Origin of the sequence: Nosocomiicoccus sp. HMSC067E10 (assembly GCF_001810835.1) — a bacterium.
Lineage (GTDB): Bacteria > Bacillota > Bacilli > Staphylococcales > Salinicoccaceae > Nosocomiicoccus > Nosocomiicoccus ampullae_A.
Genome location: NZ_KV802737.1, coordinates 1 through 82,421, shown reverse-complemented (window position 1 = coordinate 82,421; position 82,421 = coordinate 1). Strand labels below are relative to the sequence as shown.

72 protein-coding genes and 1 pseudogene are annotated in these 82,421 nt (G+C 36.7%); 70 read left to right on the top strand and 3 right to left on the bottom strand.

Features of this window, described 5'->3' with window-relative positions:
• Positions 1-348: 348 nt before the first annotated feature.
• From HMPREF2767_RS00365 to HMPREF2767_RS00265, 21 genes are all read left to right on the top strand, one after another.
• Positions 349-813, top strand: a complete 465-nt coding sequence (locus HMPREF2767_RS00365) for a GNAT family N-acetyltransferase (protein WP_070457674.1) — start codon at positions 349-351, stop codon at positions 811-813.
• Between the two features lie 68 nt (positions 814-881).
• On the top strand, positions 882-1,988 hold the full coding sequence (locus HMPREF2767_RS00360) for a glycerol dehydrogenase (protein WP_070622119.1): 1,107 nt from the start codon (positions 882-884) through the stop codon (positions 1,986-1,988).
• A 115-nt stretch (positions 1,989-2,103) separates the two neighbouring features.
• Positions 2,104-3,516, top strand: a complete 1,413-nt coding sequence (locus tag HMPREF2767_RS00355; protein WP_040929171.1) for a YfcC family protein — start codon at positions 2,104-2,106, stop codon at positions 3,514-3,516.
• A 74-nt stretch (positions 3,517-3,590) separates the two neighbouring features.
• On the top strand, positions 3,591-3,932 hold the full coding sequence (locus HMPREF2767_RS00350) for a PH domain-containing protein (RefSeq protein WP_371440749.1): 342 nt from the start codon (positions 3,591-3,593) through the stop codon (positions 3,930-3,932).
• 97 nt (positions 3,933-4,029) lie between these two features.
• Positions 4,030-5,130, top strand: coding sequence for a M20 family metallopeptidase (locus HMPREF2767_RS00345; RefSeq protein WP_070622117.1), 1,101 nt, complete (start codon positions 4,030-4,032; stop codon positions 5,128-5,130).
• 28 nt (positions 5,131-5,158) lie between these two features.
• Positions 5,159-8,371, top strand: coding sequence for a DUF3427 domain-containing protein (locus tag HMPREF2767_RS00340; protein WP_168162103.1), 3,213 nt, complete (start codon positions 5,159-5,161; stop codon positions 8,369-8,371).
• A gap of 127 nt (positions 8,372-8,498) precedes the next feature.
• Positions 8,499-9,347 carry a DNA adenine methylase gene (locus tag HMPREF2767_RS00335; protein ID WP_070622116.1) on the top strand — a complete coding sequence of 283 codons (849 nt, stop codon included), beginning with the start codon at positions 8,499-8,501 and terminating at the stop codon, positions 9,345-9,347.
• 17 nt (positions 9,348-9,364) lie between these two features.
• Positions 9,365-10,693, top strand: coding sequence for a type II restriction enzyme (locus HMPREF2767_RS00330; RefSeq protein WP_070622115.1), 1,329 nt, complete (start codon positions 9,365-9,367; stop codon positions 10,691-10,693).
• A gap of 14 nt (positions 10,694-10,707) precedes the next feature.
• A complete protein-coding gene (locus tag HMPREF2767_RS00325) occupies positions 10,708-12,000 on the top strand; it encodes an ApeA N-terminal domain 1-containing protein (protein ID WP_070622114.1) in 1,293 nt (430 codons plus the stop codon).
• A gap of 184 nt (positions 12,001-12,184) precedes the next feature.
• Positions 12,185-12,376, top strand: a complete 192-nt coding sequence (locus tag HMPREF2767_RS00320) for a DUF4177 domain-containing protein (protein ID WP_070622113.1) — start codon at positions 12,185-12,187, stop codon at positions 12,374-12,376.
• A 2-nt stretch (positions 12,377-12,378) separates the two neighbouring features.
• The gene (locus HMPREF2767_RS00315) at positions 12,379-12,888 is read left to right on the top strand and encodes a DUF2165 family protein (protein ID WP_070622112.1); all 510 of its coding nucleotides are present in this window, start codon (positions 12,379-12,381) and stop codon (positions 12,886-12,888) included.
• 237 nt (positions 12,889-13,125) lie between these two features.
• On the top strand, positions 13,126-13,875 hold the full coding sequence (locus HMPREF2767_RS00310; protein ID WP_070622111.1) for a DeoR/GlpR family DNA-binding transcription regulator: 750 nt from the start codon (positions 13,126-13,128) through the stop codon (positions 13,873-13,875).
• Between the two features lie 12 nt (positions 13,876-13,887).
• Positions 13,888-15,168, top strand: coding sequence for a four-carbon acid sugar kinase family protein (locus HMPREF2767_RS00305; protein ID WP_070622110.1), 1,281 nt, complete (start codon positions 13,888-13,890; stop codon positions 15,166-15,168).
• A gap of 18 nt (positions 15,169-15,186) precedes the next feature.
• A complete protein-coding gene (gene pdxA, locus HMPREF2767_RS00300) occupies positions 15,187-16,188 on the top strand; it encodes a 4-hydroxythreonine-4-phosphate dehydrogenase PdxA (protein WP_070622109.1) in 1,002 nt (333 codons plus the stop codon).
• A 43-nt stretch (positions 16,189-16,231) separates the two neighbouring features.
• Positions 16,232-17,623, top strand: a complete 1,392-nt coding sequence (locus HMPREF2767_RS00295; protein ID WP_070622108.1) for a GntP family permease — start codon at positions 16,232-16,234, stop codon at positions 17,621-17,623.
• 793 nt (positions 17,624-18,416) lie between these two features.
• Positions 18,417-18,659 carry a hypothetical protein gene (locus tag HMPREF2767_RS00290; RefSeq protein WP_070622107.1) on the top strand — a complete coding sequence of 81 codons (243 nt, stop codon included), beginning with the start codon at positions 18,417-18,419 and terminating at the stop codon, positions 18,657-18,659.
• A 374-nt stretch (positions 18,660-19,033) separates the two neighbouring features.
• Positions 19,034-20,548 carry an ABC transporter substrate-binding protein gene (locus HMPREF2767_RS00285; RefSeq protein WP_210391785.1) on the top strand — a complete coding sequence of 505 codons (1,515 nt, stop codon included), beginning with the start codon at positions 19,034-19,036 and terminating at the stop codon, positions 20,546-20,548.
• Positions 20,549-20,567: 19 nt separating this feature from the next.
• Positions 20,568-21,515 (top strand): ABC transporter permease, encoded by a 948-nt coding sequence (locus tag HMPREF2767_RS00280; RefSeq protein ID WP_040929161.1) that lies wholly within the window; start codon positions 20,568-20,570, stop codon positions 21,513-21,515.
• Positions 21,512-22,324, top strand: coding sequence for an ABC transporter permease (locus HMPREF2767_RS00275; RefSeq protein WP_070622106.1), 813 nt, complete (start codon positions 21,512-21,514; stop codon positions 22,322-22,324). The genes HMPREF2767_RS00280 and HMPREF2767_RS00275 overlap by 4 nt, the downstream gene beginning before the upstream one ends.
• The gene (locus HMPREF2767_RS00270) at positions 22,317-23,093 is read left to right on the top strand and encodes an ATP-binding cassette domain-containing protein (RefSeq protein WP_070622105.1); all 777 of its coding nucleotides are present in this window, start codon (positions 22,317-22,319) and stop codon (positions 23,091-23,093) included. Before HMPREF2767_RS00275 ends, HMPREF2767_RS00270 begins: the two co-directional genes overlap by 8 nt.
• On the top strand, positions 23,090-23,836 hold the full coding sequence (locus HMPREF2767_RS00265; RefSeq protein WP_068130551.1) for an ABC transporter ATP-binding protein: 747 nt from the start codon (positions 23,090-23,092) through the stop codon (positions 23,834-23,836). The genes HMPREF2767_RS00270 and HMPREF2767_RS00265 overlap by 4 nt, the downstream gene beginning before the upstream one ends.
• An 88-nt stretch (positions 23,837-23,924) precedes the next feature.
• On the opposite strand, the gene HMPREF2767_RS00260 is transcribed toward HMPREF2767_RS00265, so the two are convergent.
• Entirely contained in the window at positions 23,925-25,265 is a 1,341-nt protein-coding gene (locus HMPREF2767_RS00260; protein WP_070622104.1) for an MATE family efflux transporter, read from the bottom strand.
• A gap of 121 nt (positions 25,266-25,386) precedes the next feature.
• Here HMPREF2767_RS00260 and HMPREF2767_RS00255 point away from each other — a divergent pair, with 121 nt between their 5' ends.
• The 5 genes and pseudogenes from HMPREF2767_RS00255 to arsC all read left to right on the top strand — a co-directional run bounded on the left by HMPREF2767_RS00255 (position 25,387) and on the right by arsC (position 29,040).
• The gene (locus tag HMPREF2767_RS00255) at positions 25,387-26,190 is read left to right on the top strand and encodes a MerR family transcriptional regulator (protein WP_083301995.1); all 804 of its coding nucleotides are present in this window, start codon (positions 25,387-25,389) and stop codon (positions 26,188-26,190) included.
• A gap of 31 nt (positions 26,191-26,221) precedes the next feature.
• Positions 26,222-26,923: a VOC family protein gene (locus tag HMPREF2767_RS00250; RefSeq protein WP_070622102.1), complete on the top strand. Its 702-nt coding sequence runs from the start codon at positions 26,222-26,224 to the stop codon at positions 26,921-26,923.
• Between the two features lie 100 nt (positions 26,924-27,023).
• Positions 27,024-27,338 carry an ArsR/SmtB family transcription factor gene (locus tag HMPREF2767_RS00245; protein ID WP_070622101.1) on the top strand — a complete coding sequence of 105 codons (315 nt, stop codon included), beginning with the start codon at positions 27,024-27,026 and terminating at the stop codon, positions 27,336-27,338.
• Positions 27,338-28,627: an arsenite efflux transporter membrane subunit ArsB gene (arsB, locus tag HMPREF2767_RS00240; protein WP_070622100.1), complete on the top strand. Its 1,290-nt coding sequence runs from the start codon at positions 27,338-27,340 to the stop codon at positions 28,625-28,627. Before HMPREF2767_RS00245 ends, arsB begins: the two co-directional genes overlap by 1 nt.
• A gap of 15 nt (positions 28,628-28,642) precedes the next feature.
• Positions 28,643-29,040: pseudogene (arsC, locus tag HMPREF2767_RS00235) on the top strand (arsenate reductase (thioredoxin)).
• Between the two features lie 31 nt (positions 29,041-29,071).
• Here arsC and HMPREF2767_RS00230 read toward each other — a convergent pair.
• Entirely contained in the window at positions 29,072-30,319 is a 1,248-nt protein-coding gene (locus HMPREF2767_RS00230; protein WP_246827400.1) for a Glu/Leu/Phe/Val family dehydrogenase, read from the bottom strand.
• Positions 30,320-30,539: 220 nt separating this feature from the next.
• Between HMPREF2767_RS00230 and ylqF the strand changes: the two genes are divergently transcribed.
• The 44 genes from ylqF (at position 30,540) to HMPREF2767_RS00010 (ending at position 80,106) form a co-directional block, all read left to right on the top strand.
• A complete protein-coding gene (gene ylqF, locus HMPREF2767_RS00225; protein WP_070622099.1) occupies positions 30,540-31,394 on the top strand; it encodes a ribosome biogenesis GTPase YlqF in 855 nt (284 codons plus the stop codon).
• Positions 31,384-32,136: a ribonuclease HII gene (locus HMPREF2767_RS00220; protein ID WP_210391781.1), complete on the top strand. Its 753-nt coding sequence runs from the start codon at positions 31,384-31,386 to the stop codon at positions 32,134-32,136. The genes ylqF and HMPREF2767_RS00220 overlap by 11 nt, the downstream gene beginning before the upstream one ends.
• Positions 32,133-33,308, top strand: a complete 1,176-nt coding sequence (locus tag HMPREF2767_RS00215) for a DUF418 domain-containing protein (RefSeq protein WP_070622097.1) — start codon at positions 32,133-32,135, stop codon at positions 33,306-33,308. The genes HMPREF2767_RS00220 and HMPREF2767_RS00215 overlap by 4 nt, the downstream gene beginning before the upstream one ends.
• Before the next feature lie 98 nt (positions 33,309-33,406).
• Positions 33,407-34,576 (top strand): ADP-forming succinate--CoA ligase subunit beta, encoded by a 1,170-nt coding sequence (gene sucC, locus HMPREF2767_RS00210; RefSeq protein WP_068130519.1) that lies wholly within the window; start codon positions 33,407-33,409, stop codon positions 34,574-34,576.
• A gap of 18 nt (positions 34,577-34,594) precedes the next feature.
• A complete protein-coding gene (gene sucD, locus HMPREF2767_RS00205) occupies positions 34,595-35,500 on the top strand; it encodes a succinate--CoA ligase subunit alpha (protein WP_068130516.1) in 906 nt (301 codons plus the stop codon).
• 89 nt (positions 35,501-35,589) lie between these two features.
• Positions 35,590-36,384, top strand: coding sequence for a DNA-processing protein DprA (dprA, locus tag HMPREF2767_RS00200; protein WP_070622096.1), 795 nt, complete (start codon positions 35,590-35,592; stop codon positions 36,382-36,384).
• Positions 36,385-36,468: 84 nt separating this feature from the next.
• On the top strand, positions 36,469-38,535 hold the full coding sequence (gene topA, locus HMPREF2767_RS00195; protein ID WP_070622095.1) for a type I DNA topoisomerase: 2,067 nt from the start codon (positions 36,469-36,471) through the stop codon (positions 38,533-38,535).
• A 152-nt stretch (positions 38,536-38,687) separates the two neighbouring features.
• Positions 38,688-39,569, top strand: a complete 882-nt coding sequence (gene xerA, locus HMPREF2767_RS00190) for a site-specific tyrosine recombinase/integron integrase (RefSeq protein ID WP_068130508.1) — start codon at positions 38,688-38,690, stop codon at positions 39,567-39,569.
• Positions 39,570-39,574: 5 nt separating this feature from the next.
• Positions 39,575-40,120 (top strand): ATP-dependent protease subunit HslV, encoded by a 546-nt coding sequence (gene hslV / locus HMPREF2767_RS00185; protein WP_040929147.1) that lies wholly within the window; start codon positions 39,575-39,577, stop codon positions 40,118-40,120.
• An 8-nt stretch (positions 40,121-40,128) separates the two neighbouring features.
• On the top strand, positions 40,129-41,493 hold the full coding sequence (hslU, locus tag HMPREF2767_RS00180) for an ATP-dependent protease ATPase subunit HslU (RefSeq protein WP_070457734.1): 1,365 nt from the start codon (positions 40,129-40,131) through the stop codon (positions 41,491-41,493).
• 18 nt (positions 41,494-41,511) lie between these two features.
• Positions 41,512-42,282 carry a GTP-sensing pleiotropic transcriptional regulator CodY gene (codY, locus tag HMPREF2767_RS00175; RefSeq protein ID WP_070622094.1) on the top strand — a complete coding sequence of 257 codons (771 nt, stop codon included), beginning with the start codon at positions 41,512-41,514 and terminating at the stop codon, positions 42,280-42,282.
• Positions 42,283-42,422: 140 nt separating this feature from the next.
• A complete protein-coding gene (gene rpsB, locus HMPREF2767_RS00170) occupies positions 42,423-43,190 on the top strand; it encodes a 30S ribosomal protein S2 (RefSeq protein WP_040929145.1) in 768 nt (255 codons plus the stop codon).
• A gap of 82 nt (positions 43,191-43,272) precedes the next feature.
• Positions 43,273-44,154, top strand: a complete 882-nt coding sequence (gene tsf / locus HMPREF2767_RS00165) for a translation elongation factor Ts (protein WP_070622093.1) — start codon at positions 43,273-43,275, stop codon at positions 44,152-44,154.
• A 63-nt stretch (positions 44,155-44,217) separates the two neighbouring features.
• Positions 44,218-44,940, top strand: a complete 723-nt coding sequence (pyrH, locus tag HMPREF2767_RS00160; RefSeq protein ID WP_102167568.1) for a UMP kinase — start codon at positions 44,218-44,220, stop codon at positions 44,938-44,940.
• A gap of 13 nt (positions 44,941-44,953) precedes the next feature.
• On the top strand, positions 44,954-45,511 hold the full coding sequence (frr, locus tag HMPREF2767_RS00155; protein WP_068130493.1) for a ribosome recycling factor: 558 nt from the start codon (positions 44,954-44,956) through the stop codon (positions 45,509-45,511).
• A gap of 109 nt (positions 45,512-45,620) precedes the next feature.
• Positions 45,621-46,370 carry an isoprenyl transferase gene (locus HMPREF2767_RS00150; RefSeq protein ID WP_070622092.1) on the top strand — a complete coding sequence of 250 codons (750 nt, stop codon included), beginning with the start codon at positions 45,621-45,623 and terminating at the stop codon, positions 46,368-46,370.
• The gene (locus tag HMPREF2767_RS00145) at positions 46,360-47,145 is read left to right on the top strand and encodes a phosphatidate cytidylyltransferase (RefSeq protein ID WP_068130488.1); all 786 of its coding nucleotides are present in this window, start codon (positions 46,360-46,362) and stop codon (positions 47,143-47,145) included. Before HMPREF2767_RS00150 ends, HMPREF2767_RS00145 begins: the two co-directional genes overlap by 11 nt.
• A gap of 11 nt (positions 47,146-47,156) precedes the next feature.
• On the top strand, positions 47,157-48,284 hold the full coding sequence (gene dxr / locus HMPREF2767_RS08820; protein WP_070622091.1) for a 1-deoxy-D-xylulose-5-phosphate reductoisomerase: 1,128 nt from the start codon (positions 47,157-47,159) through the stop codon (positions 48,282-48,284).
• The gene (gene rseP / locus HMPREF2767_RS08815) at positions 48,285-49,589 is read left to right on the top strand and encodes an RIP metalloprotease RseP (protein WP_070622090.1); all 1,305 of its coding nucleotides are present in this window, start codon (positions 48,285-48,287) and stop codon (positions 49,587-49,589) included. It begins immediately after the preceding gene.
• Between the two features lie 4 nt (positions 49,590-49,593).
• Positions 49,594-51,285 (top strand): proline--tRNA ligase, encoded by a 1,692-nt coding sequence (locus tag HMPREF2767_RS00130; protein ID WP_068130480.1) that lies wholly within the window; start codon positions 49,594-49,596, stop codon positions 51,283-51,285.
• 53 nt (positions 51,286-51,338) lie between these two features.
• Positions 51,339-55,601: a PolC-type DNA polymerase III gene (locus HMPREF2767_RS00125; RefSeq protein ID WP_070622089.1), complete on the top strand. Its 4,263-nt coding sequence runs from the start codon at positions 51,339-51,341 to the stop codon at positions 55,599-55,601.
• A 106-nt stretch (positions 55,602-55,707) separates the two neighbouring features.
• Positions 55,708-56,175 carry a ribosome maturation factor RimP gene (gene rimP / locus HMPREF2767_RS00120; protein WP_040929136.1) on the top strand — a complete coding sequence of 156 codons (468 nt, stop codon included), beginning with the start codon at positions 55,708-55,710 and terminating at the stop codon, positions 56,173-56,175.
• Between the two features lie 8 nt (positions 56,176-56,183).
• On the top strand, positions 56,184-57,284 hold the full coding sequence (nusA, locus tag HMPREF2767_RS00115) for a transcription termination factor NusA (protein ID WP_371440748.1): 1,101 nt from the start codon (positions 56,184-56,186) through the stop codon (positions 57,282-57,284).
• 13 nt (positions 57,285-57,297) lie between these two features.
• Positions 57,298-57,582 carry an RNase P modulator RnpM gene (gene rnpM / locus HMPREF2767_RS00110; RefSeq protein ID WP_068130472.1) on the top strand — a complete coding sequence of 95 codons (285 nt, stop codon included), beginning with the start codon at positions 57,298-57,300 and terminating at the stop codon, positions 57,580-57,582.
• Positions 57,579-57,884, top strand: coding sequence for a L7Ae/L30e/S12e/Gadd45 family ribosomal protein (locus tag HMPREF2767_RS00105; protein ID WP_068130470.1), 306 nt, complete (start codon positions 57,579-57,581; stop codon positions 57,882-57,884). Before rnpM ends, HMPREF2767_RS00105 begins: the two co-directional genes overlap by 4 nt.
• Before the next feature lie 4 nt (positions 57,885-57,888).
• Positions 57,889-59,976 carry a translation initiation factor IF-2 gene (gene infB / locus HMPREF2767_RS00100; RefSeq protein WP_070622120.1) on the top strand — a complete coding sequence of 696 codons (2,088 nt, stop codon included), beginning with the start codon at positions 57,889-57,891 and terminating at the stop codon, positions 59,974-59,976.
• Positions 59,977-59,978: 2 nt separating this feature from the next.
• Complete coding sequence (gene rbfA / locus HMPREF2767_RS00095; protein WP_070457754.1) at positions 59,979-60,326, top strand: 30S ribosome-binding factor RbfA; 348 nt, start codon at positions 59,979-59,981, stop codon at positions 60,324-60,326.
• Between the two features lie 85 nt (positions 60,327-60,411).
• The gene (locus HMPREF2767_RS00090) at positions 60,412-60,603 is read left to right on the top strand and encodes a hypothetical protein (RefSeq protein WP_040929132.1); all 192 of its coding nucleotides are present in this window, start codon (positions 60,412-60,414) and stop codon (positions 60,601-60,603) included.
• Between the two features lie 11 nt (positions 60,604-60,614).
• Positions 60,615-61,526 carry a tRNA pseudouridine(55) synthase TruB gene (gene truB, locus HMPREF2767_RS00085; protein WP_070457756.1) on the top strand — a complete coding sequence of 304 codons (912 nt, stop codon included), beginning with the start codon at positions 60,615-60,617 and terminating at the stop codon, positions 61,524-61,526.
• 7 nt (positions 61,527-61,533) lie between these two features.
• Positions 61,534-62,472 (top strand): bifunctional riboflavin kinase/FAD synthetase, encoded by a 939-nt coding sequence (locus HMPREF2767_RS00080; protein ID WP_070622087.1) that lies wholly within the window; start codon positions 61,534-61,536, stop codon positions 62,470-62,472.
• Positions 62,473-62,571: 99 nt separating this feature from the next.
• Positions 62,572-62,841 (top strand): 30S ribosomal protein S15, encoded by a 270-nt coding sequence (gene rpsO, locus HMPREF2767_RS00075; RefSeq protein WP_040929129.1) that lies wholly within the window; start codon positions 62,572-62,574, stop codon positions 62,839-62,841.
• A gap of 94 nt (positions 62,842-62,935) precedes the next feature.
• Positions 62,936-65,071 carry a polyribonucleotide nucleotidyltransferase gene (gene pnp, locus HMPREF2767_RS00070; RefSeq protein WP_070622086.1) on the top strand — a complete coding sequence of 712 codons (2,136 nt, stop codon included), beginning with the start codon at positions 62,936-62,938 and terminating at the stop codon, positions 65,069-65,071.
• Between the two features lie 3 nt (positions 65,072-65,074).
• On the top strand, positions 65,075-66,751 hold the full coding sequence (locus HMPREF2767_RS00065; RefSeq protein ID WP_070622085.1) for a ribonuclease J: 1,677 nt from the start codon (positions 65,075-65,077) through the stop codon (positions 66,749-66,751).
• Between the two features lie 60 nt (positions 66,752-66,811).
• Positions 66,812-69,142, top strand: a complete 2,331-nt coding sequence (locus tag HMPREF2767_RS00060; RefSeq protein WP_070457764.1) for an FtsK/SpoIIIE family DNA translocase — start codon at positions 66,812-66,814, stop codon at positions 69,140-69,142.
• A 2-nt stretch (positions 69,143-69,144) separates the two neighbouring features.
• On the top strand, positions 69,145-70,401 hold the full coding sequence (yfmF, locus tag HMPREF2767_RS00055) for an EF-P 5-aminopentanol modification-associated protein YfmF (protein WP_070622084.1): 1,257 nt from the start codon (positions 69,145-69,147) through the stop codon (positions 70,399-70,401).
• Positions 70,391-71,665: an EF-P 5-aminopentanol modification-associated protein YfmH gene (gene yfmH, locus HMPREF2767_RS00050; protein ID WP_068130452.1), complete on the top strand. Its 1,275-nt coding sequence runs from the start codon at positions 70,391-70,393 to the stop codon at positions 71,663-71,665. The genes yfmF and yfmH overlap by 11 nt, the downstream gene beginning before the upstream one ends.
• The gene (locus HMPREF2767_RS00045) at positions 71,658-72,347 is read left to right on the top strand and encodes an SDR family NAD(P)-dependent oxidoreductase (protein WP_070457772.1); all 690 of its coding nucleotides are present in this window, start codon (positions 71,658-71,660) and stop codon (positions 72,345-72,347) included. The genes yfmH and HMPREF2767_RS00045 overlap by 8 nt, the downstream gene beginning before the upstream one ends.
• A 14-nt stretch (positions 72,348-72,361) precedes the next feature.
• The gene (locus HMPREF2767_RS00040) at positions 72,362-73,111 is read left to right on the top strand and encodes a helix-turn-helix domain-containing protein (RefSeq protein ID WP_070622083.1); all 750 of its coding nucleotides are present in this window, start codon (positions 72,362-72,364) and stop codon (positions 73,109-73,111) included.
• Between the two features lie 3 nt (positions 73,112-73,114).
• On the top strand, positions 73,115-73,699 hold the full coding sequence (pgsA, locus tag HMPREF2767_RS00035) for a CDP-diacylglycerol--glycerol-3-phosphate 3-phosphatidyltransferase (protein WP_068130445.1): 585 nt from the start codon (positions 73,115-73,117) through the stop codon (positions 73,697-73,699).
• Between the two features lie 165 nt (positions 73,700-73,864).
• Complete coding sequence (gene recA, locus HMPREF2767_RS00030; protein WP_068130443.1) at positions 73,865-74,902, top strand: recombinase RecA; 1,038 nt, start codon at positions 73,865-73,867, stop codon at positions 74,900-74,902.
• 140 nt (positions 74,903-75,042) lie between these two features.
• A complete protein-coding gene (gene rny, locus HMPREF2767_RS00025; RefSeq protein ID WP_070622082.1) occupies positions 75,043-76,602 on the top strand; it encodes a ribonuclease Y in 1,560 nt (519 codons plus the stop codon).
• A gap of 47 nt (positions 76,603-76,649) precedes the next feature.
• Positions 76,650-77,408, top strand: a complete 759-nt coding sequence (locus HMPREF2767_RS00020) for a TIGR00282 family metallophosphoesterase (RefSeq protein ID WP_070622081.1) — start codon at positions 76,650-76,652, stop codon at positions 77,406-77,408.
• Positions 77,409-77,503: 95 nt separating this feature from the next.
• Positions 77,504-79,222, top strand: coding sequence for a 2-oxoacid:acceptor oxidoreductase subunit alpha (locus HMPREF2767_RS00015; protein ID WP_070622080.1), 1,719 nt, complete (start codon positions 77,504-77,506; stop codon positions 79,220-79,222).
• Positions 79,223-79,239: 17 nt separating this feature from the next.
• On the top strand, positions 79,240-80,106 hold the full coding sequence (locus tag HMPREF2767_RS00010; RefSeq protein WP_068130431.1) for a 2-oxoacid:ferredoxin oxidoreductase subunit beta: 867 nt from the start codon (positions 79,240-79,242) through the stop codon (positions 80,104-80,106).
• A 104-nt stretch (positions 80,107-80,210) separates the two neighbouring features.
• On the opposite strand, the gene HMPREF2767_RS00005 is transcribed toward HMPREF2767_RS00010, so the two are convergent.
• Positions 80,211-82,331 carry a DEAD/DEAH box helicase gene (locus HMPREF2767_RS00005; protein ID WP_070622079.1) on the bottom strand — a complete coding sequence of 707 codons (2,121 nt, stop codon included), beginning with the start codon at positions 82,329-82,331 and terminating at the stop codon, positions 80,211-80,213.
• Positions 82,332-82,421: the final 90 nt, after the last annotated feature.

The following is an 82,421-nucleotide window of genomic DNA, read 5'->3' as shown; positions in this document are numbered from 1 at the left end:
AGTGGCTAGGTTGATTATAAAATCTTCCTTCATGAAAAGTAGAAATACAATGAGTACAGGTAAAAAATATAACTAATTCTTTTGAATTTTAATATCTCTGATCATATAATTTAACATTTATTTCTCCCCCTTTAAGTGGTAGATGACATCATCGATTTTTACGGGTTGTATCACTATAGTGTCACCAAACACCGCTTCAACTTCTTTTGGTGATTGAGTTAAAGCTTCAAAGTTCACGTCACCTTTTTTAATCGATGTAAAATATGATTCTGTATCTCTTATTTCTAAAATTTTTGGTTTAAAAACATTGAGATACGTCTATAAGTTTAATAAGAAAGGAGTCGACAGATGATAATCAGACGACTTGAAGATAAAGATATTGAATCATTAATGCATTTAGTAAATATCACGATGCGAGAAGTAAACACAGAAACTTATCCCGATGAGTTAATCGAGCAGTGGGTAGATGAACAAAAAGAAGACTATTATAGAAAAGAAGCAAAAGACACACATGTTTACGTTATTGAAAAAGAAGGAAACCTAATAGCAAGTGGCGGTATTTCAAAACCGGTTGACGGTGTATCGACACTTAAACTCGTATATGTTCACCCAGATCACGGTGGTGAAGGGCTCGGTCGTAAAATTATGGAGACCGTGTTAGAAGATGAGTACGTAAAAGAAGCGGATAAAATTGTCGGTAGCGCGTTAATCAACGCGATTCGTTTTTATAAAAAGTTCGGTTTTAGAACGAAAGACGATGAGTATGTGTTTAACGAAGACGGCACGATTGAAATTGAAAAGGATGTTTCATAAAACACTGTACATTAAAAATTAATATATACATCAAGATGATTTATAAAATTTGAAAGGAAGTTGTATGAATGGAAAAAGTATTTATTAGTCCAGCGAAATACGTTCAAGGAAAAGATGCCTTACTAAATAGTAAGACGCATTTAGAAGCACTTGGTGAAGCGCCGTTACTATTATGTGATGACGTCGTATATGACATTGTCGGTAAAAAGTTTCATGACTATTTAATTGAAAATGGATTTAATGTAACACGTGAGTTATTTAACGGTGAAGCATCGACGTCAGAAATCGAACGTATTTCTGAACGTGTGACGAAAGAAGAATGTGACTTTGTCATCGCACTTGGTGGTGGTAAAACAATCGACACAGGTAAAGCAGTTGCAGATGAAGCGGCAGTAAGTGTTGCGGTATTACCAACAATCGCGTCTACAGACGCACCAACATCAGCGTTATCAGTCATTTACTCAGACGAAGGCACATTTGAAAAATACATTTTCTATGATAAAAACCCAGATTTAGTATTAGTCGATACAGCAGTCGTAGCAAACGCTCCAGAGCGTTTACTTGCTTCAGGAATTGCAGATGCACTCGCAACATACGTTGAAGCACGTGCAGTCATCGAAGCAAAAGGTAACACGATGGCAGGCGGAGTAACGTCACTTGCAGCAGAAGCAATCGCAGAAAAATGTGTCGACACACTATTTGAAAAATCAGAACTTGCGATCGCAGCAAACCGTGCGAAAGTTGTAACAGAATCACTAGAAGACGTCGTAGAAGCAAACACACTATTAAGTGGTTTAGGATTTGAAAGTGGTGGACTTGCAGCAGCGCACGCAATCCATAACGGCTTCACAGCACTAGATGGTAAAATTCACGAACTTACTCACGGTGAAAAAGTTGCATACGGTACGTTAACACAACTTATTTTAGAAAATAGAGATATCGATGAAATCGACAACTATGTGTCACTCTATCAAACACTTGGATTACCAACGACACTCGAAGAATTACACTTAGGCGATGCGTCATATGAAGACTTATTAAAAGTCGGAGAACAAGCAACAGCAGAAGGCGAAACGATTCACGAGATGCGTGTAAAGTATACAAAAGAAGACGTGGCGAATGCTTTACTCGCAGCAGATGAGTACGTAAAATCTTTAAACGAATTATATCAATAAACTATATATAATCCGCGCATCTTAGATGTGCGGATTTTTTATTATCAGTCATTATGGTTTTTTATGAAAAGACATGTATAATTAACAAATATAAAGAGCTTAAGAGGTGAAGGTTATGGATAATGAAAGTATAAAAAAGAAAAAATGGGAATTCCCAAACGTATTCGCGTTGTTATTTATGTTAATTATTTTTACGACAATAGTTAGCTATTTTATACCAGCAGGATCATTTGAACGTGAAGAGAAAGAAATTAATGGCATAAACCGTACTTTAGTAGTTGAAGGTACATATCAACCCGTTGAAGCTGAAAGTATTAATTTCTTTAATATGTTTGAAGCAGTATATAAGGGAATGGAGAACGCCGCTCCTATTATATTTTTCATATTTATTATCGGAGGGGCTTTCGGTATTTTAAACCAAACTCAAGCCATTGAAAGAGGGTTAAATGCTCTCGTTAAGAATATGGAAAATAGGCAGCACTTACTCATTCCAATCTTAATGCTATTATTTGCGATTGGTGGCGCAACTTTTGGAATGGCAGAAGAGCGTATTCCATTCATGCTAATACTCATTCCGTTAGTAATTAGAATTGGATATAGCTCTATGATCGCAGCAGCAGTAGTTATATTAGGATCTGTTTCTGGATTTACAGCAGCTTTCTTTAACCCATTTACAGTTGGGATTGCTCAAGGTATAGCACAAATCCCATTATTTTCCGGTTTAGGATTTAGATTGATTATGTGGGTTGTCATGGTAGGTATCACTATCGCTTGGGTAATGATGAAAGCTAAAAAAGTTAAAAAAGACCGAGAAGCTGGTTTAATTCCTGAAGAAGAATTGGACTTAGAAGATTTTGAGGCTGATACGAATTTTAACAGTGAAAAGTTTACGATAAATCAAAAAATTATTTTAACTATGTTTATCGCAACAATTTGTACTATTGCCGTAGGGGTTAGTTTCTATGGGTGGTATATTATGGAAATTGCTACGATGTTCTTAATGTCAGGTATTCTGATGGGGCTAGTTGGTAGACTGACTGTTAATGAAATCGCTGACGGATTTATATCAGGATGTAAAGAACTTGTTCAAGGTGCATTAGTAGTAGGATTTGCATATGGGGTATTAGTTATTTTAGAAGAGAGCATGACTATAGATACGATTCTGAATGTACTTGCCAACTCTATTAACCATTTACCATCAGTAGTATCTGCTTTAGCTATGTTAATCACTCAGAGTGGACTTAACTTTTTAGTACCATCAGGAAGCGGTCAAGCCGCACTATCGATGCCAATTATGTCAACTCTTGCAGATCTTACAGATGTCTCAAGACAAACTGCAGTACTCGCATTCCAGCTTGGTGACGGTATTTCAAACGCAATCACACCGACAAGTGGTGTGTTAATGGCAAGTCTTGCTATCGCTAAAGTCGAGTGGACAAAATGGGCAAAGTTCGTATTTCCGATTATTATTATCCATTACGTACTCGCAGTTATATTTGTAACAATTGCACATTTATTTGTGTTTTAATATGATTAGCTATTAATACGATAAAACAATTAAATTATGAAAAGAGGAAAAATTTACAAATCCCAGAGTTTACACTGTTTCAAAAATGTGATTTAGCGAAAGAAGTTCAAGAAATTATGCTACCGAATGAAAAGTTTATCGTGGCATATAAAACATTTAGAGATAGTGTTACATTTACATCAAAAAGAATTATTTTTAGAGATTCTCAAGGAATTACTGGTAAAAAAGTAGAGGTATATTCATTACCATATAATTCAATATTCATGTGGTCTACAGAAAACGCAGGAAAACTAATGGATTTAAATGCGGAACTCGAGTTATGGACGCGTGTAGGTAAAATTAAAATAAAACTAGATAAGAAAATTAACATCCGTGAAATCGATCAACTGATTGCGCAAGTTGTACTTAGCGAATAGTTATTTTACACTGATGGATTGTGTAAAGGAGTTATAGCATGATTGGGTTAAAAGATTACGAAACGATAAAAAAGATTTAGAACATAATGCGATTGATATGTATAGAAATCCTGAACTTGGGGATGAGGAATATCGTGCGATGCGATTATTAACTGAAGAGTTAAAAAAGCACGATTTTGAAATAGAAACGAATATCGTCAATCGTCCGACGGCTTTTATTGGAACATATGACAGTAAAAAAGAAGGACCTACGATTTGTTATTTAGCAGAATATGACGCATTAAAAGGACTAGGACATGCGTGTGGACATAACTTAATTGGTAATATGAGTATCGGTGCAGGTATTCTATTAAGTAAACATGTAGATGAAACAGGAGGAAAAGTCGTTGTCGTCGGAACACCAGCAGAAGAAACGAACGGTGCAAAAGTACCGATGGCAGAAGAAGGTATATTTGACGATATGGACGTCGCACTAATGGTACATCCGTCAGACGTCTCATCAGAAAGTGGAGACATGCTCGCAATGGACGCGCTACAATTTGACTTCTACGGAAAAGCAGCACACGCAGCAGGCAATCCTGAAGAAGGCATTAACGCATTAGACGGTGTCCTTCAACTATTTAACGGTATCAATCCGCTAAGAGAACATTTAAAAGACGACGTAAGAATCCACGGCATTATCAATAACGGCGGACAAGCAGCAAATATCGTCCCAGAACACGCAACCGCTCAGTTTTATATTCGTGCAAACGAAAGAGACTATTTAGATGAAGTCGTAGAAAAAATTAGAAACGTTGCAAAAGGTGCTGCATTAATGACTGGTACAGAAGTCGTTATATCAAACTACGAATTAAGCTACAACAACTTAATACCAAACGACACACTGTCAGAGCTTTTTACAAAACATCATAAGAAATTTACAGATCGACCAATCAATAAAAAAGAAAAATCAACAGGAAGTGCAGACATCGGAGACGTTTCACACCGAATCCCAGCACTCCATCCATATGTCGGCATGAACTGCCCAGGCGTAAAAGCACATACGCCAGAATTCAGAGAACAAACGATTACTGAAGACGGATTTAAAGCGATGGAAGAAGCGGTATTAGCACTCGCGAATACAGGACTCGAGTTGTTAGAGAATAGAGAAGTGCTTGAAGCGGTGAAGGAAGAACAAGCGAAAAGACTTAAGAAATAGTCGTGTGCGTATGCATGCGGCTTTTTTTATGTTGAGAAAAGAATTACTTAATGGTGTAATAGAACTAATAGAGAGTGGTGATATTATGTCATACGAGCGTTCTGATCTCGATTCAATTATCTATGAATCGATGAGTGAATATAAAACGACATCGAAGTTTTTATTAAACAAGAAACTATTGAGTGATAAAGCTTCTCTTCAGTATTTCCATAATAAGCATGAAGCGAAAACACAAGATGAAATCATTCAATTTAAAAATAATCCGAACTATTCGATTAGAGATTTAGTACTTTACATGAATGAAAGAGTATCAGGTGATTTAAACTCATTTCCGTTAGCATTATCTTTATATGGTAATCAAAATTTAGATGAGTATAAACATGAGTTAACAGATGAATTTCAGTTAATGGAAAGTAAACTAATTGTAAATGATCATTCTACAGGAGAGTTTTTACTGAATCACTTAAAGAATGAATTATTAACATGTTCTAGTTTCGATATTATCGTGAGCTTTATTAGAGGCTCAGGCCTTAACTTACTTATAAATACGCTAGATTTATTACATAAATATAATATAAAAGGTCGTATTATTACGACGACTTATATGAACGTAACTGAATCTAAAGCACTAGAAGTATTAAAAGAGTATCCAAATATTGAGTTAAAAGTTTATGAAAGTCAAGATTTTAAAGATAGCTTTCATACGAAAGGATATATATTCCATAGAGAAAATAACTATGGATCTGTAATTATCGGATCTTCAAACATTTCAGCTGCTGCATTAAAAACAGGTGAGGAATGGAATATACGTACGTATGAACGTGCAAGCGACTCAATATACGATAATATGTCAGCACGTTTTGAACGTCTATGGAATCATGAAAATACAGTTGAAGTTACCAATGCTTATATTAAAAAATATAAGCACTTCCTAGAAACAAAAACTGTTTTAAAACCGCTAAAAACATCTTTTAACAGTAAAGTATTAACAGAAGGTAAATCATCGAAGATTTTACCGAACTCAATGCAAATGACAGCTATAAAAAATATGCTAGAGTCAGTAAATAAAGGTTACAAACGAGGACTAGCGATTGCTGCAACTGGAACAGGTAAGACATTTCTTTCCGCAATGTGTGCAAGAGAACTTGAACCTAAAAACGTATTATTTATAGCACATAGAATTGAATTACTAAATGGTGCTAAAGAAACATTCAAAAAGATTTATAACAATCATTTAGAAGAAGATTTTAAAATATACAAAGGTAGTAAACGAGAAATTGCGAAATTTACTTTTGCATCGATTCAAACGCTATATAACGATTATGAAAAGATAAATACAGATGAATTTGATCTAATCATCATTGACGAATTCCATCACGGCTCGTCACCAACTTATAAAGCAATTATCGACTATTTTAAACCAAACTTTTTACTCGGTTTAACCGCAACGCCAGATCGTACTGATGGGGGGGATATATATGAACTTGCGGAATACAATATTATCGTTGATGTTAGGTTACAGCATGCACTAGAGAGTGAATTACTCGTACCATTCCAGTATTACGGAATTAGTGATACGACAATTGATTTAGCTCAAAAGGATAATATTAAAGAAGATGATTTAGTTAAAATCTTAAATACGAATCGTCGAGTAGATTTTATAGTAAAAAAGATGGAACAATACATTTTAACTGATACGAGAAAATGTTTAGCTTTCTGTCAAAATATTGAACACGCTGAATATATGAATGCAGAGTTTTTAAAAAGAGGATATCATTCAACGGTACTAACTGGAAAAGATAACGATGAAACGCGTTCAGAAACGATTAAACAACTCGAAGACGACAGTCATCCACTTGAAATAATCTGTATCGTTGACCTATTTAATGAAGGTGTCGACATTCCTAAAGTCAATTTAATACTATTCTTAAGACCTACAGAATCCGCAATTATATTTACACAACAACTCGGGCGTGGACTACGTAGAGCTGAAGACAAAGAATATTTAACAGTGCTCGATTTTGTTACTAATAGTAGAAATAATTACCTAATTCCTATCGCATTAAATGGTAATAAAGAATTTATCGATAAACAAAAACTGAAAAACAGTGTTAAAAAGAATTTCGTAAACTTATCAAATTCGATTCATATTGAGCTCGATCATATTTCTAAAGAACGAATCTTACAAAGCATCGATACGACAGACTTTATGAAAGCAGAGTTCATTCAAAAAGATGCTAGGCAATTTTTAGAAATGATACGCTTAGAAACAAAAAATGACGAAAAGAAACTATCAATCATGGACTTTTATAGTCATGAGCAAGCACCGTCATTATCTAGACTATTTAAAGGTGCATATAAAAACTTATCGATATTAAATAAAAGAATAAAAGCAGAACGACAAGTTGACAAAGAAATTAATGATTCAAAAGAATTAACGTTTATTATGGATCATATTATGAAAGCCATACCAGTGAAAGTTCTTTATGATCCAGTAATATTTATATTAATTTTATTAAACAAAAATTTAAAAGAAACAGAAGTAATCCATTACATTGAAGATAAGTTAAAAGTAAAACTTAACAATCAGGCAAAAGAAAAAGTTCATTATGCATTTGTAAGAACGTCAAAAATTAACTATAAAAAGAAAAAACTCTTCAACTATGATAATGGAGTCTTATATTCTAATTATGAGTTATCTATTAATGTTCAAAAGGAACTTAAAGAATTTCTAGAGTTTATACAACTAAGTTATAGACAAAATTATCCCGCGAATAATTTAAACTCTCAAAACGAATTATTATTATACGAACAATATTCAAGAAGTGAAACTCTTGCATTAATTGGCTATGACAAAGATATCAATTCACTTCGTGAGGGTGTTCTACAATACAGAGGCGATCACTATTTATTCGTAAATTTAGAGAAGAACGAAAAAACGGTAGAAGAACATCTACTGTACGATGATTATTTTGTATCTCAATATAAATTTCATTGGCAATCACAAAATCAAACACATGAAAATACACCAACCGGACAACAATATATCCATCATAAAAAGAATGGTAATAAAATACATCTATTCGTACGACGAGAAAATAGTGAAGACAACTTAACGCTACCATTTTACTACCTTGGTGAAGTAGAGTACGAATCCCATGAAGGTGGAAAACCAATGTCGATTATATGGAACTTTAAACAACCAGTTCCAAAAGACGTTATGGATGATTTAGAAAGTTAATTTTAAGAAGTCTCTTTATAAGAGGCTTCTTTTTTGTTAGTTGGAAGTTTGCTATCAGATGTTTAATTGAAATAGATATACGAATACTTTAAAATTAAGAGACTATATTTACATAAGGAGTCTATAAATGTATCAGAAAAATTTATTTCTAAAACCCTTTATCAAATGGGTTGGTGGCAAGCGTCAGCTCCTTGATGTCATTACTAATAACTTACCAAAAAAAATTAATACATACTACGAACCGTTTATAGGTGGTGGGGCGGTATTTTTTGACCTACAGCATACGCCATCAATTATTAATGATTACAATATAGAATTAATTAATGTATATAAAGTAATTAGAGATAATATCGATGAATTAATAGAAGAATTAAAAAATCATTCAATGAATAATTCAAAAGCCTATTATTTAGAAATTAGAGCATGGGATAGAACTGACGATTACTCAAAAAGAACAGATGTTGAACGTGCTGCAAGATTTATTTATATGAATAAAACAGGCTTTAATGGTTTATATAGAGTAAATAAAAATAACCAATTTAATGTACCTTATGGTAAATATAAAAATCCTAACATTGTTAATGAAGGATTATTAAGAGAAGTTTCTGAGTTTTTAAATGATGAAAATATTAAAATTATTTCCGGAGATTTTGAGGATGCAGTAAAAGATGCTCAAGCCGGTGATTTTATTTATTTTGATCCACCCTATGCTCCCTTAGATCTTAATCTTAACAACTTTGTTGGTTATACAGATAACGGTTTTGGATATGATGAACAGATTAGATTACGTGATTTATTCGTAGAATTAGATAAGAGAGGCTGTTATGTTATGCTTTCGAATTCTAGTTCAGAAATAATACATGAACTATATAAAGATTATAAAGATACAACCCTTATCGTAGGAGCAACTCGTGCTGTAAATTCGAACGCAGCTGGACGAGGAAAAGTTGATGAAGTTATAGTTAAAAATTACTAATTCATTAAGGTGATTATATGTCAAATAGTCCTGGAAAATTAAATAAAACAGATACTGCATGGAAGAGTCTATTTGAGAAATACGATATTGTAAATGAAGTTAAAAAGAATGGGTTTTACAAAATTACGTCTAAACAAATTAATGAATTTAGAGAAGCACGGTTAATGACAAAGTTTGATCACTCTGATCAATTACCATATTTATTTGCAAAACATAATCTATCAATTCTTCCAGATACAAGAGGAACATATATAATTGGTAGATTTAAAGCTTATGAAAAACTTAAAATGATTCCTACAAAACCAGAATATGTTAAACTTCCCGACTATATCGAAACAATTGATATTCATAAAATAACTAGTGAAGCGGTAGCCTTAAATGTCGCACATGCTTCAGGTATGGTAGATGAGGTTATGAATAAGATTCAAAATAAGGAATCGGTAGAAAAGAGTATACTAACATTAACAGGCAGAATGAGTTCAGGGAAGTTGTTGTATAAAATTAAAACAGCAGAAAAAGATCAAACATATAATTTTGAAGTAACGAATAGTCAAGTGGAAATCGATGGTAGTTATGAAGATGATAATGCAATTGCTTTAATAGAAGCAAAAGCAAAAGTACCAAAAGATTTTATGATTAGGCAACTATATTATCCTTATAGAGTAATAAATTCTATTGTGGATAATAAAAATATACTACCAATTTTCTTTACATTTGCTGATGATGTTTTCTACTTTAGTGTTTATGAGTTCACTGATGTTATGGATTACTCGAGCATTAAGTGGAAGGGTCAATATAGTTTTATACTCAATGAAAATTTAAACTTAGATATTCGTCAGGTTTATGACTATATAGAGAATAATCCAATTAAATATGAACCTAATGATGTAGCCTATCCACAGGCTGATAATATGATGAGGATTTTAGACATGATAGATTACTTAGTCGTACCAAAGAGTAAAGAAGAGTTAGCTGAAGAATACGAATTCAATATCAGGCAAAGCGATTATTATGCGAATGCATTAGTTTTCTTAGGGCTCGCCCAAAAACAAACTGACTTAAAGTTTTCATTAACTAAGCTTGGTTCTAGAGTACAAAAAATGTATAACAGCAATGAACGAAATAAGATAATTATTGAATGTATGCTTCAATACAACACAGTGAGAAAAGCGTTCTTGTATTACGATGAACATGGATCAACTGGGTTTAATAAATATGTATCAGGAATTTTATTAAAGAATATACATTCAATTCAATCAGAGTCGACGGCTAAGCGTCGTGCAGGTACAGTAAAGGGATGGATAGAGTGGATATATAGTGTGACGAGTTACACACAAAGTACATAAGTAGGGTGTTTTAAATGAAATTTTCAAAAATAGAGATGGATGACAAAATATCTTTACACGGTGTAACTTTTATACAAGAAAATGAACCAATTAGTTCTTTATTAGAATACGATGATGGTCACATAGAGCTCACATTTATTAAATTAGCTGATAGCTATATGGATTTAGATCCTAATATAGAGAACGTTAAGTTTGTTAGTAGCTATGGCGAAAATATATTTTTGAAAAATGGTATTTTTAAAAATATCACAACAAACTCTCGAGGAGTAAGAACATATTCGATAATATATGAATATCTATTCTTACTTATATCATCTAGGAGCAATAAAGAAATTGATTTTAAAGAATTCTGTACTATAAACCTTAACTATACTGATTTAAATTCCTTTTTGAATAAAGAAATGATTTCATTTTTACAAGACATAATAATAGATGAAACAAGCTCTTTCTCAAGTAATGAAGAAAATTTATATACTGAATTTAACTATGATAATTATGAATTATCTGTAAGCGATACTTACAAAATAATAAAGAATATTGATAAAAATAATTCAACGTTTAGAATTAACTTTAGACCACAACTAATGATAAAGACAAAAGAAGAAATTGATTTTGAAGATATTTTGGGATTAATCTTTAAATTTAGAAATATATTGTCTTTTATTTTTGATAAAAAATTGAAAACAAAGGAAATATTTTTGGAAAATAGAACATGTAAACTTAAGATTTTCTGGTCAAAAGAATTTGGAATTAAGGAAACGATTGCTAAAAGAAATATCGATTATAAAAAGGAGTTTTTTGTTCGAAACTTTTCAGAAATTATCAATGGATATTTTAAAAACTCAGATAAGTTAAGAGATATATTTGAGATATATGTTAATAATTTATATGTTGTCCATTATTATGCTGATAGTTATTTACTTTCACAAATTTCTATAATGGAAGGACTTCACAGAAGATTTATATCTGAAAAAGAAAAGCATTTAAGAAAAAGATTAATTGAAGTTTTCAAATTTGTGGATGATGATGTAAAAGAGAAAATTTATAAAGCAAACGGTATAAATTTAAATGTTAAAGTAGAAGATATTGCACTATATCTTAAAAAGTTTCGTAACTATCATTCACATTATGGTTATAATAAACCAAAGAAGAAAATTGAAATAGAAGATCATGATCTAATTTCATTTCTAAGAGATTTTTCACGAGAATTTATATTAAAAAACATTGGTGTAAGTGAATCGCTAATTGGATGCATGCCTGAAAACTATCCATTTAAACAACTTAACAGTAATGATATTGAACTATAAAAGAGTACAGAAGTTTGATGTGCTACATAAAAGATGAACTTTTAATAGCACATCATGTGAGGTTAGAGGAGTATTTTTATTTTATTTATTACGCAATAAATATTCAACGTTTCTCATTATTGTGTTTATTTATGGGATTCAAAATGATTTAGACTTATAATATTTAAACAAAGGAGGGTTTCCAATGTATATTTATGACATTGTCTCATTAGACGTATCAGAAAAAAGAGAGGGACTTAGTTTAAAAGAAGATTACTCTCATATTATTCAACAAAAAGCACAAAAGGGTTGGCGTTTTGTTCAGGTCGTCAATTTAACAAACTTAGCTAGAGGACAACGAAGAATTGATTTAATTTTTGAGAAAAAGGAGAGTTAGTAATGTCAACTTTAAGTTTAAGAATTTTAAAGATATTTGTAGTATTCATCACGGGTTTATTTGGATTTTTTGTCTTTGCAGGAAACCTCATGGATTATAATTCTAATTACCAATTTGTCCATCATGTACTTTCTATGGATACAACTTTTGAAGGTAATGCCCTTATGTGGAGAGCTATAGAAAGCACGACAATTCATACTATTGCATATTGGGGGATTATTATCGCAGAAGGTCTATTTTCTTTACTCGCATTTATTGGGGTATATCGTATGATAAAGGCTGTTAAAAAACCTGGGAAAGACTTTAACAAGGCTAAAGATTTTGGTTTTTACGCTTATATGCTAGGATTTGCTATTTGGTTTGTTGGATTCATTGTGGTCGGCAGTGAATGGTTTGCAATGTGGCAATCGCAAATCTGGAATGGGAAAGAAACAGCTATGAGTATTTCAACTCTCTGGGCAGCTTTTGTAGTATTACTAGCCCTTAAGGATGAAGATTTAATAGATGGTTAAAGAAAGTTTTATTAAAAGTTCGAGTAGTAATTTTGTTTTACGCCTCTAAAGTTGATCTATGAAATTCAACTTTAGGGGTGTTTTTGTTTGAAAAAAGAGAATAACCTTGTGATATTTTTATTTTAGTCAATATTGTTTGTTAATAATTATCATAATAAAATATAAAAGTGTTAAATAATATCAAATACAGTTTACAATTTGTGAAATAATCAATACAATAAAAATTAGGTGATGCCATTGTCTAAGGAATCTAGAAAATCTAAAATTATACAGTTTTTAAGTGACCATGAAACTTTGACGATTACGTCTATTGCAAAGCTTCTTGAGGTATCTGAAATGACAGTTAGAAGATACTTGAAAGAGTTAGAGGATGACGAGATTGTTCTTGGTACTAATAATGGTTATATGCTCATTGATAATATAACAACTGAGTTACCTTTTTTTAAAAAACAGTTAGTCAAAGTAGACGAGAAAAAAGAGATAGCTATTAAGGCGCTTAGTTTTATTAAGCCGAATGATCATATATTTTTAGATGCTGGGACTACAACTTTTGAATTAGTTAAATTACTAAAGGATGTTAATTTTCCTTTAACAATTGCAACTAATGATATTAAATCTTCATCTATTTTAGTGGATAGTCATCACACTGTGATTTTAACTGGAGGCATTATTCAGAACAATGTTGGTTCTATGTACGGGGTACATACAATTAGGTATTTAGAAGAATCAAAGTTCGATGTCTCTTTTGTTGCAACAGAAGCGGTTTTTGACGGTTCAATTTATGCGCCGACAAGAGAAAAGGCTTTTATCAAAAAACTAATGATTGAGAGTGGGTATACTTCGTACTTATTAGTGGATGATAGTAAGTTTGACCGTTATTCTTATTCTAAAATTGCAAACTTAGACAAGTTTGATGGTATTGTCGTAAACAGTGAGTTAGATGATGTTACTAAGAACTATATAGAGCAATTTACAAAAGTGATTTGAGGAGTTATCTAAGTGAAAATTGGAATTATAGCAGACGATTTAACAGGAGCGAATGCCACGGGTGTACGTATGAGTAAAAGTGGATTTCGTCCAGCAACTTACTTTTATAACAAAGATATTATAAGTAATGAAAATATCGATACTGTAATTATTGATACTGATAGTAGATATTTAAGCAAGGATATCTTAAAGACACGTATAAATCAATCGCTTGAGAGCCTGTTTAAGTGTGACATTGATTTTATTTGTAAGCGGATTGATTCGACGATGCGTGGTAATGTTGGCAACGAAATTGACTTACTACTTGATTATGTTGATGAAGAAAATGTAGCCGTTGTTGTACCTTCATTTCCTGATTCAGGTCGAGTTACTATTGGTGGATACTTAGTTGTTAATAATATTCCATTACATAAAACGGATGTGGCCAATGATCCAATTATGCCAATTAACACGTCTTGTATTTCAGAGATAATAGAAAGCCAGTCTAAATACGAAGTTGATTTAATGACTATTAATGAATTATCAGGCAATTGTGATGAGTTTATCGAAAAGTTTAAAAGTATAACACAAACTGGTAAGAGAATTGTTGTGATTGATGCAGCGACCAATCAAGATATTGAATTTATTGCAGAGTCATTATCGAAGGTGAATTTACCTATTATACCTGTCGACTCAGGACCTTTTACAGCAGCATATTCAAAATTTAAAGTAAATCAAAAAGTAGATAACAGCAAAATTATTGTAACAGTCGGTAGTGCAACAAAAGTAACAGAGAAGCAGTTAACTTATCTAATAGATCGTATGGATATTAAACCTGTTGTTCCAGACATATATAAGCTTGCCTCTTTTGATGATAATTTTGAAAATGAAATTAACCGTTGTGTAAGACAAGCAAAGCTAAAATTAAAAACAAGTGAAACAGTCATTATTACAACTAATGAAGAGAATCTTGTCATTATTGATATACAAAAGCTAGCGAAAGAAAATAATGTACAACCAGAAGAAGTTACTAAACGAATTACTGATGGTTTGGCAATAATTACTAAAAAAGTAATTGATGAGACTGATTATAGTATTAAAGGATGCTTTACAAGTGGTGGGGATGTGACAGCATCACTAACTACTATTATGAATGCCAACGGTATTACTTTGATAGATGAGGTTGCTCCATTAACAGCATATGGGACGCTCATTGATGGTGAATATGGTGGTCTTCCAATCATTACTAAAGGCGGTATGATTGGTGATATTAGAACAATATATGAAGCAATAAAATATTTAAAAGCGACTTAAAATTAGGAGGAAATTTTTATGAATAAAAAAGCAATTATAGCAGTACCAATGGGAGATCCAGCTGGAATTGGTCCAGAAATCACAGTGAAATCATTTTTAAATAAAGAAGTATTAAATAGTGCAAACATTGTTGTAGTTGGTGACAAAGATGTCATAGAACGAGCATTAGAAATTACCGCAACAGACTTAAATGTTAACGTCATTGAATCGGTAAAAGATGCGAAGTTTGCAACTGATACGATTGATTTAATTGACATGAACAATGTAGATATGGATACATTTAAATTTGGCGAAATTCAAGCACAGTGTGGTCAAGCAGCATTTGATTATATTGAAAAAGCAATTGACCTTGCGATGAAAAATGAAGTGGATGCATTAGCAACAACACCAATAAATAAAGAATCGTTACATGCAGCTAAAGTTCCATTTATTGGTCATACAGAAATGTTAGAAGAACTTACTAATTCACACGATCCATTAACAATGTTCCAAGTATTAGATTTAAGAATTTTCTTCTTAACTCGTCACTTATCGCTAAAAGATGCAATTGATCAAATGACAAAAGAACGTGTGCGTGACTATGTTGAACGCTCACATGATGCTCTAATAAAACTTGGTGTTGAAAATCCTAAACTTGCTGTTGCAGGTTTAAACCCGCACAGTGGAGAAAATGGATTATTTGGTATGGAAGAAGTAGAAGAAATCACACCTGGTATTGAATGGGCACAAAAAGATGGATTTGATGTTACTGGACCGGTACCAGCAGATTCTGTATTTTTCCAGGCATTAAATGGTCGTTATGACGCAGTTATTTCTCTATATCATGACCAAGGTCATATTGCTGCGAAAATGACAGATTTCCACAAAACAATTTCAATCACAAATGGATTACCATTCTTAAGAAGTTCAGTAGACCATGGAACAGCTTTTGATATTGCTGGTAAAAATATCGCATCAAGTGAGTCAATGGAAGAAGCTATTAAATTAGCAGGAGAATATGCGCTTAGTTTTAGAAATTAATAGGCGCATATTCTAGCGCCTTTCATAAATAGGGGGAACTATTATGGAAGTATCTTCAGCACAAATGATCTTAGGTCTAATTGTGGCAATTGTTTTGTTAATTTTTCTCGTATTAAAAACGAGAGTTCACGTGTTTTTAGCATTAACAACTTCCGCAATTATTGCTGGTTTAATTGGTGGTATGGAACCGACTGACGTCGTCACAGCCGTCTCACAAGGATTTGGTTCGACACTAGGCTCGATAGGTATTATTATCGGTTTTGGTATCATGATTGGTAAAGTGATGGAGATTTCTGGTGCTGCCGAAAGATTAGCCTATCAAGTCGTTAAATTTGTCGGAAAGAAAAAAGAAGAATGGGCGATTGCATTAGCAGGATACATCATTTCAATTCCAATATTTGTAGACTCAGCATTCGTTATTTTACATCCTTTAGTTAAAGCGTTGTCTCGCCAAACAGGTAAATCTGTAATTACACTTGGTGTAGCACTCGGTATCGGTTTAGCTGCAACACACCATGCTGTACCACCAACACCTGGACCACTCGGGGTAGCAGGTATTTTTGGTGCAGATATCGGACTAATGGTATTACTTGGTTTAGTTATCTCAATACCAGTCGTAATTTCAGGTGTATTATACGCACAGTGGTTAGGAAAGAAGATTTATCAGTTGCCTGAAGCGGATGGTGAGGGGTATTATCGTCCGACAACTGAAGAAGTGTTTGAAGATTTTAAAAACCAGGCGAGTGAACGTGAAAAGGAATTACCAGGTTTTACGTTATCGCTGATGCCAATTTTAATTCCGTTATTACTGATCTTTTTAAACACAGGTATTAATGCACTAGTTGAAATCGATGTTATACATATAAATGAAACAGTGCATTCTTATATAACGTTTTTAGGTAGCCCAATTATTGCAGTAGCGATTGGATTACTATTTGCATTATTTACATTAGCAAAACGTTTTACTGTAGAAGAAACACTCGAAGAACTTGAAGTTGGTTTAAATAATGCTGGAATTATTTTACTTGTCACAGGAGCAGGTGGCGCATTTGGTGCAGTGTTAAGGGAGAGTGGTGCAGGTACAGTTATTGCAGAAGAAGTAGTAACTTGGAGTGTTCCAGCAGTACTTATTCCCTTCTTAATTGCCACATTTGTTCGACTTATCCAAGGATCAGGTACAGTTGCTATGATTACTGCAGCTTCAATTTCTGCACCAATACTTGGTAATTTAGATATTAATCCAGTACTTGCAGCTCAAGCAGCGGCATTTGGTGCGATGATTTTCTCTTATTTTAATGATTCTTTATTCTGGGTTGTTAATAGAATGATGGGAATCAAAAAAGTTAAAGAACAGGTACTTGTTTGGTCAGTTCCAACAACAATTGGTTGGGCTGTATCAGGAATTACATTAGTTATTTTAAGTTTATTCATATAATTATTTATAATATGAAAGCTCTCTTCATAGTATTATGAAGAGAGCTTTTTTTCTTTCATATATATATCATTTAATAATAAAAATATTTTAAAACTTTATAAAACATTTACATATTTTGCAAAATAATTATAATAAAAACTAGATGATACCGTTACCTTAAAACAGATTGCTAAGAGGTATATTTAACAATTTAGTTTATATAGAGCGCTTACTGGGAAAGAGAACGGTATAAGAATATCTGTTCTATTTTGACCTAGATTGTTATTTCTGTTGAACTCTGTAAGTGACAATACTTATATAGGAGGCACAGCTAATTGAGAAATAAACATTCTATTCTTCTTACTTCTATATTGAAGGATTTCGGGATACATATGGGAAAAGAAGTTTTGTAAACAGATATAAAATCTTTTCATACTAAATATTGGAGTAATTCTAATGAAAAATACTTAATCTATTATTCGTAATGGGACTATCGTTCGTGCTAGTTGCGTGTGGTGATAGTTAGGATGACAATGAGAAAGATACAACGAAAGAAGAAAATGAAACAGAAGAAGTAAATAAAGAAGAATCATCAGAAAGAGATGATAAGACTGATGAAAAAGTAGTAGAAGTCGGAGAGGCTGTCGATGTAGAAAGCTTTGAGTGGGATGTTCCGTATCAGGTAACCGTAAATTCTGTTGATCTTGTTAGTGAATATAATGGTGAAGATATTACAGAATATGTTAGTAATGCTGATGAGAACATTAAATTTCTTGTAGCGAATACTATAATAAAGAATACTAGTGATGAACCTATGATTACAGGAGAGTACGTGATTCCTAGACTTGGTATTGATACAGGAGGCAGTGGTGAAAGTTTCATTTTTGAGTTGTCAGAAGAAGAGCTCTCAAAAGAAATTGCACCTGGTGAAGAAGTAGAATTGGATTTTGTATTTATACAAGATCTACTAACTGTTCGTGATCCAGAAGGGAATGTATATTTACATTTCGAAGGAATGAGAGATGATCAAAAAACATACAGAATACCTACAAAATAGTCTATAATGTATCCATGTTTAACGGATGATTGATATCCGTTAAACATGGGTTTTCTTTTTATTTTTAGAAAATTTTTATTAGTAGTATTCTACTATGATGGACACGTCTTATCCTCAGTCAAATCCAACTGCTCTTCGTTCAGCACTCTTATTAGAAACATAACTGCTAATTTTAAAAATAAAACCAAAGTGACTTTTTAAAAAATTTAAGTATGGAAGTAAAAATTATGATATATTCATGTGTGTTGATATATAGATAGAAGGTTTCATGTATCAAAAGTTAAAGATGCGCATCTTTTTTTCAATTGATAAAACAACCAAAATCATGGAAAATATAATCAATAGAATAAACTATTTATACTAAGGAGACCAAAATGAAAATAAAATTTGGTGTATTATTTGTAGCACTTATGCTTACGCTTTTGTTATCGGCTTGTGGAAAAAGTTCTGAGGAAGTCGAGGAAATATTAAAAGAAGATAAAGTTGAAGAAACGAAAGATGGACTTAAAATCGCAATATCTGTGGATCCAGATGGGTTAGATCCGCATCGAACAACTGCTAGTTCGACGTTTGTCATCACAAACAATATTTATGACACGTTAGTCAAAGTGACAGAAGACGGAGAAATCGTGCCAAGTTTGGCTGCATCTTATGAGCAGTCTGATGACGGAAAGACACTCACATTTCACTTGCGAGATGACGTTAAGTTCCATGATGGCGAAAAGTTCACAGCAAAAGACGTGGCTTATTCATTTGAACGCATCAGAGATGATTTAGGGCCAAGAAAAGATAACTATGAATACATAACAGAAGTCAGTGTAATTGACGATTATACGATAGAATTCAAAGCGGAAGCACCATCTGCAACATTTATAAGTGACTTTGCATACCCATGGGCAGCGATTGTTAAAGACGGTGCTGGAGATGACTTAAAGAAATCACCAGTAGGCACGGGACCATATAAGCTTGTGAACTGGACGCCTCAAGATAAGGTTGTTCTAGAAGGTGTCGAACACTATAACGAAGGTGCAATTAAACATATTGAGTTTAAGATGATGCCAGATTCAACTGCACAGGTAACAAGCTTCAAAAAGGGCGATATAGATTTAATCGAAACTACAGGGGATGTTGCAGAGACATTAGGTGATGCAAAAATCGTTGAAATCGACAATAACTCTGTACAGATCATGGCTATGAACTTAGAAAACGAGCATTTAAAAGATGAAAAACTGAGACAAGCAATCAATATGGCAGTTGACAAAGAAGAACTCATCAAAGCAGTGTGGTGGGGATATGGTAAAGAAATCGGCTCGCACTATCCCCCTGTTTTAAAAGGATATGTCGACACAACAGACACTTATCCGTATGATGTAGATAAAGCGAAACAACTCGTGAAAGAGTCAGGCAGAGAGGGCATCACATTGAATATGAAACTTCCAACAGACTATCCAAACTATGTGAATGCAGGACAGATTATTGCTGAAAAATTAGAGGCAATCGGAATTCATGTTAAAATAGAGACGATAGAATGGGGTACATGGTTAACAGATGTCTATGGTAACCGTGACTATGATCTTACAGTCGTTGGACACACAGGTCGTATCGAAGGTTATGATTTACTAGAGAAATATGGAAGCACGCGCTCGGATAACTACTTTAATTATAAAAATGCAGAAGTAGACGAACTTTTATCATCTATTAAAGTAGAATTAGATGATGATACACGTATGGACATGTATAACCGTGTCCAAACGATTCTAGCAGAAGAAGTTCCAGCATTGTATATTCAAGCGCCAACACGTATTTACGCGATCAGTGAAGACTTAGAAGGATTCACGTCATATCCAATCGATGTTTTTGAATTAAAAGATTTAAAATTTAAAGAGTAATCAATAGGTGATGGATGATATGAAAGAAATTATAAGACGCATTACGAGTAGCATAGTACTTATAATTGTCGTATCATTTATCACTTTTTTTATGTTGATGATGATACCTGGAGATGCGGTGGAAATTAGTCTCGGAACAGAAGCCACACCAGAACGTGTCAGAGAACTTCGAGCAGCTCTCGGGATGGATGCTGCTTGGTATACGCAATATTTTAACTGGTTGACCAGTGCGATAACTGGTGATTTTGGTGTGTCTTTTACATATGGTGAGACAGTGACAGCACTTCTATTAAGTAGGTTACCTGTTACGTTAACACTCATGGTGATGTCAATCGTAATTGCGGTGCCTTTAGCACTCACAATTGGTGTCTTTGCTGCATTAAAACAAAATAAGACGTTTGATATTATAGCGAGAACGCTCATGCAAATTGGTGACGCGATGCCACAGTTTTTTATTGCACTCATTTTTCTCGTTTACATCGCTGCACAGTTTGACGTGTTTCCGATATCTGGATTTAAACCATTTACGGAGAGTGTTTATGGTGGCTTTATGAGCTTACTACTGCCGGCACTTGTGCTCGCATTTGGTATGATTGCGACACAGATTAGGATCGTGAGAAGCTCGATGTTACATAGTTTAAAACAAGATTATATGCTCATGACCCGAGTGTCTGGAATGAATCCTGTTTTTGCAATCATTAAATATCCACTGCGTGATGCGTTGATTGCACCACTTACAGTTATTGGTATTCAAATTGCGGGGTTAATTTCAGGTGTGATTGTCGTAGAGAGTATTTTCAGTTTGCCTGGAGTTGGCCGACTGTTATTTAGTGCAGTCTTAAAACGAGATCTCTTCTTAATTTTAGGGCTCGTGAGCTTTATTGTGACTTCTGTCATAATCATTACGCTTATCACAGACATACTCTATATTCTCCTGAATAAGCGAATGAGGAGGAAAGAGTCATGAGAAAATATGTGTTTATATTGAGCGTAGTACTCTTACTCATTCCGTTATCGCTAGGAATAGTGTCATTTTTCTATACACCATATCCGATTACAGAGATGGATATTGATAATCGTTTTTCTTTGATGTCTAAAGAGCATCTACTCGGTACGGATCAGTTTGGTAGAGATATATTATCTAGGTTAATGGTTGCGTCACGCTATGCGTTACTTTTAGGAACGGTTTCAGTCACTTTAGGCTTATGTGCTGGGATTTTCATAGGTGTCATTTCTGCTTTATCAAATAAGTGGATCAGCATGATTTTCCTAAGGTTTATAGATGGGATGCTCGCATTCCCAGGTATCGTACTTGCTATGATGTTTGTGGTTGTATTTGGGGATGGACTTTACTCTACACTTATTGCAATCGCGATATTTATGATACCAATATTTGCTAGACTGACGTATTCACTCATTAAAGAACAACAACAAGCACTCTATATAGTGGCGGCAAAAAGCATGGGACTATCGACAATGAGAATTGTGTGGAGACATTATCTCCCAGTCATTTTGCCTAGACTCGTAACACAATTCAGTGCAAGTATTGGATCTGCAATTTTAATAGAATCCGCGTTATCTTATTTAGGACTTGGTGTCGTTCCACCGAACGCGAGTTTTGGACTGATGTTAAAAGAAGCGCAGAGCTTTATGCTGAGCTATCCATATTTAATCTTGCCGTCAGGGATATTACTTGTGATTACTGTCCTTGGTCTGAACTTAATGGGAGATACGTTGAATGATCGACTCATGAAATTAGGTGATACTAATGATTGATATAAAGGCACTCGAAGTGCGCACAAATGAAGGAAAGAGACTCGTACAGCCATTTGATTTCTATCTTAAAAAGAGAGAAATTGTAGGGGTATTTGGGGAATCAGGTTCAGGGAAAACAATATCGACACAAGCGATGTTTAACTTGCTTCCGAGATCACTCGTGTCACATGCTACGCTAAAAATGGTAGAAGATAAAAACATAGATGACCTTAAGTCGAGCGATTACCGAAAACTCATCGGACTTGATGTTGGATATATTCCACAAAATACAACGGAATTTTTACATCCGTTAGTAAAAATTAAGCACCAGATGTTAGAGGGTTTCGTGACGCATCAGTGTGGCACTAAACGTGAAGGATTAGAACGTGCGACGGAATTGTTAGAACTTGTGGGGCTTAAAAATCCTAAAAAAATCTTGAACGGATACGTGTTCGAACTTTCTGGTGGAATGCGCCAACGCGTCAATATCGCACTCTCCCTAATGACGAAGCCACGTATAATTATTTTAGATGAGCCGACGACTGCTCTAGATAGCATCACGGAAAACGAGATAATGGAGTTTTTTAAAAAACTGAATCAAGAAGAAGGCGTGTCGCTCATTTTAATCACACATAACATGAAACTGATAGAGAAGTACACGGACCGTGCGTATGTTTTCTATAAGGGAGAAATGGTAGAGACGAATGATACAAAGACGCTATTTAAGCATCCAACGCATCCGCATACAAAAGCACTCGTCCAAGTATCGAGAGAGGAGGACGTGAGATGATTTTATCATGTGAAAATGTGTCTAAAAACTTCAAAGATACAATAGCTTTGAAAGATGTGAGTTTGGAACTTAAAGAAGCGGAATCTATCGGAATTGTTGGAGAATCTGGGTCCGGAAAGTCTACACTTGCGAATATCCTTGGCGGACTTGTAAGTCCAAACTCAGGAACTGTATATTTTGAAGGTGAAGATATCAAAAGTATGAAAAAACGTAACTACCTAAAATTTAGACAAAATGTGCAGTTTGTATTTCAAAGCCCTAAAGAAAGTCTACATCCATATTTGAAGGTAAGAACGTCACTCCGAGAACCATTTTTTGCGAAAGGACTTCCGCGAAAGACAAAAAAAGAGATGGATAGAGAGATACTTCGCGCATTAGAACGTGTGCAATTAAACGAAACGATTCTAGATAAATACCCGCACCAGTTAAGCGGTGGACAAGCACAGCGCATATCGATCGTCCAAGCGATGATCACTGATCCGAAAGTGGTAATATTTGACGAAGCGGTCTCCGCACTAGATATACTCGTGCAAAAAGAAGTCATCGAGATTTTGAAGAAGTTACGACATAACATTCGCACTTCATATCTATTCATCACGCACGACATATCCACAGTAAAAACACTGACAGATAGAATCATCGTTATGAAAGACGGACAGATTGTAGAAGTAGGTAAAACGGACGATATTTTGAACAATCCCCAAAATCCCTATACCAAAAAACTTATTGCGAGTTCGATATGAAGTGTTTGATAAGCTAAATACTAACCATGAGTATTCTTTTTATTTTTAGAAAATTTTTATTAGTAGTATTCTACTACGATACATTTCATCACGCTTTAGGAATTAATGGTATCCATTTAAATTTTAAAGATAAAAACATGATAACCATTGTAAGTCCCTCTGCTATTGGGAATACAAGCCAAATCGCGTTTGGTCCAAATAGAATTGGCATTATAAATAATAGAGGGATGAAGATAATAAAACTACGTAATAAGCTAATCATAATCGCGATACGAATTATACCGATTGATTGATAGAATTCCGTGAACACCATGTTGATTCCTAAGAATAAATATCCAATGAAGAATAGTGTGATTCCGATTTTTATATAACTAATTACTTCCGTACCTTCAATACCAAATAGCCATATGATGAGGCTTCTTCCAAACACACCAATCGCGAAAATTAAAGCCCCGACGATGAATCCTGTGAGTACCGCAATACGTACAAACTGTTTTAATCGTCCAAAGAGTTTTGCACCGTAATGATAGCTCGAAATTGGCTGAAGAGAAGCCCCGACACCAATGAATAACATTAAGAACACGGTGTGCATGTAATTCACAACAGCATACGCGACGATTCCTATTTCTCCGACATAGTGACTGAAAGTAACGTTGAGTCCAATCATCATAACTGCAGCGGATGCTTCCAATATAAAACTTGGAAAACCAATTGAAATAATGTTGCGAACAATAGATGAATCGATCTTTATCTTCACGAGTGCCAGTTGACTTCGTTTAGTTAAAAAGTGCATCAAGAGAACTAAAATACCGATAACTGTCGCAAGGACTGTAGCATATGCAGCCCCTTTAACGCCCCAATGTAAGATGAAAATAAAGATGTAATTTAGGATAATGTTTACAACCGATGTGACAACTAAGGCGATCATCGCGAGTGTTGGATTCCCGTCGTTACGTACAAAAATGCTCAGAATGTTTTCTAGCACAAAGAAGATTCCGAATACTAAAATGACGTGTAGATAATCGAGCACATACGTAATGATGGCGTCATTTGCGCCGAATAGGTACGCGAGTGGTTCTTCAAATACGAGACATACTCCAATGATGATGCTTGTGACGACAATGGTAATAATAATTGCGTGTGTAAAAATCGATTTCGCACGGTGTAAATTATTTTGCCCGAGTGCGATGGAGTAGAGCGTTGCACCCCCCATTCCAATCCATAGAGAAAATGCTAGGATGACTGAATAAATAGGTACAGCGATGTTGACTCCAGCAAGTCCGTTATCTCCGACACCGTGGCTCACGAAGAGCCCATCGACTAAAATGTTGATGGCCATGAGCATCATTCCGAATAACGATGGAATTAAATATTTAAGAAAAAGTTTTCGTGGTTGCTCCGTTTGCATTGTAGTGTGTACGTGTTCCATAAAAATACCTCATTGTATATATAAATCTGTTCCGTTTGTTCTTACTATATTATGATAATAAAGTATACGGTAACCATATAGTCAAGGACGGGAGAGATAAAAACTGGAATCTTTAAAAAAGTTGTTTACCACCGGAGAATTCGCAAATATTTGTAACGTGAAGAAACAAACACTTTTTCATTATGATGATATTGATTTGTTAAAACCTGAGTATGTAGCTCCGAATGGATATCGGTATTACTCATTTCAACAAGCAGAAGTGTTTACGGTCATTGAAATATTAAAAGAGATTGGCATGTCTTTATCTGACATAAAAGAGTTTTTAAACGCCAACAATTTAAAAGAAACAGCTGAGATGTTTACTGAAAAAGCAGAAATGATGCAGCAGAAGATTGAGGCACTACAGCGCACGAAAGAGATTATTCAAAACAAGAAAGAGCAGATCGTAAATGCGATAGAGCTAGATATCGATAGTATTACAATTGAACATTTAGAGAGAGAATACTACGTGTTAAGCAAAAATATTTTAAATAGCACTGACAAAGAATTTACGGAAGCAATCATGTCATTTGTCAAATATACAAAAGAAGAAGCGCTAGATATTGGGTATCCAGTAGGTGGGCTGATTCCAAAAGCACAAATTGAAAAGAACGATTATTTAAATGTGTCTCATCTATTTATGAGAATTAAAGAAAAAGCTTTAAAGAATCCATTTATTAGAAAGTCGTGCACTTATGCGGTAGGTTACCACAAAGGATCGTACTTAAAGACGTATGAGACATATGAAAAAATGAAATCTTTTATAGAGGAAACTGGATATCAAATTAGCGGAGATACGATAGAGGAGTACGTCATTGATGGACTCAGTGTAAAAGGTGAAGAAGATTACATTACAAAAATTATGATACAAGTGGAAGGAAAATGAGCGGGATAATTATAGTAAAGGAGGCGTTCATATGACAGTATTATTCGACCACATCATCTATTTTTCTGAAGATCCTAGTGCAATGAAAGACGAATACGAACAAAAAGGGTTTTATACTGTGACCGGCGGTACACACGACATTTGGGGCACGTATAATACACTATTACACTGCGGGCTCTATTATATTGAATTTTTAGGGATAAAAAACAGACAAACCTTCGAGAAGTACAACGAAGATAATGTAGATTACACGCTCATGTCTTCCATATATAAAGAAAATTACCGTGAGGGTATGCACAACTTTGCACTTCGAACGACTGACATCGAAGCTCTCAGTACGTCGCTCGAGAATTCAGGATTCGAAATCGATGGGCCTCGCACATTCAAGAGAGAAAAAGAAAATGGAGAAGTAGTCTCATGGAAGTTGTTATTTATAAAAGACAATAAGACGAACGTCCCTATGCCATTCATCATTGACTGGGGTATGAGTGACGAAGAGAGACTAGAAAACCTTGAAGCAGGAAGCATACTAGGAGATAACGGTAAACTATTAGAAATTAAGGTAGCAGTAGAAAATGTTGATAATGCGATTCACGCATTCACCGAAGCTTTTCACTTAAATAAACATGATGAGAACACTCTGGAATTAGGTAAAGTAAGACTAACATTTACGGAAGAGTTACAAGAAAATCAGGTAGTAATCGAAACAGACGGAGAGACATTCATAATTTAATGTAATTAACGTTTCGTAAGGGTTTGTAAAAAAATAACAAAAGCACATAGACAACAATCTATATAGATGTTAATCTATTTACCATCTAGGAGGTTTAGTCATGTCTTATAAAGAACTATCAAAAATATTAAAAGTCTTATCAGATCCAAGTCGATTGGAAATACTAGATTTACTATCTTGTGGGGAATTATGTGCTTGTGACTTGTTGGAATACTTTCATTTCTCACAACCTACACTCAGTCATCATATGAAGTCTTTAGTAGATAATGAATTAGTTACAATAAGAAAAGACGGTAACAAGCATTGGTATCAACTGAATCATGATAATTTAGAGGATGTTATCCAAAAATTAAATCTTATTAACACATCAAATCAAAAATGTGTATGTAACAATGTGAAATCAGGTGATTGCTGATGACTATTTTAGCAATTGTAATATTTCTTTTAACTTTAATTTTTGTTATATGGCAACCTAAAGGGTTAGATATTGGTGTTACAGCTTTAATCGGAGCTCTTTTAGCTATCGTTACCGGAGTTGTAAGTTTTTCTGATGTAATAGAAGTAACAGGTATTGTTTGGAATGCAACTCTAACTTTTGTAGCTGTTATTTTAATTTCATTAATATTAGATGAAATTGGCTTTTTTGAATGGTCTGCAATACATATGGTCAGAGCTTCAAATGGTAATGGGTTAAAAATGTTTGTTTTTATTATGTTACTTGGAGCAGTTGTAGCAGCATTTTTCGCAAATGATGGTGCAGCTTTAATATTAACGCCTATTGTATTAGCAATGGTAAGAAGTTTAGGGTTTAATCAAAAAGAGATTTTTCCTTTTATTATAGCGAGTGGATTTATTGCGGATACGACATCACTACCTTTAATTGTAAGTAACTTAGTGAATATTGTTTCTGCAGATTACTTCGATATTGGATTTATTGAATATTTTAACCGTATGATTGTTCCTAATATATTCTCTTTAATTGCTAGTATTGTCGTTTTATGGTTATATTTCAGAAAATCTATACCTAAAACGTTTAATGCAGAAAATCTACCCAATCCTAAAGATGCAATTAAAGACTATAAACTATTTAGGATTTCATGGATTGTTTTAGTAATACTACTTGTTGGTTATCTTGTTAGTGAGTTTGTTCAGATACCTGTATCTTTTGTTGCTGGTACGATTGCTATAATCTTTGTGCTATTCGCTCGAAAATCTAAAGCAGTTAATACAAAACAAGTGATTACAGGTGCACCATGGAACATCGTTCTATTTTCTATTGGTATGTATTTAGTTGTATTTGGATTAAAAAATGTAGGTATCACAACATTTTTAGCTGAAATATTAACTAATATTTCAAGTTATGGATTATTCATCAGTGTGATGGGTATGGGCTTTATAGCTGCTTTCTTATCATCAATTATGAACAATATGCCAACTGTTTTAATAGATGCAATAGCGATTGGTCAATCTAGTGCTACAGGACTACTAAAAGAGGGTATGGTTTATGCGAATATTATAGGTTCTGATTTAGGACCTAAAATTACGCCGATTGGTTCTTTAGCAACATTATTATGGCTACATGTTTTAGCACAAAAAGGTGTAAAGATTTCATGGGGAACATACTTTAAAACGGGAATTGTCATTACTATTCCAGTCCTATTTGTAACACTCTTAGGATTGTATTTTACACTAATCATATTTTAAAAAGAGGCTTTAATTATGGATAAGAAAACAATTTATTTTATATGTACTGGCAACTCTTGCCGTAGCCAAATGGCTGAGGGTTGGGGGAAGAAATTATTAGGTGAAGACTGGAATGTCTATTCTGCTGGTATTGAAACACATGGTGTTAACCCTAAAGCAGTAGAAGCTATGAAAGAAGTAGGTATTGATATATCAGACCATACGTCAGACTTGATTGATAATGATATTTTAAAACAATCAGATTTAGTCGTAACGTTATGTAGTGATGCAGATGAGAATTGTCCGATTTTACCACCAAATGTTAAAAAAGAACATTGGGGTTTTGATGATCCTGCGGTAAAGAGTGGTCAGAATTCGAGCGTGTTAGAGATGAAATTAAATTAGCGATAGAACAATTTAAATTGAGATACTAAAAAAGAGGCGAGTCATTTCGCCTCTTTTATATTAAGATAATTTACCTTGTAACTTCATAACGTCTGCTACTTTTTGAATTGAGTTTAAGTAAGCCGCTTCTCTGAATGTTACGTCGTGTTTTTCTTTTGTATCCCAGATTTCGTCAAATGCTTGGATCATTTTCTCTTCTTGACGCTCTAAGACTTCTTTTTCTGTCCAGTAGAATCCTTGTAGGTTTTGTACCCACTCATAGTAAGATACGATTACTCCACCTGAGTTTGTAAGGATGTCTGGTACTACTGTGATGCCTCTTTCTTTGAATACTGCATCTCCTTCAGTAGTGACTGGTCCGTTTGCACCTTCAAGTACGATGTTTGCTTTTACTAATTTCGCAACGCGCTCATCGATTGCGTTTGCAAGTGCTGCTGGTACCATAATGTCTACGTCTAATGACCAGAAGTCTTCTGGGTTTAAGATTTTAACGTCGTCCATTTCTTTGAATTTACCACGGTTTGCTTCTAGCTCTTCGTAAGTAAATCCTTCTTCACGGTAGATTGCAAATAGTCCATCTGGGTGCCACTCCATAACTGCTTGTACTGTTGCACCGAGTTGTTCGAAGTATTTTACCGCGTGGCTTCCTACGTTACCGAATCCTTGTACTGCAAGTGTTGCTTCTTCGAAGTGGATATCGAATTTCTTAGCAACTTGACGTCCAATGACTGAAATACCGAATCCTGTTGATTCTGTACGTCCTAGTGATCCACCGTATTCTACCGGTTTACCAGTGAATGTACCGAGTGCTTGTGTACCAGCTAATTGACAGTATTCGTCAACCATCCAGCTGATCATTTGTGCACTACAGCCTACGTCTGGTGCAGGTACGTCGATTTTTTCGCCTAAGTATTTGTAAAGACCACGAACGTATCCGCGCGCTAATTGCTCGAGTTCGTTTTCAGATAGTTTTGTTGGGTCAGCAACGATACCACCTTTACCACCACCGTATGGTGTACCTGTTACTGCACATTTAAATGTCATCCAAATAGATAACGCTTTTACGTCATCGTACGTTGTTGCAGGGTGAATACGAATTCCACCTTTTGCTGGTCCGAGTGACGTGTTGTGTGCTGCACGGTAACCTTTGAACGTTCTGATTGTACCGTCATCCATCTTAACTGGAATGCTAACTTCAATCATACGCTCAACGTCTTTTAAAATTTCAAAGACTGCTGGTTCCGTATTCAAAATTCTACATGCTGATTCAACTTGTTGTTGCGCATTAATAAATGAGTTGTTACTCAAAGGAAAGACCACCTTTTTTGATATTAAGTTCATATGTATATAATATCACGTTTATAAAATAATGAAAGATTGTTATTTTGTATTTTCGAACAAAAATTTAATGTTCGTATAGCTATTCTTTTTTCATATTTCACATTTGCTAATTTCTAGTAGTATATCGTATGTTAAACGGAATTTGCTATAATCGAATAGAATCTAAAACGTATAGGGAAGTGATGAGATGTCTATTAACTGGTTTCCTGGACATATGGCAAAAGCAAGGCGCCAAATTGAAGAGAATTTAGGAAAAGTTGATGTAGTGATAGAAATTTTAGACGCGAGAATTCCAATGTCGAGTCAAAATCCGATGATGAACGAGATCGTTAAAAATAAACCACGTATTGTCATTTTAAATAAGTCTGATCTCGCAGATCAAAATATGACAAATCAGTGGATGAATTACTTTAAGTCGATTGGGACGTATCCGATAGCACTGGATGCTCGTAGCAATAACGTATTAAAGCGCATTGAACCGGTTGCGATGGAAGCGACTGAAGAGATGTTTCAACGTATGGAAGCGCGTGGTATTAACCGTCGTCCCATTCGTGCGATGATTATTGGTATTCCTAACGTCGGAAAATCAACATTAATTAATAGTCTCGCAAAACGTAAAGCCGCGAGAACAGGAAATACGCCAGGTCTTACAAAATCACAGCAGTGGATTAAAGCAGGTAATAATTTAGAACTGCTAGACACTCCAGGTGTATTATGGCCAAAGTTTGAAGGAGATGTCGGGTTAAAATTAAGTTTAACTGGTGCAATTACGGATAGGGTCGTTCATTTAGACGAGGTCGCTATTTTTGGTATGAAATTTTTAATCGAACACGATAAGGAAACGTTTGATACGTTTTATAAAATTACAAATTATGACGTCGATGATATCGTATCCGTGTTTGACGCAATCGGTAGAAGTAGAGGTATGTTAATGTCTGGTAACGAAGTCGATTATGAACAAGTGACAAACCGAGTCGTCTACGACATTCGAAACGGTAAAATCGGCAGATATACGTTTGATGAGGTAAATGATGACAATTAAAGAAGTAAAAGAATTTTTACAGACGATACATTCTATAGAAGATTTAGAGAGTATTGATTTACAAAGTGACCCACGTGTCGGCGTACAAAATGCAATTAAAAGTCGCAGGCGTCAACTTGAAAAAATCGAAGAGACGAGACGACGTTTTGAAAGTATGATGGTCTATGAGCGTGAGTTAACAGGTGTAATTGCCGGAGTCGATGAAGCAGGGCGCGGGCCACTCGCAGGAGAAGTTGTTGCTGGTGCAGTCATTTTAGGCGATGAAAAACTATACGGTTTAGATGACTCAAAAAAATTAAGTGAAACTGAAAGAAATCGTTTATATGATTTAATTTTAGACACGTGCATAGTCGGTATAGGTACGGCGAGTGTTGAAGAAATTGACACATTAAATATATATGAAGCGACGAAACTTGCGATGACTCGTGCAGTGAAAAATTTAAATAGATACGTTGATCATTTATTAATTGATGCGATGGTGTTAGATATGGATATTCATCAACAAAGTATTATAAAAGGAGACGCAAATTCGAATTCGATTGCTGCCGCTTCAATTATCGCTAAAGTATATCGTGACCGTTTAATGGAAGCACATAGTAAAGAGTATCCGGAATATGATTTTGAAAAGAACTCAGGGTATGGAACGAAGACTCATTTAGATGCGTTAGGACAATACGGTGTAACGCCGATTCATAGAAAAAGTTTTTCACCCGTTAAGGAAATTCAGGAGATTTTTAGATGAACAGAATTAAAGTAGTAGATAGTTTAAGAGGATTTAGTTTACTAGGGATATTACTCGCTAACTTGCTCGTTTTTAACTACGGTATGTTTGGTAATAGTTATCCTGAAGTGTATGACGTACCTAAAACGGGCGTCTTTTTAATGGACATGATTCGCGTACTATTTGAAGGTAGTACGATGCCGATATTTGCCTTTTTATTTGGTTTTGGGATGTATATGATGGCGTCTAGTTTTAAACGTAAAGATCTCGGTGTAAAACGTGGACTCATTCGTCGCGGGATCGGATTATTAATATTTGGTACACTGCACGCGATGTATTTATTTGAAGGAGATATTTTGTTCGTTTATGGACTGATGACGATTGTTTTATTTTGGCTACCTAATCGAAGTCTTAAAACGATGATTGTTTGTTTTCTTCTATCATCAGCGCTCGTTGTCTTAATGCATTTAGACTTTGGTAGTAGTGTAGAAGACGTAGACGAAGAATTTGAGAGTTATACGACAGAGTTAACCGATGACAAAGTCGAATATCTACTCGAAGAAAAAGAAGCGTATCGTACGTTATCGAATGCTGAACGTCAGTCGTTTATATTCGATTCAGAGAATCCGTTTTTTGGCGGTGGTGTAGTCGGATATGTGTTTACGTATTTACTCATTATTTCCTTTTACGTGCCTGTCTTTATATCTGGAATGATTGCAGCAAAACTTAAAATGTTTGAAACAGGTGGTGCGTGGAAAAAAGCACTCATTCTACTCGTACCGATCGGGATTGTATTAAATATATTTGCTATAAATAACGAAACGCTCGATTTTTATGCGTTCTTTATAGACACAGCGTTAGCTTATGGTTATATTGGACTATTTTATTATTTATATAAAGAAAACTTATTTATGGACAGTTTAGCAGCCGTCGGTAAATTATCACTAACGAACTATATTTTACAATCCGTGTTCCACTCGTTTATATATTATGGTAGTGGGCTTGGACGATTCGGAGATGGTAACTTTACGTTGTCATTTGTAATAGCGATCATTTTCTTTATCGTACAAATTATATGTAGTTATTACTATATGAAGAAGTTTAAATACGGACCACTCGAATATATACTTAGAATTTGGACGTATTTCTCATTTAAACCACATTTAAAACGTGGAAAAAACGCACATATTTAAAAATTACACTTTTTAGAAGCGTGTTAAGTTTACAATAGTGCGATGAATTTATATAATAGTTTTGAAAGCTTATTATTATAACGCTTAGGAGGCAGACCATGAATATTCATGAGTATCAAGGAAAACAAATTTTCCGCTCTAAAGGGGTAAAAGTACCGAACGGTGACGTTGCGCGTACACCTGAAGAAGCGGTAGAAGTAGCAAAAACATTAGACTCTGACGTCTACGTAGTGAAAGCACAAATTCACGCAGGTGGACGTGGGAAAGCTGGAGGAGTAAAGATTGCGAAATCTTTAGATGAAGTTAAAGAATACGCTGAAAGTTTACTCGGTTCTACATTAGTAACGGTACAAAACGGACCAGATGGTACTGTTGTTAACCGTTTATTAATTGAAGAAGGTTGCGACATTAAAGATGAATACTACATCAGCTTTGTTGTAGACCGTGCGACAAACCGTGTCGTGTTAATGGGTTCTGAAGAAGGTGGAACTGAAATCGAAGAGGTTGCAGCTAAAACACCTGAAAAGATCTTCACTGAAGTGATCGACCCAGCAGTTGGTTTATTACCATTCCAAGCAAGAAGACTTGCGTTTAACATCAACATTCCAACTGAGTTAATTAACAAAGCGGCAAAATTATTACTTGGACTCTATGATGTATTTGTAGAAAAAGATGCATCAATCGTCGAAATTAACCCACTTGTAACAACAGGTGACGGTGAAGTTATGGCGTTAGATGCGAAAATCAACTTTGACGATAACGCATTATACCGTCAAAAAGAAGTAATGGAAATGCGTGACTTCGACGAAGAAGATCCAAAAGAAGTTGAAGCGTCTAAATACGACTTATCTTATATTGCACTAGATGGTAACATCGGTTGTATGGTTAACGGTGCTGGACTTGCGATGGCAACGATGGACACAATTAACCACTTCGGTGGAAGCCCAGCGAACTTCTTAGACGTAGGTGGCGGTGCGACTGAAGAGAAAGTTACAAAAGCATTCGAACTCATCTTAAGTGATGAAAACGTAGAAGGAATCTTTGTAAACATCTTCGGTGGAATCATGTTATGTGACGTCATTGCTAAAGGTGTTGTACAAGCAGTTAAAAACGTCGGACTTGAAATTCCATTAGTCGTACGTTTAGAAGGTACAAACGTTAAAGAAGGTAAAGAGATTCTTAAAGACTCTGGTTTAGCAATTACACCAGCAAGCACAATGGCTGAAGGTGCACAAAAAATTATCGCACTCGTTGAAGAAAATAAATAAGATAAGGGGAAATTAATTGTGGCAGTATTTGTAGATAAAGATACAAAAGTAATCGTACAAGGTATTACTGGATCTACTGCATTATTCCATACGAAACAAATGTTAGACTACGGCACGAAAATTGTCGGTGGTGTAACACCAGGTAAAGGTGGACAAGTAGTAGAAGGTGTACCTGTATTCAATACAGTAGAAGAAGCAAAGAAAGAAACTGGCGCGACAGTATCAGTCGTATACGTTCCAGCTCCATTCGCAGCAGATTCAATCATGGAAGCAGCAGATGCAGGTGTAGAACTTGTTATCTGTATTACAGAGCATATTCCAGTATTAGACATGGTTAAAGTCGTTGACTACCTAGAAGATAAAGAAACACGTCTCGTTGGACCAAACTGTCCTGGTATCATCACTGCTGATGAAACTAAAATTGGTATTATGCCAGGATATATCCACAAAAAAGGTCACGTAGGAGTTGTATCACGTTCTGGTACGTTAACTTACGAAGCAGTTCACCAATTAACTGAAGCTGGAATCGGTCAAACGACAGCTGTTGGTATCGGTGGAGACCCAGTAAACGGTACAGACTTCATCGACGTATTAAAAGCATTTAACGAAGACGATGAAACACTCGCAGTTGTAATGATCGGTGAAATCGGTGGTACAGCTGAAGAAGAAGCAGCAGCTTGGGTGAAAGAACATATGACAAAACCAGTTGTTGGATTCATCGGTGGTCAAACAGCGCCTCCAGGAAAACGTATGGGTCACGCTGGTGCGATCATTTCTGGTGGTCAAGGTACAGCAGAAGGTAAAATTAAAGCGATGAACGACGCAGGTATCGACACAGCAGATACACCGTCAGTAATCGGTGAGACATTAATCGAGCGTATTAAAAAAGAAGGCCTTTACGAGCAATGTCTAACAATTAAATAATAAATTTAAATTGTAACGCAGAGATAATATAATCTCTGCGTTTTTTTATTTTTATACCAATTTTAAAAACTATCGATTATAATACAGTTATGAAACTTCACATTTTACAATTAAGTTTTGCAAAAGTTACAAGAAAAGAGTTTCAGAAGATCCGAAATGGTGAAGTATTAAAAGAATCTACAATTAAGAAGTTACAGCATGCGAGAGAAATTTCGTTAGAAGACATCCACCGTAAATTGTGTGAGAACGGTGTGACGTTTATAACGGAGAGTTCAAAGTATTATCCAGCATCGTTAAAAGAAATTTATGACCCGCCGTACGTATTATATGTAAAGGGCTCTTTATCGGCTTTAAATAGTCGCAAAATCGGCATCGTTGGTAGTCGTAAAGCTGGAATGTATACGCGTCAAGCGTTACAAAGAATCATTCCAGCGTTAAATGAGTTTACAGTCGTGTCAGGTCTCGCATATGGTGCAGATGATATCGCGCACCATATTGCACTTGAAGAGAATATTCAAACGATCGGTGTACTCGCATTTGGTCACGATATCCATTATCCGAAGTCAACAATAAAAACGAGACATCGTATTGAAAAATATAGTTGTACGATTAGTGAGTATCCACCAGGCACACCGATAAATAAGCATCAATTCGTCGCACGAAATAGAATTATCGCTGGCTTAAGTGAAGGTGTATTAGTCACTGAAGCCGAAGAAAAAAGCGGAAGTTTAATTACGTTAGAGATGGCGATGGAAGAAAATCGACACGTCTTTTGTATACCAGGAAATATTACGTCACCGCTCAGTGCAGGGGTAAATGCGCGGTTAAAAGAAGGTGCGATATTCGTTACAAAAGCTGATGATATTTTAGATGAATTACAATAAATGAATTTAGAACCGTTGACAAATTTAAAAGTTAGTGTGTAATATTGTTCATTGAATCATAAAACGTGAGGGAGGCAATTAAAAGTGGCAGATAATTTAGTCATTGTAGAGTCCCCAGCAAAAGCGAAGACGATTGGTAAATATCTTGGAAAACGATATAAAGTCGTCGCTTCGATGGGTCACCTTAGAGATTTGCCCCGTAGTCAAATTGGTATTGACGTCGAAAACAACTATCAACCAAAATATATAACGATTAGAGGTAAAGGACCTTTACTTCAAGAACTTAAAAAAGAAGCAAAAAAAGCAAAACGAATCTATTTAGCATCGGACCCGGACCGTGAAGGTGAAGCGATCGCGTGGCATTTAGCACACGCTCTCGGTGACGATAAAGAATATCACCGCGTCGTATTTAATGAAATTACAAAAGATGCAGTAAAAAATAGTTTTAAAGAACCGAGAGAAATGGACCAACAACTCGTCGACGCACAGCAAGCACGTCGTATATTAGACAGACTCGTTGGTTATAACATTTCACCAGTATTATGGAAGAAAGTTAAAAAAGGATTATCTGCAGGTCGTGTACAATCAGTTGCATTAAAACTGATTATCGACAGAGAAAATGAAATCCGTAACTTTAAACCAGAAGAATATTGGTCAATTGAAGGTCACTTTAAATATAAGCGCTCGAAATTTACAGGTAAGTTTTATAAGTTAGCGTCTGACGCTAAAAAGACAGAGTTACCAAATGAATCTGTCGTTAAAGACGTTTTAAAGCAAATTAAAGGAGACGACTTTAACGTCGACTCTGTCGAGAAAAAAGAAAAACTGAGATATCCTGCGTATCCATTTACGACTTCTACATTACAACAAGAAGCGGCGCGTAAATTAAATTTCCGTGCACGTAAAACGATGATGCTCGCTCAACAACTGTATGAAGGAATTGACGTAAAAGGACAAGGGACGATTGGTTTAATTACGTATATGAGAACAGACTCTACGCGCGTATCTAACGAAGCGAAGTCTGAAGCATACGGATATATTGAAAACACGTACGGTAAAGAGTTTTTAGGTAAACGTAAAGATAAAAAGTCTGAAGGACAAGATGCGCACGAAGCGGTGCGTCCAACATCTACATTACGTACACCACAAGAAATGAAAGCTTTCTTATCACGTGATCAGTACCGTTTGTACAAACTAATTTGGGACCGTTTCGTCGCTAGTTTAATGGCACCAGCAGTGCTCGATACTGTGCGCGTGGACTTAAACAATAACGGAGTCATCTTTAGAAGTAACGGTTCTACTATTAAATTTAAAGGATTCTTACAAGTATACGAAGAAGGTACAGACGAAAAAGTAGATGCGAAAGAAAATATTATCCCTGAAATTTCTGAAGGTGAAACGGTTACTGCTGAAAAGATCGATTCAAATCAGCACTTTACTCAACCACCACCACGTTACACTGAAGCACGTCTTGTAAAAACGTTAGAAGAGTCAGGTATCGGCCGACCATCTACGTACGCACCGACGATTGAGACGATTCAAAAACGTAACTACGTACGTCTCGACCAGCGTCGTTTTGTTCCAACTGAACTTGGAGAAATCGTTTCTGCACAAGTATCCGATTACTTCCCAGATATTATCGATGTTGATTTTACGAAAGATATGGAAAAACAACTCGACGAAATTGCAGACGGCAACAAAGAGTGGGTAAAAGTGATCGATGACTTTTATAAAGGGTTTAGACCACAAGTTGAAAAAGCTGAATCAGAAATGGAAGAAATCGAAATTAAAGACGAACCCGCAGGCATAGACTGTGAAAAATGTGGCTCGCCAATGGTTTACAAAATGGGACGTTACGGTAAATTTATGGCATGTTCAAACTTCCCAGATTGCCGTAACACAAAACCAATCGTTAAGAAGATCGGTGTAAAATGTCCGACTTGTAAAGAAGGCGAAATCGTTGAACGTAAGTCAAAAAAAGGTCGTATTTTCTACGGATGTGAACGATATCCAGACTGTGACTTCGTATCATGGGATAAGCCAGTCGGTAGAGATTGTCCGAAATGTGACCAGTACTTAGTCGAGCAACGTAAAGGTAAAACGGTCAAGGTAAAATGTTCGAACTGTGATTATGAAGAAGATGCAAACTAAAAATAATCTAGGCTACTAATCTAGCCTAGATTTTTTATGGTGTTTCATAAGAAAAAAGATATTTCAGAAAAATAGTAATTGTGTGCAATTGTCTGTCAAATATATTAAACTATTCAATGGGAATTTTTTTATAACAGTGAGGAGGACTGTGGATGGACTATGTACTCGACTTTTTAGATGTATTAAAGTATCAAAAGCAGTATTCTCCAAAAACGATTGAAAGTTATCAACTCGATTTACGCGAGTTTGAATCATTTTTAAACGCGGAACATCTAACGGTAACGACGTTTGAGTCGAGAGATGCACGTAATTATTTAACGTTTATATACGATAAAGACTATAAAAAGACGACGATTAGCCGTAAAATTTCTGCGATTCGTAGTTTTTATAATTATTTAAACGAACGATATATCGTAGAAAACAATCCGGTGAGTCAAGTGTCTTTTCCAAAGCGAGACTCTATGTTACCGGATTTCTTGTATGAAAACCAAATCGATGCTTTGTTTCAGTCACTCGATAAAAACAAAAAGATGTACACGAGAGATCGTGCGTTACTCGAGTTATTATACGGCACAGGAATACGTAGTGCAGAACTATTAAACATCGAAGTTTCTGATATCGACTTTGATCACCGGTTGTTAAAAGTACTCGGTAAAGGGAACAAAGAACGTATCGTACCGTTTAATGAATCCGTAAAAGAAGCGTTACTTGAATATATCGAGACGTTTTCTAAACATATGGAAGAGACAGGTGCTTTTTGGTTAAATTATAATTTGATGAAATTAACTGACCGTGGATTACGCTATATCATCAATAAAGTGATGAAAGAAAGTGCAGTAAAAGCATCGCTTCATCCGCATACGTTACGACATACGTTCGCAACGCATATGTTAAATAACGGGGCAGACATACGTGCAGTACAAGAACTACTTGGTCATGAGTCGTTATCGACGACTCAAAGGTATACGCACGTTTCTAAAGAGCAGTTGAGACAAGCGTATTTAAACGCACATCCACAAAATAATAAGAGGTGACGAAAGTGGCAATTAAAGGAACGACGATATTTGCAGTCAAGCATAAAGGTAAAATGGCGATGGCTGGTGACGGACAAGTTACTTTAGGTAACCAAGTCGTCATGAAACATACCGCGAGAAAAGTGAGACGTTTATATGAAGGAAAAGTTGTCGCTGGATTTGCAGGTAGTGTCGCTGATGCATTTACTTTATATGAAAAATTTGAAGCAAGACTATATGAGTATAACGGTCAACTTGAACGTGCAGCCGTAGAACTTGCGAAAGAGTGGCGTACAGATAAAATGCTCCGCCAACTTGAAGCGATGTTAATCGTTATGAATAAAGATACGATGTTAATCGTTTCAGGTACAGGTGAAGTCATCGAGCCAGACGATGGTATTTTATCGATTGGGTCTGGTGGGAACTTCGCACTCGCTGCAGGACGCGCGATGAAATTACACGGAGACGATTTAGATGCTGAGACGATTGCGCGTGACGCGTTAAAAATCGCTGCAGATATTTGTGTCTTTACAAATGATAATATTATCGTTGAAACGATAGATGCTGAATAGGAGGATATATATTGGCTAGTTTATCTCCAAGAGAAATTGTGTCAAAACTCGACGAAAACATCGTCGGACAATATGAAGCAAAGCGTAAAGTTGCGATAGCGATGAGAAATAGATATCGCCGTATGAAATTAAGTGACGAACTTAAACATGAAGTCATCCCGAAAAATATATTAATGATCGGACCAACAGGTGTCGGTAAAACAGAAGTCGCAAGACGCATGGCTAAAATTACCGGTGCACCGTTTACGAAAGTTGAAGCGACAAAGTATACAGAAGTCGGTTATGTCGGTCGTGACGTCGAGTCGATGGTGAGAGACTTAGTCGAGACGAGCGTAAAAATGGTGAAAGAAGAATTATTTAAAGGCGTTCGTGAAGAGGCGACGAAATTAGCGAACGAACGTTTAATAAAACTACTCGCACCAGGACGTTTTAAAGAACCGACGTTTAACAATCCGTTTGAAATGCTTTCAAATATGGGTAAAACAGAAGAACCAGTAGAAGAAGTTGATGACACTGTACGTGAAAAACGTCGTAACATCCGCCAGGATTTAGAAGACGGACGTTTAGAAGAGCGTGTCGTTGAAATCGAAGTCGAAGAGAAACAAATGTCGATGATGATGCCAGGTATGGACAATGGTATGGGCGATATGTTACAAAATATGATGCCGAAGAAAAAACGTAAAAAACGTCTGCCAGTAAAACATGCGCGTGAGCATTTAATTAGAGAAGAGTCTGAAGGACTGATCGACACGGACCTCGTCTATGACCGAGCGATTGAACTCGCTGAAACGTTAGGGATTATCTTTATCGATGAGATGGATAAAATTGCGATGGGGTCAAATAGTCAAGCTGGAGTATCTCGTGAAGGGGTACAACGTGACATTTTACCAATCGTTGAAGGAAGTGTTGTTGAAACGAAATACGGACCGGTGAATACGGAACATATTTTATTTATCGGTGCTGGAGCGTTCCACGTTGCAAAACCGAGTGATTTAATTCCAGAGTTACAAGGGCGTTTCCCGATTCGTGTAGAACTCGATAAGTTAAAAGCAGAAGACTTTAAACGTATTTTAACTGAACCAAAACATTCATTATTAAAGCAATATGAAGCACTGCTTGAAACTGAAGGTGTGACGGTCAGTTATACCGATGAAGCGATCGAAGCACTCGCAAATATTGCGTACGACGTAAACTCTACGACGGATGATATCGGTGCAAGACGACTTCATACGATTATGGAAACTCTGCTTGAAGAGTTACTGTTTGAAGCGGATAATATGCACGGTGCACACGTTGAAATTACAGAGAAATACGTAAATGATAAGCTAGACACAATTAAGAGTAGTAAAAACTTAAGTCAATTTATTTTATAAAACGGAGGGCTATTCTATATGCCAACATTATTAGAAAGAGCGAGAGAAATTAATAAGCTCATTCAAGAAAACGTAAAATACGAAGCGTTAGCAGAAAAACTTAGTAGAATATTAGACTGTAACACGTTCATCGTCGCGAGTGATGCGAAGTTACTCGGTTACGGTACGTATCACGAAAGTTTCGATGAAAACAGTCGTATGCACGAATTTTTAGAAAATCGTGAGTTCCCTGAGTATTATATGAACCGTATTATGCGACTACGTGAAACAGAAGAGAATATCGACTTTAGTAATAAGTTAACGATCTTCCCAGAAGAAGTTGCTGAATATAGTAACTCAGAGACGTGCGTCATTCCAATTTTCGGTGGTGGAGATCGCCTTGGAACGCTCGTCGTCGGTAAAAAAGAAGAAAAATTTACCGAAGAAGATCTCGTCTTATGTGAGTACGCAAGTACTGTTGTAGGTATGGAAATGATGAACGAGCGTCAAAAAGAAGTTGAAAAAGAAGCGCGTGACAAAGCGAGCATCGCGATGGCAATCCGTTCATTATCATACTCTGAACGTGAAGCGATCGAACACATTTTTGAAGAGCTCGATGCGTTAGAAGGTTTACTTGTCGCGTCAAAAGTTGCGGATAGAGTCGGGATTACACGTTCAGTTATCGTAAACGCGTTAAGAAAGTTAGAAAGTGCAGGCGTTATTGAATCTCGTTCACTCGGTATGAAAGGGACGTTTATTCGCATTAAAAAGCCAGGATTCTTAAAAGAACTAGAAAAAGATATGTTTTAGTTGAAGCCCTGACTAAACTGTGCTATTATAATAAACGGCTATAAAGCCAATTACACACGTTTTAGCAAGGAGCTAACTGGTGCCGTAACGGTTGTTAGCTAGCGCTAGAGCGGAGGTAAAAACCAAGGAGGAAAATATTCATGGCAGTAATTAGTATGAAACAATTACTTGAAGCTGGTGTACATTTTGGACACCAAACACGCCGTTGGAACCCGAAGATGAAAAAATACATCTTCACGGAGCGTAACGGTATCTACATTATCGATTTACAACAAACAGTTAAGATGGTTGACGATGCGTACAACTTCATTAAAGAAGTGTCACGTGACGGCGGTAAAGTATTATTCGTCGGTACGAAAAAGCAAGCTCAAGATGCGATCAAAGAAGAAGCAGAGCGTGCAGGTCAACTTTACGTAAACCACAGATGGTTAGGTGGTATCTTAACAAACTTCGATACAATCAAAGGTCGTATCGATAGAATTTCTGAAATCGAAAAAATGGAAGAAGACGGATTATTCGAAGTACTTCCTAAAAAAGAAGTTGCGGAAATCAACAAAGAATATGATCGTTTAATCAAATTCTTAGGTGGAATTCGTGAAATGACAGATATGCCTAAAGCATTATTCGTCGTAGATCCACGTAAAGAATCTATCGCGATTAACGAAGCTAAAATCTTAGGTATCCCAGTCGTTGCAATGGTTGACACTAACTGTGACCCAGACGAAGTGGACTACGTTATCCCTTCTAACGACGATGCGATTCGTGCGGTACGCTTAATGACATCTAAAATGGCTGACGCTGTATTAGAAGGTCAACAAGGTGTATCTAACGAAGATGTTGCAGCTGAGCAAAACATCGACTTAACAGAAGAAGAGTCAGCTGAAGAAGCATCAGAAACTGAAGAATAATAAACAATTTGGTGATAAGTACTTGTTATTTATCACCTTTTTTAAAACATAAATTGATTTTAAAGAATATGGAGGAACAATAATGGCTAAAATTACAGCTCAATTAGTTAAAGAATTACGTGAAAAAACTGGCGCAGGTATGATGGATTGTAAAAAAGCGTTACAAGAAACTGATGGTAACATCGAAGAAGCAATCCAATACCTACGTGAAAAAGGTATTGCTTCTGCTGGTAAAAAAGCAGACCGTATCGCTACTGAAGGTTTAATTGAAATCGCAGTAGACGGAAACGATGCAGCAATCGTTGAAATTAACGCTGAAACTGACTTCGTTGCACGTAACGAACAGTTCCAAAACTTAGTTAAGAAAATTGCTGAGCATATCGTTAAAACAAAACCAGCGAATCTAGAAGAGTTAAATGCTTCTGAATTAGATGGTCAATCAGTTGAGGAAGTTATGAAATCAGCAATTGCTACAATTGGTGAAAACATGAACATCCGTCGTTTTGAAGTTTTAACTAAGCCAGAAAATGGTGCATTCGGTGAGTACATCCACATGGGTGGTACGATCGGTGTGTTATCTGTAATTGAAGGTTCAACAGACGAAGCAATCGCTAAAGATGTTTCAATGCACGCTGCTGCATTAAATCCTCAATATGCAAAACAAGATGAAGTACCACAAGAAGAGTTAGATAAAGAGCGTGAAGTATTACGTAACCAAGCGCTTGAAGAAGGTAAACCAGAAAACATCGTTGATAAAATGGTTGAAGGAAGAATGCGTAAATTCTTAGAAGAAATCGTCATCGGTTCACAACCATTCGTTAAAGATAGCGACAAAACTGTCGATCAATTCTTAAAAGATAACAACGCTGAACTCGTTACTTTCGTTCGTTTCGGACTAGGTGAAGGTTTAGAAAAACGTAATGAAGACTTTGCTGCAGAAGTTAAAGGCCAAATGGGTCAGTAATTAAAAAGACACTTCGGTGTCTTTTTTCTATATCAATATATATAACAGTTAAAAGGAATGAAAATCATGAGTTCTTCTAAATATGAACGCATCGTATTAAAACTTTCTGGTGAGGCACTTGCTGGTGGAGAAGGTGTCGGAATTAAACCGGATATCATTAAAAATATCGCAAAGCAAATTAAAGAAGCGAGAGAACTAGATGTAGAGATCGCTGTAATCGTCGGCGGTGGAAACATTTGGCGTGGTAAAACTGGAAGTGACTTAGGTATGGAACGTGGGAACGCAGACTATATCGGTATGCTCGCTACAGTAATGAACTCACTCGCGTTACAAGACAGTTTAGAACAATTAGGTGTTGATACACGCGTATTAACATCGATTGAAATGAAACAAATTGCAGAGCCGTATATTCGACGTCGTGCGATTCGTCACTTAGAAAAAGGACGCGTCGTTATATTTGCAGCAGGAATCGGTAACCCGTACTTCTCAACAGATACAACAGCAGCATTACGTGCAGCTGAAATCAATGCTGACGTTATCTTAATGGGTAAAAATAACGTAGACGGCGTATATTCAGCAGATCCAAAACACGACGACACAGCGACAAAGTTCGAATCGCTTTCTTATATCGACATGTTACAGAAGAACTTACAAGTGATGGATGCTACAGCAACATCGTTTTGTATGGACAACTCTATCCCACTTGTGGTATTTTCAATTACAGAAGAGGGCAATATCAAACGCGCAGTACTCGGCGAAGATATTGGTACAACGATAACAGATTAAAAGGGAGAAAATAATGGCTAACGACGTATTGAAACAAGCAGAAAAGAAAATGAACGACGCAATTGATGCGTTAAATCGTGAACTTGCAGGAATTCGTACAGCAACAGCAAACGCAAGTCTTTTAGACCGCGTGTACGTAAACTATTACGGTGCGGACACTCCGCTTCAACAACTTGCAAACATTCAAGTGCCAGAAGCGAGAATGTTAACAGTGACACCGTACGACAAAAGTTCAGTAGACGACGTGTTAAAAGCGATTCAATTAGCTGACTTAGGTGTGAACCCAACGTCAGATGGTACGATGATTCGTATTACAATTCCGCAACTAACAGAAGACAGACGTAAAGAATTAACAAAAGACGTTAAAAGCGTTGGTGAAAACTCTAAAGTCGTTATTCGTAACATCCGCCGTGATGCAAACGATACACTAAAGAAACAAGAGAAAGACTCTGAAATTAGTGAAGACGAATTACGTTCATTAGAAGAAGATGTTCAAGATTTAACAAATAAATTTGTGAACATCATCGACGAACGTGTAAAAGAAAAAGAAGCAGACATTATGGAAGTTTAAAAGTTTACAGGTAAGCATTCGCTTACCTGTATTTTTTAATGTTTCTTATGTTAAAATAGATTAATATGTACAGTCTGTACGTTTTTTAATTTTAACTCGGAGGCTACTTATGTTTAATGAGAAAAACTCGACCGATATAAATGGTCCAAACCATGTAGCGATTATCATGGATGGAAACGGCAGATACGCTAAAAGCCTTGGATTACCTCGAGTAAAAGGGCACGAACAAGGTATGGAGACTGTTCGTCGAATAGTCGTAGCTGCGAATCAATTAAATATAAAGTATTTAACGCTATATGCATTTTCTACAGAGAACTGGTCACGCCCACAAAGTGAAGTATCATTTTTGATGAAGCTTCCTGGAATTTTTATGAACAAATTCTTACCAGAATTGATGAGAGAAAATGTAAAAGTAGAGACGATCGGTGAATTTGATGAATTACCTTTACATACTAAAAAAGCCGTCTCTTATGCCGTCAATAAAACAAAAAACAATACGGGTTTAACGTTAATTTTTGCGCTGAATTACGGTGGTAGAAATGAAATTGTACGCGCTGTAAAAAATATCGCAAAAGACGTAGAAAGAGGGACTATAGAGTCATCAAATATTACTGACGAAACGTTTAGCACGTATTTATATACAAAAGACTATCCGGATCCGGAATTACTCATTCGTACGAGTGGGGAATATCGAATAAGTAACTTTTTATTATGGCAAATTTCGTATAGTGAATTATATTTTACAGATACGTATTGGCCGGAATTATCTGTTGAAGAGTTCAATTCGATTATAGAAAGTTATTGTAAAAGAGACCGAAGATTTGGTGGGTTAAAGGAGGAACGTCACGATGAAAACTAGAGTTATTACAGCAGTTGTCGCGTTACTCATATTTTTACCTCTTGTAATCTACGGCGGTATTCCATTTTTAGCGCTCGTTTACTTAATGTCTTTTGTCGCTTTATACGAAATCTTAAAAATGAATCGAATTCATATTTTCAGTGTGCCGGGTATTATGTCAATTCTCGCGTTGTTTTTAATCCTCGGACCAAATTCGACATTTTTACCAACAGTTGAAGCGTACCGTTTAAATTTACTCATCGGTATTGCGCTCGTTATGTTGTCGTTTACTGTTATATCTAATAACCGATTCTCGTTTGTCGACATGGGATTTTGTGTCATGAGTGTCGCTTATATCGGTATTGGATTTATGTATGCATATGAAACGAGAAATGCTGGTTTGATTTATTTAATGTACGGACTTTTAATCGTATGGACGACAGATACAGGTGCGTATTTATTTGGACGCGCCATTGGTAAGCGAAAATTATGGCCGCGTATCTCACCAAATAAAACGATAGAAGGTGCGCTCGGTGGGCTATTTAGTGCTGCAGTTCTTGCAGTAATATTTTCACTGACGGGTCTTTTAGATAACAATATGTTTTCACTCATCGTTTTAACGGTGATTTTAAGTGCATTTGGTCAAATGGGAGATCTCGTTGAATCTGCATTAAAGAGACATTTTGACGTCAAAGATTCAGGGACAATTTTACCTGGCCACGGTGGTATTCTAGACAGATTCGATAGTTTTATATTCGTTCTACCGTTAATGAATATACTACCGATAATTATTTAGAAGGTGACTTTATGAAAAAAATATCGATATTAGGTGTGACGGGGTCAATTGGAACTCAAACACTAGACGTCATAAGGCATAATAGTGATAAGTTTTCTGTAGAAGCAATTTCTGCAGGTCGAAATATCGAGATGTTAAGGCAAATTATTACAGAGTTTAAACCGAAACTCGTATCAGTCATGGACGAACGAGATGCGACATCTTTAAAAGGTGAGTTTACAGATGTGACATTTACGTACGGAAATGATGGTCTAGTAGACGTTGCGACATTTGACGCGGATATATTAGTGACTGCGATATTAGGAAGTGTCGGACTCGTTCCGACGTTACGCGCAATTGAAAAGGGGCGTAAAATCGCTTTAGCTAACAAGGAAACACTCGTCGCAGCAGGTGACATCGTCATGAACCATGCGAAACAGTACGGTGCAGAAATTATTCCTGTCGATAGTGAACATTCTGCGATTTTTCAATGTTTAAATGGTGAAGATGTTTCTCAAATTCATCAATTGATTATTACTGCTTCAGGCGGAAGTTTTAGAGATTTAACACGTGAAGAGTTAAAACACGTCACGAAAAAAGATGCGTTAAACCATCCGAACTGGTCGATGGGGCAAAAGATTACGATCGACAGCGCAACGATGATGAATAAAGGTTTAGAAGTCATCGAAGCACATCACTTATTTAATATGCCAATCGATAAAATTAAAACGCTAATTCATCGTGAAAGCATTATACACTCGATGGTTGAGTTTACGGACAATAGTATAATCGCTCAACTTGGAAATAGTGATATGCGTACAGCGATTCAATACGCGATGACGTATCCAGACCGTATTTATAAAGACAATCCACTGGATATCAATACGTTATCGACATTAAATTTTGAACCGATGGACTTTAAGCGATTTAAAATGATTCAACTTGCGTATGATGCGTTAAAAGTCGGTGGAACGATGCCAGCGGTTATGAACGCAGCGAATGAGTATGCAGTGAACAAGTTTTTAAACGATGAAATTACATTTTTAGAAATAGAAGATATCGTTGAATCGAGAATGGCACACCATGAGGTTGTACAAAATCCAGACCTCGAAACGATTTTACATTATGATAAGTTATATAAGTCAGACTGGAGGGTTTAACTGTTGGTAGGTATTTTATCTTTTATAGTTGTATTTGGTGTACTCGTTACAGTACATGAACTCGGTCACTTATACTTTGCAAAACGAGCAGGTATCTATTGTCCAGAGTTTGCGATTGGAATGGGACCAAAACTATTTTCATACAGCCATAACGACACGTTATATACAATTCGTTTATTACCAGTCGGAGGATACGTTCGTATGGCAAGTGCGGATATGGAAGTGAACCCTTTAAACAAGGGGATGAGTATCGCACTAAAATTAAACGATTCAAACGAAATTACACACGTATTATTAGACGATAAACATAATTTTAACGACATCGAAGCGGTTGAAGTTATCGACAACGATTTTGTTGAGAAAATGACAGTGACAGCAAATCGTTATAGCGATAATAATGTCGTCACGTACACGCTCGCAAAAACAGCGTATTTAGTTGAAAACGGACAATTAGAACGTATCGCAAGCTACGATGAACGTTTTGAGTCAAAGACGCCGTGGCAACGATTTTTAACATTGTTTGCAGGACCATTATTTAACTTCTTACTCGCATTTGTGTTATTTATCTTTTTAGCTTATGTTGTTGGTAAAACAGTCGACACACCGATTGTTGGTGAAGTATCAAGTGGGTCTCCAGCAGAAAAGGCTGGAATTGTCGTCGGTGACGAAGTGAAAGAAGTCAACGGTCAAGTCGTCAGTGACTGGACAGAAATGACACAAACGATCGCAGCAAACGGTGGAGAAGATAAACCGATTACGTTTAAAGTTGAAAACGATGGTAACGTCCGTGAAGTTGACATCGTGCCGATGATTGAAGAGACAGAGACTCCAACTGGTGACGTTGAGAAACGATTAATTATCGGTGTGCGTCAAATGATGGCAGAACCTAAAAATATTTTCGAACCGATTCTTTGGGGTACTGAAAGAATGATTGAAGTGAGTACGATGTTACTTACATTACTCGGTCAACTGTTCTTATCGATATTCCAAGGTGAGTTTACATTTGATATGTTAAACGGACCCGTCGGTATTTATAAAGTGACAGAATCCGTCGCGCAGCTTGGGATTATAAGTTTAATCGCATTTACTGCGATGATTAGTGTAAACTTAGGGGTAATGAACTTATTACCAATTCCAGCACTTGACGGTGGAAGAATATTATTCGTCTTATACGAAGCGATATTTAGAAAGCCGGTAAATAAAAAAGTTGCAATGAATATTCAAATTGCAGGTGTATTATTCGTTATAATGATTATGATCTTAGTGACATGGAATGACATCAAAGTATTTTTCTTAGGGGGATAATTGAATGAGACAATCAAAAATGTTTATACCAACGCAGCGTGAAGTTCCAGCTTCAGCTGAAAGTTTAAGTCACCAGTTAATGTTAAAGTCAGGAATGATTAAACAACTCGCGCGCGGGGTGTATACGTACTTACCAATTACAAAACTCGTACTACAAAACATCGAAAACATCGTACGTGAAGAAATGAACCGTATCGATGGAAACGAAGTTCAAATGCCAGTACTCGCACCGAGAGAATTGTGGGAAGAGTCTGGCCGCTGGGAGAAATATGGTAAAGAATTAATGCGTTTAAAAGACCGTCACGATAGAGACTTTTTACTTGGACCAACTCATGAAGAAGTCGTCGTGGACTTAGTGAGAGACGAGTTACGTAGTTATAAACGTCTACCACTCACGATTTACCAAATCCAAACGAAATTCCGTGACGAACTACGCCCACGCTTTGGATTATTACGTGGAAGAGAATTCATTATGAAAGATGCGTATTCGTTCCACATCGACCAAGAGTCACTGTCTAAAACGTATCAAGATATGTACAATGCGTATGAAAAAATATTTACACGTTTCGGTTTAGATTTTAGAGCAGTTGAAGCAGATAGTGGTGCAATCGGTGGTTCACACACTCACGAATTTATGGCGCTATCTGAAATTGGTGAAGATACGATTGTATTCAGTGAAAATAGTGATTATGCTGCAAACATCGAAAAAGCAGCGTGCTTACGTCCTGAAGAAAAAAGCAATGATGTAGAAAAAGATATCGAAAAAGTAGATACACCGAACGTAAAATCATGTAGTGAACTTGCTGATTTACTCGGTATTGATCTAAAAGAAACGACGAAAACGATGGTCGTTAACGTCGACGGTGAATTTAAAATGATCGTACTTCGTGGTGATCACGAGTTAAATACGATTAAATTAAAATCATTCTTTAACTCAAGTACAGAGCCAGAGCTTGCAGATCAATCAGATATTTTAGAAATTTTCAATGCACACCCAGGATCACTCGGACCAGTTAACAGTAAAATTCCTGTATATATCGATTATCAAGTAGAAGTGATGAAGAACTTCCCAGTTGGTGCGAATGAAGATAACTATCACTTTATCAACGTGAACTTAAAAGACGTTGAGGTTGAAGACTTCGGAGATTTTAGATTCATTACTGAAGGTGAAATGGCACCAGATGGTAGCGGACCAGTGAAGTTTAGAGAAGGTATCGAAGTTGGACAAGTGTTCGAGCTAGGTACTGAATACAGTGAAGCATTAAATTTAACAGTGCTAAACGAACGTGGCCAAAGTGTTCCAGTTTTAATGGGATGTTACGGTATCGGTATTTCAAGAGCTTTATCAGCAATCATTGAAAAATACCACGACGAAAATGGAATTATGTGGCCGAAATCTGTCACTCCTTTTGACGTACACATCGTCATGATGAACGTTAAAAAAGAAGAGTTCGTAAATCCAGCAGAAGAATTATACGACTCACTATCTAAACAATATAAAGTATTACTCGATGACCGAGATGAGCGCGCGGGCGTTAAATTTAACGACTCAGACTTAATCGGTATTCCAGTAAGAGTTGTCGTCGGACGTGGTATTAAAGACGATGTCGTTGAAGTGAAATTTAGAAATAGTGACGAAACGCACGACGTTAAATTAGAAGACTTAGAATCATTTATAAACGAACATTATAACTAACAATACTACAGCGTAAATCGAGAGATTTACGCTTCTTTTTGGAGAGATGCTTTGTGGATTACAACCGGCAATTTAACATACTCTTACAACAGGCAAATATAGAAGACAATGAACAGTTAACTGGCGGAGAACTTAGAAAAGTAATCGTCGACGACAAGACGCGTGAATGGGAGTTTCATATACATTTTGAGACGCTGATCGATTACGCGGTATTTGCGTTTTTAAAGCAAAAAGTCGAAGAGACGTTTCGAAATATCGCAACGGTTCGCTTAAGAGTACATGCTAATGAATTCAAAGAGCGAGACATTTACGAGTATTTAAAAGAAGCGCTAGAAAATATCGAAGTGACTGAAAACTTTAAGCGCCAAATTAACAATTCGAAAATTATGTATAACGACGACACTTTAAAATTTAGTTTTACGAGTGACGTTACTAAAGAATATTTTGAACGAAAAATTAAAAACAATTTAATTTTAGAATATCGTTCATATGGCATCCTCATCTCAGACATCGTGGCAGATGTAGATTTTGATGCACAAACTAAAAACGATGAAAAACTCGATCAAAAAATTACGAATCATACAGAAAAATTATTAGAACAACATAAAAAAGAGAAAGAAAAAGAAGTATCGAAGCCTAAAGAAATCGTTAAGCAAATCGGTAAAAAACTTACGTTTGATGGCGTAAGAAAGATGTATACGATCGAAGATGAAGAATATAACGTCCGATTAGAAGGTGTAATTTTCAGTAAAGACGTGATACATACACGTACTGGGAAGCAAATTTTAAATATGAAAATTACCGACTACACGGATAGCATTCAAGTGAAACGTTTCGGTAACAAAGAAGAAGAAACTAACGTATTCGAAGCGCTGAATAAAGGGGACTGGGTAATCGTCGAAGGAAATATTGAGTACGATGACTTCGCAAAAGACCTTGTCATGAATTTACGTGCGTTAACGATTACTAAACCACCTAAACATGAAGATGATAGTGAAGAGAAGCGTGTCGAACTTCATCTTCATACGATGATGAGTGCGATGGACGGTGTGACAACAATAGAAGATTATATTGACCGCGCGGTTGAATACGGACATCCTGCACTTGCTATAACAGACCATAACAACGTTCAAGCATTCCCGAACGCATATAACTATGCTAAAAGTAAAGGTTTAAAAATGCTCTTTGGTATGGAAGCAAACATCGTCGAAGATAGTGCGAAACTCGCATTTAAAGATAGTCCAGTGCGTTTAGAAGACGCGACGTACGTCGTATTTGACGTTGAGACGACAGGGTTATCTAGTAGATACGATAAAATTATCGAACTCGCAGCAGTTAAAGTACATAACGGTGAAATCATCGACCGTTATGAAAGCTTTATTAATCCGCATGAACCGTTATCAGAGGTCATTAAAAACTTAACAGGTATTACAGATTCGATGTTAGAAAACGAACGTGAATTTGAAGATGTTCTCCCTGAATTTAGAGAGTGGGTCGGGGATGCGATATATGTCGCACATAACGCGACGTTTGACATGGGGTTCATAGATACGGCATTTACTAAACTTGGTTTTGGTCCGTCAGAAAACCCAGTTATTGATACGCTTGAGATTACGAGAGTACTCAATAAAGACTTAAAACGTCATAACTTAGCAGCGCTCGCAAAACATTATAACGTCGAACTCGTCAGTCACCATAGAGCGATCTACGACGCAGAAGCGACAGGTTTTATATTTATAAAGATGTTAGCGCAGTTAAAGAATGCGGGCATTGCCACACATCAGGATATTAATACGCTCGCTAGAGATGATGCGTTTAAGTTAAGTAAACCGAGCCACGCGACAATTTTAGTTAAAAACCAAATCGGTTTAAAAAACTTATTTAAAATTGTTTCAGATAGTTTAACAGATAGTTTTTACCAAGTACCGCGAGTGAGAAAGCACTTTTTAGACGCTCACCGTGAAGGGTTAATTATCGGAAGTGCGTGTGATAACGGAGAAGTGTTTCGAACGTTATTAGAAAAGTCATACGACGATGCACTTAAAAAAGCACGTTACTATGACTATTTAGAAGTGTTCCCAAAAGACTTATATGTTCATCTTTATGAACGCGAGCTCATTCGAGATGACGATATGTACGAAGAACTCATTCATAACATGATTAAAATCGGTGACGAGTTATCGATTCCAGTCGTCGCGACAGGAAACGTTCATTATCTCGATAAAAAAGATAAAATTCGTCGCGAAATTATCATTAAAGGAAACCCCGGGAACCCGTTATCCCGCCAAACGTTACCAGATGCTCATTTTAGAACGACAACTGAAATGCTAGAAAACTTCGCCTTTTTAGGTGACGAACTTTCACGAAAGATTGTCATTGAAAATACGAACGAAATTAGTCGTTCAATCGACGAAGTCGAAGTTATTAAAAACGGATTATTCACACCAGAAATTAAAAATGCGAACGAAGAAGTTAAAGAGTTAACGTATTCAACAGCAAAAGAGATTTACGGTGATCCATTACCAGAAATCATCGAAGCACGTTTAGAAAAAGAGTTAAACAGTATTATCTCAAACGGATTTGGCGTCGTGTACTTAATCTCACAAAAGCTCGTTAAAAAATCACTCGATGACGGCTACTTAGTAGGGAGTCGTGGTTCAGTTGGTTCAAGTTTAGTCGCGACGATGATGGGGATTACTGAAGTTAACCCGATGCCGCCGCACTATATTTGTCCGAAGTGTAAGCATAGTGAGTTTTTCGACGATGGTAAATATAACTCAGGATTTGACTTACCCGACAAAAAATGTGAGAAGTGTAATGTCGAATTCATTAAAGAAGGTCAGGATATTCCGTTTGAAACATTTTTAGGATTTAAAGGGGATAAAGTTCCAGATATCGATTTAAACTTTAGTGGAGAATATCAAGCGACAGCACATAACTACACGAAAGAACTATTCGGTGTAGACTACGTCTACCGTGCAGGAACGATTTCTACACTCGCAGATAAGACTGCATTCGGATACGTGAATGGATATATGAATGATCACGGACTTCATAAACGTAAAGCAGAAATCGATAGACTATCAAGCGAAAGTGAAGGGATTAAACGTACGACAGGTCAGCACCCAGGGGGAATTATCGTTATCCCGGATTCTATGGACGTCTTTGATTTTACGCCAATTCAATATCCAGCAGACGATACGTCGAGTGAATGGCGTACGACACACTTTGACTTCCATAGTATCGACGAAAACGTCTTAAAACTCGATATCCTTGGTCACGTTGATCCGACGATGATTCGTATGCTCGAAGATTTAACAGGCGTGGATCCGAAGACGATTCGAATCGACGACGAAGATACGATGAAACTATTTGAAGGTCCAGAAGTACTCGGTGTGAGTCGAGATGACATTATGAGTAACACTGGAACGTACGGCGTACCTGAATTCGGAACACCTTTTGTTCGTGAAATGTTAGAAGATACAAAACCAAATACGTTTGGTGAGCTCGTTCAAATCTCGGGATTATCACACGGTACAGACGTTTGGCTAGGAAATGCGCAGGATTTAATCCGAAAAGGAATTTGTGACATTTCAACAGTTATCGGGTGTCGTGACGATATAATGGTTACTTTAATGTATAAAGGACTCGAGCCGAGTTTAGCGTTTAAAATTATGGAGAGTGTACGTAAAGGACGCGGACTTCAACCAGAGTGGATTGAAGCGATGAAAGCAAATGGGGTAGAAGATTGGTATATCGATTCTTGCTTAAAAATTAAGTACATGTTCCCGAAAGCACACGCAGCAGCGTACGTACTTATGGCAGTAAGAATTGCGTACTTTAAAGTGCATTATCCTAAAGAATATTACGCGACATATTTAAGTGTACGTGCAGCTGACTTTGATTTAATGACGATGACAAAAGACAAGTCGACAATTCGTACGCGCGTAAAAGAGATGAAAGACAACTACAACGAGTTAACGAAAAAAGAAAAAGACTTATTAATCGTTTTAGAAATTGTGAATGAGATGAGACATCGTGATATTAATATGTTACCGGTCAATATCGAAAAATCTCATCCAGAGCACTTCATTATAGAAGGCGATGCTTTAATCCCACCGTTTACTGCAGTACCAGGACTCGGGCTAAGTGTTGCAAGAAATATTGCTGAAGTGAGAAAACATGACCACTTTATAAGTAAAGAAGATTTAAATAAAAAAGCTGGAGTATCCCAAAAAGTGATCGATTATTTAACAGAACTTGGAAGTTTAGATCATTTACCAGATAAAGCACAGCTTTCTATATTCGACTTATAAATAATGATGTGTTATAATTAACTTGAAATAAAATGTTGTGGATTTGGAAAAGAGCGCACCATCGTGTCCGCTCTTTTCTTATGTTTTAAGCGAGGTGAACGTATCGGTGAATAAAAAAGAATTACACATATTTGAATTAGCAGAACCGGTTGTAGAATCATTGGACTACTCATTAATTGAAGTGGAGTACAAAAAAGAAGGTAAAGATTGGTTTTTAAGATTTTATTTAGACAAACCAGGTGGAATTACGTTAGATGATTGCGTACGTGGCAGTGAAGTACTTGCTGAGAAATTAGACGAATGGGATATTATCGACGGTCATTATTTCCTCGATGTCTCTTCACCAGGTGCAGAGCGTCCAATCAAAACTGAAAAAGATTTAGAGACGACGTTAAACAATGGTATTTATGTAAAAACGTACCAGCATATCGATGGTGAACAAGAATGGACAGGGATACTCACAGAGTACGATGACAGTTCGGTAACGATTAAGTATCGCGATAAAACGCGCGAAAAGACTGTAACAGTCGATCGTGACAAAATTGCTGTAATTCGTAAAGCTGTATTAGTTTGAATGGAGGAATAGTAGTGAATCAGGAATTACTGAATGCAATAGAATATATTCAAAAAGAAAAGAACATCCCAGTAGAAGTACTCGTTGAAGCAATTGAAGCGGCACTTTTAACTGCGTATAAAAGAAATTATAAAGAACATAAAAACGTCCGTGTAGAAATTAATATGGACACAGGAAACTACCGCGTTGTATCTAGAAAAGACGTCGTTGAGGAAGTAGAAGACGACACAGCAGAGATCGATTTACTCACAGCGAGAGAATACAACCCAGCATATGAAGTCGGTGACCCGTTTGATGAAGACGTGACACCTTCAGACTTTAACCGTGTCGGTGCACAAGCTGCGAAACAAGCAGTTATGCAAAGAATTCGAGATGCTGAACGTGAAATTTTATATGAAGAGTTTATCGATAAAGAAGATGAGTTATTAATCGGAACAGTTGATAGAGTCGACAGTCGTTTCGTATACGTCACACTTGGTAACACGGATGCTGTATTACCAGAGTCAGAGCGTATGGCAAATGAAGTCTACAAAACTGGCGATAAAATCCGCGTCTATTTAAACAAAGTAGAACAAACGACACGTGGACCACAAATTTACGTCTCACGTACACATCCAAATCTTTTAAAACGACTCTTCGAAGAAGAAGTTCCAGAAATTTATGACGGAACAGTACTGATTATGAGTGTCGCAAGAGAAGCTGGCGAACGTTCTAAAATTTCAGTATACGCTGAAAACGAAAACGTCGATGCAGTTGGGTCATGTGTTGGTGCAAGAGGTGCCCGCGTTGAAGCAATCGTCGACGAGTTATCAGGTGAAAAAATCGACATCGTATTATATGACAAAGATCCTAAAGTATACGTTAAAAACGCATTATCACCGTCAGAAGTGGTCGACGTAATTATTAATGAAGATGAAAAATCAACGACAGTCGTTGTACCAGATCACCAGTTATCACTCGCAATTGGTAAACGTGGTCAAAACGCACGACTTGCTGCGAAGTTAACAGGCTGGAAGATCGATATCGTTTCAGAATCTGAATTTAACGGTAATACTGAGGATGAAGAAACTTTAGAAGAAACTGTAGAAGAAACTGAAGTAGAAGAGTAGAGGTGTGACGTTTATGGCACGAAAAATTCCGATGAGAAAAGATATTTTATCTGGTGAAATGTTTAAAAAACAAGATCTTATACGAATCGTTAAAACGAAAGACGGCGAAGTATTTGCAGATGAAACTGGAAAGAAAAACGGTCGTGGTGCCTACGTCGTCAAAGATTTAGAAAAAGTAAACGATGCACGTGACAAAAAGGTTTTAGAAAGTAAACTCGGTGTATCAACAGAGGTGTTAGGCCCAGTGTATGACGAAATTATTCGTCTCATATACCGCGAGGATATTCCGAAGCGATGAATAAAGAGTTAAATTTACTCGGACTTGCAACACGTGCAGGAAAAGTAATTAACGGTGAACCTCTAACTTTAGATGGTATTAAACGTAAATCAGTGAAACTTGTTTACTTAGCAAGTGACGCTGGGAATAGTACAAAAAAGAGAATACGCGATAAAACAACAACTCAGTCAATTCCTTTAATTGAAGATTATACTAATCACGAGCTTTCACAAAGCACTGGAGCATATAACCGAGTGGTTCTCGGTGTGACAGATGTTGGCTTTAAAAAGAAGTTGTTAGAGTTGAATGAGAAAGGAACGTGATTCAATGAGTAAGATTAGAATTCATGAATACGCGAAACAACATAACTTACAGAGTAAAGAAGTTATAAATACTTTAAACGAGAGTGGAAAAGACTTTAGCTCTCATATGCAGACGTTAAACGATGATGACGTTAAACTATTAGACCAAAAGTTTGTTAAAAAAGAAAAGAAAAATGACAAACCAAAACAAAACAAAGATAAAAAACATAAACATAACAATAAAAAGCAAGACAATAAAAAGAACGTAAACAAAAAGAATGACAAAAAGAATAAGCAGCAAAAGCAACAACCAAAACAACAAGAAAAGCCTGTAAAAGAAGCTAAAGCTGAGATTCAAGGTGAAAAGACGTTTACGTATGAAGAAGGAATTACAGTCGGTGAGCTTGCTTCAAAAATTAATGTCGACGCATCAAAAGTCGTTAAAGACTTATTTATGCTCGGAATTATGACAAACATCAACCAAAGTTTAGATGACGAAGCGGTTGAAATCGTCGCAGATAACTACGGCTATACAGCTGAAAAAGAAGAAGTTATCGACGACACGGACCTCGATATTTACTTCGATTTAGAAAACGAAGAGTTAACAGAAGAGCGTCCAGCGATCGTTACGATTATGGGACACGTTGACCACGGTAAAACGACGCTACTTGACTCAATCCGTAACGCAAACGTAACGAGTGGAGAAGCGGGTGGAATCACTCAGCATATCGGTGCATACCAAATTCATTGGAACGGTAAAGATATTACATTTTTAGATACACCAGGACACGAAGCGTTCACTACGATGCGTGCACGTGGTGCTCAAGTGACAGACTTAACAGTACTAGTCGTCGCAGCAGATGACGGTGTAATGCCTCAAACAATCGAAGCGTTAAACCATGCTAAAGCTGCAGAGACACCAATTATCGTAGCAGTAAACAAAATCGATAAGCCAACAGCAAATCCTGACCGCGTCATGACTGAACTCGGTGAACACGGATTATTCCCAGAAGACTGGGGTGGAGATACGATCTTCGTACCACTTTCAGCATTAACTGGTGAAGGAATCGATGATTTACTTGAAATGATTACACTAGTCAGTGAAGTCGAAGAGTTAAGCACAAAATCTGACCGCGACGCGATTGGTACAGTAATCGAAGCAGAGCTCGACAAATCACGTGGACCTGTAGCGACGCTACTCGTTCAGCACGGTACGTTACATGTTGGAGATTCTTTAGTTGTTGGAAATACGTTCGGTAAAGTACGTGCGATGACAAACGACTTAGGTGAAAGAATCCAAACAGCTGGTCCATCATTACCAGTTGAAATTACTGGTTTAAACGATATTCCACAAGCTGGTGACAGATTCGTCGTCTTTGAAGATGATAAAAAAGCACGTTCTATCGGTGAAAAACGCCGTGAAGACAAAATTATGCGCGACCGCGAGTCTACAAATAAGATTAGTTTAGATAACTTATTTGAAACGCTTAAAGAAGGCGAGTTAAAAGACTTAAACTTAATTCTTAAAGCGGACGTTCAAGGTACAGTAGAAGCTCTTGCAGCGTCACTCATGAAGATTGACGTTGAAGGTGTAAATATCCGAATTATCCATACAGGTGTTGGAGCAATTAACGAATCAGACGTTACACTTGCAAACGCATCGAACGCGATTATTATCGGATTTAACGTACGTCCAGATGCAAACGCACGTCGTACAGCAGAAAACGAAAAAGTAGACATTCGTCTACACCGCGTAATCTATAAAGCATTAGAAGAAATAGAGCAAGCAATGAAAGGTATGCTCGACCCTGAATACGAAGAAGAAGTCATTGGATACGCAGAAGTACGTCAAACGATTAAAGTTTCTAAAATCGGTACAATCGCTGGTTCTTACGTGACTGAAGGTAAGATTACTAGAGACGCAGGCGTTCGTGTAATCCGTGAAGGTGTCGTCATCTTTGAAGGTGAACTCGATTCACTGAAACGATTTAAAGACGACGCAAAAGAAGTTGCTTCAGGATACGAATGTGGGATTACGATCAAAAACTTTAACGATATTAAAGAGGGCGACCAAATCGAAGCATTCCAAATGGTTGAAGTTAGGAGAGTTTAATTATGGCTAAGCGTAATGACCGAGTTGCAGAAGAAATTAAAAAAGTAGTGACTGAAGTCATCGATAACGAAGTGATGGATAAAGAACCATCGTTAAAACTCGTTACAGTGACTGAAGTTGAAGTTTCTGAAGAGCTTGAATATGCGAACGTATACTTTACGACTTTAAACGAAAATAAAAGAGAAGTTGAAGATATTTTAAATAAATATCGTGGATTACTCCGTTCAGCAGTTGCAAAAAATATTCGTTTAAGAAAAGCACCAGAAATTTACGTGAAGTACGATCAATCTGTCGACTACGGTAGCAGAATTGAAGACTTATTAAACCAAATTAAAAACGAAGGCAAATAATATGAGCGACGATTCGTCGCTCATTATTTTTTTATGAATAGATAAGTGGTATATTTATAATTAAATAATTGTATGGAGGAAAGAGATGTCAAACAATTTTTGGTTTTTAATGTACTTAGTATTTCTCGGATTATTAGTAATCGGAATCGATGCATTATTTTTCAATTTACTACCGACTAAAACATTTGGTTCGGCATTTTTATCACTCGTATTTATCGTTGTTATTGCTGGGCTCTTTGTCTTTTTATATGAAAAAATCTTTAATCGAAAAAAGTAAGAGGTGTCACAATGTATAGTGGAGTCATCTGTGTGGATAAACCAAAAGGTATGACAAGTCATGACGTCGTCATGAAAGTCAGACGTAAATTACATATGAAAAAGGTCGGTCATACAGGAACGTTAGATCCGGATGTGACTGGTGTGTTACCGGTTGTCGTTGGAGATGCAACGCAACTGACTGAAGTGTTACAAGAAAGACAAAAAAGTTATACAGCAGTAGTAACGCTCGGATTTTCAACGACAACTGAAGATTCTGCAGGTGAAAAAGTAAAAACGAGTGACGTATCACATATTACTAAAGAAATGATCGACGACGTTATTGAAAACTTTGAAAGAGATTATAACCAAACAGTACCGATGTATAGCTCGGTGAAAGTAAACGGTAAAAAGTTATATGAATACGCACGAAATAACGAAAAGGTAGAAAGACCGAGCCGCGTCGTTACGATTTATCGTTTAGAACGTACTGGAGATATTACGTTTAAAGATACGATAGATTTTCAAATTGACGTAACATGCTCAAAAGGTACATACATTCGTACGCTCGCTGTAGACATCGGTCGTAAACTCGGTGTTGAAGCACATATGTCGTATTTAAGAAGAACAGAATCGTGTGGGTTTACTGAAGATGATGCGGTCGAATTAGATACAATTAGTGAAGCGTCGATAATTCCGATTTTAGAAGTTTTAAGCGATGAATATACCGTAGAACTGTTCGACGAACTGAAAGACCGTGGACCATTGTTTAAAATTTCAAATGGGCAAAAGATGAGTCAAAATGATATGATGAAACTAACGAATAATGAAGACGTAGAGACTGTTTTATTTGTTAAAAACAACCGACCAATCGGTTTGTATAAAAAACATAAAGAAAACGAATTTAAACCGTTTAAAATGTTTCTTACGTCAAATGACTTGTGAGGGCTTTATGAAAACATATCGACTATATTATCCAAATGATTTATCTATAGAAAACGAACCAATCGCATTAGCGCTCGGTTTTTTTGATGGACTCCATCTCGGACATCAACAAGTGATTGACACGATGATTGAAATTGCTGAAGAAAAAGGATTAAAAAAAGCAGTGATGACGTTTGATCCGCATCCTTCTGTCGTTTTAAATCCGAAAATGCGACGGACGACGTATATTACGCCGTTAAAAGAAAAAGAAGAGATGCTAAAAGAAAAAGGCATCGACTACTTATTTGTCGTAAACTTCTCAAGTGACTTTGCAGCGTTATCTCCAGATACGTTTGTGAAAGAGTATTTAATCTCTAACAACGTGAAAGAAGTAATCGCAGGGTTTGATTTTTCATATGGACAGTACGGTAAAGGATCGATTACGACGTTAAAGACGTATGACGAATTTAACACGACTAAAGTACTTCCGATAAACGAGAACGAAGAAAAAATTTCGACGACAAAAATCCGAGAACTTCTTTTAAGTGACAAGCTAGAAGAAGCAAATAAAATACTCGGTCGACCATATCAAATTAACGGTGTCGTCGTTCAAGGTGAAAAACGCGGGAGAACGATTGGGTTTAGAACAGCAAACATCGAACCAAGCGGACCGTTTTTACTACCGTCACTCGGGGTGTACGCTGTTACGATGACGATTGGTGCAGATGATACGATTTATAGAGGTGTCGCATCGATTGGTAAAAAACCGACGTTCCACGAAGATTATAAAGTGACGATTGAAGTCCATTTAATTGATTTTGACCGTACGATATACGGTGAAGAAGTGTCAGTGTATCTTCATAACTATTTACGTGGAGAAAAGAAATTTGACGGTTTAGATGATTTAATTGAAGCGATGACAATCGATAAAGAAAACGCCATACAGTTACTTGAAAAATTCGAGTAAAGCGCGTATAATAATTTAAGTGCGATATCTTGGTCATTAGACACCCTAACTTTTGACTCAGATATTAGCGAATATATATATATAAGGGAGGACATGACTATGTCAATGTCAAAAGAAAGAAAACAACAATTAATCGAAGAATACCGTGTACACGAAACGGACACTGGATCTCCAGAAGTTCAAATTGCAGTGTTAACTGAAGAAATTAACACATTAAACGCACACTTAAAAGTACACAAAAAAGACCACCATTCACGTCGCGGACTTTTAAAAATGGTTGGTCGCCGTAAGCACTTATTAAACTACTTACGTGAAAAAGACGTTACACGTTACCGTGAGTTAATTAAAAAATTAGGTTTACGTCGTTAATAGAGAGAGCATACCATTTGGTATGCTTTTTTTTATATAAATTAGTCGTTAAAAATGGTATCATAAAGAGAAGTATGTAGAGGAGAGAAATTATATGATAGAAACTAAGAAAACGTTTCAAACGGAGTGGGCAGGACGTCCACTAATCGTTGAATACGGCGAAGTAGCCAAACAAGCAAACGGTGCAGTTCTAGTACGATATGGAGACACAGTTGTCTTATCGACAGTGACTGCTTCTAAAGAACCTAAAGATATGGACTTTTTCCCACTAACAGTGGCGTACGAAGAGAAATTATACGCACGCGGTAAAATACCTGGTGGATTTAATAAACGTGAAGGACGTCCAAGTGAAGCAGCGACACTTGCGAGTCGTTTAATCGACCGTCCAATTCGTCCACTTTTCCCAGACGGATTTAGACACGACGTTCAAATTATTTCGACAGTGCTTTCTGTTGATTCAAACAACTCACCTGAAATGGCAGCGATGCTCGGTTCATCGATTGCTTTATCTGTTTCTGACGTACCGTTTAACGGACCGATTGCTGGTGTACGTATCGGTATTAAAGACGACGAGTTCGTCATTAACCCAGATGTTGAGACGTTAAACAACTCTGTATTAGAACTTGATTTAGCAGGAACGTTTGACGCAATCAACATGGTTGAAGCAGGTGCAAAAGAAGTACCTGAAGATAAAATGCTCGAAGCAATTCTTTTTGGGCATAAAGAAATTAAAAAGTTAGTCGAGTTCCAACAAGAAATCGTCGACTACGTGAATCCTGAGAAAATGGCATTTGAACCACCAGTTGACGACGAAGAAATTCAAAAGATCGTCGATAGTCAACTCGAGCAGTTTGATATTGAAGAGTGTGTATTAACAGTTGATAAGCACGAACGTGATAATAAATTATCTGAAGTGAAAGAAGCAATTATCGCTCTACTCGATGAAGAAGACGAAAACTTCGAAGCGAACGAAAAAGAAGCGAAACGCTTATTTAACGATGCGGTATTTAATACAGTGCGTCGTTTAATCACTGAAGATAAAATCCGTCCAGATAGAAGAAAACCGGACGAAATTCGTCCGTTAAACTCTCAAGTCGCACTTTTACCTAGAGCACACGGCTCTGGTTTATTTACACGTGGACAAACACAAGTATTATCTGTTGCAACGTTAGGAAGTTTAAGTGAGCACCAAATTATCGACGGACTCGGAGAAGAAGAAGAGAAGCATTTCATGCATCACTATAACTTCCCGCACTTCTCTGTCGGTGAAACTGGACCACTTCGCGCTCCAGGACGTCGTGAGATTGGTCACGGTGCGTTAGGTGAACGTGCACTTAGCCAAGTCATTCCTTCACAAGAGGAATTCCCGTATACAATTCGCGTCGTGTCAGAAGTTTTAGAGTCGAACGGTTCTTCATCTCAAGCGTCAATTTGTGGTGGAACGCTCGCATTAATGGACGCTGGTGTGCCAATTAAAGCACCAGTTGCTGGTATTGCGATGGGTATGATGATGAATGGTGAAAACTATACAATCCTTTCAGACATCCAAGGTATGGAAGACGCATTAGGTGATATGGACTTTAAAGTAGCAGGTACTGCTAAAGGGATTACTGCAATTCAAATGGATATTAAAGTCGACGGATTACGTGAAGATATTTTAGAAGAGGCGTTAGAACAAGCACGCGTCGGTCGTCTACACATTTTAGATAACATGTTAGCGACAATCGAATCACCAAGAACAGAGTTATCACCATACGCTCCGAAAATTGAAACGATGACAATTAACCCAGATAAAATTCGTGACGTCATTGGACCTGGTGGTAAACAAATTAACGAAATTATCGATGAAACTGGCGTAACGTTAGATATCGAGCAAGACGGAACGATCTTTATCGGTGCTGTCGACCAAGAAATGATCGACAAAGCACGTAAAATTATCGAAGACTTAACGCGTGAAGCAAAAGTTGGAGAAATTTACATGGGTACAGTAAAGCGTATTGAAAAATTCGGTGCGTTCGTAGAGTTATTCCCTGGTAAAGATGCACTTGTTCACATTTCTAACTTAGATCACGCACACGTTAAAAACGTAGAAGACGTGTTAAAAGTTGGCGATGAAACACTCGTTAAAGTAACAGAAATCGATAAGCAAGGACGCGTAAATGCATCTCGTAAAGCATTAATTGAAAAGAAAGATAACGATAAAAACAAAAAGAATAACGAGGAGGGATAAATTGTGGCAAAAGAAAGAAAGCGTAACGCGAACGTAAAAATCATCCCACTCGGCGGAGTTGGAGAGATTGCTAAAAACATGTACATCGTCGAAGTAGACGATGAAATGTTCATGCTAGACGCGGGGTTAATGTTTCCGGAAAACGAAATGTACGGTGTAGATGTCGTTATTCCGGACATTACGTACGTGAAAGAAAATATCGACCGTTTAAAAGCGATATTTATCTCGCATGGTCATGCAGATTCAATCGGTGCATTACCGTATATTTTAGAAGATATCGACGTACCGATTTATGCTTCAAAGCTGACGATTGCTTTAATTAAAGAATCATTTAAAGAATTAAATATTCGTAAAAAACAAAAGTTCTATACGATTAATAGTGAATCAAAAATGAACTTTAAAAATGCAAGTTTTGAATTTTTCGAAACGAGCCATAGTATTCCTGATTCTTACGGATGCTCAATTAAAACGAAGTACGGTTCAATCGTCTATACTGGTGAGTTTAAATTCGATCAAAGTCTCGAAGGAGATTACGGATTTAACGGTGCGAAGATGTACGACTTAGCACGTGAAGATGATTGTCTCGTATTAATTAGTGATTCTACGGAAGCAGAAAAGCGCGGATATAATACACCTGAAAATATTATCGAAGAGCAGTTATTAACGGATTTCTTAAAATCTAAAGGGCGCATTATCGTGTCACTTTATGCATCAAACTTCGTACGTATTCAACAAGTGTTAACAAACGCACATAAAGCAAACCGAAAAGTGACATTTTTAGGTAAGACGTTAGAAGCATCGTTTAAAGTCGCAAGACAGCTCGGATATTTCGATATTCCTGAAGGGTTACTCGTTCCGTCACATCAAATTAAAAACTTCCCAGATAATGAAATTGTCATTATCGCAACTGGTAAACAAGGGGAACCATTCGATGCACTGACAGAGATGTCAAAAGGAACGCATGAAGTGACAAACATTAAAGAAAACGATGAAGTGTATATTTTAACGACGCCATCGTCAAACATGGAAGTCATTTTATATTCAACGCTAAACGACTTAACTAAAGCAGGTGCTAAAATTTACTTACCGACAAGTGGAATTCACGCATCGAGTCACGGTTTAAGTGAAGAGTTAAAAATGATGTTTAATATATTTAAACCGAAATATTTTGTTCCTGTTCAGGGCGAATATAAAAACCAGATTGCTCACGCAAAACTTGCTGCTGAAGCAGGTATCGATCCAGAAAATATCTTCTTACTTGAAAAAGGTGACGTCGTCAGCTACGACGGAGAAGAGATGTACTATCAAGAAAAAGTACATGCAGGTAACGTCTTAATTGACGGTAGAGGTGTCGGGGACGTTGGTAACATCGTCTTAAGAGACCGCCGTATATTAAGTGAAGACGGTATATTCATTGCGGTTGTTACGATCGATCGTAACGAGCGAAAAATTAAAGCCGGTCCTGAAATTCAAAGTCGTGGCTTTGTCTACGTCAAAGAAAGTGAAGAGCTATTAGCGACTGCTGAAGCAATTGTAAAAGAAGTCGTTGAAGATTCTATTCAATCAGGAAACTTAGACTGGAACGACTTAAAACAAGACGTTAGAGAAGCGTTACTTAAGTTCTTATACGAAAGTACGAAACGTCGTCCGATGATTATACCAATCATATCTGAAATATAAGAAAGAATTTTGGAGATATTATATTATAGTATCTCCAAATTTTTTAGGAAGGAGTTTGTGATGGCGAAAAAGAAAGCAACGCGTCGTAAAAAGAAAGATGAGCGCCAAACCTATTATGCGTTAACGAGTTTTATCACATTATTACTTGTCTTTATATCTTTGTTTCAACTCGGTAGTTTTGGTGAATATATCGATTCAATATTTACGTACCTGTTTGGAACGAGTAAATATTTTACGTACTTAATCATTACATTAACGAGTATTTACGTCGCCATGAACCGTAACTTCCCATTCACAAAGCGCATGTTCGGTTATATATTGCTACAATTTGGACTGATTTTTTTATTCCATAGTGTGCTTTATTTAACGAACAAACCACTCATTAATAATTTTTATAGTTTTGATGAAATAAAAAATACGATCGCTACGACAGGATTTAAAAACTTCACCGGTGGCGGAATTATTGGTCAAGTACTATTTACAGCGATGAATAACACGCTCAGCTTTATCGGTACAGTTTTACTTGCTGCTGTGTTTATTTACTTTTCGATTATTATGATTCGAAATAAAAGCGTCGAAGAACAACTGCGTAAAGATTTTTCTCGCGTCGGACAATTGTTATCAGTGACTAGTAAAAGTATCAATAGTAAAACGTCTGAAATCATCGAGAAAAATAAAGAAAAACGTGCGAATAAACCAGAAAAAATAGAGAAGAAAAAAGCAAAGAAAACGAAAGTTGAAGATCCAATTATCGAGTCTTCAAGTCATGATGATATCGAAGAAGAAGTCGAAGAAGCAGTATATGAACCTGAAATTGTCGGTAGTGATGATATCGAGAGTGACCTCGTAGAAACAAAAGATGAGACTGTTGATTTAGAGTACGAAGAAGAGGAACTCGATGACTCGATTGAAGACGTCGAGGAGAATACTCCACTCGACGAACTAGACGAAGAAGAAATTAAAGAGCTTCTCGAGTATAAAGTACCACCGATTACATTGCTAAAAGATGCTGAAGTGTCAGAAAAGATGTCAAATGACGTCGTGTTAAAACAAGGTAAAGTTTTAGAAGAAACACTTCATAACTTTGGTGTAAAAGCGAAAGTGTCAAAAATTAGAATCGGTCCAGCCGTGACACAGTTTGAAGTGCAGCCGGATATCGGCGTAAAGGTCAGCCGTATTATTAATTTACAAAATGATATTGCACTGTCGCTTGCAGCAAAAGATATTCGTATCGAAGCACCGATTCCTGGGAAATCAGCTGTCGGTATTGAAGTGCCGAACTCGGTCGTTTCAATGGTTACATTACGTGAAGTCATGAAGCGTAAGACGAGTACAAACCCGCTAGAAGTTGCGCTTGGTAAAGACATTTCTGGTGCACCGATTATGGCAGAGTTAAACAAGATGCCACACTTACTCGTTGCTGGGTCTACAGGGAGCGGTAAATCCGTATGTATTAACGGTATTATCATTTCGATTTTACTAAACGCAAAACCGCACGAAGTAAAATTAATGATGATTGACCCAAAAATGGTGGAGTTAAATGTATATAACGGTATTCCACACCTACTAAGTCCTGTCGTGACGAATCCACAAAAAGCAGCGGACGCTTTACAACGCGTCGTAAACGAGATGGAACGCCGATATGACTTATTTAGTGCAACAAATACTAAGAACATTTCAGCATATAACAATTACTTAGAACGTACAGCTGAAGATAAAGATAAAGTATCTAAAATGCCGTATATCGTCGTCATCATCGATGAGCTTGCTGATTTAATGATGGTCGCAAGTAAAGACGTTGAAGCAAGTATTACGCGTATTGCACAAATGGCACGTGCTGCAGGTATTCATTTAATTATCGCTACACAGCGTCCATCTGTTGACGTTATTACAGGGATCATTAAAGCAAACATACCGTCACGTATTGCATTTGCCGTCAGCTCAACGACTGACTCTCGTACGATATTAGACTCCGGGGGTGCAGAAAAACTCCTAGGTAAAGGGGATATGCTTTTCTTACCATCTGGTAGATCAAAACCAGTTCGTGTCCAAGGGGCATTTTTATCAGATGAAGAAGTGAATGATGTCGTCAATTACGTCACGAGCCAGATGAAAGCAAATTACGATAAGTCGGTCATATTAAATCAAAAAGAGCCGAAAAAAGAAGAAGTTGAATCTGAAGACGAATTATACGGGGAAGCGAAATGGTTCGTCATCACAGAGCAGCGCGCAAGTGCAAGTTTACTTCAACGACAATTTAGAATCGGCTATAACCGTGCAGCGCGTCTCGTTGACGATTTAGAGCGTAACGGTATAATCGGACCAGCAAGTGGTTCAAAGCCGAGAAACGTACTCGTCACAGAAGACGAAATGGATGAGAGGGAGAGTTAGTATTGGAAATTAGAAATGAACGATTAAATAACATTCCAATCGTAACGATCGATACAAATAAATTTAAAACATTCACGTTACGCGTCACATTTAGAAATGAGTTAGACGTAAACACTGTTACAGCGAGAAATTTACTTGCTCGCATGATGGTAAAACGTACAAAGACGCATAATAGTGAAGCGGCACTCGTACAGTATTTATCAGAATATTACGGTGCACATCTAACGTATCAAACGTCAAAAGTTGGGACGAGTCATCTCGTCCACTTTACGTTAGAGTTTGTAAACGAACGTTTTATTAAAGAAGACTTAAACATATTAGAACACATGTCTAAACTATTAAATGACGTGTTAACGACACCATTCTCTTACGATGAAGAAATGGTTAAATTTTTAGAAAAAGAAAAACGACTCTATAAAAACCGTCTAAAAAGTATGATGGATAACAGTATGCAGCGCGCATACACAGGTCTTTTGAAAGAGATGTTTGGAGATAAACCAGAAGGACAACTGTCTTACGGAAATATTGAAGATATCGATGAAATTACAATCGATGACATTAAAAAAGTTCACAAGTCGATGATGGATACGGACGAAATGATGATTTTACTCTGTGGAAATATTGACGATCGTTCAATTAATCTTTTACAAAAAATCTACGATAGAGAAAACTATGTTGAATTACCGTTCAATAATTATGAAGTAGATCTTAAAAAAATTGTCAACTACAAAGTAATGCATGACGACGTAGAACAGTCTAAAGCAATTTTAGGTTTTAGAATCGATAAAGAAAAAACTAACGAAATGTCAGTGCGTATTTTTAACCGTATGTTTGGTGGTGGCGCGTCGAGCTATCTATTTAAGCATTTACGTGAAGCACGTTCGTTAGCGTATCAAATTAGTTCAAACGTCGATGTTAAAAATGGATATTTATTTGCTTTAGCTGGAGTTGACCACTCACGTGTGAAAGAAACGGAACAGCACATCATTATCGAACTTGAAAAATTCCAAAATGGTGACTTTACTACTGAGTTTTTAGAAGAGACGAAGAAAAAGTTATTATCAGATAGAGAAAACAGTAAAGATCGAGCAAAAGGTATGATATCAATTGTATATAGCGAAAACTTAACAGGATTGACAGATGATGAATTTAAAGAAAAAGTTGAAAGCATTACGCGTGAAGATATTATTGAAGCAGCGCACTCGATTCATCTCGATACGGTATATACGCTAACAGGAGGAGAAAGTGATGACAGTTAAATATTATGAAGCACTTGAAGAAACAGTCATTAGTAAAACACTCCCAAACGGATTAGAAGTCATTTACGTTAAAAAGCCAGGGTTTAACAAAAAGTTTGCGACGTATACGACGCGTTTTGGTTCTGTAGATAATCATTTTACAGTCGACGGTGTGACGCACAAAATTCCTGACGGAATCGCACACTTTTTAGAGCATAAAATGTTTGAAAAAGAAGATGGTGATGTCTTCCATAAATTTAGTGAACACGGTGCAAGTGCGAATGCATTTACATCTTTTGACCGTACGAGTTATTTATTTAGTTGTACAGACAACTTTTATGACAACTTAAAACTCCTTATGGATATGGTCGAAGAGCCTTATTTCACCGATCAATCTGTTGAAAAAGAAGTCGGTATTATTAACGAAGAAATCAAAATGTATCAAGATAATCCGGGGTATAAATTATTCTCTACGATGATGGAGTCACTATATAACACACATCCGGTTCGTATTGATATCGCTGGAACGCTCGACTCGATTCAACAAATTACAAAAGAAGATTTATATTTGTGTCATGAGACATTTTACGCACCGAACAATATGGTGTTAATCGTCGTCGGTGATTTAGATGATAGTGAGTTATTTAGTTTTATCGAAACACATCAATCAAAACGTAATCACGACCCGAAAGAGTTAACACTTCATACAGTGACTGAAGAAAATCACGTTCACGACAAAGAAAAAACAATTAAGATGAACGTGTCGGATGACAGAGTGATGCTCGGATATAAATATAATCACGATTTAGATGACGCGTCGTTATTAAAACTCGATTTCACAATGATGTTTGCGTTAGAGATGGTATTTGGAGCGAAATCTCAGTATTTCTATGATCTAATCGATGAAAATCTTGTAGATGATAGTTTCCAATACGGCTTCCAAGGGGAATCTGACTTCTCACACACGCTATTTATTGCACATAGTGAAAAACCTGAAGAAACGATTCAGCGAATTCAGGCGATTATCGATGAAGTTAAAAATACGGATTATTTCACTGAAGAGATGTTACAAAGCGAAAAACGTGAAACAATTGGTGACTATTTATCTTCTTTAAATTCACCAGAATATATTGCAAATCAATATACAAAATATTTATTAGACGGTGGCAACCTTTATGACATTCCAAATATCGTCGATTCGATTACCGTCGATGACGTGAATGATGCATTTAACACTGTATTAAATGACGACTATGTCTCTGTCGTGATGATGAAAAATGCGTAACGTCATACTAGTTGGAAGTAGCGGATCCATTGGATCCGCAATACATAACGAATTAAAAGACGAACACGTCATTAGCTATTCTAGACACACACCGTCAACTTATGACAATTTGCATCATTACTTTGACTTATCACAGCCGATTTCTATTGAAGAAGTCGAAGCGACGTTTAAACATATCGAAACAATCGATTGTTTAATTTATACACCTGGTAGTGCGTATTTTGATATGCTAGAAGATACACCACTACATGTTATCGACGAACAGTATAACATCCAAGTGCGGAACTTAATTGTTTTTATACAGGCAGCATTACCGAGATTAAAGAAGAGTTCACACGGACGCATCGTCGTTATTTCAAGTGTGTACGGTCAAATTGGTGCGAGTTGTGAAAGTGTTTATGCGTCGATGAAAGGTGCACAAAACACACTCGTTCGTTCACTCGCTGTCGAGTACGCGGGTACGAATATTACGATTAACGCCGTCGCACCAGGTGCTGTTAAAGGTAAGATGACTAATCTTTTAAGTGAAGAGGATATTAAAGTTTTACTCGAAGAGTTACCACAGCAAAGACTGATTGAACCAGTTGAAGTTGCAAAACTTGTGAACTTCGTACTCAGTAAAGAGAGTCAATCGATCACAGGTGAAGTGCTAAATATTAACGGTGGATGGTACACGTTATAAAGAAGGGTTAAATTATGAGTTTAGGACCATATTTAAGAAATGTGAGAGAACAAAAAGGCATTACGTTACGTGAAATTGAAGCACGTACGAATATTCGTCGTGATATTATCCAAACGATAGAAAGAGGCGACTATCAGGAGCTTCCGGATAGTAGTCATACGAAGTATTTAATTCGTACGTATGCGGATGCTTTACAGTTAAATAGTGACGATTTGTTTGAACGTTATGGTGACGAAATACCGACAAAAGAAGCGGTCTATAAAGAACGTAAAGAAAATAAAGTCGATAAAGACATGCTCTATTTAAAAAAGACGATATATACTTTTTTAATTGTGATCGGAGTGTTGTTTGTTCTTTGGCTTGTTCTTTTACAAGTCGGTGGACAAGGAGATTACTTTAGAAAGTCTCCTGTATATGATGAGGTCGAAGTCTCACCTAAAGAAGAAAGCGACACGTTTAACGTAACGCTAGAGCGCGTTGAAGACAATACAGCATTTTATACGATAAATACGTCAAATGACATTAACGTCACGTTTAAAGGTGACGGGAGTACTGTCAACATGACAGACGATAACAATAATACGTATGTTAACGAAACAATTAATGATGAGACATATTTAATTCAGTCAGATGCATCAGAGTTATTTATTGCAGTTGAAGACAACGACAAACTCAGTATTTTTGTGAATGATGTTGAATTAGAAGACGATGAAGTACAAAATGACGGCACGTTGTTTTATCATTTTACGATTGAGAGGGAGTAAACTATGAATTTACCTAACTGGATTACAGTGATAAGAATCATACTAATACCGGTCTTTATTATATTTGCAATTAACGATTTTAACTTCGGTACAGTAGCGATACTTGGAGGAAACGAGATTTTAATTGAGCAACTTATCGCAGCGATTATTTTCGTCGTCGCGTCACTGACAGATGCGTTAGACGGCTATTTAGCACGAAAGTTAAATTTAATTACAAATATGGGTAAATTTCTAGACCCACTTGCAGATAAACTACTCGTCGCTTCAGGTCTCATTGTATTAGTCGAGTGGTCAGTAATTTCAAGTTGGATCGCTATCGTAATTATCGCAAGAGAATTTGCAGTTACAGGATTACGTTTACTTCAAATCGAACAAGGGTTTGTCAGTGCCGCTGGTAATTTAGGAAAAATTAAAACAGTATTCCAAATGGTTGCTCTCGTCTTACTTCTATTTGGAGATTTATTTGTCAATTATATCGGGGTATCTATCGGTATGATATCTCTATATATCGCAGTGTTCTTCACGATTTTATCGATGATTGAGTATTTCTACAAAGGACGAGACGTGTTTTTAAATCAAAAAGCGTAACTTTTAATTATCTGCTTTAAAAAGTAAGCGATATTTAAAATACTGAATTTAATATTTGAAATTTAGCACATAAAAGACGAACATATATTCGTCTTTTATTTTTTGTTATGGTATACTTTAAATATCGAAAAATGATTTAAAAGATAGTTCGGAGGAATGTAATAGATGGATGAAAGACAAAAAGCTCTAGAAACTGTTCAAAAGAATATGGATAAGATGTTCGGTAAAGGTGCCGTTATGAAACTCGGTGACGATCCTGGACGTAAAGTAAAAACGACGTCATCAGGTTCGATCACATTAGACCGTGCACTCGGTGTCGGTGGATATCCACAAGGTAGAATTATCGAAATCTACGGACCAGAATCTTCAGGTAAAACGACAGTCGCATTACATGCGATTGCTGAAGTGCAGCGTCAAGGTGGAATCGCTGCATTTATCGATGCTGAGCACGCACTGGACCCAGTGTATGCTAAAAACTTAGGTGTCGATATCGAGAATTTATACCTGTCTCAGCCAGACCACGGGGAGCAAGGATTAGAAATCGCCGAAGCATTCGTACGAAGTGGTGCAGTGGATATCGTCGTTATTGACTCAGTTGCAGCATTAACACCAAAAGCAGAAATCGAAGGTGAGATGGGAGATACTCACGTTGGTTTACAAGCGAGAATGATGTCACAAGCATTACGTAAACTATCTGCTGCAATTTCTAAAAGTAATACGACAGCGATTTTCATCAACCAAATTCGTGAAAAAGTTGGAGTTATGTTCGGTAACCCGGAAACGACACCTGGTGGACGTGCGCTGAAGTTCTACAGCTCAGTTCGTTTAGAAGTGCGCCGTGCAGAACAGTTAAAACTCGGACAAGATATCGTCGGAAACCGTACGAAAATTAAAGTTGTTAAAAACAAAGTTGCACCACCATTTAGAGTAGCAGAAGTAGATATTATGTACGGACAAGGTATTTCTAGAACAGGTGAACTTCTCGATCTCGGAGTCGAATACGACATCGTCGATAAAAGCGGTGCGTGGTACTCTTATAACGGGGAAAGACTCGGTCAAGGTAAAGAAAACGCAAAAGAGTACTTAACGAATAACCCTGAAGTACTAGAAGAAATTAATGATAAATTACGAAACGAATTAGGCTTTGAAGGTGAAGTCACTGAAGAAAGTGAAGAAGTAGAAAACAGCCTATTTGATGAGTAATATTATCAAGCATGAGTCACTCTCATGCTTGATTTTTTTATGTAAAATATATAAAATGAAATCTGTATGATAAATTATTATATTTAAAATACACATTTTTAACCAACACGTGAATAGCATGCATTAGGGAGGTGTTTTTTGTGGACATGAAAGACATTTTCTTAATCTTACTTGGTATTATTCTCGGTGTTGTTATCGGATATTTAATCGTCAATAGAATTATGACGAATAAGCAGCAACAAGCAAGATCTTCAGCTGAACATATCATCGAAGAAGCAAATAAAACTGCGATGAATTTAAAAAAGGAGAAATTGCTTGAAGCAAAAGAATACAATCAAAAGTTAAAAGAAGAGTTTGATCGTGAGCAAAATGATGCACGACAAAAACTACAAGCTTTTGAATCTCGACTACTTTCTCGAGAGGAAAACTTAGATAGAAAAAGTGAAACTCTAGATAAGAAAGATGAGATATTAGATTTAAAAGAAGCGAAAATTGAAGACAAACAGCAATCGGTGGATGCCAAGGAACAAAAGATTAATGAAATCATCAGTCAACAAAATGATGAATTAACTCGCATCTCCGGATTAACAAGTGCTGAAGCTAAAGATGAAATCTTTAGAGCGCTCGAAAAAGAACTGTCACACGATATGGCTGTAATGCTAAAAGAGCGTCAAGAAGAAGCGAAATATGAAGCGGACCGAAAAGCAAAAGAATTGCTTGCGACGACGATTCAACGATACGCAGCAGAGTACACGAGTGAATCGACGGTATCTGTTGTCAACTTACCAAACGACGAAATGAAAGGTCGTATTATCGGACGTGAAGGTCGTAACATTCGTACGATTGAAACGTTAACAGGAGTCGATTTAATTATCGACGATACACCAGAAGCGGTTATCCTTTCAGGATTCGATCCAATACGTAGAACGATCGCTAAAAATGCGTTAGACGAACTCGTCTTAGATGGACGTATTCACCCAGGACGCATTGAAGAAATGGTCGATAAAGCAAGACGTAATATGGAGAGTATCATTCGTGATGCTGGTGAACAAGCAGCATTCGAATTGGATATTCATAATTTACATCCTGAACTCATTAAACATCTTGGTAAGATGAAATTCCGTTTAAGTTACGGTCAAAACGTATTAAAGCACTCAGTAGAAGTTGGATTTTTAGCAGGTATGCTCGCTGCTGAACTTGGCGAAGACGTGAGTCTCGCGAGACGTGCAGGATTACTCCACGATATCGGTAAATCGATCGACCATGAAGTCGAAGGTTCACACGTAGAAATCGGAGTAGACTTAGCAAAACGCTACAAAGAAAACGAGACAGTGATTAACGCAATCGCTTCACATCATGGTGACGTTGAAGCAACGAGTATCATTTCTATAATCGTTGCAGCAGCTGACGCATTAAGTGCAGCACGTCCAGGTGCACGTCGTGAAACGTTAGAAAATTACGTAAAACGACTTGAAAACTTAGAGAAAATTGCAGAAGGCTACGACGGCGTAGAGAAGTCGTTTGCCATTCAAGCGGGACGAGAAATTCGAATTATGGTTCGTCCAGAAGACGTCGATGATGTACAAGCATATCGACTCGCTCGAGATATTAAATCACAAATCGAAGATGAACTGCAGTATCCAGGACATATTAAAGTGACAGTTGTCCGTGAGATGAGGGCTGTAGAATATGCCAAATAAAGATTGGAACATTGTTTCCAATCTTTTTTTATGAAAGGAATAAAAGATTGAGAATTTTATTTATTGGAGATATTGTCGGTAAAATTGGGCGTCGAATGGTAAAGGAAAATTTACCAGAGTTAAAACGAGAATATAACATACAATATACAATCGCAAACGGAGAAAATGCTGCACACGGCAAAGGGATGACAAAAGCGATTTATAAAGAGCTCATGGGATACGGTGTGGACTTTATCACACTCGGAAACCATGCATTTCATAAAGATGAAGTATTTGAACTCTTTGAAGCAGATAAAAAAATTATCCGTCCACTTAATTATCCGTCAATCGTTCCAGGCGAAGGATTTAAAAAAGTAAATATTAACAATGAAACGTTAATGATTGTGAATCTACAAGGGCGTAGTTTTATGGAGTCGATTGATAACCCGTTTACAGAAATCGATGCATTGTTAAAAAGAGAATCCGCTGATCAAATATTTGTGGATTTTCACTGTGAAACGACATCTGAAGCGATTGCAATGGGATATTATTTAGACGGTAGAGTGAATGCTGTCGTCGGGACGCATACGCACGTTCAAACGAACGACGCAGTCGTTTTAGACAACGGGACGATGTACATAACAGATGTCGGTATGACAGGGTATAAAGATGGCATACTCGGTATCGATAAAGAAGCGGTCATTTCTAGATTTTTAGACCAATTACCAAAACGACATGTCGTACCTGATAAAGGTGATGGTATTTTATCTGCAGTAGTGATTGATACAGTCAGACAGACAATTGAACCGATTTTAATACGAGAGTAATCGGACATAAGTATGAATTTTAAGTGAATGACAGTATGTACACTGAATTCAACAGTTAAATTTGATATGATTTAATTGTTAGAGGAGGCACGAAAATGATCAGTCAATTATCATGGAAAGTCGGTGGACAACAAGGTGAGGGAATTGAGTCGACAGGTGAAATTTTCTCAACGACGTTAAACCGTATGGGGTACTATTTATATAGTTACCGTCACTTTTCATCAAGAATTAAAGGTGGTCATACGAACAACAACATTCGTATTTCAACAAAAGAAGTACGATCAATTAGCGACCACACAAATATATTAGTTGCGTTCGATCAAGAGACGATCGATATTAACGCAAGCGAGTTAATAGATGGCGGTGTAATATTAGCTGACGAAAAGTTTAAACCAGAAGTAAAAGAAGATTTAAACGTTCAGCTCATCGCAGTTCCATTTACTGAAATCGCAAATGAACACGGCAGTAAGTTAATGAAAAACATGGTTGCTGTCGGTGCAAGTGCAAGTCTTATGCATCTTGATATTGAGAAGTTTACAGATATGATTTATACGATGTTTGCACGTAAAGGGCAAGAAATTGTCGATAATAATATAAATGCATTAAAAAACGGATTTAATTATATCGAAGAACGACTCGACCAAATCGATGGAGACTTTGAATTAGAAAAAGTCGAAACTCGTGATTCTTTATATCTCATTGGTAACGATGCGATAGGTTTTGGTGCATTAAACGCAGGTGTACGTTTTATGGCAGCATACCCAATTACTCCAGCGAGTGACATTATGGAGTATATGATCGAACATTTACCAAAGGTCGATGGTACAGTCATCCAAACTGAAGATGAAATTTCAGCGGTTACGATGGCAATCGGTTCGAACTATGCAGGTGCAAGAAGTTTTACATCTAGTTCAGGTCCTGGACTGTCACTGATGATGGAGTCTATTGGACTATCAGGTATGACTGAAACGCCACTCGTAATCGTCGATACGATGCGTGGAGGTCCGTCAACAGGCCTTCCGACCAAGCAAGAGCAATCGGATTTAATGCAGATGATTTATGGTACGCACGGTGAAATTCCAAAAATCATCCTCGCACCAACAGACGTAGAAGATGCATTTTATCTGACAACTGAAGCGTTTAACTTAGCAGATGAATATCAAGTGCCTGTCATTCTTTTATCAGATTTACAAATGTCACTCGGTAAGCAGTCATCAAATCCGTTTGACCCTTCAAAAGTCGTCATTAATAGAGGACAAATGATTACTGAAGACATCGACGGAGACGAAAGTTACTTTGAACGCTTTAAAGTGACAGAAAGTGGTATTTCCGCACGACCGATTCCTGGAGTGAAAGGCGGTATTCACCACGTCACGGGTGTTGAACATAACCCGAACGGTACGCCTAACGAAAGTGCAGTGAACCGTAAAACACAAATGGACAAACGTATGCGTAAACTTGAGGGACTAACGATCGATGCACCGTTTAAAATAAATGGTGACGTAGACTCTGAGTTACTCGTCATTAGTTTCTTAAGTGGTAACGGCCCAGTCGATGAAGCGGTCGAACGTATCGATAAAAATATAACGACGATTCATATGCGTCAACTGTTCCCAGTGCCAATTGAAGCACTACAGCCATACTTAGATGGCGCTAAAGAGATACTCGTCGTCGAGCAAAACTATACGGGACAACTATATAACATCATTAAGATGAACTACCCACACCATGGTAAAATGTCTCAGTTTAATAAATATGACGGTACGCCGTTAAAACCGGTAGAAATCGAACGTCATTTGAACGAATTATTGTAATTAAAGGATGAATAGTCATGGCAAAATTTAAAGATTTTAGAAACGATATAAAGCCAAACTGGTGTCCTGGATGCGGTCACTTCAGTATTCAATCTGCGATTCAACGTGCCTCTGCAAACGTTGGATTAGAGCCAGAAGACTTAGCATTAGTCAGTGGGATCGGTTGTAGTGGACGTGTATCCGGATATATTCGTTCATATGGTTTCCACGCAACACACGGTAGAAGTCTACCAATCGCCCAAGGTATTAAAATGGCCAATAAAGATTTAGAAGTTATCGCAACAGGTGGAGATGGTGACGGATTTGCGATCGGTGTTGGACATACTGTTCACGCGATCAAACGTAACATTGATATGACGTATATCGTCATGGATAACCAAGTGTACGGCTTAACAAAAGGTCAAACATCACCGTCAAGTGCGAAAGGATTTGTTACGAACACGACACCAAACGGTTCAATTGAAAGTCCAATCGTTCCAATATCAACTGCGATGGCAAGCGGTGCGACATTTGTCGCTCAAAGTGTCTCGTCTGATATTAAAGGTTTAACTGCAATAATTGAAGCGGCAATTAAACACGACGGCTTCGCATTCGTAAACGTTTATAGTCCGTGTGTCACATACAACAAAGTGAACACATATGAATGGTTTAAAGAACGTGTGACTGATATCGAAGATATCGAAGACTACGATAGAGAAGATCGCAACAAAGTAATGAACTACATTAACGAGCACGAAGGGTTATTAAAAGGAATTTTATATCAAGACAATCACTCTAAATCATATGCATCACATATCGACGGCTATTTAGATGAAGCAGTCGTTAATCATGATTTAAAGTTAAAAGACGATCAGTTTAACGAACTGATGAATCATTTCGCATAATAAAACACGCAAATTAAGAGAAATCTTAGTTTGCGTGTTTCTTTTTGTTTTGGGTGAGAGGTTTTGGATATTTTGCGTAAAATTAAGATAAACTCCAACTCCGTCTATGCACCATGGCTCTCCTCTAATCGTTTTCTTTCGATTTCAAACGCTTCTTTTTGAATATCTTTTTCATTAATTTCTATTTCTTGAGCTTTAAAGATATCAGCAACGCTTGAGTCGTTTGCGTATAGGTTAAATGATTTTAGTTTTTCATCTCTAACTTGTGTGATTGCTTCGTCGATACTGTTTTCCGATAACAATCTATACACGATGACGTTTTTCGTTTGTCCCATACGATACGCTCGACCAATTGCTTGAAGCTCTGTCGATGGTTTCCATTGTGGCTCACATAAAATTACAATGTTTGCCGCTTGTATGTTTAAACCAACACCTGCTGCGTCAATTTGGCCGATTAACGTTGCACCAGCTTCTCGATGTGTAAACGTATCGATCATTTGTTGACGTTCGTTCATTGAAACGTCTCCAGAAATTATCCCCGCACTTTGCGCACCGAGTGTTTGATGGATGAGCTCTAAATTATCTTTAAAGAAGCTGAAGATTAAGATCTTATGACCGTTTTCTTTTGCCTCTGTACAAATTTCTATTAAGTTCGCGAGTTTTTCAGAATCGTTGATGTTATTACCAGTAAATGCAGCTCGTCTCATCTTCATAAGACCAGGTAAGCCTTCTCGAACCGCGTCGTTATAGTACTGACGTTCTTTTTGACTCATTTCAGAAAACATCTCGATGAATTCTATATCTGGGAGTTCTTTTAACACATCGATACGTTTACGTCTTAAATAGGCAGGTGATACGATCGTCTTAAATGTTTCTGGTTCATTCATACGTGGATTATTATCGATTTCTTTAATGATTTGAGGTTGTAATATGCCGATTAAGTGCTTCATCTCGTTTAAATTGTTTTCAATCGGTGTACCTGTCATCATCATGACGTATTCACTTTTTTCAGCAAGCGCCATAGCATTTTTAGTACGCTGTGTATTTGGATTTTTAATTAAATGCGCTTCATCGATAATTAAGCAGTCGATAAAATCTAATGCGTCGTAATCTATGTTTTTCGTATGCTCTGGATTTGTAATTAAAATACTCGGTGTTTCAAGCCATTCGTTAAACGCTTCGTCACGCTTAGCACCGTGAAATATTTTTACAGGGATGCTCGTCCATTTTTCAATTTCATGCGCCCAGTTCGCCATCACGCTTTTTGGACAAATGACAAATGCGCGCGTTTTATTTTCCTTAAATAAATGCGTAATCACTCCGAGTGCTTGAATCGTTTTACCGAGCCCCATTTCGTCACCGATTAGCGTGCGTTTGTTATACAACGCATACTTCGTTCCGAATGCTTGATACGGACGTAATGTTCCACCTGTAAGTAGTGATACGTCGAGGTCCATGTTTGTTATTTTTTTAACTAATACTGAAGGTAAATCACCTGCGTGTTGACTCGACGCGACGCCTGTTCTAGATTCTATAAATGCATAAAATGACGCACTGTCATTCATAAATACTTCTTTTATTTTTAACTCATTATTTAGATCACTATAGAGCGTATCGACATCTTTATGTAGTTGACTGAGCTCTAGTTGTACTTTTTCAAATTGATGAAACGCCGCGTTAATTTTTTCTTTTTCAGCTAAAGATTGAAACCACGACATAAAAATACCACGTTTTTTCTTCATCGTTTTTAATAGATTTTCCGCGTCATTTGTAACAGTTTCATTTTTTAACTGTTCCACTTCATTTTTGTATGTCGTATTAAAGTACCAATAATTTAATAATGTACGCGCATCTTGAGTTAAATTATCAATATCAATTTTTGGGAACGTATGATTCGTAATGTCGCGGATCATTTCGTCTTTATCTTTTACTAATCGTTCGACTTCTTCAGGTTCGGCCCCTTTGAGTACGATTTGTAAAGACTTCGAATCAAATCGTCTTAAATCTCCGATGTTGAAAATGTTATTTTCACGTAAACTTGTGATGAGTCTACGATTATCATCAATTAAAACATCTACCGGGACAACTTTAATATCACTCTCCGCACGTCTTTTCTGTATGTTTTGTAGCGCGGTTTTCATTGTGTCATCACTAATATGCGTTAGAAAATTTTCAATATTACGTTTCAGCTGTTCTACTTGAAACTTTTCTGACTGAACATCCATATCTCATTAACTCCTTAGATTTTTGTTTAAAAAGTTACTTTTAATATATAGGAATCACGGGAAGATTTTATAATCAACCTAGCCACTTAA

Excerpts from the sequence above, each read along its gene's own strand:
- HMPREF2767_RS00290 (WP_070622107.1), top strand. The coding sequence starts at position 18,417 with ATGATTACAGGAGAGTACGTGATTCCTAGACTTGGTATTGATACAGGA.
- ylqF (WP_070622099.1), top strand. The coding sequence starts at position 30,540 with ATGTCTATTAACTGGTTTCCTGGACATATGGCAAAAGCAAGGCGCCAA.
- HMPREF2767_RS00130 (WP_068130480.1), top strand. The coding sequence starts at position 49,594 with ATGAGACAATCAAAAATGTTTATACCAACGCAGCGTGAAGTTCCAGCT.
- HMPREF2767_RS00060 (WP_070457764.1), top strand. The coding sequence starts at position 66,812 with ATGGCGAAAAAGAAAGCAACGCGTCGTAAAAAGAAAGATGAGCGCCAA.
- yfmH (WP_068130452.1), top strand. The coding sequence starts at position 70,391 with ATGACAGTTAAATATTATGAAGCACTTGAAGAAACAGTCATTAGTAAA.
- HMPREF2767_RS00355 (WP_040929171.1), top strand. The coding sequence starts at position 2,104 with ATGGATAATGAAAGTATAAAAAAGAAAAAATGGGAATTCCCAAACGTA.
- HMPREF2767_RS00265 (WP_068130551.1), top strand. The coding sequence starts at position 23,090 with ATGATTTTATCATGTGAAAATGTGTCTAAAAACTTCAAAGATACAATA.
- xerA (WP_068130508.1), top strand. The coding sequence starts at position 38,688 with ATGGACTATGTACTCGACTTTTTAGATGTATTAAAGTATCAAAAGCAG.
- pdxA (WP_070622109.1), top strand. The coding sequence starts at position 15,187 with ATGAATAAAAAAGCAATTATAGCAGTACCAATGGGAGATCCAGCTGGA.
- pnp (WP_070622086.1), top strand. The coding sequence starts at position 62,936 with ATGATAGAAACTAAGAAAACGTTTCAAACGGAGTGGGCAGGACGTCCA.
- HMPREF2767_RS00105 (WP_068130470.1), top strand. The coding sequence starts at position 57,579 with ATGAATAAAGAGTTAAATTTACTCGGACTTGCAACACGTGCAGGAAAA.
- rbfA (WP_070457754.1), top strand. The coding sequence starts at position 59,979 with ATGGCTAAGCGTAATGACCGAGTTGCAGAAGAAATTAAAAAAGTAGTG.
- HMPREF2767_RS00040 (WP_070622083.1), top strand. The coding sequence starts at position 72,362 with ATGAGTTTAGGACCATATTTAAGAAATGTGAGAGAACAAAAAGGCATT.
- HMPREF2767_RS00365 (WP_070457674.1), top strand. The coding sequence starts at position 349 with ATGATAATCAGACGACTTGAAGATAAAGATATTGAATCATTAATGCAT.
- HMPREF2767_RS00005 (WP_070622079.1), bottom strand. The coding sequence starts at position 82,331 with ATGGATGTTCAGTCAGAAAAGTTTCAAGTAGAACAGCTGAAACGTAAT.
- HMPREF2767_RS00280 (WP_040929161.1), top strand. The coding sequence starts at position 20,568 with ATGAAAGAAATTATAAGACGCATTACGAGTAGCATAGTACTTATAATT.
- HMPREF2767_RS00340 (WP_168162103.1), top strand. The coding sequence starts at position 5,159 with ATGTTGAGAAAAGAATTACTTAATGGTGTAATAGAACTAATAGAGAGT.
- HMPREF2767_RS00045 (WP_070457772.1), top strand. The coding sequence starts at position 71,658 with ATGCGTAACGTCATACTAGTTGGAAGTAGCGGATCCATTGGATCCGCA.
- HMPREF2767_RS00345 (WP_070622117.1), top strand. The coding sequence starts at position 4,030 with ATGTATAGAAATCCTGAACTTGGGGATGAGGAATATCGTGCGATGCGA.
- pgsA (WP_068130445.1), top strand. The coding sequence starts at position 73,115 with ATGAATTTACCTAACTGGATTACAGTGATAAGAATCATACTAATACCG.
- arsB (WP_070622100.1), top strand. The coding sequence starts at position 27,338 with ATGACTATTTTAGCAATTGTAATATTTCTTTTAACTTTAATTTTTGTT.
- HMPREF2767_RS00150 (WP_070622092.1), top strand. The coding sequence starts at position 45,621 with ATGTTTAATGAGAAAAACTCGACCGATATAAATGGTCCAAACCATGTA.
- HMPREF2767_RS00260 (WP_070622104.1), bottom strand. The coding sequence starts at position 25,265 with ATGGAACACGTACACACTACAATGCAAACGGAGCAACCACGAAAACTT.
- HMPREF2767_RS00220 (WP_210391781.1), top strand. The coding sequence starts at position 31,384 with ATGACAATTAAAGAAGTAAAAGAATTTTTACAGACGATACATTCTATA.
- HMPREF2767_RS00325 (WP_070622114.1), top strand. The coding sequence starts at position 10,708 with ATGAAATTTTCAAAAATAGAGATGGATGACAAAATATCTTTACACGGT.
- HMPREF2767_RS00270 (WP_070622105.1), top strand. The coding sequence starts at position 22,317 with ATGATTGATATAAAGGCACTCGAAGTGCGCACAAATGAAGGAAAGAGA.
- HMPREF2767_RS00330 (WP_070622115.1), top strand. The coding sequence starts at position 9,365 with ATGTCAAATAGTCCTGGAAAATTAAATAAAACAGATACTGCATGGAAG.
- HMPREF2767_RS00250 (WP_070622102.1), top strand. The coding sequence starts at position 26,222 with ATGACAGTATTATTCGACCACATCATCTATTTTTCTGAAGATCCTAGT.
- infB (WP_070622120.1), top strand. The coding sequence starts at position 57,889 with ATGAGTAAGATTAGAATTCATGAATACGCGAAACAACATAACTTACAG.
- HMPREF2767_RS00295 (WP_070622108.1), top strand. The coding sequence starts at position 16,232 with ATGGAAGTATCTTCAGCACAAATGATCTTAGGTCTAATTGTGGCAATT.
- frr (WP_068130493.1), top strand. The coding sequence starts at position 44,954 with ATGGCTAACGACGTATTGAAACAAGCAGAAAAGAAAATGAACGACGCA.
- HMPREF2767_RS00145 (WP_068130488.1), top strand. The coding sequence starts at position 46,360 with ATGAAAACTAGAGTTATTACAGCAGTTGTCGCGTTACTCATATTTTTA.
- HMPREF2767_RS00245 (WP_070622101.1), top strand. The coding sequence starts at position 27,024 with ATGTCTTATAAAGAACTATCAAAAATATTAAAAGTCTTATCAGATCCA.
- dxr (WP_070622091.1), top strand. The coding sequence starts at position 47,157 with ATGAAAAAAATATCGATATTAGGTGTGACGGGGTCAATTGGAACTCAA.
- HMPREF2767_RS00285 (WP_210391785.1), top strand. The coding sequence starts at position 19,034 with ATGAAAATAAAATTTGGTGTATTATTTGTAGCACTTATGCTTACGCTT.
- rnpM (WP_068130472.1), top strand. The coding sequence starts at position 57,298 with ATGGCACGAAAAATTCCGATGAGAAAAGATATTTTATCTGGTGAAATG.
- codY (WP_070622094.1), top strand. The coding sequence starts at position 41,512 with ATGCCAACATTATTAGAAAGAGCGAGAGAAATTAATAAGCTCATTCAA.
- HMPREF2767_RS00080 (WP_070622087.1), top strand. The coding sequence starts at position 61,534 with ATGAAAACATATCGACTATATTATCCAAATGATTTATCTATAGAAAAC.
- HMPREF2767_RS00015 (WP_070622080.1), top strand. The coding sequence starts at position 77,504 with ATGATCAGTCAATTATCATGGAAAGTCGGTGGACAACAAGGTGAGGGA.
- HMPREF2767_RS00215 (WP_070622097.1), top strand. The coding sequence starts at position 32,133 with ATGAACAGAATTAAAGTAGTAGATAGTTTAAGAGGATTTAGTTTACTA.
- HMPREF2767_RS00335 (WP_070622116.1), top strand. The coding sequence starts at position 8,499 with ATGTATCAGAAAAATTTATTTCTAAAACCCTTTATCAAATGGGTTGGT.
- sucC (WP_068130519.1), top strand. The coding sequence starts at position 33,407 with ATGAATATTCATGAGTATCAAGGAAAACAAATTTTCCGCTCTAAAGGG.
- HMPREF2767_RS00360 (WP_070622119.1), top strand. The coding sequence starts at position 882 with ATGGAAAAAGTATTTATTAGTCCAGCGAAATACGTTCAAGGAAAAGAT.
- tsf (WP_070622093.1), top strand. The coding sequence starts at position 43,273 with ATGGCTAAAATTACAGCTCAATTAGTTAAAGAATTACGTGAAAAAACT.
- dprA (WP_070622096.1), top strand. The coding sequence starts at position 35,590 with ATGAAACTTCACATTTTACAATTAAGTTTTGCAAAAGTTACAAGAAAA.
- HMPREF2767_RS00320 (WP_070622113.1), top strand. The coding sequence starts at position 12,185 with ATGTATATTTATGACATTGTCTCATTAGACGTATCAGAAAAAAGAGAG.
- HMPREF2767_RS00010 (WP_068130431.1), top strand. The coding sequence starts at position 79,240 with ATGGCAAAATTTAAAGATTTTAGAAACGATATAAAGCCAAACTGGTGT.
- HMPREF2767_RS00315 (WP_070622112.1), top strand. The coding sequence starts at position 12,379 with ATGTCAACTTTAAGTTTAAGAATTTTAAAGATATTTGTAGTATTCATC.
- truB (WP_070457756.1), top strand. The coding sequence starts at position 60,615 with ATGTATAGTGGAGTCATCTGTGTGGATAAACCAAAAGGTATGACAAGT.
- HMPREF2767_RS00090 (WP_040929132.1), top strand. The coding sequence starts at position 60,412 with ATGTCAAACAATTTTTGGTTTTTAATGTACTTAGTATTTCTCGGATTA.
- HMPREF2767_RS00275 (WP_070622106.1), top strand. The coding sequence starts at position 21,512 with ATGAGAAAATATGTGTTTATATTGAGCGTAGTACTCTTACTCATTCCG.
- rpsO (WP_040929129.1), top strand. The coding sequence starts at position 62,572 with ATGTCAATGTCAAAAGAAAGAAAACAACAATTAATCGAAGAATACCGT.
- recA (WP_068130443.1), top strand. The coding sequence starts at position 73,865 with ATGGATGAAAGACAAAAAGCTCTAGAAACTGTTCAAAAGAATATGGAT.
- rpsB (WP_040929145.1), top strand. The coding sequence starts at position 42,423 with ATGGCAGTAATTAGTATGAAACAATTACTTGAAGCTGGTGTACATTTT.